At 69.0% G+C, this 90,427-nt stretch carries 90 protein-coding genes (1 of these 90 only partly in view); 40 read left to right on the top strand and 50 right to left on the bottom strand.

Annotation, left to right across the window (positions count from 1 at the left end; genetic code table 11):
- Positions 1–425: 425 nt before the first annotated feature.
- The 9 genes from ACIHAO_RS13095 to ACIHAO_RS13055 all read right to left on the bottom strand — a co-directional run bounded on the left by ACIHAO_RS13095 (position 426) and on the right by ACIHAO_RS13055 (position 7,957).
- A complete protein-coding gene (locus tag ACIHAO_RS13095) occupies positions 426–833 on the bottom strand; it encodes a hypothetical protein (protein WP_396557414.1) in 408 nt (135 codons plus the stop codon).
- 163 nt (positions 834–996) lie between these two features.
- Positions 997–1,473 (bottom strand): hypothetical protein, encoded by a 477-nt coding sequence (locus tag ACIHAO_RS13090; protein ID WP_125793620.1) that lies wholly within the window; start codon positions 1,471–1,473, stop codon positions 997–999.
- Positions 1,474–1,509: 36 nt separating this feature from the next.
- Positions 1,510–2,307, bottom strand: coding sequence for an ABC transporter permease (locus tag ACIHAO_RS13085; RefSeq protein WP_396557413.1), 798 nt, complete (start codon positions 2,305–2,307; stop codon positions 1,510–1,512).
- Positions 2,285–3,139: a 2-aminoethylphosphonate ABC transporter permease subunit gene (locus tag ACIHAO_RS13080; RefSeq protein ID WP_396557412.1), complete on the bottom strand. Its 855-nt coding sequence runs from the start codon at positions 3,137–3,139 to the stop codon at positions 2,285–2,287. The genes ACIHAO_RS13085 and ACIHAO_RS13080 overlap by 23 nt, the downstream gene beginning before the upstream one ends.
- The gene (locus tag ACIHAO_RS13075; protein ID WP_396557411.1) at positions 3,136–4,197 is read right to left on the bottom strand and encodes an ABC transporter ATP-binding protein; all 1,062 of its coding nucleotides are present in this window, start codon (positions 4,195–4,197) and stop codon (positions 3,136–3,138) included. The genes ACIHAO_RS13080 and ACIHAO_RS13075 overlap by 4 nt, the downstream gene beginning before the upstream one ends.
- The gene (locus ACIHAO_RS13070; protein ID WP_396557410.1) at positions 4,194–5,213 is read right to left on the bottom strand and encodes a 2-aminoethylphosphonate ABC transporter substrate-binding protein; all 1,020 of its coding nucleotides are present in this window, start codon (positions 5,211–5,213) and stop codon (positions 4,194–4,196) included. The genes ACIHAO_RS13075 and ACIHAO_RS13070 overlap by 4 nt, the downstream gene beginning before the upstream one ends.
- Positions 5,214–5,217: 4 nt before the next feature.
- The gene (locus tag ACIHAO_RS13065; protein ID WP_396557409.1) at positions 5,218–5,904 is read right to left on the bottom strand and encodes a phosphonatase-like hydrolase; all 687 of its coding nucleotides are present in this window, start codon (positions 5,902–5,904) and stop codon (positions 5,218–5,220) included.
- Complete coding sequence (locus tag ACIHAO_RS13060) at positions 5,898–7,010, bottom strand: TIGR03364 family FAD-dependent oxidoreductase (RefSeq protein WP_396557408.1); 1,113 nt, start codon at positions 7,008–7,010, stop codon at positions 5,898–5,900. The genes ACIHAO_RS13065 and ACIHAO_RS13060 overlap by 7 nt, the downstream gene beginning before the upstream one ends.
- Before the next feature lie 170 nt (positions 7,011–7,180).
- Positions 7,181–7,957: a GntR family transcriptional regulator gene (locus ACIHAO_RS13055; protein WP_125780178.1), complete on the bottom strand. Its 777-nt coding sequence runs from the start codon at positions 7,955–7,957 to the stop codon at positions 7,181–7,183.
- A gap of 72 nt (positions 7,958–8,029) precedes the next feature.
- On the opposite strand from ACIHAO_RS13055, the gene ACIHAO_RS13050 reads away from it, so the two are divergent.
- Together ACIHAO_RS13050 and ACIHAO_RS13045 are read left to right on the top strand one after the other, a co-directional pair.
- Entirely contained in the window at positions 8,030–9,283 is a 1,254-nt protein-coding gene (locus tag ACIHAO_RS13050) for an APC family permease (RefSeq protein WP_396557405.1), read from the top strand.
- Between the two features lie 124 nt (positions 9,284–9,407).
- Complete coding sequence (locus tag ACIHAO_RS13045) at positions 9,408–10,214, top strand: trypsin-like serine protease (RefSeq protein WP_125793612.1); 807 nt, start codon at positions 9,408–9,410, stop codon at positions 10,212–10,214.
- Between the two features lie 216 nt (positions 10,215–10,430).
- On the opposite strand, the gene ACIHAO_RS13040 is transcribed toward ACIHAO_RS13045, so the two are convergent.
- The gene (locus ACIHAO_RS13040) at positions 10,431–11,537 is read right to left on the bottom strand and encodes an NAD(P)H-dependent flavin oxidoreductase (RefSeq protein ID WP_396557403.1); all 1,107 of its coding nucleotides are present in this window, start codon (positions 11,535–11,537) and stop codon (positions 10,431–10,433) included.
- Positions 11,538–11,545: 8 nt separating this feature from the next.
- On the bottom strand, positions 11,546–13,162 hold the full coding sequence (locus tag ACIHAO_RS13035; protein ID WP_396557401.1) for an acyl-CoA synthetase: 1,617 nt from the start codon (positions 13,160–13,162) through the stop codon (positions 11,546–11,548).
- 58 nt (positions 13,163–13,220) lie between these two features.
- Between ACIHAO_RS13035 and ACIHAO_RS13030 the strand changes: the two genes are divergently transcribed.
- Entirely contained in the window at positions 13,221–14,009 is a 789-nt protein-coding gene (locus ACIHAO_RS13030) for a crotonase/enoyl-CoA hydratase family protein (RefSeq protein WP_396557399.1), read from the top strand.
- A gap of 60 nt (positions 14,010–14,069) precedes the next feature.
- Here ACIHAO_RS13030 and ACIHAO_RS13025 read toward each other — a convergent pair whose 3' ends face one another.
- Positions 14,070–15,629, bottom strand: a complete 1,560-nt coding sequence (locus ACIHAO_RS13025) for an acyl-CoA synthetase (protein WP_396557397.1) — start codon at positions 15,627–15,629, stop codon at positions 14,070–14,072.
- A gap of 98 nt (positions 15,630–15,727) precedes the next feature.
- Between ACIHAO_RS13025 and ACIHAO_RS13020 the strand changes: the two genes are divergently transcribed.
- Genes ACIHAO_RS13020 through ACIHAO_RS13010 form a run of 3 tightly spaced genes read left to right on the top strand, consistent with a single transcriptional unit; the run spans position 15,728 to position 18,932 of the window.
- Positions 15,728–16,711 carry a Zn-ribbon domain-containing OB-fold protein gene (locus tag ACIHAO_RS13020; protein WP_396557395.1) on the top strand — a complete coding sequence of 328 codons (984 nt, stop codon included), beginning with the start codon at positions 15,728–15,730 and terminating at the stop codon, positions 16,709–16,711.
- Between the two features lie 8 nt (positions 16,712–16,719).
- Positions 16,720–17,775: a thiolase domain-containing protein gene (locus ACIHAO_RS13015; protein WP_396557393.1), complete on the top strand. Its 1,056-nt coding sequence runs from the start codon at positions 16,720–16,722 to the stop codon at positions 17,773–17,775.
- The gene (locus ACIHAO_RS13010) at positions 17,772–18,932 is read left to right on the top strand and encodes a thiolase domain-containing protein (protein ID WP_396557391.1); all 1,161 of its coding nucleotides are present in this window, start codon (positions 17,772–17,774) and stop codon (positions 18,930–18,932) included. Before ACIHAO_RS13015 ends, ACIHAO_RS13010 begins: the two co-directional genes overlap by 4 nt.
- Before the next feature lie 72 nt (positions 18,933–19,004).
- On the opposite strand, the gene ACIHAO_RS13005 is transcribed toward ACIHAO_RS13010, so the two are convergent.
- Genes ACIHAO_RS13005 through ACIHAO_RS12995 form a run of 3 tightly spaced genes read right to left on the bottom strand, consistent with a single transcriptional unit; the run spans position 19,005 to position 22,118 of the window.
- Complete coding sequence (locus ACIHAO_RS13005; protein ID WP_396557389.1) at positions 19,005–20,027, bottom strand: YhjD/YihY/BrkB family envelope integrity protein; 1,023 nt, start codon at positions 20,025–20,027, stop codon at positions 19,005–19,007.
- A gap of 48 nt (positions 20,028–20,075) precedes the next feature.
- Positions 20,076–20,864, bottom strand: coding sequence for a transglutaminase family protein (locus ACIHAO_RS13000; protein ID WP_396557387.1), 789 nt, complete (start codon positions 20,862–20,864; stop codon positions 20,076–20,078).
- 27 nt (positions 20,865–20,891) lie between these two features.
- The gene (locus ACIHAO_RS12995) at positions 20,892–22,118 is read right to left on the bottom strand and encodes a cytochrome P450 (RefSeq protein WP_396557385.1); all 1,227 of its coding nucleotides are present in this window, start codon (positions 22,116–22,118) and stop codon (positions 20,892–20,894) included.
- A 233-nt stretch (positions 22,119–22,351) separates the two neighbouring features.
- On the opposite strand from ACIHAO_RS12995, the gene ACIHAO_RS12990 reads away from it, so the two are divergent.
- Positions 22,352–23,515: a steroid 3-ketoacyl-CoA thiolase gene (locus ACIHAO_RS12990; protein WP_396557383.1), complete on the top strand. Its 1,164-nt coding sequence runs from the start codon at positions 22,352–22,354 to the stop codon at positions 23,513–23,515.
- A gap of 12 nt (positions 23,516–23,527) precedes the next feature.
- Here ACIHAO_RS12990 and ACIHAO_RS12985 read toward each other — a convergent pair whose 3' ends face one another.
- Positions 23,528–24,013: a pyridoxamine 5'-phosphate oxidase family protein gene (locus ACIHAO_RS12985; protein WP_396557381.1), complete on the bottom strand. Its 486-nt coding sequence runs from the start codon at positions 24,011–24,013 to the stop codon at positions 23,528–23,530.
- A gap of 40 nt (positions 24,014–24,053) precedes the next feature.
- Positions 24,054–24,899: a hypothetical protein gene (locus ACIHAO_RS12980; protein WP_396557379.1), complete on the bottom strand. Its 846-nt coding sequence runs from the start codon at positions 24,897–24,899 to the stop codon at positions 24,054–24,056.
- 66 nt (positions 24,900–24,965) lie between these two features.
- On the opposite strand from ACIHAO_RS12980, the gene ACIHAO_RS12975 reads away from it, so the two are divergent.
- Entirely contained in the window at positions 24,966–25,832 is an 867-nt protein-coding gene (locus tag ACIHAO_RS12975) for a GNAT family N-acetyltransferase (RefSeq protein ID WP_396557377.1), read from the top strand.
- 195 nt (positions 25,833–26,027) lie between these two features.
- Here ACIHAO_RS12975 and ACIHAO_RS12970 read toward each other — a convergent pair whose 3' ends face one another.
- Both ACIHAO_RS12970 and ACIHAO_RS12965 read right to left on the bottom strand, forming a co-directional pair.
- Positions 26,028–26,933, bottom strand: a complete 906-nt coding sequence (locus tag ACIHAO_RS12970; RefSeq protein ID WP_396557375.1) for an SDR family oxidoreductase — start codon at positions 26,931–26,933, stop codon at positions 26,028–26,030.
- Entirely contained in the window at positions 26,930–27,727 is a 798-nt protein-coding gene (locus ACIHAO_RS12965) for an SDR family oxidoreductase (RefSeq protein ID WP_396557373.1), read from the bottom strand. The genes ACIHAO_RS12970 and ACIHAO_RS12965 overlap by 4 nt, the downstream gene beginning before the upstream one ends.
- 91 nt (positions 27,728–27,818) lie before the next feature.
- Here ACIHAO_RS12965 and ACIHAO_RS12960 point away from each other — a divergent pair, with 91 nt between their 5' ends.
- Genes ACIHAO_RS12960 through ACIHAO_RS12940 form a run of 5 tightly spaced genes read left to right on the top strand, consistent with a single transcriptional unit; the run spans position 27,819 to position 32,016 of the window.
- The gene (locus ACIHAO_RS12960) at positions 27,819–28,568 is read left to right on the top strand and encodes an enoyl-CoA hydratase family protein (RefSeq protein ID WP_396557371.1); all 750 of its coding nucleotides are present in this window, start codon (positions 27,819–27,821) and stop codon (positions 28,566–28,568) included.
- Positions 28,568–29,428 carry a CoA transferase subunit A gene (locus ACIHAO_RS12955; protein ID WP_396557369.1) on the top strand — a complete coding sequence of 287 codons (861 nt, stop codon included), beginning with the start codon at positions 28,568–28,570 and terminating at the stop codon, positions 29,426–29,428. Before ACIHAO_RS12960 ends, ACIHAO_RS12955 begins: the two co-directional genes overlap by 1 nt.
- Positions 29,425–30,150: a CoA-transferase subunit beta gene (locus tag ACIHAO_RS12950; RefSeq protein WP_396557367.1), complete on the top strand. Its 726-nt coding sequence runs from the start codon at positions 29,425–29,427 to the stop codon at positions 30,148–30,150. Before ACIHAO_RS12955 ends, ACIHAO_RS12950 begins: the two co-directional genes overlap by 4 nt.
- Positions 30,147–31,193: an NAD(P)H-dependent flavin oxidoreductase gene (locus tag ACIHAO_RS12945; protein ID WP_396557365.1), complete on the top strand. Its 1,047-nt coding sequence runs from the start codon at positions 30,147–30,149 to the stop codon at positions 31,191–31,193. The genes ACIHAO_RS12950 and ACIHAO_RS12945 overlap by 4 nt, the downstream gene beginning before the upstream one ends.
- A gap of 31 nt (positions 31,194–31,224) precedes the next feature.
- On the top strand, positions 31,225–32,016 hold the full coding sequence (locus tag ACIHAO_RS12940; RefSeq protein WP_396557363.1) for an alpha/beta fold hydrolase: 792 nt from the start codon (positions 31,225–31,227) through the stop codon (positions 32,014–32,016).
- 393 nt (positions 32,017–32,409) lie between these two features.
- On the opposite strand, the gene ACIHAO_RS12935 is transcribed toward ACIHAO_RS12940, so the two are convergent.
- Positions 32,410–32,886, bottom strand: a complete 477-nt coding sequence (locus tag ACIHAO_RS12935; protein WP_125793591.1) for a DUF2000 domain-containing protein — start codon at positions 32,884–32,886, stop codon at positions 32,410–32,412.
- Between the two features lie 103 nt (positions 32,887–32,989).
- Here ACIHAO_RS12935 and ACIHAO_RS12930 point away from each other — a divergent pair, with 103 nt between their 5' ends.
- Entirely contained in the window at positions 32,990–33,457 is a 468-nt protein-coding gene (locus ACIHAO_RS12930; protein WP_199745424.1) for an Lrp/AsnC family transcriptional regulator, read from the top strand.
- 4 nt (positions 33,458–33,461) lie between these two features.
- Here ACIHAO_RS12930 and ACIHAO_RS12925 read toward each other — a convergent pair whose 3' ends face one another.
- The 4 genes from ACIHAO_RS12925 to ACIHAO_RS12910 all read right to left on the bottom strand — a co-directional run bounded on the left by ACIHAO_RS12925 (position 33,462) and on the right by ACIHAO_RS12910 (position 36,849).
- Positions 33,462–34,019, bottom strand: coding sequence for a sugar O-acetyltransferase (locus tag ACIHAO_RS12925; RefSeq protein ID WP_396557361.1), 558 nt, complete (start codon positions 34,017–34,019; stop codon positions 33,462–33,464).
- Positions 34,020–34,228: 209 nt separating this feature from the next.
- Positions 34,229–35,371, bottom strand: coding sequence for a DUF1996 domain-containing protein (locus tag ACIHAO_RS12920; RefSeq protein ID WP_396557359.1), 1,143 nt, complete (start codon positions 35,369–35,371; stop codon positions 34,229–34,231).
- Between the two features lie 204 nt (positions 35,372–35,575).
- On the bottom strand, positions 35,576–36,331 hold the full coding sequence (locus tag ACIHAO_RS12915) for an anti-sigma factor family protein (RefSeq protein WP_396557357.1): 756 nt from the start codon (positions 36,329–36,331) through the stop codon (positions 35,576–35,578).
- Positions 36,328–36,849: a sigma-70 family RNA polymerase sigma factor gene (locus ACIHAO_RS12910; RefSeq protein ID WP_396557355.1), complete on the bottom strand. Its 522-nt coding sequence runs from the start codon at positions 36,847–36,849 to the stop codon at positions 36,328–36,330. Before ACIHAO_RS12910 ends, ACIHAO_RS12915 begins: the two co-directional genes overlap by 4 nt.
- A 287-nt stretch (positions 36,850–37,136) precedes the next feature.
- Here ACIHAO_RS12910 and ACIHAO_RS12905 point away from each other — a divergent pair, with 287 nt between their 5' ends.
- From ACIHAO_RS12905 to ACIHAO_RS12885, 5 genes are read left to right on the top strand one after another with little or no spacing between them, the layout of a single operon-like run.
- The gene (locus ACIHAO_RS12905; RefSeq protein ID WP_396557353.1) at positions 37,137–37,697 is read left to right on the top strand and encodes a hypothetical protein; all 561 of its coding nucleotides are present in this window, start codon (positions 37,137–37,139) and stop codon (positions 37,695–37,697) included.
- On the top strand, positions 37,681–38,451 hold the full coding sequence (locus ACIHAO_RS12900) for a DUF4142 domain-containing protein (RefSeq protein WP_396557351.1): 771 nt from the start codon (positions 37,681–37,683) through the stop codon (positions 38,449–38,451). The genes ACIHAO_RS12905 and ACIHAO_RS12900 overlap by 17 nt, the downstream gene beginning before the upstream one ends.
- Positions 38,444–39,049, top strand: coding sequence for a ferric reductase-like transmembrane domain-containing protein (locus tag ACIHAO_RS12895; protein WP_396557349.1), 606 nt, complete (start codon positions 38,444–38,446; stop codon positions 39,047–39,049). The genes ACIHAO_RS12900 and ACIHAO_RS12895 overlap by 8 nt, the downstream gene beginning before the upstream one ends.
- Before the next feature lie 19 nt (positions 39,050–39,068).
- Positions 39,069–39,305 (top strand): ferredoxin, encoded by a 237-nt coding sequence (locus tag ACIHAO_RS12890; protein ID WP_005164337.1) that lies wholly within the window; start codon positions 39,069–39,071, stop codon positions 39,303–39,305.
- Entirely contained in the window at positions 39,298–40,620 is a 1,323-nt protein-coding gene (locus ACIHAO_RS12885; protein ID WP_396557347.1) for an NAD(P)/FAD-dependent oxidoreductase, read from the top strand. The genes ACIHAO_RS12890 and ACIHAO_RS12885 overlap by 8 nt, the downstream gene beginning before the upstream one ends.
- A 287-nt stretch (positions 40,621–40,907) precedes the next feature.
- On the opposite strand, the gene ACIHAO_RS12880 is transcribed toward ACIHAO_RS12885, so the two are convergent.
- On the bottom strand, positions 40,908–41,396 hold the full coding sequence (locus ACIHAO_RS12880) for a winged helix-turn-helix transcriptional regulator (protein ID WP_396557345.1): 489 nt from the start codon (positions 41,394–41,396) through the stop codon (positions 40,908–40,910).
- A gap of 68 nt (positions 41,397–41,464) precedes the next feature.
- Between ACIHAO_RS12880 and ACIHAO_RS12875 the strand changes: the two genes are divergently transcribed.
- Positions 41,465–42,607, top strand: coding sequence for an MFS transporter (locus ACIHAO_RS12875; protein WP_396557343.1), 1,143 nt, complete (start codon positions 41,465–41,467; stop codon positions 42,605–42,607).
- On the opposite strand, the gene ACIHAO_RS12870 is transcribed toward ACIHAO_RS12875, so the two are convergent.
- From ACIHAO_RS12870 to ACIHAO_RS12855, 4 genes are read right to left on the bottom strand one after another with little or no spacing between them, the layout of a single operon-like run.
- Positions 42,591–43,742, bottom strand: coding sequence for an acetyl-CoA C-acetyltransferase (locus ACIHAO_RS12870; protein ID WP_396557341.1), 1,152 nt, complete (start codon positions 43,740–43,742; stop codon positions 42,591–42,593). The genes ACIHAO_RS12875 and ACIHAO_RS12870 overlap by 17 nt on opposite strands.
- A complete protein-coding gene (locus ACIHAO_RS12865) occupies positions 43,735–44,340 on the bottom strand; it encodes a TetR/AcrR family transcriptional regulator (protein ID WP_396557339.1) in 606 nt (201 codons plus the stop codon). Before ACIHAO_RS12865 ends, ACIHAO_RS12870 begins: the two co-directional genes overlap by 8 nt.
- Before the next feature lie 7 nt (positions 44,341–44,347).
- The gene (locus tag ACIHAO_RS12860; RefSeq protein ID WP_396557337.1) at positions 44,348–45,115 is read right to left on the bottom strand and encodes an SDR family oxidoreductase; all 768 of its coding nucleotides are present in this window, start codon (positions 45,113–45,115) and stop codon (positions 44,348–44,350) included.
- Entirely contained in the window at positions 45,112–46,230 is a 1,119-nt protein-coding gene (locus tag ACIHAO_RS12855) for an acyl-CoA dehydrogenase family protein (RefSeq protein WP_396557335.1), read from the bottom strand. The genes ACIHAO_RS12860 and ACIHAO_RS12855 overlap by 4 nt, the downstream gene beginning before the upstream one ends.
- Positions 46,231–46,469: 239 nt before the next feature.
- Between ACIHAO_RS12855 and ACIHAO_RS12850 the strand changes: the two genes are divergently transcribed.
- From ACIHAO_RS12850 to ACIHAO_RS12825, 6 genes are read left to right on the top strand one after another with little or no spacing between them, the layout of a single operon-like run.
- Positions 46,470–47,960 (top strand): FadD3 family acyl-CoA ligase, encoded by a 1,491-nt coding sequence (locus ACIHAO_RS12850; protein ID WP_396557333.1) that lies wholly within the window; start codon positions 46,470–46,472, stop codon positions 47,958–47,960.
- Positions 47,957–48,796 (top strand): enoyl-CoA hydratase, encoded by an 840-nt coding sequence (locus ACIHAO_RS12845; RefSeq protein WP_396557331.1) that lies wholly within the window; start codon positions 47,957–47,959, stop codon positions 48,794–48,796. The genes ACIHAO_RS12850 and ACIHAO_RS12845 overlap by 4 nt, the downstream gene beginning before the upstream one ends.
- Positions 48,796–49,929: an acyl-CoA dehydrogenase family protein gene (locus ACIHAO_RS12840; protein ID WP_396557329.1), complete on the top strand. Its 1,134-nt coding sequence runs from the start codon at positions 48,796–48,798 to the stop codon at positions 49,927–49,929. The genes ACIHAO_RS12845 and ACIHAO_RS12840 overlap by 1 nt, the downstream gene beginning before the upstream one ends.
- Complete coding sequence (locus ACIHAO_RS12835; protein ID WP_396557327.1) at positions 49,926–50,855, top strand: acyl-CoA dehydrogenase family protein; 930 nt, start codon at positions 49,926–49,928, stop codon at positions 50,853–50,855. Before ACIHAO_RS12840 ends, ACIHAO_RS12835 begins: the two co-directional genes overlap by 4 nt.
- Positions 50,852–51,823, top strand: a complete 972-nt coding sequence (locus tag ACIHAO_RS12830) for an acyl-CoA dehydrogenase family protein (protein WP_396557325.1) — start codon at positions 50,852–50,854, stop codon at positions 51,821–51,823. The genes ACIHAO_RS12835 and ACIHAO_RS12830 overlap by 4 nt, the downstream gene beginning before the upstream one ends.
- A 4-nt stretch (positions 51,824–51,827) precedes the next feature.
- Positions 51,828–52,136, top strand: coding sequence for a histidine triad (HIT) protein (locus ACIHAO_RS12825; protein ID WP_396557323.1), 309 nt, complete (start codon positions 51,828–51,830; stop codon positions 52,134–52,136).
- Here the strand turns inward: ACIHAO_RS12825 and ACIHAO_RS12820 are convergent.
- A complete protein-coding gene (locus ACIHAO_RS12820; protein WP_396557321.1) occupies positions 52,127–53,023 on the bottom strand; it encodes an RNA polymerase subunit sigma-70 in 897 nt (298 codons plus the stop codon). The genes ACIHAO_RS12825 and ACIHAO_RS12820 overlap by 10 nt on opposite strands.
- Before the next feature lie 88 nt (positions 53,024–53,111).
- Here ACIHAO_RS12820 and ACIHAO_RS12815 point away from each other — a divergent pair, with 88 nt between their 5' ends.
- Positions 53,112–53,483 carry a nuclear transport factor 2 family protein gene (locus tag ACIHAO_RS12815; protein WP_396557319.1) on the top strand — a complete coding sequence of 124 codons (372 nt, stop codon included), beginning with the start codon at positions 53,112–53,114 and terminating at the stop codon, positions 53,481–53,483.
- Positions 53,484–53,739: 256 nt separating this feature from the next.
- Here ACIHAO_RS12815 and ACIHAO_RS12810 read toward each other — a convergent pair whose 3' ends face one another.
- Positions 53,740–54,747, bottom strand: a complete 1,008-nt coding sequence (locus ACIHAO_RS12810) for a MerR family transcriptional regulator (protein ID WP_396557317.1) — start codon at positions 54,745–54,747, stop codon at positions 53,740–53,742.
- A complete protein-coding gene (locus tag ACIHAO_RS12805) occupies positions 54,748–55,428 on the bottom strand; it encodes a HEAT repeat domain-containing protein (protein WP_396557315.1) in 681 nt (226 codons plus the stop codon). It abuts the gene before it with no gap.
- 137 nt (positions 55,429–55,565) lie between these two features.
- Here ACIHAO_RS12805 and ACIHAO_RS12800 point away from each other — a divergent pair, with 137 nt between their 5' ends.
- A complete protein-coding gene (locus ACIHAO_RS12800) occupies positions 55,566–56,597 on the top strand; it encodes a fatty acid desaturase family protein (protein WP_396557313.1) in 1,032 nt (343 codons plus the stop codon).
- Here the strand turns inward: ACIHAO_RS12800 and hsaB are convergent.
- From hsaB to ACIHAO_RS12775, 5 genes are read right to left on the bottom strand one after another with little or no spacing between them, the layout of a single operon-like run.
- Positions 56,563–57,117, bottom strand: coding sequence for a 3-hydroxy-9,10-secoandrosta-1,3,5(10)-triene-9,17-dione monooxygenase reductase subunit (hsaB, locus tag ACIHAO_RS12795; protein ID WP_396557311.1), 555 nt, complete (start codon positions 57,115–57,117; stop codon positions 56,563–56,565). The genes ACIHAO_RS12800 and hsaB overlap by 35 nt on opposite strands.
- Entirely contained in the window at positions 57,114–58,031 is a 918-nt protein-coding gene (hsaC, locus tag ACIHAO_RS12790; protein WP_396557309.1) for an iron-dependent extradiol dioxygenase HsaC, read from the bottom strand. The genes hsaB and hsaC overlap by 4 nt, the downstream gene beginning before the upstream one ends.
- On the bottom strand, positions 58,031–58,879 hold the full coding sequence (gene hsaD / locus ACIHAO_RS12785) for a 4,5:9,10-diseco-3-hydroxy-5,9,17-trioxoandrosta-1(10),2-diene-4-oate hydrolase (RefSeq protein WP_396557307.1): 849 nt from the start codon (positions 58,877–58,879) through the stop codon (positions 58,031–58,033). Before hsaD ends, hsaC begins: the two co-directional genes overlap by 1 nt.
- Complete coding sequence (gene hsaA / locus ACIHAO_RS12780; protein WP_396557305.1) at positions 58,879–60,054, bottom strand: 3-hydroxy-9,10-secoandrosta-1,3,5(10)-triene-9,17-dione monooxygenase oxygenase subunit; 1,176 nt, start codon at positions 60,052–60,054, stop codon at positions 58,879–58,881. The genes hsaD and hsaA overlap by 1 nt, the downstream gene beginning before the upstream one ends.
- 40 nt (positions 60,055–60,094) lie before the next feature.
- Complete coding sequence (locus ACIHAO_RS12775) at positions 60,095–61,693, bottom strand: FAD-binding protein (protein WP_396557303.1); 1,599 nt, start codon at positions 61,691–61,693, stop codon at positions 60,095–60,097.
- 99 nt (positions 61,694–61,792) lie between these two features.
- On the opposite strand from ACIHAO_RS12775, the gene kstD reads away from it, so the two are divergent.
- The 7 genes from kstD (at position 61,793) to ACIHAO_RS12740 (ending at position 68,231) form a co-directional block, all read left to right on the top strand.
- The gene (gene kstD, locus ACIHAO_RS12770; RefSeq protein WP_396557301.1) at positions 61,793–63,463 is read left to right on the top strand and encodes a 3-oxosteroid 1-dehydrogenase; all 1,671 of its coding nucleotides are present in this window, start codon (positions 61,793–61,795) and stop codon (positions 63,461–63,463) included.
- Entirely contained in the window at positions 63,460–64,599 is a 1,140-nt protein-coding gene (locus tag ACIHAO_RS12765; protein WP_396557299.1) for a Rieske 2Fe-2S domain-containing protein, read from the top strand. Before kstD ends, ACIHAO_RS12765 begins: the two co-directional genes overlap by 4 nt.
- Positions 64,596–64,856 carry a hypothetical protein gene (locus ACIHAO_RS12760; protein ID WP_396557297.1) on the top strand — a complete coding sequence of 87 codons (261 nt, stop codon included), beginning with the start codon at positions 64,596–64,598 and terminating at the stop codon, positions 64,854–64,856. The genes ACIHAO_RS12765 and ACIHAO_RS12760 overlap by 4 nt, the downstream gene beginning before the upstream one ends.
- Complete coding sequence (locus ACIHAO_RS12755; RefSeq protein WP_396557295.1) at positions 64,853–65,878, top strand: 2Fe-2S iron-sulfur cluster-binding protein; 1,026 nt, start codon at positions 64,853–64,855, stop codon at positions 65,876–65,878. The genes ACIHAO_RS12760 and ACIHAO_RS12755 overlap by 4 nt, the downstream gene beginning before the upstream one ends.
- An 11-nt stretch (positions 65,879–65,889) precedes the next feature.
- Positions 65,890–66,753 (top strand): MaoC/PaaZ C-terminal domain-containing protein, encoded by an 864-nt coding sequence (locus ACIHAO_RS12750; RefSeq protein ID WP_396557293.1) that lies wholly within the window; start codon positions 65,890–65,892, stop codon positions 66,751–66,753.
- 52 nt (positions 66,754–66,805) lie between these two features.
- Positions 66,806–67,555, top strand: coding sequence for a class I SAM-dependent methyltransferase (locus ACIHAO_RS12745; protein WP_396557694.1), 750 nt, complete (start codon positions 66,806–66,808; stop codon positions 67,553–67,555).
- 217 nt (positions 67,556–67,772) lie between these two features.
- Positions 67,773–68,231: a riboflavin kinase gene (locus tag ACIHAO_RS12740; protein WP_396557692.1), complete on the top strand. Its 459-nt coding sequence runs from the start codon at positions 67,773–67,775 to the stop codon at positions 68,229–68,231.
- Between the two features lie 48 nt (positions 68,232–68,279).
- On the opposite strand, the gene ACIHAO_RS12735 is transcribed toward ACIHAO_RS12740, so the two are convergent.
- The 7 genes from ACIHAO_RS12735 to ACIHAO_RS12705 all read right to left on the bottom strand — a co-directional run bounded on the left by ACIHAO_RS12735 (position 68,280) and on the right by ACIHAO_RS12705 (position 75,111).
- A complete protein-coding gene (locus ACIHAO_RS12735; protein WP_396557291.1) occupies positions 68,280–68,843 on the bottom strand; it encodes a DUF5134 domain-containing protein in 564 nt (187 codons plus the stop codon).
- Between the two features lie 74 nt (positions 68,844–68,917).
- Positions 68,918–70,087: a lipid-transfer protein gene (locus ACIHAO_RS12730; protein WP_396557289.1), complete on the bottom strand. Its 1,170-nt coding sequence runs from the start codon at positions 70,085–70,087 to the stop codon at positions 68,918–68,920.
- Positions 70,087–70,482, bottom strand: coding sequence for a MaoC family dehydratase (locus ACIHAO_RS12725; protein WP_396557287.1), 396 nt, complete (start codon positions 70,480–70,482; stop codon positions 70,087–70,089). The genes ACIHAO_RS12730 and ACIHAO_RS12725 overlap by 1 nt, the downstream gene beginning before the upstream one ends.
- Positions 70,479–71,393, bottom strand: coding sequence for a bifunctional MaoC family dehydratase N-terminal/OB-fold nucleic acid binding domain-containing protein (locus tag ACIHAO_RS12720; protein WP_396557285.1), 915 nt, complete (start codon positions 71,391–71,393; stop codon positions 70,479–70,481). Before ACIHAO_RS12720 ends, ACIHAO_RS12725 begins: the two co-directional genes overlap by 4 nt.
- Positions 71,390–72,562 carry an acyl-CoA dehydrogenase family protein gene (locus tag ACIHAO_RS12715; RefSeq protein ID WP_396557283.1) on the bottom strand — a complete coding sequence of 391 codons (1,173 nt, stop codon included), beginning with the start codon at positions 72,560–72,562 and terminating at the stop codon, positions 71,390–71,392. The genes ACIHAO_RS12720 and ACIHAO_RS12715 overlap by 4 nt, the downstream gene beginning before the upstream one ends.
- 4 nt (positions 72,563–72,566) lie before the next feature.
- Entirely contained in the window at positions 72,567–73,631 is a 1,065-nt protein-coding gene (locus ACIHAO_RS12710; RefSeq protein WP_396557281.1) for an acyl-CoA dehydrogenase family protein, read from the bottom strand.
- Between the two features lie 88 nt (positions 73,632–73,719).
- Positions 73,720–75,111 (bottom strand): wax ester/triacylglycerol synthase family O-acyltransferase, encoded by a 1,392-nt coding sequence (locus tag ACIHAO_RS12705; RefSeq protein ID WP_396557279.1) that lies wholly within the window; start codon positions 75,109–75,111, stop codon positions 73,720–73,722.
- Positions 75,112–75,177: 66 nt separating this feature from the next.
- Between ACIHAO_RS12705 and ACIHAO_RS12700 the strand changes: the two genes are divergently transcribed.
- Positions 75,178–76,434, top strand: coding sequence for an alpha/beta hydrolase (locus tag ACIHAO_RS12700; protein ID WP_396557277.1), 1,257 nt, complete (start codon positions 75,178–75,180; stop codon positions 76,432–76,434).
- A gap of 524 nt (positions 76,435–76,958) precedes the next feature.
- Here the strand turns inward: ACIHAO_RS12700 and ACIHAO_RS12695 are convergent.
- The 3 genes from ACIHAO_RS12695 to ACIHAO_RS12685 form a co-directional block, all read right to left on the bottom strand.
- Positions 76,959–78,143, bottom strand: a complete 1,185-nt coding sequence (locus ACIHAO_RS12695; RefSeq protein ID WP_396557275.1) for an SWIM zinc finger family protein — start codon at positions 78,141–78,143, stop codon at positions 76,959–76,961.
- Entirely contained in the window at positions 78,143–80,908 is a 2,766-nt protein-coding gene (locus tag ACIHAO_RS12690) for a DEAD/DEAH box helicase (protein ID WP_396557273.1), read from the bottom strand. Before ACIHAO_RS12690 ends, ACIHAO_RS12695 begins: the two co-directional genes overlap by 1 nt.
- Positions 80,909–81,036: 128 nt before the next feature.
- Entirely contained in the window at positions 81,037–83,112 is a 2,076-nt protein-coding gene (locus tag ACIHAO_RS12685) for an acyl-CoA dehydrogenase family protein (protein ID WP_396557271.1), read from the bottom strand.
- 149 nt (positions 83,113–83,261) lie between these two features.
- Between ACIHAO_RS12685 and kstR the strand changes: the two genes are divergently transcribed.
- Positions 83,262–83,909, top strand: a complete 648-nt coding sequence (gene kstR, locus ACIHAO_RS12680) for a cholesterol catabolism transcriptional regulator KstR (protein ID WP_034322562.1) — start codon at positions 83,262–83,264, stop codon at positions 83,907–83,909.
- 86 nt (positions 83,910–83,995) lie between these two features.
- Here kstR and ACIHAO_RS12675 read toward each other — a convergent pair whose 3' ends face one another.
- From ACIHAO_RS12675 to icmF, 3 genes are read right to left on the bottom strand one after another with little or no spacing between them, the layout of a single operon-like run.
- Entirely contained in the window at positions 83,996–84,985 is a 990-nt protein-coding gene (locus tag ACIHAO_RS12675) for a TIGR03557 family F420-dependent LLM class oxidoreductase (RefSeq protein ID WP_396557269.1), read from the bottom strand.
- Entirely contained in the window at positions 84,982–85,827 is an 846-nt protein-coding gene (locus tag ACIHAO_RS12670; protein ID WP_396557267.1) for an LLM class F420-dependent oxidoreductase, read from the bottom strand. The genes ACIHAO_RS12675 and ACIHAO_RS12670 overlap by 4 nt, the downstream gene beginning before the upstream one ends.
- A gap of 42 nt (positions 85,828–85,869) precedes the next feature.
- The gene (icmF, locus tag ACIHAO_RS12665) at positions 85,870–89,106 is read right to left on the bottom strand and encodes a fused isobutyryl-CoA mutase/GTPase IcmF (protein ID WP_396557265.1); all 3,237 of its coding nucleotides are present in this window, start codon (positions 89,104–89,106) and stop codon (positions 85,870–85,872) included.
- 135 nt (positions 89,107–89,241) lie between these two features.
- Between icmF and ACIHAO_RS12660 the strand changes: the two genes are divergently transcribed.
- The 3 genes in view from ACIHAO_RS12660 to ACIHAO_RS12650 are tightly spaced (each overlapping or abutting the next) and all read left to right on the top strand, a layout consistent with a single transcriptional unit that may run on beyond the window.
- Entirely contained in the window at positions 89,242–89,580 is a 339-nt protein-coding gene (locus tag ACIHAO_RS12660) for a helix-turn-helix transcriptional regulator (protein ID WP_125785473.1), read from the top strand.
- Positions 89,573–90,016 (top strand): SRPBCC domain-containing protein, encoded by a 444-nt coding sequence (locus ACIHAO_RS12655; protein WP_396557262.1) that lies wholly within the window; start codon positions 89,573–89,575, stop codon positions 90,014–90,016. The genes ACIHAO_RS12660 and ACIHAO_RS12655 overlap by 8 nt, the downstream gene beginning before the upstream one ends.
- A protein-coding gene (locus tag ACIHAO_RS12650; RefSeq protein WP_396557260.1) for a DUF899 domain-containing protein crosses the window boundary here: on the top strand, positions 90,013–90,427 show its 5' portion. Its footprint extends 236 nt past the window's final position; 415 of the gene's 651 nt are visible here — the first part of the coding sequence; it begins with the start codon at positions 90,013–90,015; its stop codon lies beyond the right edge, outside the window. Before ACIHAO_RS12655 ends, ACIHAO_RS12650 begins: the two co-directional genes overlap by 4 nt.

The raw sequence follows: 90,427 nt of genomic DNA, 5'->3' as shown, positions 1-90,427 counted from the left end.
GCGTAGGGTTGTTTGTGTCTTTGTTTGGTGTTGTGGGGGTTGGTTGTGGGGCGGGGGGGGGGGGGGGGGGGCCCCCCCCCCCCCCCCCCCCCCCCCCCCCCCCCCCCCCCACCCCTTGTGTCGGGCCACTGTGACGAGCCCTCACCCGTCACCAGAACCCGAATCGTCACTCGCCACCTACTCACCTCACCAGCGGTTATGCGACTTTGCCGGGACCCTGAATTTCAGGGTAGGGAAGGAGGCCTCACGGACTCGGTGATCGGCACGTTCGCCCCAGCCGCAGCTGCGGTCACAGCGGACGCGCGTGAAGGCCACTCACCGCTTGCCGAATTCCGTGAAGGCCTCCTTGAGGGACTCTGGGTCCCTCAAGGAGGCCTTCACGGAATTCCTGGCACGTTCAGGGGACGTCAGAGCGCGCCCGAGCGTTACCGCATCTGCTTCAGCACCACGGTCCGCTCCCCCAGCGGCGCCGAAAGCGCCACCGAGATCACCGGATGCCGGATGTCCATGGTGCACATCTGGCCGGTCTGGCCCTTCAGTTCGGTCAGGTTGATGGTGACCCTGGTCCCGTCCTGCTGCGCGGCCTCCGCCGTCGCGTGCCCGCAGCCGCCTTCCTGGCCGCGGACGTTCAGGATGGTCCCGCCGTTGCTGGTGTACACCTCACGCGGGTAGTCCGCGGGCAGCGCCGACGCGTCGAGCTGCTTGTCCGGCAGCTTGGTGCTGCCTTCCGGGACTTCCTGGCGCGGCGCGCCGGGCACACCCGGCTGACTTCCCGGTTTGCTCCCCGGCGCGGGCGCCGGGGACGAAGAAGGCGCGGTCGGTGACGGCGGCACGGTACTCAGGGTGCCGCTGCCGGGTCCGGCCGCGGGTTCCGCTGCCTGGTTCTGCGCCCCGCAAGCGGATACCGCAACGACGATCAGGCCAAGGCCGATGACATTCGTTAAGTACCTCATGTGGCTAGGACGGAACGAGGCCGTCTTGGGGTTGCACATGATCTCAACCCGCTTCCAGGACGACGGTCCGCGGCCCGATCGGCTCGGCGAGTTTCACCGGCAGGACGGCGTAGCGGATCACCTGCGGGCACATCTGCCCCGGATCGCCGTGGTCGATCTTCACCTTGACCACGACCCGTTGCGCGTTCTGGTCGGCGAGGTCCGCCTTCGCCTCGTCGCAGCCGCTCAGTTCGATGTGCACGTTCAAGCCGCCGTTCTCCGCGCTGACCTGCGCGGGGACCTTGGCCTCGACCTGGGTCGGCGGCAGCATCTTGTCCGAGGGCGGCGGGCCGGCGGTCGGGCGTGACATCGGTGGTTTCGCGACCGGCGGGCTCGCCGGGAGCGAGGTGGGCAGATCCGAGGGTGTGGTGACGACCGGTGGGGTGCTCGTGTTCGCCGGTGCTCCGGGGCCGCCCGCGCCGCAGGCCGCCGTCGCGGCGAGCACGAGCCCCGCGCCCAGCGTCTTCGCTGCGTTCATCATGGTTTCAGGACGGAACCAAGTGGGGGAACGGTTGCATCACCGCTGCGCCGCGCGGCCGCGGGCCAGGCCGAGGAGCACCACACCGGCGAGCGTGACGGCCAGCAGCAGCACCGTGCTCGCCGACGCCAGGAACACCTGTCCCCGGTCCGTGAGCGCGAAAATGCTCGCGGGCAGCGTCCGCCAGTCCGGTGGGTACAGCATCATCGTCGCGCCCAGTTCGCCCATCGACATCGCCAGCGCGAGACTCGCCGACGCCGAGATCGACGGCAGCAGGACCGGCAGCCGCACCCGCAGCAGCACCCGGATCGGCGAAGCGCCGAGACTCGCCGCCGCCTGCGCCAGCAGCGGGTCCATCCGCGCGATCGCGGCGGAGACCGTGCTGTAGGAGAACGGCAGCAGGATCATCACGTGCCCCAGCAGCACGATCCAGCGTGTGCCGTTGAAGGCCAACGGCGGACGGCTGAACGCGACCAGCAACGCCAGCCCCAGCACCACCGACGGCACCGCGATCGGCAGGTGGAACAGGGTGTCGACGGCCTTCCGCAGTTTGGGCGGCGCCGACCGCGACGCGAGCGCGGCCCACGTCCCCAGCAGCACCGAGACCATCGACGCGATGACGCCGGTCTGGATGCTCACCGAAAGGCTCGCGAACGTCTCCCCGGACAGCGCCTGCGCGAAATGCGAGCCGGTGAGCGTTCCCGGCAGCAGTCCCGTCCAGGTCCCGGCGACCGACGCCAGCACGATCATCAGCAGCGGGGCCAGCACGATCGCGGTGAACAGCACCGCGAACACCGCCCACAGCAGTATCCGGCTACGCCTTGTCCACAGCAGCACGACGGCCTCCGTTCGTCAGTCGCCGGTAAGTTCCGTACAGGGCGAGGGAGAACACGACGTTGACCACCGCGATCACGCACGCCTGCGGGAAGTCGAACGTGACGATCCCCTTGCCGTAGACCAGCATCGGCAGCGTCGTGACGTCCTTGGCGCCGAGGAACAGCACGATGCCGAACTCGTTCATCGCCAGCAGCATGGTCAGGCAGGCGCCGGAAGCCAGTGACGGCAAGGCTTCCGGCAGGATGACCTGACGCAGCACCCTGCCGGGTTTCGCGCCGAGGCTGGCCGCGACCTCCATCTGCGCCGACGACACCTGCCCGAACGCGGCGAGCGCCGGCCGCATCACGAACGGCGTGTAGAAGGTGATCTCCGCCAGCAGGATCCCGAACGGTGAGTACAGGAACCCGCCCGCGCCCAGGATTCCGGCGCTGCCGTAGATGAAGGTGAAGGCGAGCGCGATGAGGAACGACGGGAACGCGAGCACGGTGTCCACCAGCCGCGAGAGCGTCCGCGCGCCGGGGAACGGCACGAACGCGATCACCAGTGCCAGGAAGGTTCCCAGCACCACGCAGCCCGCCGTGGCGCCGAGCGCGAGCGCGACGGTCTTCCAGGCGGCGTCCCGGAATTCCGCCGAACCCAAAACGTTCAGCCACACCGACAGCCCGAACTCGCCGGTCTTCGACTCCAGTGACTGGAGGACGACCAGCACGAGCGGGTAGCCGAAGAAGCCGAGCAGGACCAGCACCGGTGGCAGCAGGAGCCAGCCACGTCCGGGCTGTTTCTCCTGCCGCCGTGCCGGTGCCGCCGTCGCGGCCAGTGCGAGGCCGGTCATCCGACACCCACCAGCGGGCAACCGTCCGGAATGGACACTCCGACCTTCTCCCCCACGCCCGGCAGTCCCTCGATGTCCGGCACTTCGGCCCGGACCTCGTCCCCGTTGTGCGTGAGTTCGAGGTCGAGCCGGTAACCCGTGCCACGCCACTGGACACCGCGCAGCACGGCGGGCAGCGCGCCGGGCGCGTCGACCGCGGTGATCCCGACCCGGTGGGGCCGGACGCCGAGCGCGACGGGCTGCCCCGCCCGGATCGTCCCGGACGGCTCGGCGGCCAGTTCACGGCCGCCGAGCCGGACCCGGGTGCCGTCGGCCTGGATCAGTTCGACCGGGATGAGGTTGGACGCGCCGAGAAAGCTCGCCGTGAATTCCGTCGAGGGGCGCTGGTAGAGCTCGCGGCTCGGCCCGAGTTCGACCAGTTTCGAGTCACGCATGACGGCGATCCGGTCGGCCAGCGCCAGCGCCTCACCCTGGTCGTGGGTGACGTAGATCAGCGTGGTGTCGGGCAGTTCGGCCCGCAGCCGCAGCAGTTCCGCGACCATGTCCTCGCGCAGGGCGGCGTCCAAAGCGGACAGTGGCTCGTCCAGCAGCAGCACCCTCGGCCGGATGGCCAGCGCCCGCGCGAGCGCGACGCGCTGCTGCTGTCCGCCGGAAAGCTCGCGCGGGTAGCGACGGGCGTACTTGCCCATCCCGACCAGGTCGAGCGCCTCGGCCACCCGGCTCGCCGTCTCGGCGCGGGGTGTCTTCCGGGCTTTGAGGCCGAAGGCGACGTTGGCCTCGACGCGCATGTGCGGGAACAGCGCGTAGCTCTGGACGACCACGCCGAGACCGCGCCGGTGCGGCGGCAGGGCGGTGACGTCCTCGCCGTCGAGCAGGACCCGGCCGGTGCTCGGTACGACGAAACCCGCGAGCGCCTTCAACGCCGTCGATTTGCCGGAGCCCGACGGGCCGAGCATCGCCAGTGTCTCCCCTCTCGCCACCGTGAGGTCCAGTGGCGAGAGGGCGGTCGTCTGTCCGAACCGGACGGACACGCCGCGGAATTCGACCGCCGGGGTCATCGGCCCACGGCCTTCTTGTACGCGGCGAGGTCGGCGTCGAGCTTCGAGAGGACGGCGTTCCAGTCCGGCTGCCAGATCTCGACGCCGTCGAGCGCGGCCTTCACCTTGTCCGCGCGCGGCCCGGACGGCGTGACGTCGGTCCGCGACGGGGCACCGAAGGCGTCGACGGCCTTGCCCTGCACCTCGGGCGAGAGCAGGAAGTCCAGGAACTTCTTGGCGTTCTCGGCGTGCGGCGCGTTGGTCACGAGACCCGCGTAGTACGGGAGCGCGAACGTGGACCGCTTGCCCTGCGCGTCGGCCGGGAAGAAGACCTCGAAACCGCCGCTCTTCTCGATCGCGGCGAGGTTCATCTGGACGTCGCCGTTGGCCACCAGGATCTCGGCCTTGGCCACCTTCGGCTGCAACTTGCCGGTGGAGGACGACGGGCCGACGTTGTTCGCTTCGAGCTTCGCGAGGTAGTCGAGCGCGCCCTGGTCGCCGAGGACGTGCTGGAGTTGCAGCAGGACCGCGGTACCGTCGCCCGCCTCGCCGGGGGTCGAGTACTGGAGCTTGCCCTTGAGCGTGGGTGACAGGAGGTCGTCCCAGGTCTTGGGCGAGACCTGCGGGTTGCGGATGAAGCTGAGGTAGTTGTTCATGACGGCGAAGTAGCGGCCCTGGCCGTCCTTCTGCCCGGCGGGGACCTGGTCGATCCCGGACGGCGCCGTGGTGGTGAGCAGGCCCTGCGACGCGGCCCGCTGGATGAACGGCGGGAGGGTGACCAGGATGTCGGCCTGGGTGTTGGCCTTCTCCTTCTCCACCCGGGAGGCGACCTCGCCGGAGCCCGCCGTCACCGCCTGCACGGTGATGCCGGTCTTGGCCTTGAACTCCTCGAAACGCTGGGCGTACCAGTCTTCGAGACCGTCCACTGTGTACAGCGTGACGGTCTGGTCGCCGGAAGCGCCGCCGGCGGTTCCGCCACAGGCGGCCAGGGTGAGGGCGAGCAGCCCGGTGAGGGCGGTGGCCGCGAGTTTCTTCATGGCGTCAAAGCTCCTTGGGGGACAGCAGGGCGGGGAGATCGCGGACGGATTCGAGGACGTGCGTGGCACCGGCGGCTTCCAGTTCCGGCTTCTTCGCCGATCCGGTGAGCACTCCGGCGACGAGCGAGGCGCCGGACGTGAGCCCGGTCTGGATGTCCGAAGGCGTGTCACCGGCGACGGCGATGCGGCGGACGTCGGTGATTTCGAGCCGCAGGGCGGCGGCGAGGACCAGGTCGGGGTACGGGCGTCCACGAACACCCTCGCCCGGCGCGAGGACGGCGTCGGCGAGGCCGTGCCAGCCCAGCGCGTCCAGGATGGCGTTCTGGGTACTGGCGGCGAAACCGGTGGTGAGGGCGACCTTCACCCCTTGGGCGCGCAGCTCCTGGATCGTCTCCTCGGCACCGGGAATCGGCTCGCAGTGGCCGTCGGCGACGAGCTTGCCGTAGGCGTCCTGGAACGCGGTGTTCGCGCGCTGGGCGAGTTCCTCGTCCCCTTCCAGCAACGCGCGGAAGACGACGATCTTGGACTGCCCCATGGTTTCGACGACGTAGTCGAGCATGCCGGGGAAACGACTGTCCTCTTCGGACACCCCGGCGGCGGCGATCGCCGCGGTGAAGGCGCGGATCACCAGTCCGTCGTCGGCGACGGTGGTCCCGGCCATGTCCAGGACGACGAGTTCGGTGTTCACCATGAAAGCTCCTCGGCGGTGTCTTCGGCGATGGCGGGCGAGCAGGTCATGCCCCGGCCACCCGGACCGGTGACGAGCCACGCGTTGTCCGCGACGCGGGCGCGGTGCACGATCCGGGAGGTGTCGGTGGTCTGGGCGTAGACGCCGGCCCAGCGGCGGGCGATCCGCGGGAGCGGCCGTCCGAGCAGCGCCCCGGCGACCTCGGCCAGGTGGTCGTACGGGTCTTCGGTGGTGTCGAAGGAGAACGGCTCGTCGTACTCGTGGGTGTCGCCGATGGTCAGCGAACCGTCGAGACGCTGGACCATGAGCAGTTGCATGGCGTTGGCGGCGGCGATCTCGCCCTGCGGCTGCCCCGCGTTGAGGCCGTCGAGTTCGGCACCGCGGTACGCCGGGTAGTAGCGGAAGCTGTCCGCGTCGGCGACCGTGGTGGTGAGGGTTTCCCCGAGCGGCTCCGTCTGCGCCATCTGCAACCGCACCCGGCGGACCGGGGTCTGCCCGGCGAGTTCCTTGACCAGGCCACCGGTCCAGGCGCCGGTGCACAGCACCACGACGTCGCCTTCGTGGGTTTCGCCCGTGTCGTCGACGACGCCGCGATCGGTCAGGTCGCGGATCTCGCGGCCGGGCAGCCAGGTGTAGCGGCCGGATTTCGCCAGTTCGGCGCGCAGGGCGGGCTGGGCGACGCGCGGTTCGACGGCGGCGTCGCGATCGCACCAGAGCGCGCCGAGGAAGTCGCCGCGCAGGGCCGGGTTCAGCTCGCGGGTCTCGGCGGCGTCGAGCAGTTTGAAGCCGCGGTCCTCGGTGGTGGCGGCTGCCGCCCGCGCGACGGTGAGCTCGTCCTCCGTACGGACGACGGTGAGGGAGCCGTTCGGCCGGAAGCCGATGCCTTCGACGCGTTCCCCGATGCGCTCCCACAGCACGCGCGCCCGCGCCGCCGTCTCCAGTTCGGGACCACTGGCACGGCCACCGACCCAGACCAGCCCGAAGTTGCGTACGGACGCGCCCCTGGCCTCGGGTTCGCGTTCGATCTGGACGACGTCGTGGCCGCGTTCGACGGCCTGCCAGGCGTGCTGGGTGCCGAGCACTCCGCCGCCGATGATGAGGATTCGCACCCCGCAGACGTTCGTCCGCGCGCACCAACGCTCCGTGACCCCAGCCCTAACCCCAGGTGAAGTGCCCCCGAAATGTGGACCAGACCTGTTATCTTCGCGTTACATTACGCTCCGCGTTTCGTCCTCTGGATGCGGTCGTTGAAAGTACAAATACCGCGAGTGGAGCGTGGTTACTCCACCCGTCCGAGGCGGGTTTCGAAGGACAACCGGTCGCCGCGGAACAGCGACCGGACGCGTTCGAACGGGACACCGTCGGTCCCCCACGACGTCCGGTGCATCAGCAGCATCGGCAGCGCCGGGTTCGTCCCGATCAACAACGCCTCGCGAGGAGTGGCGAGCACGGTCTCGACACGCTCCTCGGCGCCGTCGAAGACCACCCCGAGCCGTTCCCGCAAACAGGCGTAGAGGGACTGTGTGGGATCGAACACATCCATCAGCGTCGGGAATCGCTCGGCGGTGAGATAGGTCGATTCCAGCCCGACCCGCTCGTCGTCGGCGAGCAGCACCCGCTCGATGTGGATCACGTCGTCGTCGGGATCGATTTCCAGTTCCGAAGCCAGCGAAGGACCCGCCTCACGACGTTCCAGCGAGATCAAATTCCGGCCAGGCTGAATGCCCTGCCTCCTGAGTCCTTCGGTGTAACTCACCAAAGCGAGCGGCTGGACGAGCTTCGGGCCCGCCACGTACGTGCCGCTGCCTTGTCGCCTGCTCAGGCGTCCTTCGAGGACGAGTTCACCGACGGCCTGGCGAACCGTGGCGCGGGAAACCTCGAAGCGTTCCGACAGTTCCCGTTCCGTGGGAAGTGCCGCGCCTTGCCCCAATTCGGAGATCACGTCGAGCAGTTCGACTTTGACCGCGTAATAGCGTGGAACGCGGCCGTGTTCGGGAATTCCGTCTCGAACAGGGCCGTCGGCAGAAGGATGGACTCTCGGTGAACGTGTTCTCACTGTCCAGATCCTAGGCCGAATTCACCTGCCCTGTACTGACCCGAACGAAGTGTTCATGCCACGCTCACACTCGTGGACGAAAAGGGCACCCTCATTCGGCGGATCGGCCTGCGCGACGCGGTCTTCATCGGACTCGGCTCGATGGTGGGGGCGGGGGTGTTCGTCGCCTTCGCCCCGGCCGCCAGGGCCGCGGGAGCGTGGCTCCCCGCCGGGCTCGCCATCGCCGCCGTGATCGCCTATTGCAACGCGACGTCGTCGGCCCGGCTGGCCGCGCTGTACCCGGCTTCGGGCGGGACCTACGTCTACGGACGCGAACGCCTCGGCGAGTTCTGGGGGTACCTCGCCGGCTGGGGATTCGTGGTCGGCAAGACGGCCAGCTGCGCGGCGATGACACTGACCGTGGTCACCTACGCCGCGCCGGGGCTCGGGCAGCCGTGGCGGAGCGTGTTCGCGGTGGCCGTCGTGGCCGCGCTGACCGGGCTGAACTACCGCGGTGTCCAGCGCTCGGCGTTCGCGACCAGGCTGATCGTGTCCGTCACCCTGACCATCCTGGCGCTCGCGGTGGTCGCGATGCTCTCCGGCGGCACGGTGACGGCGGCGTCGCCGGGGCCGCTGCCCGCTCCCGGGCTCGGCGGCGTGTTCGAGGCCGCCGGCCTGCTGTTCTTCGCGTTCGCCGGCTACGCGCGAATCGCCACGCTGGGCGAGGAGGTCCGCGATCCGGCGCGCACCATTCCCCGCGCCGTGCCGATCGCGCTCGGGCTGGCGCTGGTCGTCTACGCCGTTCTCGCCCTCGTCCTGCTGTACCACCTTGGCCCGGATCTGCTCGGCCGCAGCCCGGACCCGATCGCGGAAGGCGTCGAGAGGTCGTCCTGGTCGTGGCTCACCCCCGTGGTGCGGGTGGGCGCCGTGGTCGCCGCGCTGGGCTCCCTGCTCGCGCTCGTCCTGGGTGTCTCGCGGACCACGCTGGCCATGGCGCGCGACGGGCATCTCCCCCGTTACCTGATCGCGGTGCATCCTCGTTTCGGCGTCCCGCACCGGGCCGAGGTGACCGTCGGTGTCGTCGTCGCCCTGCTCGCGAGCACCCTCGACCTCCGCGGCGCGATCGGTTTCTCCTCGTTCGCGGTGCTCGCCTACTACGCCGTGGCGAACGCCGGCGCGCTGACCCTGCGGCCCGCACGTCGGATCATCCCCATCGCGGGTCTGCTCGGTTGCGCCGTGCTCGCGTTCAGCCTTCCGGCGGTTTCGGTGCTCACCGGTTCAGGAGTATTGGCGTTGGGCGCTCTGGGCTACGCCATTCGTCGGCGGCTCGGCTCGAACGTCCGTTAATCACCACCAAAGGCTGAAAGATCCGAAGAAAGTTGGTTGTCCCGGTGTATGTCCACCTGCTGTAGTCAGTTGGCCGCAGTCAGTCTCCCTGCCTCCACTGTGGACAGCCGGAAGGAATGAACCCTTGAACATCAAGCGTCGGTTCAGCCTGCTCAAAAAATCCCTGATCGCCGTCGCGGCGGCCGGAACCCTGGCGGGTCTCGCCACGGCTCCGCAAGCCGTCGCCGCGGAGCCGCCGTCCACCGACGTGGTCGGTGGGACCCGCGCCGCTCAGGGCGAATTCCCTTGGATGGTAAGGCTTTCCATGGGGTGTGGCGGTGCGCTCTACACTCCGCAGATCGTGCTGACGGCCGCGCACTGCGTGTCACGGACCGGGGCCAACACGGGCATCACCGCCACCCTCGGTGTCGTGGACCTGCAGAGCACCGCGGCCAAGAAGGTCAAGTCGACCTACGTGCACCGGTCGCCGACCTACCCCACCTCCACCGGTGGTGACTGGGCCCTGATCAAGCTCGCGAGCCCGGTCACCGGCATCCCGACGCTGCCGATCAACACCTCGGCGGCCAACAACAGCGGCACGTTCACCGTCGCGGGCTGGGGTGCCGCGACCGAGGGCGGGGCGCAGCAGCGTTACCTGCTCAAGGCCAACGTGCCGTTCGTCTCCGACTCGACCTGCAAGGCACAGGGCGGCAGCTACGCCGACCTGATCGCCAGCGCCGAGATCTGCGCGGGCAACGTCAACTCCGGCGGCGTCGACACCTGCCAGGGTGACTCGGGCGGCCCGATGTTCCGTCGCGACAGCGCCGGCGCCTGGATCCAGGTCGGCATCACCAGCTGGGGCGAGGGGTGCGCGCGGGCGCACGCTCCCGGCGTGTACACCGAGGTGAGCACCTTCGCGACCGCGATCAAGAACGCGGCCGCCGGTCTCTAGGTTTCCTCTCGCACGGCATGCCATGAAAGGTCCTTTCCTTGCAAAATTTGCAAGGAAAGGACCTTTCATGGCATTCGGGGAAGGCAGCGGAAGCCGGGCCTGCTCCCAATGTGGCATTGGGGACGGTCAGCGTCCCCAATGCCACATTGGGGGCATCAGACCGCGGCGCGAGCCGACATCACACGCAACACGCCACGTTCGCCTTACCCCTCGGCGTCAGCGGGTCTTGTCCAAACGCGACAGTGCCTCTTCGTATCCCGACACGAGCTCCGCGATCACCTCGGCGACCGGGCGCACCCGGTCCATCCGACCGACGATCTGCCCGACCGGCATCGAGACCACGCTCGGATCGGCGGCGTGGTGGATCCGGTTGTGCGCGTGGGACACCAGCAGGTTCTGCAACGGCATCGGCAGCGGTTCTGGCGCGTCGGGCGCGGCCCACGCCTCGGTCCACCGCGTCTTGAGCAGCCGCGCCGGTTTGCCGGTGTAGATCCGCGTCCGGACGGTGTCGGACGAACCCGCGGCGACCAGCGCGCGTTGCATCGCCTCGGAATCCCCCATGGTCTGGAGGTATTCCTCGGTGGCGAGCCAGAAGGAACCCATCCACACCCCGGACGCGCCCAGCGCGAGTGCCGCCGCGACCTGCCTGCCCGAACCGATCCCGCCGGCGGCGAGCACCGGGACACGGTCGCCGACGGCGTCCGTCACCTCGGGCAGCAGGACCATCGACGCGATCTCGCCGGTGTGCCCGCCCGCCTCATAGCCTTGCGCCACAACGATGTCCACGCCGTTCTCGACGTGCCGGACGGCGTGCTCGGCCTTGCCGGCCAGAGCCGCGACCGGCACGCCCTTCGCGTGACACTGCTCGATGACGTCCACCGGCGGTGAGCCCAGCGCGTTGGCGATCAGCCGGATGGGGTGCTTCAACGCGACCTCGACATGGGCCCGCGCGACCGAATGCAGCCAGCCGAGCACTCCCGCGCGTTCGTCGGTGTCGTCCGGCAGCGGCGGCACCGCGAGGTCACGCAGAGTGCGCTCCACGAAGTCGCGATGCCCCTGCGGGATGTGTTTCGCGAGATCGATCGACGTCCCTTCGGCCGGGATCTTCGCCGGCATGACGATGTCGACGCCGTACGGTTTGCCGCCGGTGTTCTCGTCCATCCAGGACAGGACGGAGTCGAGTTCGGCGGCGTCGTTGAACCGCACGCAGCCCAGCACGCCGAGACCACCCGCCCGGCTGATCGCCGCGGCGACGTGTTCGGACGGGGTGAACCCGACGATCGGCAACTCGATCCCGAGCCGGTCGCACAGAGACGTCCGCATGAAACTCCTTACGCCGGTTGAATGGTGACGGGCTCGTGCTCGACGGCGTAGCGCTGCGCCCACGGATAGTCCGGTTTGCCGCTGGGCGAGCGCCCGATCTCCTCGGCGAGCCACAGACTGCGCGGCACCTTGTACCCGGCGATCTCGGTCCGCACATGCGCCTCGATCGCGGCGAAGTCGAGCTCCTTGCCCGCCCTCGGCTGGATCACCGCGGCCACCCGCTGACCGAGCCGGTCGTCGGGGATGCCGATGACGAGCGCGTCGAAGACGTCCGGATGCGACTTCAGCGCGCCCTCGACTTCCTCCGGGTACACCTTTTCGCCGCCGGTGTTCACGCACTGCGACCCCCTGCCGAGCAGGGTCACCGTGAGGTCGTCCTCGTAGCGCGCGTAATCACCCGGGACGACGTACCGCTTGCCGTCGATCTCGACGAAGATCTTCTCGGTCTTCGCGGGATCCTTGTAGTACCCGAGTGGAACGTGCCCGCGCCGGGCGATCAGCCCGATCGCCCCCGGTTTCGGCTCGACGAGCGCACCGTCGTCGTCCACCAGGATCGCGTCCTTGCCGAAGTTGACCCGAGGGCCGGCGGAATGATCGCTGTCCTTGCTGACCATGCCGATGCCGGTGAACCCGCTTTCGGACGAGCCGATCGCGTCGGTGATCACCACATGCGGGAGCAGCGACAGGAATTCCTGCTTCACCGACTGGGAGAACAGGGCCGCGTGGCTCGACACCGCGACGATCGACGACGCGTCGTAGTCGCCCTCGCGGTAGGCGTCGATCAGCGGCCGCGCCATCGCGTCACCGACGATGGTGAGGACTTGGACCTTGTTGTCCTGCACGGCTTTCCAGACGTCGTGCGCGTCGAACCGCGGGACGAACACGACCGGGCTGCCGGTGAACAGCGCGCCGAACGCGGCCCACTGCGCGGCCCCGTGGATCAGCGGCGCGGCCGGGAGCCGGACCAGGCTGCCCGCCTTGCCCTGTTCGGCGAGTGTCCATTCGTCCGGGACGTACTCGCCGGTGACGAAGTTGATGCCGCCGCCGAGCGCGCGCCAGATGTCCTCGTGGCGCCACAGGACGCCTTTGGGATAGCCGGTGGTGCCGCCGGTGTAGAGGATGTAGATGTCGTCGGCGCTGCGTTCGGCGAAGTCCCGCTCGGGGGATCCTTCGGCGAGCGCGGCTTCGTAGTCCACGCCGCCGTAGGACGAGTAATCGCCGTCGCTTCCGTCGTCGACAACGACAACGTGTTTCAGTTTCGGCGTCTCCGGGAGGACGGCGGCCACCTTGTCCGAATACTGGCGCTCGTGGACCAGCGCCACGAGGTCGGCGTTGTCGAACAGGTACCGCAATTCGCCGTGGACGTAACGGTAGTTGACGTTGACCGCGATCGCGCGCAGCTTGTACGCGGCGATCATCGATTCCAGTGCCTCGATCGAGTTCCGGGAATAGACACCGATGTGGGATCCAGGTCCCACGCCGTGTGCGGCGAGATGGTGCGCCAGCCGGTTGGCGCGCTCTTCCAGTTCGGCGAAGGTGACCCGCCGATCGCCGCAGACGACCGCGATGCGCTCCGGCACGGCGTCGACGGCGTGCTCGAGTAGATCCGCGATGTTGAGTGCCACTCCCTCAAAGTAGAACATGTTATCGTTCCGGGCAATGGCCGCTCCTTGGGAGGTTTTGGTGGGCGAACCGCACGCGCTGGTGGAAAAGATCGAACACACCCTCGTGGTCACGATGAACCGGCCCGAGGCCCGCAACGCGCTCAGCGGCGAGATGCTCGGCATCATGGTCGAGGCATGGAACCGGGTCGACGAGGACGAGGACATCCGCTGCTGCGTGCTCACCGGCGCGGGTGGTGCGTTCTGCGCGGGCGCGGATCTGAAGTCGATGTCGAAGAACTCGCCGTCCGCCTCGTTCGAGAAGGGCACGTTCGACCCCAGCCGGATCGAGGGCCTGCTGAAGGGCCGCCGGCTGACGAAGCCGTTGATCGCCGCCGTCGAAGGCCCCGCGATCGCCGGCGGCACGGAGATCCTGCAGGGTACCGACATCCGGGTCGCGGGCGAGAGCGCGAAGTTCGGCGTCTCCGAGGCGCGGTGGAGCCTGTTCCCGATGGGCGGTTCGGCCGTGCGGCTCCCCCGCCAGATCCCGTACACCGTCGCCGCCGACCTCCTGCTGACCGGACGGCACATCAAGGCGGCCGAGGCGCTGGAGATCGGCCTGATCGGCCACGTCGTCCCGGACGGGAAGGCCCTGGACAAGGCACTCGAACTCGCGAGTCTCATCTCCGCGAACGGCCCGCTCGCGGTCCGCGCGATCCTCAAGACCTTGCGCGACACCGAGGGCATGCACGAGGAAGAGGCCTTCAAGCTCGACGCCCAGTACGGCATCGAGGTCTTCGCGAGCGAAGACGCGAAGGAAGGCCCCCGCGCCTTCGCCGAGAAGCGCAAGCCCGTCTTCCGGGGCCGCTGACCCCCGCAATTCGTCACCTACTTGCGAGAGAATGACATCGCAAGTAGGTGACGAATTGCGTTACGGGACGCGGTGACCGGCCCAGTAGGGATCGCGGAGCTTGCGCTTGTAGAGCTTTCCGTTCGGGTCGCGCGGGAGTTCGGGCAAGTAGTCGACGGAACGCGGGAGTTTGAACTTCGCGAGCCGGGACGCCGCGTACTCGAGGATTTCCGCGGTCAGCTCCTCGGAGGGCTCGACGCCGTCCGCGGGCTCGACGACGGCCTTGATCGCCTCGCCCCAGTCCTCGTGCGGGACACCGAACACCGCGACGTCGGCGATCTTCGGGTGCATCACCAGTTCGCCCTCGATCTCCGCCGGGTAGATGTTGACCCCGCCCGAGATGATCAGGTCGGCCTTGCGGTCGTGCAGGAAGAGATAGCCGTCCTCGTCGAGATGCCCGACGTCGCCGAGTGTGAACAGGTCCCCGACGCGCGCTTTGTCCGTCTTGGCCCGGTCCTTGTGGTACTCGAACTTCGAGTCGCCCATCTTCATGTACACGGTGCCGGTTTCGCCTGCGGGCAGTTCCGTGCCCTCGTCGTCGAGGATCTTGATCGTCGAACCCGGCCACGGCAGCCCCACCGAACCCGGCTTCCTGAGCCACTCCTCCCCCGAGATCGCCGTCCCGCCGCCCTCGGTGGCCGCGTAGTACTCGGTGACGACCGGCCCCCACCAGTCGAGCATCCGGCGTTTGACCTCCAGCGGACAGGGCGCGGCGCCGTGGATCATCACGCGCAGCGAACTCAGGTCGTAGGCCGCGCGGACGTCGTCCGGCAGCGCGAGCAGGCGGCGGAACTGCGTCGGGACCATATGACTGTGCGTGACGCGGTGCCGCTCGATCAGCCGCAGCATGTCCTCGGCGTCCCAGCGGTCCATCAGCACCGCGGTATGCCCCAGCTGCAACGAGATGGCGACGAAGTTGAGCACCGCCGTGTGATAGAGCGGCGACCCGCACAGGTGCACGTGCTCGTCGTGCGGCGCCAGGCCGAAGATCCCGAAGAACCACGTCGACGCGCCCGGAACGGAGTCGGGGTCGGCGCCGCTCAGCGGCCGCCGGACACCCTTGGGTCGTCCCGTGGTTCCGGACGTGTACAGCATCGGCGAGCCCGCGGTGCGCCGCTCCGGACGCCCGTCGCCCTCGCCGGAGCCGAGTTCCTCGATCCGGCGGAAGCCCTCGACGTCGCCGACGGCGAACCGCCCGCGTTCCGGGATCCCGGCCTCGTCGGCGGCGGCGATCGCGACGTCGCCGAAGCGTTCGTGCGCGAGGAAGGCCTTGGCCCCGCTGTCGGAAAGGATGTAGGCGACCTCCGGCCCGACCAGATGCCAGTTGACCACCACGATGTACAGACCGGACTGGATGGCGGCGAAATAGGCCGCGACGAGTTCGTCGCCGTTGGGCTGCAGGACGACGACCACGTCCCCGGGCTCTAGCCCGAGCGCTTGAAGGCCCCGCGCGTAGGCGTTCGCTTTCGCGGCGAGCTCTCCGTAGCCGATCGAGCGGCCGTCCGGATCGACGAGTGCGACCCGCTCCGGCTCCCGCGCGGCGATGTTCCAGACCCCAAGTGTCCCGGCAGCAGTCGACATACTGGCAAATCTAGAACGCGTTCCACTCAAGAGCAACCGTCAGCAGGCCCGACACGGCCGATCTTGCCGGAAAATCGAGAACGTGTTTCACTCAGAACGTGAGCGCACCCGAACTCCCGCTGTCGGCCCCGCTCAACGTGGGCTTCGACTACACCCGCTCGGTCGGCCCCGTGCTCGGCCGGTTCGTCAACGCCCTGCGCAAGCGCCGCGTCGAAGGCGTTCGCGGCAGTGACGGCCGCGTGCACGTGCCGCCACTGGAATACGATCCCGTGACCGCCGAGGCGCTGTCCGACTTCGTGCCGGTGGCCGCCGAGGGCGAGATCGTCTCCTGGTCCTGGATCGCCGAACCCCTCGACGGCCAGCCGTTGTCGCGGCCGTTCGCCTGGGCGCTGATCCGGCTCGACGGCGCCGACACCTCGATCCTGCACGCGGTCGACGCGGGCAGCCCCTCGAAGGTCCACACTGGACAGCGAGTGCGGATCCGCTGGGCGGACGAGACCGTCGGCCACATCCGGGACATCGCCTACTTCGTCCCCGCCGACGGGCCCGACACCGAATCCACCGAGGCACCTCCCCCGGTCGCGAAACGCGAAGAGGGCGCACCGGTCAGTGTGGTGATCACGCCGATCCACCTGCGTTACGAGCATTCCGCGTCACCGGAGGAAAGCCGGTACCTGCGAGGGCTCGCCGAGGGGAAGCTGATCGGCCAGCGCTGCCCGTCCTGCGAGAAGGTCTACATCCCGCCGCGCGGCGCCTGCCCGACCGACGGCGTCCCGACCACCGACGAGGTCGAGCTGCCCGACACCGGCATCGTCACCACGTTCTGCATCGTGAACGTGCCGTTCCTCGGGCAGAAGATCAAACCGCCGTACGTGGCGGCGTACATCCTGCTCGACGGCGCGGACATCGCGTTCCTGCATCTCCTCCTCGGCTGCGACGCCGCCGACGTCCGGATGGGCATGCGGGTCCGGGCCGCCTGGAAACCGCGGGACGAATGGTGGACGTCGCTGGAGAACATCGGCCATTTCGAACCGACCGGCGAGCCTGACGCACCGTACGAATCCTTCGCCCACCATCTGTGAGGACCACCGTGCCAGATGTAGCAGTCGTGGGCTTCGCGCAGGCCCCCAATGTCCGCAGCACCCCGGGCACCACCAACGGCGTGGAAATGCTGGTGCCGATCTTCGCCGAGGTCTTCGAGCGGACTGGTCTGTCCAAAGAGGACATCGGGTTCTGGTGCTCCGGCTCCTCGGACTACCTCGCCGGCCGCGCGTTCTCGTTCATCGCCGCGGTCGACGCCATCGGCGCCTTCCCGCCGATCCATGAGTCGCATGTCGAGATGGACGCCGCGTGGGCGCTGTACGAGGCGTGGCTGAAGATCCGGATGGGTGAGGTCGACACCGCACTCGTCTACGGGTTCGGCAAGTCCTCCGCCGGGCAGTTGCGCCGGGTGCTGGCCCTGCAAATGGACCCGTACGTCGTCGCGCCGCTGTGGCCGGATTCGGTGAGCGTCGCCGGAATCCAGGCGAGGCTGGGGCTCGAAGCCGGGCTGTGGTCCGAAAAGGACCTCGCCGAAGTCGCCGCGCGCAGCCGCGCCGACGCCGCCGGGAATCCCGCCGCGCAGCTCTCCGGATCGGTCGAAGTCGCCGATCTCCTCGACGCCCCGTTCGTCGCGGATCCCTTACGGGCCCACGACATCGCCCCCGTCACCGATGGCGCCGCCGTCCTCGTGCTCGCCTCGGTCGAGCGGGCGGCGGACCTCGTCGACAGTCCCGCGGTGATCACCGGCATCGAGCATCGCGTCGACTCGCCCGCGCTCGGTGTCCGGGACCTCACCAAGTCACCGTCCACAGTGGCCGCCGGGCGCGCGCTCGACCTCGACGGCGTGGAGGTCGCGGAACTGCACGCGCCGTTCACCCACCAGGAACTGATCCTGCGCGAGGCGCTGGGCCTCGGCGACCAGGTGCGGATCAACCCCTCCGGCGGCGTCCTGACCGGAAACCCGATGTTCTCGGCGGGGCTGGCGCGGATCGGCGAGGCGGCGAACCGCATCCTCGACGGCAGCGCGCGCAAGACCCTCGCCCACGCGACCAGCGGCCCCGTCCTGCAGCAGAACCTGGTCGCGACCTTGGAGGTCCTCTCGTGAAGCACCTCGCGGCCGTACTGGGAACCGGCCAGACCCACCACAAGGCCAAACGCACCGACGTGTCCATGCCCGGACTGCTCCGGGAGGCCATCGACCGCGCGATGCTGGACGCCCAGACCGGCTGGGACGACATCGACGCCGTCGTCCTCGGCAAGGCGCCGGATCTGTTCGAGGGCGTGATGATGCCCGAACTGTTCCTCGCCGACGCGCTCGGCGCGACCGGGAAACCGCTGCTGCGGGTGCACACCGCGGGCTCGGTCGGCGGGTCGACCGCGCTCGTGGCGGCGTCGCTGGTGCAGGCCGGGGTGCACAAACGGGTACTGACCGTGGCCTTCGAGAAGCAATCCGAGTCGAACGCGATGTGGGGCCTGTCGATCCTGCCGCCGTTCCAGATGCCGGTGGGCGCCGGGGCGGGCGGTTACTTCGCGCCGCACGTGCGCTCGTACATCCGCCGGTCCGGCGCACCCGATCACGTCGGCGCGATCGTCGCGGCCAAGGATCGCCGCAATGGCGCCCTCAATCCCTACGCTCATCTGCGGCAGTCCGACATCACGGTCGAGTCGGTGCAGGCGTCGCAGATGCTGTGGGACCCGATCCGTTACGACGAAACGTGCCCGTCCTCGGACGGTGCTTGCGCGATGGTGATCGGCGACGAAGCCTCGGGCGACGCCGTCCCCGGTGGCGCGGCGTGGATCCACGCGACCGCGATGCGCACCGAACCGACCACCTTCGCCGGACGCGACCAGGTGAACCCTCAGGCGGGGCGGGATGCCGCCGCCGCGTTGTGGCGGGACGCGGGCATCACCGACCCACTGTCCGAAGTGGACACCGCCGAGATCTACGTGCCGTTCTCGTGGTTCGAGCCGATGTGGCTGGAGAACCTGGGATTCACCGACGAGGGTCAAGGCTGGAAGCTCACCGAGGCCGGCGAAACCGCGCTCGGCGGCCGTTTGCCGATCAACCCGTCGGGCGGTGTGCTGTCGTCGAACCCGATCGGCGCGTCCGGGATGCTCCGGTTCTCCGAAGCGGCCAAGCAGGTGATGGGCCGGGCCGGGGACTACCAGGTCGACGGCGCGCGGATCGCGCTCGGGCACGCGTACGGCGGCGGTTCGCAGTTCTTCTCGATGTGGGTGGTGGGTTCGGCCAAGCCGAGCTGACGGCCCCCGGGCGTGCAATGAAGGACGCTTTCATAGCAAATTTTGCTATGAAAGCGTCCTTCATTGCATGTGTCAGGGGCGGCGGCGTGGCCAGAGGCGTTGCGCGGCCAGTGTCGCGACCACCCCGGTCACCGCACCCACCAGCACCGGTTTGAAGCCGTGCCGATCGGGCGCCGCCACCACGGGCCGGACCACCACGGGCGGCGGCGGCCGGACCGGATCCGGCGGGGCGTCGCGCGCGGTCGCCGTCCAGGCCGTGACGAACACCAGCATGCGGGCCACCAGCGAGATGAAGAAGATCAGGCCGATGATGGAACCGAACGCGACCCCGGTCGGCGAGTTCCCGATCAAGCGCAGGTAGATCCCACCGGCCTGCTTCAGCAGTTCGAAGCCCAGTGCCAGCGCGACCGCGCCGCGCATCGCGCTACGGACCCCGACCGGTTTCCGCGGCAGCCGGGTGAGGACCCAGAGGAACACGAGCCAGTTCGCCAGCAGCGCCAAGGGAATCGAGATCGCCGACAGCACGTTGTGCCCCCAGGCGGTGTCGTCCACCCCGGCCAGCCCCAGCAGATACCGGCCGAGCGCGGAGCCGGAAATCGTGATGGCGAAGGAGACCAGCAGCGCGCTCGCGAGGCCGAGCAGCGCGAGCAGGTCCGCGGCGATCGTGCGCAGCAACGGCAGATCCGACCGGTTCTGGCCCCACAGCGCGGTGAGCGCGTCGCGGAGTGAGTTCATCCAGTTCCAGCCGGAGTACAACCCGATGATCAGACCGATGATCCCGACGCTGGTCCGCTGCTCCACGAACCCGGTGAGCAACTCGCCAGCCTTGTCGCCGAGGCCGCCGGGCAGGGTGCCGGTGATCGCGCTCAGCATCGACTCGATCAGCTGCGGCTGGCTCGCCAGCACGAAACCCGCCACCGACACCGCGACCATGAGGATGGGCACCAGCGAGAACAGGCTGAAATAGGTGATCGACGCGACGTAGTGGTAACCGCCGTACTCGATGTAGCGGTTCACCGCTCGCGCCACGTGGTCCAGCCAGCGGTAGCGGGCACGCAGCCGCTTCCATTTCGTCGGTGCTTGCTTCTCCCTCACACGCCAATGTCTACCTCAGCGAGGTCACGGCTCGTGGGCAACACGCGATCAAGCGAGCGCGATCAACCCCGAGCCGTCGTCCTCCGGCAGTGCCGGGCCGGCGGTCGCCAGGACGGTGTTGCCGAGAAAGTCCAGCTCACAACCCAGGGTGGAGAGGAACGCGGTGTCGGCGGCATCGCGTCCGGTCGCGATCCGGCACAGGCTCTGCCTCGGCGCGAGGCCGGTCGCGTCGAAGACGTACCAGCGGCCGTCGATCGCGGCCTCGAACACGGCGTGGAAGTCCATTGGGGACAGTCCGGGCGCGTAGACCGCGGCGAACCGGGCGGGGATGTCGATCACGCGGCACAGCGAGATGCAGACGTGCGCGTAGTCGCGGCAAACCCCCGCCCCGGCGAGGTAGGTGTCGACGGCGTCGTCGGTCGGGGAACCGGAACCGACCACATAGGACAGGTGCTCGCCGACGTGCCGGACGATCGCCTCCACCTGGGTGCGCGTGTCGGGCAAGCCACCGAAGCGGGACAACGCGAGCCCGCCCATCCGGTCCGAGGGGCAGTACCGGCTGGGCCGGGTGTAGCGGATCAGATCGTCTTGACCGAGCGGCTCGGCGTCGGCGGGGCCGAGCGTGCGTTGGGCCCGGTAGCGCACGACGTGTTCCCCGGACGGCAGATCGACGACCTGGGCCCGGGTCCCGTGTTCGAACGCCACCTGGCGCGGCGGCGCGGGATAGGCGAACTCCTCCTGGGCGGCCCCGCCGGCGAGCGCGACCACGAACGCGGCGGGACCGGGTTTCGTGACCCGGAAGGACATTTCGACATCGACCTGAACGTGGGGACCCATGGCCCCATGGTGCCCCACGGCACCGGCTCAGGCGTACCGGACCTGGTAGTGCTTGATCCCGTTGAGCCAGCTCGACCGGAGCCGGTCCGGCGGGGCCGCTTCGGTGATGTCCGGCATGACATCGGCGATGGCGTTGAAGATCAGGTCGATTTCCAGCCGCGCGAGGTTGGCACCGATGCAGTAGTGCGATCCCGTGCCACCGAAGCCGACGTGCGGGTTGTCCTCGCGGAGGATGTCGAACTTCTCCGGCTCGTCGAAATGGTCCGGGTCAAAATTCGCGGAGCTGTAGAACATCCCGACCCGGTCACCCTTGCGGATGTGCTGCCCGCCGAGTTCGGTGTCCCTGGTCGCGGTGCGCTGGAAGGCGACCACCGGCGTGGCCCAGCGGACGATCTCGTCCGGGGCGGTCTTCGGCCGTTCCTTCTTGTACAGCTCCCACTGATCGGGGTGATCGAGGAAGGCCTTCATCCCGTGGGTGATCGCGTTGCGCGTGGTCTCGTTGCCCGCGACGGCGAGCAGGATGACGAAGAAACCGAACTCGTCGGAGGCCAGCGACTCACCGTCGACGTCGGCTTGGATCAGCTTCGTGACGATGTCGTCCATCGGGCACTTGCGCCGCTCTTCGGCCATGTTCCAGGCGTAGCCGACGATCTCCGCCGACGCGGCGAGCGGCTCGACCTCGTACTCGGGGTCGTCGTAGGAGACCATCTGGTTCGACCAGTCGAAGACCTTCATCCGGTCTTCCTGCGGGATGCCGATCAGTTCGGCGATGGCCTGCAAGGGAAGTTCGCACGCGACGTCCACCACGAAGTCGCCGGAGCCCTTTTTCTTGGCCTCGCTGACGATCTTCTCCGCGCGATCGCGCAGGGTGTCCTCGAGTTTCGCGATCGACCTCGGCGTGAAGCCCTTCGACACGATCCGCCGCAGCTTCGTGTGCTGCGGGGCGTCCATGTTGAGCAGGACCAGACGGTTGGCTTCGAGACTGTCGTCGGTCATGTTCTCGTCGAACCGGATGATCGCGGTCTTCTCCCGGGAGGAGAACAGCTCGCTGTCCCTCGACACCGCCTTGACGTCTTCGAGCCGGCTGACCACCCAGTAGCCGTCATCGCGGAAGCCCGCGGTGTTGTGCGGCTGCGGGTTCCACCAGACCGGTGCCGTACGACGAAGTTCGGCGAACTCCTCCAGAGGCAGTCTGGTGGCGTAAAGATCCGGATCGGTGAAATCGAAACCGGCGGGGATCAGGGGAGCGGCCACGGGCTACCTCCTACGCGGTTCGCCAATGAAACACGTTCTAGACCCGATTGAAGCATACGGCGTTTACCAAGTGAAGAGTTTCAGTGAAACCCGTTTACTCAACCCTTCGAGCGCGACATGAAGCGGGAACGGCGACCAGTGATCAAAAACCGGCCGACCCAGGGGTGACTTGCTCAAATCAAGAACGTGTTCTACTTTTCTCGGTAGTGAACGGTGTTTCCCAGGAGGCGAACGTGGGTAGTCCGGTGATCGTCGAGGCGGTCCGCACCCCTATCGGCAAGCGGAGGGGTCACCTGGCGGGCCTGCACGCCGCCGAGATCCTCGGCGCGGCGCAGCGAGCCCTGCTCGAACGCGCGGGGCTGGATCCGGCGCTGGTCGAGCAGGCGATCGGCGGCGCGGTGACCCAGGCCGGCGAGCAGGCGGGCAACGTCACGCGCACGGCGTGGCTGCACGCCGGGCTCCCCGAGACCACGGGCGCGACCACCATCGACGCCCAATGCGGCTCGGCGCAGCAGGCGACGCATCTGATCGCCGGGCTCATCGCGGCCGGCGCGATCGACGCGGGCGTCTCCTGCGGTGTCGAGGCGATGAGCCGCGTCCCGCTCGGCGCGAACCGCGGCGAGGGCATCGGCACGCCACGGCCCCGGACGTGGTCGATCGACATGCCGAACCAGTACGGCGCGGCCGAGCGGATCGCGGAACGCCGCGGGATCACCCGCCACGACGTCGACCTGTTCGGGACCGCGTCGCAGGCCAAGGCGGCAGCCGCTTGGGCGGCGGGACACTTCGATCGCGAGGTCGTCGCGGTGAAGGCACCCGTGCTCGGCGAGGACGGCACGCCGACCGGCGAGACACGGCTGGTGTCCCGTGACCAAGGGCTGCGTGACACGACCGTCGAAGGCCTCGCCAAGCTCAAGCCCGTCGTCGAAGGCGGCGTGCACACGGCCGGGACGTCGTCGCAGATCTCCGACGGCGCGGCCGCGCTCCTCTTGATGGACTCGGACCGGGCGAAGGCGCTGGGCCTCCGGCCGCGAGCACGGATCGTCTCGCAGGCCTTGGTCGGCGCCGAGCCGTACTACCACCTCGACGGTCCCGTGCAGGCGACCGAACGTGTCCTGGTCAAGGCGGGGATGACGATCGGCGACCTCGATCTCTTCGAAGTCAACGAGGCGTTCGCTTCAGTCGTGTTGTCGTGGCAACGGGTGCACCGGGCGGGCGAGGACAAGGTCAACGTGAACGGTGGCGCGATCGCGCTCGGGCATCCCGTCGGCAGCACCGGCGCCCGCCTGCTGACCACGGCGCTGCACGAACTGGAACGCCGTGACGCGAGCACCGCGCTGGTGACGATGTGCGCCGGCGGCGCGCTTTCCACCGGCACGATCATCGAACGGATCTAGCGCCGTGGCGCGCTAGCCCAAGCCGACCTCGACCACCGGACCGTTGTCCGGCCTCGCGAGCCGTTTGCTCCCCTGGCCCTCCTTCCAGAAGTCGAAATAGATGGTGTTGCCCTCGACCCACGTCAGCACCGCCTCGGTGAGGTCGAGCCGGAAGACGTGCGCCTCCCCGTCGTCGCCCTGCAGACGGGCGATCTCCGCCGGATCGGTGATCTCGACGGCCTTTCCCGACACCTTCGCGTCCGCGCCGCCCTCGTCGATCGCCGAGGCGGCGTGGATCGCGAACCTGCCGTCGTGCCGCAGATCCTTCGCCTTCATCGCGCCGATCATCGAACCGATCAGCAGGTCCTGCTCACGGAAATCGACCTCACTGCCACTGACCCTTGGCGAGCCGTCCCGCCGGACCGTCGCCAGCACATGCGACTTCGCCGCGGTGAACCGCTCTTTGATCTTCTCCGCCAGCTCGGGTGCCTCTTCACTGAACTGCTGCCACGTCGCCATGCGGAACAGCGTCTCACCGGGGTCCGACAGTTTCGAGCGGTCAGGGCCGCGGCGCCCCCATCGGATTGGGCAACGGGATCGCACCGGTGTCGAAGATCCGCCGGCTCAACGGGACGGCGATCCGCAGGACTTCGGCGGCCCCGTCCTTCCCGAGCGCTTCCGAGGGCCCGGCGGCGAGGCGGTCGGTCTCGTCTTCGATGCGTTGGCGCAGCGCGATTCCCTGCTCGGTGAGCTTCAGATCGCCGTCGAGGACGCCTCGTCCGGCCAACCGCGCGACGCTCTCGTCCCATTCGTCATCGGACCACCCGCGATTGACCTGGATGACCTCGCGGGTCACCGCCCCGCTGCCGATATGGGTCAGCGTGGTGTCGAGTCCGCGCAGTCCGGCGGCGACCGCGGAAAGGACATGACCGTCCCCGCGATGCTCGCGCAGCACCGTCGCCGCGAGCCAGCTCCTTCCGACCGGTGTGGCGGGCCTGGCGACCGATGACCAGGCGGCGGCGAGCGGCCTGGCCGCGAAATCGCAACCGGTGACGGCCTGTTCGAGCAGGTCGGCCAGTTCTGCGAACGGCGCGTCGGCGGGCAGGATCCGGTTCAGGGCGGCCTCGACGGCGTCCATCCGGCTCTGGAGCACGGCGGCCGGTTCGGCGTGTTTCCACGCGTCCGGCAGGGATCGCGCGACCCTCCGCGGGGCGAACCCGAAGAGCATCGCGGTCGCGGGTGGTTCCGGCAACGGCCCGAGCGGCGCGACCCGGCCGGCGAAATAGCCCATCCACCAGCCCGGCAGACCCACCGCCTTGGCCGCGGCCGCCGTCTCCGGGGCGAAGTAGACGACGGCGTGCAGCGGCTCGACCGCCTCCCAGAGACGGCGCTGAAGTGACTTCACGTCCTCATCTTGGCCTCACCGAAAACCGGATGCGAGCCCGCCGTTCGGTGGTGTGTGATCACCGGCATGGCGATCGACTTGGAGCGACCGGGGCTCGACGGACTGAACGAAGCCGTTGAGGCGCTGCGGGACTGGCAGTCCGAAGGGGTGGCTTGGCAACTGCATCCCGGTGACCTCGGCTGGTTCTGGCGCTCGGGGGCGGAGGCGACGGCCGCGGCGGTCCGGTTCTGGCGCCGCGACGGCCGGATCGTCGCCGTCGGCCTCCTCGACGGGGCCGACCTCCTGCGGCTCACGACCGCGCCGGACGTTCGCCGGGACGAGGAACTGGCACGGCGGGTGGCCGAGGACGTGATCGCTCCGGAGCGCGGTGTGCTGCCGCCAGGGGCGGTGGCCGTCGAGGCGCCGATGGACGCGCTGCTCCAGGACGTCCTGCCCGAGCACGGCTGGCGCACCGACGAACCGTGGACACCGTTGTTCCGCGACCTCACCGAACCGGTGAAGGCCTCGGACCTGCGGATCGAGACGATCGGACCGGACCGGGCGCACGTGTGGGCCGACATGACACGGGCGGCGTTCGACGGGTCGACCTTCACTCCCGAGAAGTGGCACACGATGGCCGCCGGGGCACCGTACGCCGATGGCCGGTGCCTGGTCGGGTACGACGACCAGGACAACGCCGTCGCGGCGGTGGCCGTGTGGTCGGCAGGCCCGGGGAAGCCCGGGATCCTCGAGCCGATGGGCGTGCACCGGAACCATCGCGGGCACGGCTACGGCAGGGCGATCACCATCGCGGCGGCGGCCGCGCTCCAGGAGATGGGGTCGTCGAGCGCGGGCGTGAACACGCCTAGTTCGAACGTGGCCGCCATCGCGACCTACGAGTCCGGTGGGTTTCGGCAGCTACCCGCGGTCCGGGACTTGACGCGGGACGCCTGAGCGGTAAGGACGGTTATCGAGGGGTAAGGCGAACGTGGCGTGTTGCGCGCGATGCCGGCTCGCGCGGCGGTCTGATGCCCCCAATGTGGCATTGGGGACGGTCACCGTCCCCAATGCCACATTGGGGGCATGCCCGGCTTTCGCAACCCAGCCAACCCCAGCTCACGCCACGGTTGCCTCACGAGAAACGAAACCCTAAGCCCCGTAAACAGGTTCAGGCACGGGAGCGTCCGCGAGCAACTCCGCCACCACAGGCCCGAGTTCGGCCGGTGCCCACCGGGATCCCTTGTCCCGCACCTCGCCGTGCCGCCAGCCCTGCGCGATCGAGACGCGTCCGCCGTCTACCTCGAACACCCGCCCAGTGACCCCGGACGACTCCTCACTGCCGAGCCACACCACCAGCGGTGACACGTTTTCCGGTGCCATGGCGTCGAAACCGTCCTCGGGCGCGGCCATGTCGTCGGCGAAGGCCACTTCGGTCATGCGGGTGCGGGCGGCCGGGGCGATCGCGTTCACGGTGACGCCGTAGCGCGCGAATTCGGTGGCGGCGACCAGGGTGAGGCCCAGGATCCCGGACTTCGCGGCCGCGTAATTCCCTTGCCCGACGCTGCCGAGCAGGCCGGCGCCGGAGCTGGTGTTGATCACCCGGGCGGCCCGCGTCCGGCCCGCTTTCGCCTCGGCGCGCCAGTATTCGGCGGCGTGCCGGGTCGGCGCGAAATGGCCCTTCAGGTGGACACGGATCACCGCGTCCCATTCGTCCTCGCCGAGGTTGACGAGCATCCGGTCGCGCAGGAATCCCGCGTTGTTGACCAGGACGTCCAAGCCGCCGAACGTTTCGACGGACGCCCGCACCAGCGCGGCGGCGCCGTCCCAGGAGGCGATGTCGTCGGTGTTCGCGACCGCCTTGCCGCCGAGCGCCTCGATCTCGTCGACGACGTCCTGTGCGGGCCCCGCCGACCCGCCGCTGCCGTCGATCCCGGCGCCGAGGTCGTTCACCACCACCCGCGCGCCCTCGGCGGCGAAGGCGAGCGCGTGTGCCCTGCCGATTCCACGACCGGCCCCGGTCACCACCACGATCCGGCCGTCGGCGATCCCGCTCACACCTGCTCCTTTCGTTCTTCGACCTTGGAATTGGAAGCGGCGAGGAAGGCAGGCACCTCTCCCCCGCCGTGCACGGTCAGGCAGGCGCCGCTGACATAGGACGCCAGCGGGGACGCCAGGAACACCGCGCAGGAACCGATCTCGTCCGGTTCGGCCAACCGTCCTAACGGGACTGTCGCGCCCACGGCCGCGATGCCCGCCTCGTCGCCGTAGTGCAGATGCGAGTGTTCCGTCCGCACCATGCCGACGTCGAGCGCGTTGACCCGCACCTTCGGCGCCCACTCGACCGCGAGCGACGCGGTCAGGTTGTCCAGGCCCGCCTTCGCCGCACCGTAGGACGCCGTCCCCGGCGACGGTCTCGTCGCGCTCACACTGCTGATGTTCACGATGACGCCGCCGCTTTCCTGCTGCTGCATGATCGCGTTCGCCGCGCGGGCGACGGTCAACGGCGCCAGCAGGTTCAGCGCGACGATCTTTTCGTGGAACCGCGGCGAAGCGTTCGCCACCTCTGCGTACGGCGCGCCGCCCGCGTTGTTGACCACGACGTCAAGCCTGCCGTGCCGCCGGACGACCTCTTCGACGAGCGCGTCGACCTCTTTCGGGTCACGGACGTCGCAGGAGATGAACGTCGACGCCTTCTCCCCGGCGCAGACCGGCCGCTCGGGTTCGGTTCGGGCACAGGTGACGACTTCGGCGCCGGCACGCAGAAAAGTCCTGGTGACACCGGCGCCGACGCCGCGCACCCCACCGGTCACCAGCACCACGGCGCCGTCGAGCCGGAGTTCGAGTGCCATACGAGGCCTCCTTCACGTCGCTGTACCCGGGCCGGACGTCCTGCTAACGTACCAAGCAAGTGCTAGGTTTGGTAGCTGCGAAGGGTGCCCGATGACCGTTTCCACCCACTCACCGGAGCCCGGCATCGCCGTGGTCACGGTCGACGCGCCCCCGGTGAACGCGCTGAGCGTGAAGGGATGGTTCGCCCTCGCCTCCGCCGTCACCGACGCCGGACGCGACCCCGCGACCCATGTGGTGGTGCTGCGTGCGGAGGGCCGCGGGTTCAACGCCGGGGTCGACATCAAGGAGATCCAGCGCGATCCGGGGTACGGCGCGCTGATCGGCGCGAACGAGGGTTGCGCGGCGGCGTTCTCCGCCGTGTACGACTGCGCGGTCCCGGTGATCGTCGCGGTGCAGGGCTTCTGTCTCGGCGGCGGGGTCGGGCTGGTCGGCAACGCGGACGTGGTGATCGCCAGCGAGGACGCGACCTTCGGGCTCCCCGAGGTCGATCGCGGCGCGCTCGGCGCGGCGACCCATCTTTCGCGGCTGGTCCCCCAGCACCTGATGCGCGCCTTGTACTACACGGCGTCGACGATCAGCGCGGCCCAGTTGCACCACCACGGTTCCGTCTACGCCGTGGTCTCGCGGGAGGAGCTCGACGAGACCGCGCTCGGTGTCGCGCGGCAGATCGCGGCGAAGGACACCCGCGTGATCCGCGCCGCGAAACAGGCCATCAACGGCATCGACGTCCAGCCCGTGCACCGCAGCTACCGCTTCGAGCAGGGATTCACCTTCGAACTCAACCTGGCGGGCGTCTCCGACGGCGCGCGCCAGGAGTTCTTGGACGGTAAGGGGAAGTGATGGCCGACAAGCGGATGACGCCGGACGAGATCGCCGCCGAACTGCGGGACGGCATGACGATCGGGATCGGCGGCTGGGGCTCGCGGCGCAAGCCGATGGCGCTGGTGCGCGCGATTTTGCGCTCGCCGGTCAAGGATCTCACCGTGGTCTCCTACGGCGGTCCGGACGTCGGGCTGCTGGCCTCGGCGGGCAAGATCAAGCATCTCGTGTTCGGCTTCGTCACCCTGGACTCGATCCCCTACGACCCGTGGTTCTCCCGGGCGAGGGAATCCGGATCGATCTCCGTCACCGAGTACGACGAAGGTGTTTTCGGGACCGGTCTTTCCGCTGCCGCGCAACGGCTTCCGTTCCTTCCGACGCGTGCGGGCCTCGGCTCCGGCGTCATGGATCTGAACCCCTCTTTGCGCACCGTCCGGTCCCCGTACGAAGACGCCGAAGAGCTGCTGGCCGTGCCCGCGCTGAAGCTCGACGCGGCCTTCGTCCACCTCAACCGCGCCGACGCCCGGGGCAACGCGCAGTATCTCGGACCGGATCCGTACTTCGACGAACTGTTCGCTCTGGCCGCCGAAAAGTGTTACGTGTCCACGGAAAAGATCGTGGAGACGGCCGAACTCGCCGAAGCGGGGCCGGTGCAGAGCCTGCTGCTGAGCCGGATGCTCGTCACCGGGGTGGCCGAAACGCCGAACGGCGCGCATTTCACCACCGCCGTCCCGGATTACGGACGCGACGAACGTTTCCAGCGTCACTACGCCGAAGCGTCCAAGGATCTCGACGCGTGGCCACACTTCGTCGACAGGTTCCTGTCCGGCGGCGAAGCGCAGTACCAGAAGGCCGTCGCCGAATTCGGGGAGACCGCATGAGTGACATCAGTCGTGCCGAAGTGGCTGTCGTGGCCTGCGCCGAATTGTTCCGCGGTGACGGCGAAATCGTGGTGAGCCCCATGGGGTTCGTCCCGTCGCTGGGCGCCAGGCTCGCCAGGCTGACGTTCGAGCCGGACATCCTGCTGTCCGACGGCGAGGCGTACCTGATGACCCCCGACGCCGTCGTCGAAGGCTGGCAGCCGTTCCGCAAGGTCCTCGACACCGTGGTACCGCGCGGAAAACGGCATGTGGTGATGGGCGCCAACCAGATCGACGGCGAAGGCAACCAGAACATCTCGGCGATCGGCGACCATTCCCGGCCCAAGAAGCAGCTTCTCGGCGTGCGGGGCGGGCCGGGCAACACGGCCAACCACCGCACGAGCTACTGGGTTCCGCGGCACAGCAAGCGGGTCTTCGTCGACCAGGTCGACGTCGTGTCCGGCGTCGGCTACGCCAGGGCACGCGAGGCGGGGCTGCGGCACCACGACGTCCACCGCGTCGTCACCAACCTCGGCGTCCTGGACTTCGGCGGTGAAGACCACGCGCCGAGGCTGCTTTCCGTACATCCGGGGGTCTCCGTGGACGAGGTCGTCGAGGCGACGTCCTTCCCGCTGAAGACCGACGGGGTCACCGAGTCCCGGCTGCCGACCGAGTCCGAACTGCTGTTGATCCGCACCAGCCTGGATCCGAAGTCCTTGCGGGACAAGGAAGTCCCGTCGTGAAAACCGCACTGACCGAGCTGGCCGGGATCCGGCATCCGATCGTGCAGACCGGGATGGGCTGGGTCGCCGGGCCGCGGCTGGTGTCCGCGACGGCGGAAGCGGGCGGCCTCGGCATCCTCGCGTCCGCGACGATGACCTACGACGAGCTGGCGGCGGCCATCAAGGAGGTCAAGAGCCGCACGTCCCAGCCGTTCGGCGTCAATCTCCGCGCGGACGCCGAAGATGCCGCGCGCCGGGTCGAACTGCTCATCACCGAGGAGGTCCGCGTCGCGTCCTTCGCGCTCGCGCCGAAGAAGGACATGATCGCGCGGCTCAAGGACAACGGCGTCCTCGTCGTCCCTTCGGTCGGCGCGGCCAGGCACGCGGAGAAGGTCGCGGGTTGGGGTGCCGACGCCGTCATCGTGCAGGGCGGCGAGGGCGGCGGGCACACCGGCGGGGTCGCGACGACACTGCTGCTGCCGTCGGTGCTGGACGCCGTCGACATCCCGGTGGTCGCGGCGGGCGGCTTCTTCGACGGCCGGGGGCTGGCCGCCGCGCTCGCCTACGGGGCGGCCGGCGTCGCCATGGGCACCCGGTTCCTTCTGACGAGGGAAAGCACCGTGCCCGACGAGATCAAGCAGGCCTATCTCGCCCGTGATCTCAACGGCACTGTCGTCACGCGCAAGGTGGACGGGATGCCGCATCGCGTGCTCCGCACGGAACTGGTCGACGCGCTCGAGTCCGCCGGTCCCGTGCGTGGGCTCGCCAGGGCGGCCCGCAACGCCTCGAAGTTCCGGAAACTGACCGGGCTGTCGTGGCGCTCGCTGGCCACCGAGGGCCTGCGGATGAAACGCGGCGGCGACCGGACCTGGTCGCAGGTCCTGATGGCCGCCAACACGCCGATGCTGCTGCGCGCCGGGCTCGTGGAGGGCGACCGGAGCGCCGGGGTGCTGGCGTCCGGGCAGGTCGTCGGCCTGCTCGGCGACCTGCCCGCGGTCGGCGACCTCATCGAGACGATCGTGGCCGACGCCACCGGCATCCTGCGGCGGCTGGCCTCGGAGTGAGGGGCCGAACGCGTTGTGCTTGACTTCGGCCATGATCTCGGAGAGTCGTTGTCCGGTCGAGGACGGTGAGCTGTACGTCCGCAGCACCGGCGAAGGGCCGCTTCTGCTCCTGATCGCCGGTGGGCTGGGCTCGGCGGACACCTTCCGGGCGATGACGAAGCTGCTCGCCGACGACTACACCGTCGTCACCTACGACCGGCGCGGCCACTTCCGCAGCACCGACACCAGCACCGGCCCGGTCAGTGTGCCGAAGCAGGCGGACGATGCCCACGCGGTTCTTCAGCACGTCGGCGGCGGGCCCGCCAGCGTGTTCGGGACCAGCGCGGGCGCCATGATCGGTCTCGACCTCGTCGCCCGCCATCCGGACGCGGCGACCGTCCTGGTCGCCCACGAGCCCCCCGCCATCCAGCTGCTGCCGGACGCGCTCGGCTGGCTCGACGAGGCGAACGCGCAGGTCCGGCTCGCGCAGGCGGGCGACCTGATGGGGGCGTTCAAACGGTTCACCGACGGGATCGCCGGCGCCGCGCTGCCCGAACTGCGCGCGATCCGGCTGCCGAACGAGGAGGACTGGAAACGGCTCTTCGGCCGTGAACTGGCCGAGATCCTCGACTACCTTCCCGACCTGCGGGCGCTGCGGAAGACGAGGACCGAGATCGTCCCTGTCGCGGGCGTCGGCAGCCGGGGGCACTACCACTACCAGCCCGCGAAGGTCCTCGCGCTCGAACTGGGCCTCCCGTTCACGGAGATGCCCGGGGCGCATCTGGCGCCGCAACGGAACCCCGCCCAGTTCACCGAAGCGCTGCGGGAACTCCTCGAAGGCTGAAGCCGGCGTCGGTACAGGTGGTCGTGAGTGGCGTTTCGGGTTAGGACCAACCGTGTTCCAGGTGCCTACGGCGGGTGGCGGGCCGGGATCGCAAGTCCGTGAGGGACTCCTTCCCTACCCTGAGAGTGGGGAAGGGGCCCTTCACGGCATGCCGGGCCGGGTCGGGGCTGCGGACGGGCAGGAACGCCACCTTGAGCCTCAGCACTACAGCGACAGCGCGTCAAGGCCCCTTACCCAAGTACATGAAGGACCCCATCCTTGCGCCTAGGTACAGGAAGGACCCCTTCATGTACTTCACGCAAGAAGCACCGCAGGTCACACCGGTCGTGAGTGGCGTTTCGGGTTAGAACACGAATCGCCACTCACGACCACCTGTACCGAACGGCCACCCGCTCACGGCATCAGCGGCAGCTTCCCGACCAGTTTGTCGATCCGGTTACGCGGGCCCACGATGCCGATCGCGCAGAAGTCCATCTCCTCCGTCGGGATCTCCTTCATCGTCGCGAGGAAATCGGTGTAGACCCGGATCTGCTGGGCGACGGCGGGCATGTCGGCGACGTGGCAGCCCGGCGAGGCCGCGGCCTTGGCCCGGATGGCTCGCAGTTTCTCCGCGTCGGCCGACAGAATCGAGCAGCCGACCCAGGGCAAGCCCGTGTAGTGCTCGCCGTTCGCGTCGACCGCTTCGTCTCCCAGGAGACCGGTCACGGACTTCGCCGTGGCGACGGCGGTGCAGACCGCCGCGTTGACCGCACGGCCGGGCGGCAGCTCGCTGTTGACCACGATGACCCACTTCAACCTCGCCGATCGGGTGGACGCGGTGAGGTCGATCTCGTCGGGGGTGAATCCGATGGCCGTACCGTACTCGGACATTCAGCTGATCTCCTGCTCACATCAACGGATGAACAAGGCCAAGCTAAGAGGACATACGAGTACAGTCCACCGTGCTCGTACTTAATACGGTGAAAGGGCTGAGATGGCGCGGTTGGACGAACTTGATAAGGCGATCCTGGCGCAATTGCAGTCGGACGCACGGAAGACCAATCGCGAAGTGGCCGCCGCAGTAGGCGTTTCGCCGACCACCGCGCTGGACCGCACCCGCGGGCTGCGGGAACGCGGCGTGATCCGCGGCGCGCTGCTGGACGTGGACCTGCCGTCGATCGGCCGCGGGGTGCAGGCGCTCATCGCGGTGCGGGTGCGCCCGCCCTCGCGGCGGAACATCGAAGGCTTCCGGAACTGGGTCAACGCCCTCCCCGACCTCGTCGGGCTCTACGTGACCACCGGGACCGAGGACTTCATCCTGCATGTCGCGGTCCCCGACAACGACAGCCTCTACGCCTTCGTGATCGACAAGCTGACAGAACGCCCCGAGGTGGCCGACGTGCGCACCTCCATGGTGTTCGAGCACAGCCGGCGCACCCGGATCACGCCGGTGGACAGGTAGAACCTCAGAGCTCGCGGATGACGCGGGCCGGGTTGCCCGCCGCGAACACCTTCGACGGCAGGTCGCGGGTGACCACACTTCCCGCGCCCACCACGGTGTCGTCGCCGACGGTGACCCCGGCGCAGACGATGACGCCGCCGCCGAACCAGACGTTGTCCCCGATGGTGATCGGCGCGGCCGATTCCCAGCGAGCCCGCCGCAGTTCGTGGTCCTCCATCGGATGCAGCGCGGTCAGCAGCTGGCAGCGCGGGCCGATCGAGCAGTCCGAGCCGATCTTGATCGGCGCGCAGTCGAGCAGGATGGCGTCGTAGTTGAGGAAACTGTTGGCGCCGATCTCGATCAGATAGCCGTAGTCGCACTGGAACCGCGGCATGATCCAGGAATCTTCGCCGAGTTTCCCCAGCAACTCACGCAAAATCGTGTCCCGCTCACCGGTCTCTTCGGCGCCTGTGCCGTTGAACCGGTCGACGAGCGCCTGCGCGCGCCTGCGGTCCGAGACCAGTTCGGGGTCGTTGTCCCGGTACAGCTCACCGCGCAGCATGCGGTCCTTTTGCTCACCCATAACGCCAACCTACCGAAAGTGCCCCGCCGGCGAGCCTCCCTCGGGAAGCCGCCGACAGGGCGGGTGAACGCTTGCGGAGCGATCTTCAGTTGTGTCGATCCGTTTCCAGGGAGGGCCCGGCCCGGCGGGTGGGTGAGGTGTAAGGGGGGACCCGCCGGGCCGGAGTATCTTCCTTTCTCTTCGCAGGTTCCTGCTTCCGTTTCAGTGCGTCATTCGCGGCACTCGCGGCCTTCGTTGACGCAGTCGACGAGCCGGTCCATGATCTGGTCCGACATCACGTTCGCGAAATCGTCGTGATCGGAGAACGGGTTGTGGTCCTCTTCGGGGAACGAGTCCACTTTGTACTGGCCGTTGACCTGGATCTGCCGGGGGATCTCGTAGGTCAGTGAGATCGTGAGCTCCGGGACGGCGGTGAGGCCGTTCGCGCATTCGCCGTTCTCGTCCGGATACTTGATGTGGTCCCGGTGATTCTCGCTGTCGATGTTGTCGCCGTCGAGGCAGCTCGGGAACGTGTGCACCCGCTTGACGTCGCTGCCCTCGGGGCAGATCGGGTACTGCTTGATCACCCTGTTCTCGAAGCCGGTGCAGGTCCAGCTCTCGCGCGCGTTGGCGGGACCGTTGGTGGTGACTTTCGCGTCACCGTAAAGGATGCGGAGGAACTTCGGCATCTCCTGCACCTTCTCCTGGGCATTGCCCTTGAAGGTGATGTCGACGACCGCGGGACGCTGGATCTCCCCGTCGTTGCCGGCGAGTTCGTTGTCCGCGTTCGGCTCTTCCAGTTGAGCCTCGTTCTGCTGGTCCTGGTTCCGCTGGTCGTTGCCCTGGTTCCGCTGCCGGTTCCGATCACCGTCGCGGTTCTGGTCCCGGCCACCCTGGTTCTGGTTCTGTTGCCCTTCGGCTTCCTCCGCGGTGTCGATCCGCACCACCGGCCAGAAGTACGTCGACTCGTCACCGTTCTCACAGGTGGTGCCGGCGCCCAGCAGGCTGTCGTTGTCCGAATCCGCGTTCGTGGAAAGGTTTCCGACGTAATCGTGCAGATGCTGGGCGCCGTTGCGGACACCCGGCTGCGCGATGAAGTTGTCGGGATTGAAATGCCCGTTCTCGTTCTTGCCGCAGTCGACGGTGAACGAACCCGTGGAGGCGTTCCGGCCCGGTTCCGGCTTGTCGACGTTCGGCCGGACCTGGGTGATGTCCACGAACTGTGACTTGTCCACCTCGTCCGCGGCGGCGCTGTCGGAGTCGCCGGTCGTGGTGGACACCACCAGCCCACCGACCGCGATCGACAGGCCGAACAACGCGGTCGCGATCTTGGTCCTGCGGGCGATGCGATGGCGCCCTTGATTTCGTGCCATTGACTTGCTCACCTCATTACGTTTCCGGGCACGCGGAATACTCGCGCCCAGGCATGAGCCACGCCTTTGTCGAATACGCGGATTCCCGAAATTCGCGGCGAACCTTTCGTTCGCCAGCCGAGGGACATCCGGCTACTGGGAGATACGGTTCCAGCCGGGAGACGGTTCAAAAAGCGATCTCGCCGTTATCTTTCCGTTATAAGACTAGCGGCGCACGATGGCCAGTACGGTGCCGTCCTGCTTGTGCACCTCGAAGCGTTCGATGTCGGCCTTCTGCAACGCCGTCGAACCGGTGATGACGAGGGGTTCCGGGGAACCGGGGACGCCGTATCCCTTGGACGGCACGCTCCAGTTGTTGACGACGTACGCCTCTCCGCCGTGGGAGTAGGCGAACAGCTGGCAGACCATCGGGCCGATGAGGCCGCGCAGTTCGAGTTCGACGGCGCTGCCCCACTCCTTCTCCTGCACCGTGACCTCCGCGGCGACCGCGTTGCCCGCTTCGGACCAGCCGAACGGGGCGGCGCCGCCGTCCGGGCCCGCGTCCCGCTCCCGGGAGGAGGAGGGAGCGGGCACCACCGACGTGACGACAGTGGGGGCGGCCTGCGTGATGACCGGTTCACGGTCGGTGAGCGACAGAACGGTGAGCGGGCCGCCGACGACGAGCACGAGTACGGCGGCGGCCGTCGCGAGCCGGATGACCTTGCGCCGCCTGCCCGCCTTGGCGGCGTCCGCGAGCAGCATCCGCAGCACGCGCGGCCCCGGGCCCTTCACGGGCGGATCCGGCCAGCTCTTCTTGACCATGTCCAGGATGTCGGGCAGGTGGTACATCTCCACCAGTTCGACCTGGCACTCGGGGCACTCCAGCAGATGTGCCTCGAACCTCGCGTGATCCTCCTCGCCGAGGACGCCGAGCACGTAGGCGGCGATGTCCGTGTGGACGGTTCCGGACACCTCGCTCACCCCCGCTCCTGCAGCGCCCTGCGCAACGCGCGCACAGCGTGGTGGATCCGCGATTTCACCGTACCCGGCGGAACCCCCAGCGTCGCCGCGACCTCGTTCACGGTGCGGTCACGCAGGTAGGTCTGCTGGACGGCTTCACGTTGCTCCGGGGAAAGATTGCGCAAGGCCTCGTAAACGATCATGGCCGCGAGCGTCTTCTCCGATTCGTCCGGCACTCCGATCGAATCCGACTCCAGTTCCTCCACCTCTTGAGGGCGGGCGCTCCGGCTCCGCCAGCCGTCGATGACGATGCGCCTGGCCACGGTGAAGAGCCAGGCGCGCAGCATTTCCGGCTGCCGGTCGAGTTTGCCGGCGTTGCGCCACGCCTTGATGAGCGTCTCCTGGACCACGTCCTCGGCCCACTGGCGATCGTGGCCGGTCAGTTTCAGCACGAACGCCATCAGGCTCGATCCGAACTCCTGGTACAACGCCCTGATGAGGTCGTCATGCCCGTTCGACGGGGGTTCATGATCGACCATTGGCTGCAGTATCCGAGAGTGGCGTCCCACGCGGCACATCTTTGTGTGCGCGAGGGCGATAAGTCCAGTACCAAACCGTGCGGACCCCGTTCTCCGAGGCCGGGAAAGTTTTTTGAACCGTTTCCGACTCGTGACCGTATCCCCTACCGAAGGCCCCCGACCCGGCGCTGTCCCCCGCATCGCCGAATCCACTGTGGATCTTGACTGTCCACAGTGGAGTCGAACCTGCCTGCACACCATCTCCCCGAGGTGATGGCGTTCTCCTCTTCCCCGACAGGAGGATTTCCGTGAACCCCGTGTCACGCTCGGTCATACCCCTGACCCTCACCTTGACCGCGATCACGCTGACCGCGGCCTGCACCACCGGTACCGCGGGACCGAACGGCTCTCCGGGCACGGCCCCGGCCGCCGGAGCGGCGGAAATCCCGGGAATGCCCGACCCCGCGGCCGAAGCGGCGCCCGGTGTCGCCGCGGCGGTCCTGTTCGACCTCGGGCCGATCGTCACCGACACCAACGGCTTCACGCTTTACCGCTACGACAAGGACTCGGTCGACCCGCCCAAATCGAATTGCACCGAAACCTGTTCTCGGACCTGGATTCCCGCCAAAGCGGACGGCGACCTCGTGGTGACCGGGATCGATCGTGCCCTCGTCGGCACCGTGACCAGGGACGACGGCAGCAAGCAGGTCACGCTCGCGGGCTGGCCGCTCTACCGCAACGCCGACGACGCGATGCCCGGCAACACCGGCGGGCAGGGTGTCGACGACGCCTGGTTCCCCGCCAAGCCGGACGGGACGAAAGTGCTGCTCACCGCGGACACCTGGCAGGCCGATGACCTCGGCATCTGACCTCCCTCGCGGATTCTTCCGTGTGGTGCTCGTCCTGGTGGCGACAGCCGCGGCGACGCTGCTCGGCCCCGTCGGCGACGCGCGCGCCCAAGAACTCTCCGCGGCGGACAAGAACCTGATCGTCAACGTCAAACTGGCCGGCCTGTGGGAAATGCCCGCCGGAATGTGGGCGCAGGAACGCGGGAAGAGCAAGCGGACCCGCGAAGTCGGCCGGACACTGATGATCGACCACGGCAGGCTCGACACCGCGACGCACGCCATCGCCGACCGTTTCGGCATCGCCCTTCCGCGCGAACCGTCGGATCAGCAGTCCGCGTGGCTCGGCGAGATGAAGGCCGCCCGCGACGACAGCGAGTTCGACCGGATCTTCGCGAACCGGCTCCGGTACGCGCACGGGATCCTGTTCCCTGTCATCGCGCAGGTCAGGGCCGGGACCCGTAACGACGTCGTCCGCGACTACGCCACCACGGCCAACCAGGCGGTGCTGCGGCATATGACCCTGCTGGAGAGCACCGGCGTCGTCGACCAGTCGCTGCTACCGGAGGCCCCGGTGCCGCAGTCGAATTCGGCCAACAGCGCGATGGATGTCGGCTTCGGTGACCTCGCCCTCGGCCTCCTGCTCGCCGTGGTGCTCGGTGGCGGGCTGTTCTACGCCCTCCGGACGCTGCGCAGCAAGAACACCCGGACCCGCAAACGCGCGGCCGCCGCCGAACCGGAACCGGTTCCCAGTGCCCCAGGAGAGATCAATGTATGACCAGTGGTCCGAGGTGGTGATCGTCCTGACCCAGAGAACGGACACCGACCCCGGCATCAAGGGCATGGCGCAGACCTCCGCCCGGATCTCGTACGGCTTCATGTGCCTCACCCTGTGCTGGGGCGTGTTCACCGCGACCGGCTGGATCAAGTCACTGACCGGGCGGAAGGCACTGCGCAACTCGCATATGGTGCTCGGCATCCTGACGCTGTCGTTCGGCGTCGTGCACGCGATGTCGTTCCTGTTCTTGCCCGACGGCTTCACGCTCGCGCAGATCACCATCCCGCTTCTGCCGGGCACGCTGGCACGGCACGAACTCGGCGTCCTCGGGCTCGAGGTCATGATCGCCGTCGCGCTGACCGGCGGGATCAGCCGGTTCAGCTCCTACCGGCGCTTCCTGTGGATCCACCGGCTCGCCTATCCGGCGGTCGCGATCACCGCGCTGCACGCCTTCTTCGGTGCCATGGCCAACGGGCACCTCGGCCTCCTGTGGTTCGGCGGGATCACGCTGCTGGTCCCCGTGGTGGTGCTGACCGCGCTGCGGTTCACGCCCACCCGGTACCTGGAACGGCTGGGCCTGGTCGAAGAACTGGTCTGACGACTTGGAGAAACGAAAAATGATCTTCGGAAGCGTACGGCGCGGCACTCGCGTCAGCGTCGACAACGAGCGGTGCGAGATCTTCGGCTTCTGCGAGATGGAAGCGCCCGCCACCTTCAAGATCGGACCGGACGGCAAGCTCCGCATCCGCCGCATGGTCGACCGGGACGGGTTGGACCAGGCCATCTCCGCCGCCCGGCTCTGCCCGAAACAAGCCATCAGAGTCAAGGGAGAAGGGGCGTACGACGATGAGTGACGGAGATCGGATCGTCATCGTCGGTGCCGGCGTCGCCGGTCTCCGCTCCGCGGAACGGTTGCGGGAACTCGGTTTCGACGGCGAGATCGTGCTGGTCGGCGACGAGCCGCGCAAGCCGTACCACCGGCCGATGGTGTCGAAGGAACTCATCACCGGCGGGGTCAAACCGGTGGCGGCGAGCCTGGAGCCGTACCTCGACCTGGACGTCCACTGGCGGCTCGGCACCCGCGCGACCTGGCTCGACACGAAGGAACGCACGGTGCACCTGCCGGGCGGGGAATCCCTCTGGTACGACGGCCTGATCGTCGCGACCGGCGTCCATCCCCGGCATCTGCCCGGCTCGCCGCGCCACGACCCCCGGGTCCGGGTGCTGCGCACGGTGGAGGACTCACTCGCCGTGCGACGGGCGTTGGGGAACAGCAACAAATCCGTCGTGGTGATCGGCAGCGGCCTGATCGGGAACGAGTTCGCCGCGTCGATGCGCTACATGGGCCGGGACGTCACGCTCATCGGCCACGCGAAGGCGCCTTTGCACCGCTTCGGGGAGCGGATCGCGTCGGCGCTCACCAAGGAACATCAGCACCATCGCGCCAAGCTGGCGATGAACACCGAGGTGCGGAACTGGATCAGCACCAAGGAGACGGTCGGGCTGCACCTGACCAACAACCAGTTCCTGGTGGCCAGCTGCGTGGTGCTCTCGATCGGCAGCGTGCCCGCCGTGGACTGGCTGCGGGGCTCGGAACTGACCATCGACGACGGCGTCCTGTGCGAATCGACCCTGTTCGCCGTCGGAGCGGAGGACGTCGTGGTCGCCGGCGACGTCGCGAAATGGCCGAACCTGCGCATCGACGAGACACCGCGGCGGGTCGAGCACTGGATGAACGGCGTCGAATCCGGCCGCGCGGCGGCGGAAAGCCTGATGCTGGGCCGCGGCAACGCCCGGCCGTACACGCCGCTCCCCCGCGCCTGGTCTTCCCTGTACGACGCGCGGTTGCAGACCGTCGGGATGCCGTCTCTGGGCAAGGACACGATCGAACTCTCCGACGGGGTCACCGGTTTCGTCCGCGACGGAAGGCTCATCGGCGCGGCAGGCTGGGACCGGCCGAAGGCGATGATCCACTGGACCGCCGAACTCGACCGGCGGCTGCCGGTGCCCGAGCCGGTGTCCCCCGCCCCCGCCGCTCCTTCGTTCGCGGCGACACCGATCGGGGAGGACATCCTGGCCCCGTTCGAGCGGGACTTCCTGTCCGAGACGCCGACCGAAGCCGTTCCCGCGCCGGAAAGGATGCCCTGGGCTCGCGTTCCCGCCGGGTGACCCGGGATCGCGATCGGACCGGGGCCGCGCGCGGCGGCCGCGGTCCCTCAGGTGGCGGTGGGTCGCCGGGCCTCCGCGCCCACCGCCACCCCCTTCGGGGACGCCGGGAGGAACCGGGACCGACGGTGATTCGGGCTCCGTCGGAACCCCGCCCTCCGTGCTCCCCTTATCCGGTCGGGGCCCTTCCAGGCATGACTCACCTGGGAGGGCCCCGATCCATACCGCCGGCATGGCAGGTCGGTCCGTGAAGGCCTCCTTGAGGGACCCTGGGTCCCTCAAGGAGGCCTTCACGGACCGGTGAGCGTTTCCTCGGCCGAGCCGGGGGAAGGGGCAGGCGGCTTCACCACCACGGTGTCCTCCGGCCCGACGACACGTCCGTCCGACGCCCGCACTTCGAGTCCCTGCAGCGGACGTCCACCGTCCCGGTCCACCAGTTCCGACCGCGGCTCCCCTTCGGCGAAGAAATGCGCCTCGCCCCATTGCCGCAGCGCGACGATCACCGGGAACAGGTCGCGCCCCTTCGGCGTGAGGACGTATTCGCTGTAGGTGCTCCCGTCGGAGGCCGGGACCACGTCGAGTACCCCGTGCCCGACGAGCGCCCGCAGCCGCGCGGACAGGATGTTCTTCGCGACGCCGAGGCTGCGCTGGAATTCACCGAAGCGGCGGACGCCGTCGAAGGCGTCGCGCACGATCAGGAGTGACCACCAGTCGCCGATCGTGTCGACCGAGCGCGCCACCGGGCACGAAGCTTCGTCGAACGTCGTCCGCTTCACCATGGTTGCATCTTACAACCACGATGCTCTACCGTCCGAGTGGTAGCAAGTTGAAACCACTTGGAGGGTTCGTGCACCGCGGGGTCGTCCTGTTGTTCGCCGTGGCCGCCGGGACGGCCGTCGCCACGATCTACTTCGCCCAGCCGTTGCTCGTCACCATGGGCGCGGATCTCGGTATCGCCGCGTCGACCGTCGGCGGCATCGTCACGCTCACCCAGCTCGGCTACGGGCTGGGGCTGTTCCTGCTGGTCCCGCTCGGCGACCTGCTCGACCGGCGGCGGCTCGTCGCCGGGCTGCTGACGTTGCTGGCGATCGCCGAACTCGTCGCCGCGACCGCCGCGAACGGCGTGGTGCTGCTCGCCGGGATGGCGGCGATCGGTGTGCTCGCGGTGGTCACGCAGCTCCTGGTCGCGTTCGCGGCGTCGCTGGCCGAGCCCGCCGAACGCGGACGTGTGGTCGGGCTCGTGACGACCGGCGTCGTCCTCGGGATCCTGCTCGCGCGCACGGTGTCCGGCACGCTGGCCGACCTGGCCGGCTGGCGCGCGGTGTACGTCGTGTCCGCGGGTGTGACCGTGCTGATCGCGATCGTTCTGTACCGGGTACTTCCCGCCACGGCTCCGGGAAACACCATGAACTACGGGCGGCTGCTGCGTTCCACGTTGTCGCTTTTCGCCGGGGAGCCCGTTTTCCGGACGCGCGGCACACTCGCACTGCTGATCTTCGCCGCGTTCGGCACCTTGTGGAGTTCGGTCGCGTTGCCGCTCAGCGACGACGGCCTGTCGCACACCGCCATCGGCGCTTTCGGGCTCGCCGGGGCGGCGGGCGCGCTCGCGGCGGCCCCCGCGGGACGGCTCGCGGACCGCGGCCGGGCACAGTGGACGACCGGGTTCGCGCTCGGGCTGCTCCTGCTGTCGTGGGTGCCGCTGGGTTTCACCCGCGCGTCACTGTGGGCTTTGGTGGCGGGCGCGATCCTGCTCGACCTCGCCGTCCAGGCCGTGCACGTCTCGAGCCAGACCCTGATCTACCCGTTGCGCCCGGACGCCGGGAGCAGGCTGATCGGCGGGTACATGATCTTCTACTCGGTCGGCAGCGGCGTCGGGGCCATCAGTTCGACGGCCGTCTACGCCGTCGCGGGCTGGACCGGCGTTTGCCTGCTGGGCGCGGGTTTCAGCGCGTTGGCACTCGGCGTGTGGAGCGTCAAAGGCGCTCGATGATCGTCACGTTCGCCGTCCCGCCGCCTTCACACATCGTCTGCAGCCCATAGCGCCCGCCTCGCCGTTCGAGTTCGTGCAGCAGGGTCGCGAACAGTTTCGTGCCGGTCGCCCCGATAGGGTGACCGAGCGCGATGCCGCCGCCGTTGACGTTGACGCGATCCGGATCGGCACCCGTCTCCTCGATCCACGCCAGGACGACACTCGCGAACGCCTCGTTGACCTCGAACAGGTCGATGTCGTCGACGCTCAGCCCGGTTTTCCGCAGCGCGTGCGCGGTCGCCGGAATGGGCCCGGTCAGCATCCACACCGGATCGGCCGCCCGCACGGACAGATGATGGATCCTGGCGCGCGGGGTGAGACCGTGTTCCTCGACGAACTTCTCCGACGCGATGAGCGTCGCGCTGGCGCCGTCCGAGATCTGGCTGGCCACGGCCGCGGTGATACGGGAGCCCTCGCTCAGCGGTTTCAGCCCGGCCATCCGTTCCACACTGGTGTCGCGCCTGGGCCCCTCGTCCAGGGCGGCACCGGCGAACGGCGTGATCTCGGCGGCGAACCGGCCTTCGTCGATGGCCGCGATCGCCCGCTGATGACTGTGGAAGGCGTACTCCTCCATCGTTTCGCGCGTCAGATCCCAGTGTTCGGCGATCATGTCGGCGCTGCGGAACTGCGAAACCTCGACGCTGCCGTAGCGCTCCTGCCAGCCCTTCGAGCCGGAGAACGGGTCTTCGAAGCCGTACTCGCGCCCGGCCAGCATCGCCGCGCTGATCGGGATGGCGCTCATGTTCTGCAAGCCGCCGGCGAGCACGAGATCCATCGTCCCGGACAGCACCGCCTGCGCGGCGAAGTGCACTGCCTGCTGGCTCGAACCGCACTGCCGGTCGATCGTCACGCCCGGCACGTGGTGCCCGAAGCCCGCCGTGAGCCACGCCGTCCGCGCGATGTTCCCGGACTGCGGCCCGAGCGTGTCGCAACAGCCGAGGATGACGTCGTCGACCAGATCGGCCTCGACGCCCGCTCGTTCGACGACGGCCTGGATGACGTGGGCGCCGAGGTCGGCGGGATGGACACCGCTGAGGGCTCCCCCGCGTTTGCCGACCGGCGTCCGGACCGCGTCCAGCACATATGCCTCAGCCACGGCGTCTCCTTGTCTTCGTCGCGATGCCGTCCAGAAGGATCCCGAGGTACTGCTGCGCGACGTCGTCCGCGCTCAGCGTGCCGCCGGGGTTGTACCAGCGCACCGCCACCCAGACGGTGTCGCGGATGAACCGGTAGGTGAGTTCGACGTCGAGGTCCTCGCGGAACACGCCTGCCGCGATGCCGTCGGTGAGGATCCCGTTCCACAGCTTGCGGAATTCGGTGTTGCGGTCGGTGAGGTAGCCGAAGCGGGGCAACTGCATGAGGTGCTTCGCCTCGGACTGGTAGATCGCCACCTCGGCGGGCCGCCGATGAATGGATTCGAACGACGCCACGACGACGGCTTCGAGTGTTTCCCGCGGCCCTTTCCCTTCCGCGACGATCTCGGCGTAGGCACCGAAGAGTTCGTCGAGGAATCCGGTCAGGATCTCGTCGGCCATCGACTCCTTCGAGTCGAAATGGTGATAGAGGCTGCCCGACAGGATCCCGGCCGCGTCCGCGATGTCCCGCACGGTGGTGGAGACGTAGCCGCGCTCGGCGAACAGCTTCGCCGCCAGTGCGAGCAGTTCGGCGCGGCGGGACCCGGGGCTGGCTTTCATCGATACCTCACGCGTGCTGGGAGCTGACAGAGACGACCTCGCCGGTGAGGTACGACGAGTACTCACTGGCGAGGAACACCATCACATTCGCCACCTCCCACGGTTCCGCCGCCCTCCCCGAGACCTCGCGCGCGGTGAGTTCGGTGAGCAGTTCCTCGCTGGTCACCTTGGCCAGGAACGGATGCATGGCCAGGCTCGGCGCGACGGCGTTGACCCGGATGCCGTGTTCGGCGACGTCGACGGCCGCGCATCGGGTGAGCGCCATGACGCCCGCCTTCGCGGCGGCGTAGTGGGCTTGCCCGGCCTGCGCCCGCCATCCGATCACGGACGCGTTGTTGACGATCACGCCACCGTCGCCCTGCGCGATGAACCGGTTCACCGCGGCCCTCGTCGCGCGAAAGGTGCCGTTGAGGGTCACGTCGATGACCCGGGCCCATTCCTCGTCCGTCATGTCCACAATGGACTTCGTGCCGCCGAGTCCGGCGTTGTTGACGAGCACGTCGACCCGGCCGTAGTGCGTGGCGGCGCCATCGATGAGCGCCTGCACCTGCTCTTCTCGCGTGACGTCACAGGGGATCGCGTGGACGTCGCCGAGTTCGGCCGCCTTCTCGCCGAGGCGCCGCTCGTGCCAGTCGCTGATGACGACGCGGGCGCCTTCCTCCAGCGCGCGTTTCGCCACCGCGGAGCCGATCCCGGTGCCGGCCGCCGCCGTCACCACGACCACCTTGTCCCGCAGGAGGTTCGCCCCCTCGGGGTACTTGGGTACCGGAATCACGGTCGCACCTCCCGTGGCAGGCCGAGCACGCGCTCGGCGATGACGTTGCGCTGGATTTCGTTGGAGCCGCCGTAGATCGTGTCGGCGCGGGTGAAGAGGAAGAGCCGTTGCCAGGCGTCGAGCCCGTCTTCCGCGAGCATGCCCCGCGCGCCGCGGACGAGCATCGCCAGCTCCCCCAGGTCCCGGTGCCAGTTCGCCCAGACGAGTTTGGACACTTCGGCCACTCCTGGCGAGGAGTCACCGAGAGTGCGGATCGCCTGCGCCCGCATGACCTCCAGGCCGACCCAGGCGCGGTCGATCCGCTCGGCGATCACCGGGTCGTCCGGGGCGATCCTGGTGAGTTCTTCGAGTTCCCGGCGGAAGCCGACCTGCTGCCCGAGCGTCGCGACACCGCGCTCGAACGCGAGCGTGCCCATGGCCACCCGCCAGCCGTCGCCGGGCTCGCCGACGACGAGGTCTTTCGCCGTGCGGGCACCGTCGAAGAAGACTTCGTTGAACTCGGAGGTCCCGGTGAGCTGCTGGATCGGGCGGACCTCGACCCCGGGCTGCCGCATCGGAACGAGCAAATAGGACAGTCCTTTGTGGCGTTTCGACCCGGGTTCGGTGCGGGCGAGCACGAAACACCAGTCGGCCACGTGCGCGAGAGACGTCCACACCTTCTGGCCGTTCAGCACCCACTCGTCGCCTTCGAGGGTCGCGGTGGTCGACACCGCCGCGAGATCGGAACCGGCGCCGGGTTCGGAATAGCCCTGGCACCACAGTTCCTCGACGGCCACGATCGGCGGCAGGAAACGCTTCCGCTGCTCCGGCGTGCCGAACGCGATCAGGGTGGGACCGAGGAGTTCCTGGGCCAGGTGGCTCACTCTGGCCGGCGCGCCCGCCCGCGCGTACTCCTCGTGGAAGACGACCTGCTGTTCGAGAGTGGCACCCTGCCCGCCGTGCTCGACCGGCCAGCCGACGCAGGTCCAGCCCGCCGCCGCGAGCCGCCGTTCCCATTCCACGCGTTCGCCGAAGGCCTCGTGCTCCCGCCCCGGACCGCCCAAACCACACAGTTCCGGCGGCAGGTTGTCCGCCAGCCAGGTGCGCACACGGTCACGGAAACCGTCCTGAGCCACGCCTGCCTCCTCTAGCCAAACCAGAGCCTGCTGCGTAGGCTACCCTACCAAGCACTTGCTAGGGAGGTACGATTCGGGCTCCGCGGCACCCAGGTGACAACAAGGCGTGCGCTCCGGCTGTCGGGCCCCGCTATCGGGGCGGCAGGGCGCATTCCTCGAAGAAATGAGACTTTTCGCTTGGCTCGCCCTGGCGACACGATCGCGGACGCGCGCGGACTGGCGGACAACAGGGAGGCTCGATGGCCGAAGGAACCATCCCGGCGGCGCTCGACAGGGCCGCGGAGCGCTTCGCCGGGCGGGAAGCGCTGGTCGACGGCGAAGTCCGGCTCACCTATGCCGAACTCGCCCGCCGGGTGCGTCAGGCGGCGCGGTTCTTCGAAGGCCACGAACGGGTCGCGATCTGCTCCCCCAACACGTGGCACTGGGTCGTCGCCGGGCTCGGCGCGCTGTACTCCGGGGCGACGCTCGTTCCGGTCAACACCCGCTTCACCGCCCGCGAGACCATCGACGTTCTCCAGCGCGCGAAGGTGTCCGCGCTGGCGATCACCGGCACGTTCCTCGGCACGGATCGATTGGCGGATCTCGGCCCTTCCCGCCCCGGCACTGTCTTGCGCATCCCCGTCGAAGGTGTCGAAGAACCTGTCGACGGCGTCACGGAATGGGACGCCCTCGCCGGTCTCGACAGCGATCTCGTCAGCCCCGCGAAACCGGACGACGTCAGCGACATCCTGTTCACCTCCGGGACCACCGGCCGCAGCAAGGGCGCGATGAGCAGCCACCGGCAGGCGCTGAGCGTCGCCGAAGCCTGGGGCGAGTGCGGTGGCCTGACCGAAGAAGACCGTTACCTCGTGATCAACCCGTTCTTCCACAGCTTCGGTTACAAGGCGGGGATCCTCGCCGCGGTGCTGCGCGGCGCTACCATCCTGCCGCAGCGCACCTTCGACGTCCGGGAAACCCTGCGCCTCGTCGAAACCGAGCGCGTCACGGTGCTTCCCGGCGCGCCGACGATCTACCAGGTCCTGCTGGACGCGCCCGAACGCGCGAACCACGATCTGTCCAGCCTCCGGCTCGCCGTCACCGGCGCCGCCACCGTGCCGGTCACGCTCGTCGAGCGGATGCGGAAGGACCTGAACTTCGACACCGTGCTCACGGCGTACGGCCTGACGGAGGCCGTGGTGGCCACGATGTCCCGCCCCGAGGACGACGCTGATCTCGTGGCGAACTTCTCCGGCCGCGCGACCGCGGGCTTCGAGGTGAAGCTCGGTGAGCACGACGAAGTCCTGCTGCGCGGGCCGAACGTGATGCTCGGGTATCTCGACGATCCGGACGCCACCGCGAAGGCCGTCGATGCCGACGGCTGGTTGCACACCGGCGATGTCGGCGTGCTCGGCGACCGCGGCTACCTGCGGATCGTCGACCGGATCAAGGACATGTACGTCTGCGGCGGGTTCAACGTCTACCCGGCCGAGATCGAGCAGGTGCTGAGCCGCCTGGACGGCGTCGCGGAAGCCGCCGTCGTCGGCGTGCCGGACGAACGGCTCGGCGAGGTCGGCAAGGCCTTCGTCCGGCTTCGCCCGGGAGCCGAACTGTCCACAGAGGATGTCCTGACGTACTGCGAGGGCGAATTGGCCAACTACAAGATCCCTCGATTTGTCGACTTCGTCGCGGAACTTCCGCGAAACCTGTCGGGGAAGGTGCTGAAACGCGTGTTGCGGGAGGAGAACGGATGACCGTCGAGTACGAGCGACGCGGGCCGGTGGCCGTCGTCACGATGAACCGGCCGGAGTACCGGAACGCGCAGAACTCGGCGATGACCTACGCGCTCGACGCCGCGTTCACCCGCGCCGTCGACGATCCCGAGGTCAAGGTGATCGTGCTGGCCGGGGCGGGCAAGCATTTCTCCGCCGGGCATGACATCGGGACGCCGGAACGCGACGTGGACGTCTCCTTCGAGCGCAAGGCGGTCCTGTGGTGGGACCACGTCGGCGCGGAAGGCGGCGACCAGCGGTTCGCCCGCGAATCCGAGGTCTACCTCGGCATGTGCCGCCGGTGGCGCGAGATCCCGAAGCCGACGATCGCGAGTGTGCAGGGCGCGTGCATCGCGGGCGCGCTAATGCTGGCTTGGGTATGCGACATGATCGTCGCCTCCGACGACGCGTTCTTCGCCGATCCCGTGGTGCGCATGGGGATTCCCGGTGTCGAGTACTTCGCGCACCCGTGGGTCCTCGGCCCGCGCGCGGCCAAGGAAGTGTTGTTCACCGGTGAGCGCTTCACGGCGAGGCAGGCCAAGGAATGGGGCATGCTGAACCGCGTCGTCCCGCGCGCCGACCTCGAAACCGAGACGATGGCGCTGGCGGAGAAGATCGCGGTGATGCCGAGGATGGGGCTCGCGCTCGCCAAGAAGGCCGTGAACCAGGCCGAGGACCTGATGGGTCTCCGGTCCGGGATGGACTCCGTGTTCGGGCTGCACCACTTCGCGCACGCGCACAACGCCGAGCTGTCCGGCGGCGACTCCCTGGGCGGGCAGGACGCGCGCTCGATGCGAGACGCGAACAGGTCCTCGTGATGGATCTCGATCTCGACGAGCGCACGCTCGCCTTCCGTGACGAAGCCCGCGCCTGGCTCGCCGCGAACGTTCCCGCCGAGCCACTGAAATCGTTCGACACCGCCGAGGGATTCGCGCAACACCGCGACTGGGAAGCCAAGCTGACCGACGCCCGGTGGTCGGTCGTCTCGTGGCCGCACCAATTCGGCGGGCGGGACGCGAGCCTCCTCGAGTGGGTGCTGTTCGAAGAGGAGTACTACGCGGCCGGCGCGCCGTTGCGGGTCAACCAAAACGGCATCTTCATGCTCGCACCCACACTGTTCTCCCATGGCACGGAAGAACAGCAACGCCGCGTCCTGCCGAAGATGGCGCGCTCGGAGGAGGTCTGGGCGCAGGCATGGTCGGAACCCGAGGCGGGCAGCGACATCGCCGCCCTCCGGAGTACCGCTGCCCGCTGTGACGGCGGTTGGCGGGTCAGCGGGCAGAAGACGTGGAGCTCGCGGGCGACCTTCGCCGACCGGGCGTTCGGGCTCTTCCGCAGCGATCCGGATTCGGTGCGGCACAAGGGGCTTACCTATCTGATGGTGGATCTGCGGGCCGAGGGCGTCACCGTCCGGCCGATCCCCCAGCTGGACGGTGAACCAGGGTTCGCCGAGATCTTCTTCGACGACGTCTTCGTCCCCGACGAGGACGTGATCGGCACGCCGGGCGAGGGCTGGCGGGTCGCGATGACGACGGCGAACAACGAACGCGGTCTGTCCTTGCGCAGTCCCGGCCGGTTCCTCGCCGCGGCCGACCGGCTGGTCTCGCTCTGGCACGACGCCGGACGTCCCGCGCACACCGCGGACCGCGTCGCCGACGCGTGGATCGGCGCGCGGGCCTACCAGCTGTACACCCTCAGCACGGTCACCCGCCTTTCCGACGGCGCCGAGCTGGGCCCGGAATCCAGTGTCAACAAGCTGTTCTGGTCGCATCTCGACGTCGCCCTGCACGAAACCGCGCTCGACGTCCTCGGCCCGGACGCCGAACTGCGGGGCCCGTGGAGTGACGGCTGGCTGTTCTCGCTGGCGGGCCCGATCTACGGCGGTACCGACCAGATCCAGCGGTCCATCGTCGCCGAACGGCTGCTCGGCCTGCCGAAGGGGGCTCGATGAGGTTCACGCTCGCCGGTGAGCAGGAGCAGTTCTCCCGCAGCCTGCACGACCTTCTGTCCGGTGTGGACACCGACTCGGCCAACCGGTCCTGGGCGGCGGGCGATCACGGCCCCGGTCTCAAGATCTGGCGGCGGCTGGCGGAACTCGGCGTGACCGCGCTGGCCGTCCCCGAGAAGTACGACGGGCTCGGCGCCACCCCGGTGGATCTGGCCGTGGGCTTCGAACGGCTCGGCTACCACTGTGTTCCCGGACCGTGGACCGACACCGTGGCCGTCCTGCCGTCCTTGCTGGATGACGAACTGCTGACCTCCGTCGCCTCCGGCGAGACGCTGGCGTCGGTGGCTTTCGCTCCGCATGTGCCGTATGCCTTGGACTCCGACGTCGCGGACGCGCGTCTCACCGTCGAGAACGGCAGGCTGCGCGCGTTCACTCCCGGCGCGCTCTTGTCCTCTGTGGACGGTTCACGGCGACTGTTCCCGCCGATGACGGGCGACGATCTCGGCACGGCGCTCGACGCGGATCACGCGTTCGAACTGGGCGTCCTCGCCACCGCCGCGCAGCTGCTCGGCGCGGGACGGTGGCTGCTCGACACGTCCGTCGCGTACGCCGCGCAACGCAAGCAGTACGGCCGTGAGATCGGCGGCTACCAGGCGGTCAAACATCTGCTCGCCGACGTCGCGACCGGGCTCGCACTGGCCGAACCGCTGCTGTTCGGCGCGGCCGTCACCCTGGACCGGCGCGACGTCTCCGCGGCCAAGGTGGCGTGCGGCGACGCCGCGCATCTCGCCGCCCGGACCGGGCTGCAGGTACACGGCGCGATCGGCTACACCGCCGAACACGCGCTCGGCCTGCGGCTGACCAGGGTCCGCGCGCTGGTCGGCGCGTGGGGCACGCCGCGGTTCCACCGGGAGCGGGTGCTGTCATGACGTTCACCGCCGAGCAGGACGCGCTGCGGGACAGCGTGCGGAAACTGCTGGACCGGGAAGCGGATCCCTGGCCGGAACTGTGCGAACAGATCGGCGTGGCGGCGCTGGCCGTCCCCGAACGGTTCGGCGGGCTCGGCGCCGGGACGGCGGAACTGCAGGTGGTCGCCGAAGAACTGGGCAGGGTCCTCACCGACGTGCCGTTCCTCGGTTCGGCCGTCCTCGCCGTGCACGCGGTCCTGGCCACGGGCGACGACGAGGCTTGCGAGCGGCTGCTCCCCCGCCTCGCCGAAGGTGTCGTCGGCGCGGTGGCCTGGACCGATGCCGAGGGCTCATGGAGCGAACCTGCCTGCCGCGTCGTCGACTCCGCCGTGGAGGGTGAAGCGCACTACGTCCTCCACGGTGACGAGGCCGAAATCCTCCTGGTGGTGGCCGACGGCTCGTTGTACGAGGTGTCCGATGCCCATCGCGTCCGGACTCCGGCGATGGACGAAACCCGGCGACTGGCGAGGGTTCGGTTCGACGGTGCTCCTGCCCGGCTGATCGGCCCGGTCGACCTCGGCGCCCTTCGCGACATCGCGTGCGCGGTCCTGGCCGCCGAACAGGCCGGAGCCGCGGCACGCGCGTTCGAGCTGACGGTGGAGTACGGCAAGCAGCGGCACCAGTTCGGCAGGCCGATCGGCGGATTCCAGGCGCTGAAGCATCGGATGGCGGATCTCCACGTCCTGGTCGAGACAGCGCGTTCGGCGGCCTACGCGGCCCCGGAGTCGAGCAGGCTGGCCGCGGTGGCGAAGGTGCACTGCTCGGAAGCGCTGGCGACCGTGGCGGGCGAGATGATCCAGCTGCACGGCGGAATCGCGATCACCTGGGAGCATCCGGCGCACCGTTATTTCAAGCGGGCACACGGCGCGGCGCACCTTTTCGGTTCGCCCGGCGACCACCTCGGACGGGTGCGGCCGCCGTTATCGTGAGCCGGTGGACTGCGCGATCTGTGCCAAGCACCACGGTGAGGGCCCGCTGGTGGGACCGGTCGTCTCGGCGGACGAGGCTCGGCGGTGTCGCGGGCGGCCTGGGTGCGCGGCTCGCGGCCTGCGGGCGGAGCTGGCTCCGGAACACGTGTTCTCCGCCATCGCCGGACGGAGTGTCGCGCATTTCCATCAGCACGTTTTCGCGCGGCATCAGGGGACGCCCGCGGCGGCCGGCTGGCTGGATGGTCCTTTGTGGACCGGTGCGCCGGTGGTCGACATCGACGCGCTCTGCGGCCGGCTGGCGGGCTACTTCTGAGCCAGGAAACGGGTGATGGCACGGATGCGGTCACCGTCGAGGGTGAGGACCATCAACCCTGCCGGTGTCTCGCTGTGGCGGCAGAGGAAGGCGGGCTGGTTGTTCGCCCGCGTCGGCGTCATGGTGAACCCCTGCACCGGAATGGCCATGGTGACGCGAAGGAAACCGGCGATCGCTTCGAGACCGTGGTACTCGTGCGGCGCCGGCGGCATGGCGAGCCAGGCGTCGTCGGTGAGCAGGCTGAGGACGCCGTCGAGGTCGCCCGCGGTGAAGGCGTCGGCGAACCGCTTGGTCAGCTCGCGTTCCCGAGGTGAAGGCCGGTGACTCGCGCCGTCGCGATGCTTGTCGAGCGAGGCGCGGGCGCGCTGGAGGATGCCCTTGACCGCCGTCTCGGTGGTGCCGAGCATGCTCGCGACCTCAGCCGCCGAGAAACACAGGACGTCCCGCAGGACGAGTGCGGCGGCCTGGCGCGGCGGGAGGAGCTGGAGTCCGGTGATGAAGGCGAGTTCGACCGCTTCCCTGGTGCTGTAGCGCGCTTCGGGGCCGGGCTCGCCGTCGGCGAGTTCGTCCGGATACGGCTGCAACCAGGTCACCTCACCGCGGCGGGTCGGCTCCGGCGGGTCGAACGGCGGCACCGGTTCGGGTGGCCGACGGCGGCCCGCGGCCCGCAGGAGGTTGAGGCAGCGGTTGGTGGCGATGCGGTACAGCCAGGTGCGGAGCGACGAGCGGCCCTCGAAGCCGTCGAGACCCTTCCAAGCGGCGAGGAGCGTCTCCTGGACGGCGTCCTCGGCGTCGGTGAGGGAGCCGAGGAGCCGGTAACAGTGCAGGTGCAGCTCGTGCCGATAGGTGTCGGTGAGCTCGCGAAACGCCTGCTCGTCCGTGCCCATGAGCCGATCGTGTCACTTTCGCGGCGCACCGTTCCGTTCGGGGCGGGGTTGGTGTCTGACGGAGTGAAGATCGACGAAAGGAACCATCATGACCAGCCCTGCCTTGGATCTTGCGCTCTCCTACCACCGCGCGTGGACGGGCAAGGACTTCGAAAAGGCGATGACGCATGTCGCCGACGACATCGTCTGCCACACACCCGCCGGACAGCTTTCCGGCGCGGAGGCGTTCCGCGGGTTCATGGGCCCGTTCACCGAGATCCTGACCGGCTCGACCCTGCTTTCGGCGTTCGGGGACGAAACGACCGCGTTGCTGATGTACGACACGGCGACCCTGCCGGTGGCGAGCGCGCCCGGAGCCGAGTTGCTGACCGTGCGGGAGGGGAAGATCGTGGAGCTGCGGATCATCTTCGACCGGGCTCCCTTCGACGCGGCACGGGAGGCTGCCCCGGGTCGTGAGTGACGATCCGTCAGTCGTGACCGGGTCTCGAGCGCCTATATGGGTGGTTCTCGGCTCGCGTCGCGGTCTGATGCCCCCAATGTGGCATTGGGGACGCTGACCGTCCCCAATGCCACATTGGGGGCACGCCCGGCTTCCGATCTCCCGCGCACACCGCCAGGGTGACCAGCTCCCCAAGTCCTCAAAGAGGTGTTGCGAAAGCCACTTTCGCAACACTGAAGGTTGCCAAAGTGGCTTTCGCAACCCAGCCAACCCCACCTCACTCGCCGGCCTCAAGCATCCCCCTGAGCGCCGAGGCGAGAAGGGCGACGGCGCGGTCCTCGTCTTCGGCCAGGTTCCGCAGGACGTCCCGCGCGAGGGCGGGCGGCATCTCGGCGAGGGCCTGGGTCAGGCGCATCCGCGTCGCGGAGTCCGCGGTGGGGGCGGCGAGCTCGTCGGCCAGCGCGCTCATGATCCGGTCCGCGCGGCCCGCGTCGCGCGCCAGGGTTCCGAGGACTTCGGCCGCCTCGACGTCGAGAGTGCCCTCGACCACCATGCGGACGAGGACCGGCACGGCCGCGGTCTCACCGCGCGAACCGACGGCCAGCGCGGCACGCCCGCGGACCGTCTCGTCCGAGTCGCCGAGTGCCTCCGCCAGTACCGCGGTCGCCTCGTCGCCGGGCATCCCGGCGAGCGCCAGGATCGCGCGCCGCCGGACGTCGACGTCCGGCGAGCGCGCGCCGGCCGCCAGGCTCGCCACCCCGTCACCGCCCGCCCTCGCCAGCGCCCACCGCAGGGCACCGGCGACGTTCAGATCGGCTTCGCCGAGGACAGCCTCCGCCAGCAGTTCGGTGGGCACCGGCAGGTCCTCGGCCGGCACCAGGACGGTCTGCTGGCGTCGCGCGGCATGGGGCGAGTTCAGCCCGTGCAGCAGCTCGACGATGCGCAGGACCCCCTCCCAGCCCAACGGCGCCGAGGCGTCGACCGCACGGAGCCGGTCGAGCAGCTCCTGTTCCCGCTTCAGTCGTTCCTCGGTCCGCCGGATGAGGTCGCCGACCAGATCGGACGGCTCGAAGGCGGGGTCCTCCAGGGCACGTCCGATCTGGCGCAGCGAAAGGCCGAGGGACCGCAGGGCCTCCACATGGAAGATCCGGCGGATGTCCTCGTCGGAATACTCACGGTAGCCACCGACGGTGCGGCCGGTCGGCCGCACCAGCCCGAGGGAGTCGTAATGCCGGAGCATCCGGCTGCTCACCCCCGAGCGGCGCGCCACCTCACCGATCAGCATTCACGCTCCCTCCGCTCGTTCCGGGCCGAGCGCGACGATCCGTTTCGCCTCGTCGACGGCCGGGTCGAAGTCGGCGTCCGGGTCGCGCAGGAGCCGCTCCGTGGCGCGGGCGTGCGCGCGCACCTCCGGGTCGGCACTCGCCAGGCCCGTCCGCAGGGCGGCTTCGATCTCGTCACCGAGCGCGACGAGCGCCCGGCTGAGACTCAGCCGCACCTTCCGGTCGCCGCGGCCGAACTGCGCGGCCAGGTCCACGGCCAGCCGTTTCCGCTCCCCGTCGGGGACGAGGACGACGGCGGCACGCCACGCGCTCCGCGCGACCTCGTCGTCGGCGTCGTGCAGCAGCGACCGGGTGATCGCGGGCCACGCGGTGACGTCCCCGATCTTGGACAGCGTGTGCAACGCCTGGCTCCGTGCCTGCGGGACGTCGGAACCGAGCTCCATCAGGAGCGCGGGCACCGTGTTCTCCGCCGGGAGCCGGGTCAACGCCCAGGTCAGCATGTCTCGCACGAAGAAGTCCGGCTCGACCGCGCACCGTGCCGTGAGCGCGTCGACGAACCGGGCGTCCGGGTGCGTCCCGGCCGCCAGGGCCGCCTGGAGCCGTGTCGACGAGCTTTCGGAGCTCAAGGCGTCGAGCAGCCGCGTGTCCGGGGTAGCCCTTTGTGTCGTGTTGATGACGATCACCTCCTGCCCACCAGTGAAGACCTTGTCACGATGTCAAGGTCAAGCGCGAACCCGGCGCGGGGTAGGGCCAACCCCCGCAGGGGCCCACCGGCGCACCGCATTCACCCTGGCCCACCCCATGGACCAGACTCACCACGGTGACCGCAAACCTCCGCACAGGCAGCGATTTCGCCCGCCTGTCCCGCCGCGTCAGCGAAGCGGGCCTTCTCGACCGCCGTCCCGGCTACTACGTCTTCCGTATCGGGCTGGTGGCCACCCTCTTCGTCGCCGGCTGGATCGCCTTCTTCGCGATCGGGGATTCCTGGTGGCAGGTCGGGATCGCCGTCTTCCAGGCGGTGATGTTCGGCCAGATCGCCCTGCTGTCGCATGACCTGGCACACCGTCAGGTGTTCCGGACCCGCCGTCCGGCCGAGATCGCCGGCCGCATCGCCGGGAACCTCGGCGTCGGCATGAGCTACGGCTGGTGGATGGACAAGCACACCCGCCACCACGCGAACCCGAACCACGAGGACCTCGACCCCGACGTCGATCCGGACATCCTCGTGTGGTCGAAGGACCAGGCGCGGGCCAGTAAGGGCATCCCCCGGTTCATCGGCCGCTACCAGGCGTTCCTGTTCTTCCCGCTGCTCACCCTCGAAGGCCTGAACCTGCACGTCTCCGGTATCCGCGCTGTTTCGAAGCCGGGAATCCGGGCTCGCTGGCTCGAAGCGGCGTTGCTGCTGACGCATTTCGCGCTCTACTTCAGCGCGCTGCTCGTGGTCCTCTCCCCCGCCAAGGCGCTCGTCTTCTTCATCGTCCACAAAGCACTGTGGGGCGTCTACATGGGATCGATCTTCGCGCCCAACCACAAGGGGATGCCGATCCTGTCCGGTGACACCGAACTCGACTTCCTCCGCAAGCAGGTGCTCACGTCACGCAACGTCCGCGGCGGCCGGGTCGTCGACGTCGCGCTCGGCGGGCTCAACTACCAGATCGAGCACCATCTGTTCCCGAGTATGCCGTCGCCGCATCTCCGCCGCGCCCGGCCCATCGTCCAGGAGTACTGCGCCGAACTCGGTGTTCCGTACCACGAGACGGGGCTCGCCGAGTCCTACAAGCTCGCGTTGCGCAGCCTGCACGAGGCCGGCGAGCCGATCAGAGCCAATCGTCAGGACGCGGCCAGGGCATGAGTGCCGCGAGTTCGTCCGCGACCGGCTCGGTCACCGTGTACCGCCCCCGATGGAACAGCAGCGGACGATCGTCCGAAGGTTCCCCGAGCGCGGTGACCCTGCCGACGACGACGTAATGGTCACCCGCCTCGTGCACGGTTTCGAGCGTGCAGTCGATCCACGTCAAAGCCCCGGTCAGCAAAGGGGATCCGGACGGGGCGGGGGTCCAGTCGATCGACGCGAACTTGTCCGCTCCCCGCGCGCCGAACACGGCGCTGACGTCCTGCTGGTCCTCGCCGAGCACGTTGACGGCGAACCGGCCGGACTCGGCGAGGACCGCCCAGGTCCGGGAAGTCTTGGCGGGACAGAAGAGCACCAGCGGCGGATCGAGGGAAAGCGCCGCGAACGACTGGCACGCGAAGCCCACCGGCGCCCGGCCGTCGTGCCCGGTCACCACCGCGACACCGGTGCAGAAGTGCCCGAGCACCGTCCGGAACCGCGCCGGATCGATCTCCGCGCCGAGGTCCGTCACCGGGGTCACGACTGCCCTGATACTCGACGCGCGCCGACTGAAAAGTCGTGTCCCCACAAGGAAACCGCCGTACTCTCTCGGGCGATCCAGCTTTCGTCATCCACTTGACGCCCCTCGCAGCCGTATTCGACGTCGAATCCGCCGGGGGTCTTCATGTAGAACGAGAGCATCAGATCGTTGACGTGCCGCCCGAGGGTGGCCGACATCGGCACCTTCCGGCGGATGGCCCGGTCGAGACAGAGGCCGACGTCGTCGGTGTTCTCCACTTCGACCATCAGGTGCACGATGCCGCTGGGAGTCGGCATCGGGAGGAACGCGAGGCTGTGGTGACGCGGGTTGCAGCCGAAGAACCGCAGCCACGCCGGAGCACCGTCGGCGGGCCTGCCGACCATCTGCGGCGGCAGTTTCATCGAGTCCCGCAACCGGAACCCGAGCACGTCACGGTAGAACCGCAGGGAAGCGTCATCGTCGTGTGTGGACAGTACGACGTGCCCGAGCCCTTGCTCGCCGGTCACGAACTTGTGACCGTACGGACTGACGACGCGCCGGTGCTGCAACGCGACGCCGTGGAACACTTCGAGCGTGTTGCCGGAAGGGTCCTCAAAGGACACCAGACCGTCGACCCGGCGATCGGCCAGCTGATCCGGGGTGCCTTCCTTGTACGGCACCGAATGCGCGTCGAGCGATGCCCGGATCTCGTCGAGTTCGCCGGCGTTGGCGACCTCCCAGCCCGCCACGGCGAGCCGGTCGTGCTCGCCGGGGAAGATCACGAGCCGTGCCGGGAAATCGTCCATGCGCAGGTAGAGCGCTTCCGGATTCGTGCCGGAGCCCTCGACCATGCCGAGGACCTTCAGCCCGTATTCGCGCCACGCGGCCATGTCGGTGGCTTCGATGCGAAGGTAGGCGAGCGAACGGATACCCATCAGGAGGCTCCCAGGAAGTCGAGTGCCAGCCGGTTGAACTCGTCGAACTTCTCCAGCTGCGCCCAGTGGCCGCAGCCGCCGAACACGTGCAGCTGGGCACGCGGGATCGTCTTGAGCGCGAGCAGGGCGCCGTCGAGCGGGTTGACCCGGTCTTCCCTGCCCCAGATGAGCAGCACCCGTTGGCGCAGGCGATGCGCCTCACGCCACAGCATGCCCTCTTCGTAGGTGTCGGGCTGGGCGAACGACTTGCCCATCGCCTTCATCGCCGCCAGGGACTCCGGCGCGCTCGCGGCGGCGAACCGTTCGTCGATCAGTTCGTCGGTGATCAGGGACTGGTCGTGCACCATGATCCGCAGGAAGGCTTCGAGCTTCTCTCGGCTCGGGCCCGGCGGTGCGCTGAACCGGCCGAGGTTCTTGATGCCCTCGGTGGGATCGGGCGCGAACAGGTTGACGCTCAGGCCGCCCGGTCCCATCAGGACAAGACGTCCGGCGCGCTTCGGATGGTTGATCGCGAGCCGCACGGAAGTCCCGCCGCCGAGTGAGTTCCCGACGAAATGGGCGCGTTCGATGCCGAGTTCGTCCATCAAGCCGACCACGGCGTCCGCGCTGTGGCGGAAGTACTGCGGATGCTCGGTCGGTTTGTCCGACCAGCCGAAGCCGGGCTGGTCGATCGCCAGCGTCCGGTAGTTCTTGCCGAAGACCGGCAGGTTACGGCCGAAGTTGCTCCACGCCGACGCGCCGGGACCGCCGCCGTGCAGCAGGATCACCGTCTCCTGGTGCTCCGTGCCCGCCTCGTGGTAGTGCAGCTTGAGTCCATCTTGGACAGTGGCGTACTTGCCTTCGGTCATCAGACCATCGCATTCTCGACGGACAGCCCGAAGGCGCCGGTTCCGAACATGACGTAGGCGCGTTCGGCGTCGTTCGCCGCGTGCACCCGGCCGGCGTGGGCGTCACGCCAGAACCGTTGGATCGGGGTTCCGGCTTGCAAGGCGCGGCCACCGGAGTTCTCGAAAAGCCGGTCGATCGCGAAGATCGCGCGTTCCGTGCCGCGGACCTGGTCACGGCGCACCCGCAACCGGGTGGGAAACGGCAGCTTCTCCCCCTTGCACGCCAACTGGTACAGCTCGTCGATGTTGTGCGTGAGCTGGAGCCAGGCCGCGTCGATCTCGCTCGCCGCCTCGGCGATCCGCACCTTGGCGAACGGGTCCTCTTTGGACTGTTCACCCGCGTACGCCGCGCGAACACGCTTGCCCTGGTACTCGACGTGCGCGTCGTAGGCGCCTTGCGCCATCCCGATGATCGGCGCGGTGATCGTGCTCGGGTGCACCGAACCGTAGGGCAGTTTGTACAGCGGCCCGGGGTTGATCTCCTGTCCGGGTGTCTTGCACTTCGACGTCGCGATGAAGCTGAGCGCGCGGTGCTTGGGCACGAAGACGTCGTTCACGATGATGTCGTTGGATCCGGTGCCGCGCAGGCCCACGGTGTCCCAGACGTCCTCGATCGCGTAGTCGGAGATCGGCACCAGATAGGTGCAGAAGTCGACCGGTTTGCCGTCCTTGAACACCGGCCCGCCCAGCAGCACCCAGGTCGCGTGGTCGCAGCCGGAGGAGAAACTCCAGCGCCCGCTGAGCCGGTAGCCGCCGTCGACGACGTCCGCCTTGCCCATCGGCGCGTACGACGAGGAGATCCGGACGTCGGTGTCGTCGCCCCAGACGTCCTGCTGCGCCTGCGCCTCGAACAGGCCGAGGTGCCAGGGGTGGACGCCGAGGATGGAGGCGACCCAGCCCGTGGACCCGCACGCGCTCGCGACGAGTTTGACCGCGGTGTAGAAGCTCACCGGGTCGGCTTCGAGGCCACCGAACGTCTTCGGCTGCAGCAGTTTGAAGAACCCGGTCTCCTGCAAGGACTTGACGGACTCTTCGGGAACGCGCCTGGCGTCCTCCGCCTCCTGCGCCCGCTCCCGCAGGACCGGGAGCAGCTCCCGGATCCCCGCGATCACGTCCTGCGCGGCGTGCTCGCTCATATGCGTTCCCTCTCTCGTTCTCGGTGAACCGGGTCCAAGACTAGAACACGTTCTCGTTTTTGTCGACCGATCCCCGGTCGAGGGCACTGTGCAGTCCGGCACGCCGCCCGGAAAACACGCAGTCGGCCAGCGACAGTCCACTCACGTAGGACCTAGAACAGATTCCCACCGCGGTCCTGCCCGCCGCGTACAGCCCGCGGATCGGGGCACCGGCTGCGGAGCGCACCGCCCCGGTCTCCTCGTCCACGACCAGGCCGCCCAGCGTCAGCATCGGGCACGGATAGCCGAGATTCGGCTTGATCGAAACGTCGATCAGCGAGTACGGCGCCCGATCCAGCGGCCGCGCGAACTCCGCGGGTTTGCCCGTCGGGTCCGCGCCGGACCGCGCGGCCTCGACACTGGCGGCCAGCCCGCCGGGGTCGACGCCCGCCTTGCGCGCGACCTCGTCGAGCGAACCGGCGACGACGCGTTGCCGCAGCAGATACCGCACCTGAAGTCCTTGGAACCATTGACTTTGCCCGCGCGCGTCCCGCTGGACCTCCCGGACGATGGCGTCGTCGACCAGCAGCCAGCCACGCCCTTCGTGCTCGGCGATCATGCGTTCGCCGACGGCCGCGCCGTACCGGGATTCGTCGATGATCCGGCCGCCCGTCCTGTCCACGAGCAGGCCACCGAGGAACGCCGACGGCGGGGTGATGAACCGCCAGGCCGAGATCCGCCCGAGTTCCGCGGTCGCCCCGCCGGCCTCGACCCCCATCCGGATGCCGGATCCGTCGTCGGCCGACGTTCCGAGTGCCAGTCCGCCGCGATACGCGGGCGCGTGCTCGCGCACCATCTCGCGGTTCGCGATGAACCCGCCCGCCGCGAGAACGACGCCGCGCGAAGCGGAAATCCGCAGCTCACGGCCGTAGCGACGCTCTATCCGCTCCACCCGCCGGTGCAGCGACTTCCGCATCGACGGCACGTAGATCCCCGGTTTCGCGGCATACGCCGACAGCCTCCGGTGCGCGGCCCGCACACGAGCGGGCGCGTCTCGCAGGGTGGACACGACGACGCCGGTCACCGCACCGTCGGCGTCCACGATCAGATTCCGCGCGGCGGTCTGCGGCAGCACCTGGATCCCGCGACTCCGGACGGCGTCGGCGAGCCGTTTCATCAGCAGCTTTCCCGACGTACCCGGCCCTTTGACGCGATGTCCGCGCGGCGCGGGCTTGGCGGCGTCACGGAAACCGCCCGCCGCCTCGCTGCCCGAGTAGTACAGATAGTGCTTGTCGCTGGGGTACGACGTCTTGTACGGGCACAGGCTCCCCTCGAACGGGACACCGTTGCCCTCCAGCCAGGTCACCATCTCCGGACTGCCCGCGCAAAACCGCCGCAGGGTCTCCTCGGAGACGACGTCGCCGACCTCGAGCCGCAGGTAGTCGTACATCGCGTCGACACTGTCGTCGACGCCCGCGTCCCGCTGCTGCGCCGTCCCGCCACCGGCGTAGACGACACCGCCGCTGACCGCGCTCGCGCCACCACCGGAAAACCGATCCAGCACCAGCACCCGGGCACCGGCGTCGGCGGCCTCGATCGCCGCACAGGCGCCTGCCGCTCCGAAGCCCACGATCACCACATCCGCGACGAGGGAGTCCATCACCCCACCCTAGAACTAGAACACGTTCTCGTCTATGGTGACTGGAGCAGCGCGGATGCTGCTACATGCTTCCTACAACGTGTTTCAGGTGAGGGGCGTATGGAGTTCGACGTGATCGTGGCGGGCAGTGGTGCCGCCGGGATGACCGCCGCACTGTCCGCAGCCCACCGGGGACTCGAGGTCTTGGTCGTGGAGAAGGCCGCCCACTTCGGCGGCTCGACGGCGCGCTCCGGCGGCGGCGTCTGGATCCCCGGCAACCACGCGTTGCGCGCGGCCGGGATCTCCGAACCCCCGGAGCGGGCGCACGAATACCTCGAAGCGATCGTCGGTGACGTCGTCCCCGCCGAACTCCGGTCGGCCTTCCTCGACCGCGGCCCCGAGGTCCTGTCCTTCGTCTGCGACAAGACGCCGTTGCGCTTCCGATGGGTCCGCGGCTACTCGGACTACCACCCGGAGGCCCCCGGCGGGCGCGCCGGCGGCCGGTCGGTCGAACCTGCCGCGCTCGACGGCAACCTGCTGGGACCGGAACTGGCGAATCTGGAGCCGCCGTACAGCGCTCCCCCGCTCGGCGCCCCGATCACCCAGGCGGACTACCGGTGGCTGAGCCTGCTCGCCCGGCATCCGCGCGGCATCCTCCGCGTGTTCGGTCTCGGCGGCCGCTGGCTGGCGGGCCGGATCCGGCGGCAGCGGCTGCTTTCCATGGGGCAAGCGCTTGCGGCCGGTCTGCGCGAGGGCCTGCGCCGGGCGGAGGTCCCCGTCTGGCTGAACACGCCGTTGGTGGACCTCGAGATCGAAGGCGACCGGGTGACCGGCGTCGTGGTCCGCCACGAGGGTGCGGAAAAGACGATCCGCGCGCGGCTCGGCGTCGTCCTCGGCGCGGGCGGATTCGAACGCAACGAGGAGATGCGGGTCAAGTACCAGCGGGCCCCCATCGGTACGGAGTGGACCGTCGGCGCCGAGGCCAACACCGGCGACGCCATCGACGCCGGGCTCAAACTCGGCGCGGCCGTCGACCTGATGGACGACGCGTGGTGGGGTCCGTCCATCCCGCTGACCGGTGGCCCGTGGTTCGCGCTCGCCGAACGGTCGCGGCCGGGTTGCCTCATGGTCAACGCGCGTGGCGAACGCTTCGTCAACGAGTCGGCCCCGTACGTCGAGGCCGTGCACGCGATGTACGGCGAAGGTGACGGCCCCGGCGCGAACATCCCGACCTGGCTGGTGTTCGACCAGCGCAACCGCAACCGGTACATGTTCACCGGCCTCGGCCCGCGCCAGCCGCTGCCCGGCCGCTGGTTCAAAGCGGGCATCGCGGTCAAGGCGAGCACGATCGCGAAACTCGCCGAACGCATCGAGGTTCCGGCCGACGCGCTGGAAGCCACCGTCCGGCGGTTCAACGGCTTCGCGAAGAGCGGCGTGGACGAGGACTTCCACCGCGGGCGCAGCGCGTACGACCACTACTACGGCGACCCGCGGAACAAACCCAACCCGAGTCTGGGCCCGCTGGACGTCGCGCCGTACTACGCGGTGAAGATCGTGCCCGGCGACCTCGGCACCAAGGGCGGTTTGCGGACCGACCGGCACGCGCGTGTCCTGCGCGAGGACGGGTCGGTGATCGACGGACTTTACGCGGCGGGCAACACGAGCGCGGCGGTGATGGGCCGCACCTACGCCGGCCCCGGCGCGACGATCGGCCCGGCGATGGTGTTCGGCTACCTTGCGGCCGAGCATCTCGCGCAGCAAGATCACACCAAAGCGGGAGGCAGCCGATGACGACGGAATCCGTACGGCAGATCGACGCGGGCGCGCTCCCTTCGCGGTTCGCGCGCGGCTGGCACTGTCTCGGCCTGGCCGAGCCGTTCCGTGACGGGAAACCGCACGCCATCACGGCGTTCGGGACGAAACTGGTGGTCTTCGCCGATTCGTCCGGCAAGCTGAACGTGCTCGACGGGTACTGCCGTCACATGGGCGGCGACCTCACCCAGGGCGAGGTCAAGGGCGACGAAATCGCCTGCCCGTTCCACGACTGGCGCTGGAACGGCAACGGCAAATGCGTCTCGATCCCCTACGCCAAGCGGGTTCCGCTGCGGGCGCGGACGAAGTCGTGGACCGTGCTGGAGGAGAACAAGCAGCTGTTCGTCTGGCACGACCCGGAGGGCAACCCGCCGCCCGAGGACGTCGTCATCCCGCGGATCGAGGGCGTGTTCAACGGCGAGTGGAGCAACTGGACCTGGGACTCGGTGCTGATCGAGGGCTCCAACTGCCGCGAGATCATCGACAACATGGTCGACATGGCGCACTTCTTCTACATCCACTACGCCTTCCCGACCTACTTCAAGAACGTGTTCGAAGGCCACATCGCCACGCAGTACCTGAACACGAAGGGCCGTCCGGACAAGGGAATGGCGTCCAACTACGGCGGCGAGGAGAATCTGCTGCGGTCGGAGGCGTCGTACTTCGGGCCGTCGTACATGATCAACAAGCTGCTCAACACGTACCAGGGTTTCGAGATCGAGAACGTGCTGATCAACTGCCACTACCCGGTCACCGAGAACTCGTTCGTGCTGCAGTGGGGCGTGAGCGTGAAGAAGTTCGAGGGCGTCTCGGACGAGCACGCGGACAAGATCGCCGGGAAGTTCGCCAAGGGCATCGGCGTCGGGTTCCTGCAGGACGTGGAGATCTGGCGTAATAAGACCCGGATCGACAACCCGTTGCTGTGCGAGGAGGACGGGCCGGTCTACCAGCTGCGCCGCTGGTACGACCAGTTCTATGTGGACGCGGCCGACGTCACCGAGGACATGACGCGGCGGTTCGAGTTCGAAGTGGACACCAGCCGCGCCAACGAGGTCTGGGCGGCGGAGGTGGCCGAGAACCTGGCGCGGCAGCAGTCGGAAGAGGCCGGGGTGTGAAGCCGGAAACCGTCGAGTTCCTCACCGCCGGGCTGCGGCCGCTGAGCTGCCGCGCGTGCGGAACATGCGTGCTGGTCAAGAAGAACAGCATGCAGCACACCAGTATCCAGTGGACGAGCGACGCGTCCCGGAGCTGCCCGGTGTTCGCCGAGCGGAAGGCGTCGGGCGCGCAGACGGCGTTGCTCGACACCTGCGGCAATCTCAGCGAAAGCATCGACGCCGCGTTGAAGGACGGCTTGCTGGAGGTGCCCGAATGAGCGGCCCCGTCACCGTGACCGTGGCCGAGGTGATCACCGAGACGGCCGACGCGCGCTCGATCGTGTTCGAGATCCCGGCCGAGCACGCCCCTGCTTTCGCTTACACCCCAGGGCAGTTCCTCACCGTGCGCGTGCCGAGCGAGCGGACCGGGTCGGTGGCCCGCTGCTACTCGCTTTCCAGTGCGCCGCACGAGAACCGGGTGCAGGTCACCGTCAAACGCACCGCCGACGGCTACGGGTCGAACTGGCTCTGCGACAACCTCCAAGCCGGTCAAGAGGTCCAGGTCCTCCCGCCGGCCGGGGTGTTCAGCCCCGCGTCGCTCGACGAGGACTTCCTGCTGCTCGCGGGCGGCAGCGGCATCACCCCGGTGATGTCGATCCTCAAGTCCGCGCTGGAGCACGGAACCGGCAAGGTGACCCTGCTGTACGCCAATCGCGACGAGCGGTCGGTGATCTTCGCGCGGGAACTGGCGGACCTCGCCGCTCGGCACCAGGATCGGCTGGTCGTCGTGCACTGGCTGGAGAGCCTGCAAGGACTTCCGACCGAGGCACACCTTCGCGCCTTGGTCGCGCCGTACACCGCGCACGAGGCGTTCATCTGCGGTCCTGGCCCGTTCATGGACGCCGCGCGCACGGTGCTCAAGGACCTCGGACTGCCGCGCAAGCGGATCCACCTGGAGCGCTTCCTGTCCTTGGGCGGGAATCCGTTCGAGGTGGCCGAGCCCGTCGCCGTCGAAGAGGCCGAGACCCCGGCGGCGGTCGAAGTCACCCTCGACGGGGAGACCTCGAAGCTCGACTGGCCTCGCCGGACGAAGCTGCTGGACCTGTTGCTGGAAAAGGGTTTCGACGCGCCGTACTCGTGTCGCGAGGGTCAGTGCAGTGCCTGCGCTTGCCGAGTCACCTCCGGAGAGGTGAAGATGCTGAACAACGAGGTCCTCGACGGCGACGACATCGCCGAAGGCATCGTACTGGCTTGCCAGTCCCTGCCACTGACCGACGAGGTCACCGTCACCTACGAGTAGGAGCTCCTCCTGTGCCCATCGACCCCACAGTCGCGATCGGCGCCGACCTCGGCGAGGTGAGTTTCGCTTGGACCGCGTCGGACGTGCAGCTCTACCACCTGGCGCTCGGCGCGGGCGCGGATCCGACGAGCCAACGGGAACTGCGCTACACCTACGAGGACGGCCTCCAGGTGCTGCCGACGTTCGCCACCGTGGCGGCGAACCTGCGCGTGTTCGAACCGCCGGCGGTCTCGTTCCCCGGTGTCGAGGTCGACCTCGGGAAGGTGTTGCACGGCAAGCAGGAAGTGATCGCGCACCGGCCGATCCCGGCGTCGGGCAAGGCGGTGGCGCGCACGCGGATCGTGGACGTCTTCGACAAGGGCAAGGCGGCCGTGATCGTGAACGAAACGGTCGCCACCGACTCGGACGGCACTCCACTGTGGACACTGCGGTCGAGCATCTTCGCCCGTGGCGAAGGAGGTTTCGGTGGCGAACGCGGCCCGTCCGACCGCGTCGAACTCCCGTCGCGCGAACCGGACGCGCTCATCGACACGCCGACGTTGCCGCAGCAGGCGCTGCTCTACCGGCTCTGCGGCGACCGCAACCCCCTGCACGCCGACCCCGCGTTCGCCGCGGCCGCCGGATTCGACAAGCCGATCCTGCACGGCCTGTGCACCTACGGCGTCATCGCGAAGGCCGTCACCGACGAGTTCCTCGACGGCGACGCCTCCCGCGTCGCGTCGTTCTCGGCCAAGTTCGCCGGCGTCGTCTTCCCCGGCGAACCGCTGCGGACCCGCGTGTGGCGCGAGCCGGCCGGGCTGCTGATCACCACCACGGCACCGGACCGGGGCGAGGCACCCGTCCTTTCCGACACTTTCTTGACCACGACAGACTGAATCATCGTTCCCGCAGGTAGCGGCTCTGGCTAGACTCGGCCGAGTGCGCCCCTTGATCTCGGACCCGTATGCCGAACTCGGCCGGGGCTACGTGCGATCAAGACGCCCGGATCCCCGTATCGCCGCCGCCGTCACCGCCGCCCTCGGTGACGCGCGCTCGGTGGTCAACGTCGGGGCCGGAGCCGGTTCCTACGAGCCGGAAGACCGCGACGTGGTGGCCGTCGAGCCGTCGCGGCGGATGATCGCGCAGCGTCCGGCCGCCGCGGCCCCCGCCGTCCAGGCGTGCGCGGAAGAGCTGCCGTTCCCCGACGGCGCCTTCGACGTGGCCCTCGCGGTGCTCACCGTGCACCACTGGACGGATGTGACCGCCGGGCTGGCCGAGTTGCGGCGCGTGTCCCGCCGCCAGGTGATCGTGACCTGGGATCAGGCGGTGTTCGCGCGGTTCTGGCTGGTGCGGGACTACCTGCCGGAGATCGCCGAACACGAGAGCAGGCTCGCCTGCCTCGACCGGGTCGTCGAGGAGCTGGGCACGGCGGGCGTGACACCCACGGTGGCCCCGCTGCCGGTGCCCTCGGACTGCGTCGACGGGTTCCTCGGCGCGTATTGGCGCAGGCCGGAGGCGTACCTGTCCGAACGCGTGCGCGCGGGGATGTCCGGGGTGGCGCTGCTGGACCAGAACGTCGTCGCGACGGCGGTCGAGCGCCTCCGTGCCGACCTCGCCGACGGACACTGGCATCGGCACCACGTCGGCCTGCTCGGCCGGACGGAACTGGACCTGGGATACCGGCTCGTCACGGCGTGATCGCGGCCGGACGCCCCGCTGTCGCGGTGGCGGGGCGGCCCTATACGCCCGTCGTGACCTAGATGACCAGGCAGCGCCCTGCCGACGTCGACCGCGGACGCGGGTTCTTCCAGGTGATTCAGTACACAAAGGACACTCTCGCGGCGTGGACGGCGGTCGACCCCGGGTGCGGGGCGTGGTATTCATGGCTCTCGTGACGACTGCGACGGGGAGCGGCATGACGGCGGAGTACTTCGTGGTCCGTGGCCAAGTGGAGAAGGGCGATCAGCGAGGCCGGGAGCTGGGCTTCCCGACCGCCAACATCGCGCTGCGCGACCAAGACGGCCAGGTCGGCGACGGAGTGTGGGCGGGCTGGGCCGAACGCGCCGACGGCACCCGGATCGCGGCGGCGGTCTCGGTCGGCAGGCGGCCGACCTACTACGGCGCGGACGGCTACCGGCTCGTCGAGGCGCATCTGCTGGAGTTCAGCGGCGACCTCTACGGCGAGGTGCTGACCGTGTGGCTGGGCCACCACCTGCGCGAGCAGGAGGCGTACCCGTCGTCCGAGGCGCTGATCGTCGCGCTCAACAAGGACATCGCCGACGCCGCGAAGTGGGCCGCGGACAACCCTGCCGACGGTCTGCCGGACGCGGGCACCGCCGAGGCGGGGGTCGTGCGCCGCATCCTCGGCAATTAGTCACCTGCTTGCGCGCGCCGACCGCGCAAGCAGGTGACTAATTGCGACTTAGACGGCGGCACCGAGCAGCATGTACCCCATCCCCAGCCCCATGATGACCCGGCACACCCGCCGCGACGTCTGGGCGGAGCCGCCGTCGCCCCGCGCCGCCAAAAAGCCGGCACGCACCGCGTCCGCGGCGAAGTACGCGGCCACGGCACCGAAGACCAGCGAAAGCCACAGCGCCGAAGCGCCGCCTGGACCGGACATCACCAGCCACGGACCGTGGGTGACGTCGCTGTGCGGCATGAACGTCACCATGAACAGCATCGCGGTGGCGGAGACGGCGTGGTGCCCGCACGCGGCGTGCCCGGATCGCCGTCCCTTCCACCACGCGACGGCGAACCAGCCCGCGGTCAGCGCCAGTACCGCCTGCCAGCCCGCCGCGGGGATCGGGCCGCCGACAGGGGACAGCATCGCGACCATGGCGACGACGAGCAGCAGTTCGGCCAGGTCACCGTTGCGGGTCGCCGCGCCCTGCGTGCCGTAGTCCAGCCGGACGAGTCTCAGCACGCACGGCAGGACCAGCGCGGCGAAAACCGCGGTGAGTGTCCAAGCGACGATTCCGGACATGGCACCTCCCGGGCGGTGGTCCCTTTCACCGTCGCAGGTACCGCTCTAGTACACCATCGGACATTGAGGTGATCTCAGCCGGTGGTCAAGACCAATCCGCTCGTAGGTACGCCGGTGCCGGCGGTCACCAGCACGCGGGAGGCCCCGTCGACCTGGTTGACCGCGTCGCCCCGCAGCTGCCGGACGCCTTCGGCGATCCCGTTCATCCCGTGGATGTAGGCCTCGCCGAGCTGTCCGCCGTGCGGGTTGAGCGGGAGTTCCCCGTCCAGTTCCAGTGCGCCGCCGCCGATGAAGTCCTTGGCCTCGCCCTTCCCGCAGAAGCCGAGTTCTTCCAGCTGCATCAGGACATAAGGGGTGAAGTGGTCGTACAGCACGGCGAGGTCCATGTCGCCGGGCCCCAACCCGGACTGCGCCCACAGCTGCCGCCCCACGACGCCCATTTCGGGCAGCGCCGGGAGATCGTCGCGGTAGTAGCTGGTCATCACGTACTGGTCCGGCCCGCTGCCCTGCGCGGCGGCCGCGATCACGGCGGGCCGGTGCGGCAGGTCGCGCGCCCGCTCGGCGCTGGTGACCACGAGTGCGACGCCACCGTCGCTCTCCTGGCAGCAGTCCAGCAGGTGCAACGGTTCGGCGACCCAGCGGGACGCCTGATGGTCTTCGAGCGTGATCGGCTTGCCGTGGAACCATGCCTTCGGGTTCGTCGCCGCGCGGGCGCGGTCGATGACGGCCACCCGGCCGAAGTCCTCGCTGGTCGCGCCGTACTCGTGCATGTAGCGGCGGGCGAGCATGGCGACGGTCGCGGCCGGGGTCGCGATGCCCATCGGGTAGTGGAACGCGTTGTCGACACCGGAGGAGTTCACCTGGCCCGCCGCCGCCGAGGAGACCTGCCCGAACCGCATCCCGGATCGTTCGTTGAAGGCCCGGTACGCGACGACGACGTCCGCGACGCCGGTCGCGACGGCCATCGCGGCCTGCTGCACGGTCGCGGCCGCCGCCCCGCCGCCGTAGTGGATCCGGCTGAAGAACTTGAGTTCGGGGATGCCGAGCTCCCGTGCCACGGCGATCTCGCTGTTGCCGTCCATGGTGAACGACACGAGCCCGTCCACATCGGACGGAGTGAGCCCCGCGTCCTTCAACGCGCTCGAAACCGCTTCGGCCGCCAGCCGCAGCTCACTGCGACCCGAGTCCTTGGAGAACTCCGTGGCGCCGATCCCGGCGATGGCCGCCCGTCCGGACAGGGTCATCACTCGCCTCCCAACGTGAGCGCCACGGTGCCCACCACGTGTTCGCCGAGACTGTCCACACCGGACACCGCGACCACGACGTCGTCGCCGTCCCGTTCCGTGACCCTGCCGGTGAAGGTCAGGGTGTCGTAGGCGTAACAGGGCACGCCGAGCCGGATCTTGATCGACCGCACGAACGCCTCCGGACCCGCCCAGTCGGTCACGAAACGTTGCACCAGACCGGTGTCGGTGAGGATGTTGAGGAAGATGTCCTTCGAACCGCGCCGCTCGGCGGCGTCGCGGTCGTGGTGGACGTCCTGGAAATCCCGCGTCGCCAGCGCGGTGCTCACCACGAAGGTCGGGGTGACCTCGATCTTCAGCGGCGGCAACTCGGTGCCGACCGGACAGTCCTTCATCGCGCGACCCTCCAAGCGGGCAACGTCAGTTCCTCGTCGATCTTCACGAAGGTGGCCTCCACCGGGAGTCCGATGTGGACGGACTCGGGATCGGCGTCGAGCAGCTCGCCCATCACCCGGACACCTTCCTCCAGTTCGACGAGCGCGACCACGAACGGCACCTGCTTGCCGGGCACCTTCGGATGGTGGTGCACCACGTAGCTGTAGACCGTTCCGCGGCCGCACGCGACGACGTGATCCGGCTTGACGTCGAGATCACCGTCCGGCGGCATCGGGCCGGGCGGATGCCGCAGGGTCTCGCCCCACCTCTGGATCCGCAGTTCCCCTTCACGAAGGCCTTCCCAGAAGAACTCGGTGTCCTTGCTGATCACCGGTCGCAGTACCGGGGCGGCCGCCTTGGCGGGCTCCGCGCCCGGCGGACGGAACTTCAGCACCCGGAACACCATGTCCGCGACCGCCTCGTCGCCGACGTACCAGGTGGTCTTCGTCGTCACGAACCAGCCTTCGCCGAGCGCGGTGCGTTTCGGCCCGACGACGCTCTCGAGTTTCGCGGTCGCTTCGACCCGTTCACCGTGCCGGAGGTAGCGGAAGTAGTTCTGCTCGGAGTTGGTCGCGACGACCGAGGTGAACCCGGCTTCGTCGAGCACCTCCATCATCGCGCCGAGCGGATCGTCCGACGCCCTCGTCCAGTGCAGCCCGCCCATCGTCCACACCTGCGCCATCGCGGGCGGCGCGACAAGTCCCTTGTGGACACTGCGGGCGGCGAACTCCTCGTCGACGTACACCGGATTGCGGTCGCCGATGGCTTCGACCCAGTTGTTCACCATCGCCTGGTTGACCGCGTCACGGGCGGCCCTCGGCGCGGATTCCCCGCGCGCGGCGATGCGTTCGGCGGCTTCCTGGATGCTCATCGCGGCACCCTCGGCAGGCCGAGTCCGGCGGTGGCGATCAGCTCGCGCTGGATCTCGCTGACGCCGCCGCCGAAGGTCAGCACCAGGTTGCGTTTGGCCACCACGTCCAGCCACCGCACCAGTTCCGCGGTTTCGGCGTCGGCCTGATCGCCGTGTCGCGCCACGATCTCCTCCAGTCTCCTGGTCAGCCGCTGGATGCGTTCGGAGCCGACGATCTTGGTGGCCGAAGCGTCGGCCACCGCCACCGGTCCGGTCGCCGACGACGCCGCGACCTGCCAGTTCAGCAGTTCGTTGATCCGGGCGGTCGCCAGGGTTTCCGCGAGGACGGCCCGGACGTCGGGCAGCTGGAGCAACGGCGTGCCGTCCGGGGTCTTCCGGACCGCCGCCCACTCACGGACGCGGTCGTGGAGCCCGCCGATCCGCCCGGCGGGGCCGAGCATGACGCGTTCGTGGTTCAGCTGCGTGGTGATCAGCCGCCAGCCCTCGTTCTCCTTGCCCACCAGCATGTCCGCCGGCACCCGGACGTCCGAGTAGTAGGTGGCGTTCACGTGGTGCGCGCCGTCGCAGGTGATGATCGGCGTCCACGAATAGCCCGGATCGCGGGTGTCCATGATGAGGATCGAGATCCCCTTGTGGCGGGGCGCGTCGGGCGCGGTGCGCACGGCCAGCCAGATGTAGTCGGCGTCGTGCCCGCCGGTGGTGAAGATCTTCTGGCCATTGACGACGTACTCGTCCCCTTCGCGCACCGCCGTCGTACGCAGCGCCGCGAGATCCGTTCCCGCGTCGGGTTCGGTGTAGCCGATGGCGAAATGCACCTCTCCCGCGAGGATCTTGGGCAGGAACAAGGATTTCTGCGCCTCGGTGCCGAACGCCTGCAACGTCGGCCCGACGGTCTGAAGGGTCACCGACGGCAGCTGGACGTCGGCACGGGAGGCCTCGTCGACGAAGATGTGCTGCTCGATCTCGCCGAAACCCCGGCCGCCGTACTGTTGCGGCCAGCCGACGCCGAGCCAGCCGTCACGGCCCATCCGCCGGACGATCTCGCGGTACACCGGTCCGTGCCGCTCACGCAGCATCGCGCGCCGTTCGTCGGCACTCACGAGCCCGGCGAAGTACTTTCGCAGTTCGGAGCGCAATTGGTGTTGCGCCGTGGTCAGTTCGATCAGCATCGGTTCACCCCGCCACCAGTTCGCCCAGTCCGGCCAGCCGATGAGCGGCGCCGCCGAGCGTTCGTCCCAGATCCTTGACCGCCGACGAGAACCGGTGCAGCGGATACGTTTCGTCCACGCCGATCCCGCCGTGCAGGTGGTGGCAGACGGCCAGCGCCTCGGGCGCCTCCGCCGCCAGCCAGTACGCCGCGATGTCGAGTTCCGCCTCGGCGTCGAGCCCCGCCGCGAGCCGCCAGACCGCCGACCGCGCGGCCAGCTGGACCGTCCTCGACGCGACGTAGACGTCCGCGATCTGTTGCGCCACCGCCTGGAACGCCGCCAGCGGGCGCCCGAACTGTTCACGCTCGCCGATGTGTTTCGTGGTCAGCGCCAGCGCGCCGGCGAGCAACCCGTCGCCGAACGCGACGGCGCCCGCGAGCGCGAACCGGTGCAGGGTCGCGATCGACTCGCCGGGCCCGTGCCCGTTGAGGAGATCGGCGTCGGTGACGGTCACGGCGTCCAGCGTCATCGTGTAGTCCGGTGTGCCGGAAGAGGTTCTCGTCGGCGTCAGCGTCACGCCGTCCGCGTGGGGATCGACGAGGAAGACGCCGGTGCCGCCGGGCAGCGAGACGGGCGTCAGGATCCGGGTGGCCTCCGCGGCGAACGGCACGCCGACCTTGACCCCGCTCAGCCGCCAGTCCCCCGCCGATTCCGCGACGGTCGCGGGGCGGGTGGTGAACGGCGCGGAAGGTTCGTTCAGCGCGGCGGTGAGCACGGCTTCGCCCTCGGCGACCGGCGCGAGCAGCGACGCGCGCTGGTCCGGGCCGCCGAGCGCCGTGACCGGCAGGACACCGAAGGCCAGCGACGCCAGCGCGGGTGTCGTCGAGGCGACCCGGCCGAGTTCGGTCAGCACCAAGGCGACTTCGGCGACGCCGAGTCCGTCACCGCCGAGTTCGGCGGGCAGCGCCAGCGCGAGCAGACCGGCGTCCGCGAGTGCGCGCCACGTGTCGGCGGGCTCGCGCTCCTTGCCGAGCACGCGCGCGGCCAACGCGGTGACCTCGGTCTGCGTCTCGTCGAACTGGAAGTCCACACTGGCTCCTCACCGGGGCGAACGGGCACAATATTGAAACCTGTTCTAGTCTTAACCGGAAGGAGCCGTGACGGCAAGGGGTGCGGATCTAGGAGATGGCTTTGAGCAGTTCCGCGAGCGCGCCGGGAAAGTGGTCGGCGAGCGGCCACAGGTCACCGGTGAGTTCGCGCGCGCCGAGCAGACCGACGTCGACCCGGCCCGCGTTGGACAGCACGGTGACGTTGAGCCCGGCGCCGTGGAACACCGGACCGAGCGGGTAGAGCCCGGTGATCCGGCAGCCCAGCAGGTACAGCGGCATCGGCGGACCGGGCACGTTGGAGACCACGAGGTTGTGCACCACCGGATGCCGTTCGGCCAGGCGCAGCGCGGAATACGCGCGCACCGCGAGGCCGAACATGGTCGCCGCCGAGAACTGCGCCCAGTCCTGGAGCATGTCGGCGTCGATGTCGTGATGATGGTCCTTGGAGTGCCGGTTCGACTCCGCGAGCGTGAACACCCGCGCGGCGGGATCCTCCAGGTGGGTGGGCAGCGACGCGAAGAACGCCGAGACCTTGTTGGTGCCGTGCTCGCGTTCGGTGCGGGCGTGCACGGAGACCGGTACGGTCGCCACCAGCGGATCTTCCGGCAGTTCGCCCCGTTCTCGCAGGAACTGCCGCAGCGCACCGGAAACCACGGCGAGGACGACGTCGTTGACGGTCACCCCGAAGGCGTTCTTGACCCGTTTGACCTCGTCGAGGTCGAGAGAGGCGTATGCGACACTGCGATGCGCGGTGATCGTCCCGTTGAACGACGTGCGCGGCGCGGTGAACGGGACCGGCATTCCCTTGCCCTGCAACGCTTTACCCAGCCAGCTCGGGACGAGCTCAAGCAGGTCGGGGAGCAGTTTCACCAGCTCGGCGGGACGTTTCACGAACGACGTCAACCCGGCGCCGAGCAGCGCGCGCCTGCCGGGAACGTCCCCGTTGCGGCGTTCGTCGTGCGCGACCTCCGGCGCCGGGGCGTCCGCTTCGAGACCGGCGAGAGAGGTGATCAGGCTGGCGCCGCCGACCCCGTCGACACTGGCGTGGTGCATCTTCAGCAGCACAGCGATCCCGCCGTCCGCCAAGCCTTCGATGACGTACAACTGCCAGAGCGGCTGGGCGCGGTCCAGCCGTTGTCCCGCGATGTGGGCGCAGAGTTCGGCCAGTTCCCGCCGGTCACCGGGAGCGGGTACGCCGATCCGGTGAACGTGGGCTTCGAGGTCGAAGTCCTCGTCCTCGACCCAGACCGGATGCGTGAGATTCCAGAGTGGATTGTGCAGTTTGCGCCGGAACGCCGGGATCAGGTCGACCCGTTCGGCCAGTTTCTCCTTGAAGCGTTCGAAATCGTAGCCACCGGGCATCGTCGAACCGTCCAAGGTGAGCAGTCCGCACACGTGCAGCACTTGGGCCGGTGTCTCCAAGTAGAGGAAACTCGCGTCCAGACCACTCAATCTCCGCATAAGAATCACCTTAAGTGAACTTTGCAACCGGTTCTAGGCCGTCACCCGGCGGTAGGATCGGTGCCCATGCAGCCGAGTTTCGTCGTCCGCCAGGCACTCCAGCTCGCGCTCACCGCGAACGCGCTGAAGCCGCCCAGAGGCGCCAGGACGGCGGTCCCGGCGTTCTTCGCGGGCTGGCTCACCGGGGAGCTCGCCCCGCATCTGCTCGCGCTCACCACGGCCGACGCGGCGGCGCATGTCGCCCGGCGCCGGGGCGGATCGAGCAAGGCCGGACTCGCCCTCGCGGCCGCGTCGGCGGCCGGGCTCAGCACACTGATCGCGCAGTCCCAGCGGGCCCGCGGCGAGATCGAGACGGCGCTGACCGAAGGCATCGGCAAGGCCTACGCCGACGAACTCGAGCATCCGCCGAGCCCGACCGACCTCGCGACACCGTGGGGCCAGCTGGCCATGCCGTTCCGGATGCGCGACCCCGACGTCCGGCGGACCCGCGACGTCGCCTACGCGCCCGGCGGGAAGCGGTTCCTGCTCGACGTCTACGCCCCGCGCGAACCGGTCACCGGCGCGCCGATCCTGCTGCAGGTGCACGGCGGCGCGTGGGTGATCGGCAACAAGGACCAGCAAGGCCTGCCGCTGATGCTGCACATGGCCAAACGCGGCTGGATCTGCATCGCGATCAACTACCCGCTCTCCCCCGCCGCCCGCTGGCCCGCGCATATCGTCGCGGCGAAACGCGCGCTGGCCTGGATCCGGGACAACGCCGAGTCCTACGGCGGCGACCCGTCGTTCGTCGCCGTCACCGGCGGTTCCGCGGGCGGGCATCTCGCCGCGCTGCTGGCACTGACCGCGAACGATCCGGCGTTGCAACCCGGCTTCACCGAGACCGACACGAGCATCCAGGCGTGCGCCCCGCACTACGGCGTGTACGACTTCGCGGCGACCAGCGGACGGCGCTCCAGCCAGACCCGGCTCAAGACGCTGATCGCCCGGCACGTCTTCGAGGCGGACCGGGACCCGGTGAACTTCCTCGACGACTACATCGCGGCGTCACCGCTGGACCGCATCACCGAGGACGCGCCGCCGTTCTTCGTCATCCACGGCGCCCACGACTCGCTGGTGCCGGTCGGCGAGGCTCGCGAATTCGTGCGGCGTCTCCGGGAGAAGTCCCAGCGTGAAGTCGCGTACGCGGAGATCTCCGGCGCGCAGCACGCCTTCGACGTCTTCCCCTCGATCCGCAGCGCGCACGTGGTCCGCGGGGTGGAGCGGTTCCTGGAGTGGAGCTACCGCACCTGGCGGCGCGGGCCGCAGATCCGTGAAGGTCTCTAGCCCCAATAGTCCCACCAGCCACAGTGGTGCCGGGCAAAGGTCGCCTTCACTGCGTTAGACGCAAGGAAGGACCCCTTCACGTACCTCAAGCGACCAACGCGCCGGAAAGCGTCGGTCGAGGTGGTCGCGAGTGGCGATTCGGGTTAGGACCAACCGTGTTCCAAGTGCCTACGGCGGGTGGCGGGTCGGGATCGCAAGTCCGTGAGGGACTCCTTCCCTACCCTGAGAGTAGGGAAGGAGCCCTTCACGGCATGCCGGGCCGGGTCGAGGCTGCGGACGGGCAGGAACGCCACCTTGAGCCTCAGCACTACAGCGACAGCGCGTCAAGGCCCCCTTTCCTCGGCTCAGCCGAAGAAACTCGACCTTCACCCCTTCCCCAGGTACATGAAGGACCCCATCCTTGCGCCCAGGTACGGGAAGGGGTCCTTTCATGTACCTGGCATCACGCAAGAAGCGCCGCAGGTACCTAAGAGGAATCGCCACTCACGACCAACGCGACCCAGGCTCGGCCAGGCGGCTCACGATCAGGGCGGGTAGATCACGTCGGTCGGCCGCGTGGACGGCGGGCCGTCGACCCGCCAGCCCTCGCCGTCACGCACGAAGCGGTACCACCGTTCGTCACGGCCGTAGCGCAGCTGCAGGTCTCCCTGGGTGATCCGGTTCCGCCAGGTCTTCGGCGTTCCCGGCAACCCCGATTCGGCGAGATCCGCTGTGGCCTGCGAGAGCGGCGCCTGCCCCGGCCGCCAGGGTTCCCGCACCACCGCCATCCCGCCCCGGCCCGCCTCACGCCAGGCCTGCGCCCAGACGGCCAGATCCCGCACCGGGACTCCCGCGGCCTCGGCGAGTTCGGCGACCACGTGAGGATCGCCGGCCGCCGCGCGCCGGGCGAGGTCCTCCTCGAATGACAGCTCCACTTCGCGTTCGGGCCCCATCACCAGCAGTTCCCAGGCCCGCGCGGCGGCATCGGCGGCCAGTTCGACGAACATGTCGCCGCTCCAGCCCGTGCGGTGCGGCGGATCGAGGTCGAGGACCGCGGGCGGTCCGACCGTGCCGGGAACGGCCGGTCGGGGCGGGAGCGCGGCGATCCGCCGGGTGTAGGCACGTTTCGGATCCACCCCGGGTGCGGCGGGGGCGCGCACCCGTTTGCCCGGCTCGCTCGCGGGAGCACGGCGGGACCGCAGTTCCGCGAGCACGGCCTCCCTCGGCCTGCCTCTGAGCAGGAACAGCGCGAACGGATCGGTGTCGACCTCGTCCGCGACCAGGTAGTACACCGCGGCGACATGTTTGCACGGGTTCGCGCTGTCGGGACAGGAGCATTTCGGCCGCAGATCGCCGGGGCCGGGGAGCAGGTCCGCGCCGGCGGCCCGCGCGTCCTCGGCCAGCTCGCCGGGCAGTTCACCGTCGAGGAGGGCCGCGACGTGCCCGAGTCGGGAACCGACCATGCGGAGCAAGCTCTCCCACTGCGCTTCGGTGAACGCCCGCATGCGGATGGTCACCCGGTACGGCACCGCCCGGCTGCCCTGTACCCACGCGGTCACCTCGCCCGCGCCGACCGCGAGTTCGCTGACCGTGCCTTTGCGCGCGTACGTGCGCCCGCGCGGCAGCCTGTTCGGATCGAGCTTCGCGCGCTCCTCCAGGGCCTCGACCCACGCCTTGCCCCACCACGTGTTGCCGAAGGTGCGCCGCTTCCGCCCTGTCGCGCTGGGCATCAGGTCTCCCCGAGGCGGACGAGGTCGGCGAGTTCGTCGTCGGACAGTTCGGTGATCCAGTTCTCGCCCGCGCCGATGACCGCGTCGGCTAGCCCCCGTTTGGTCTCCAGCACCGTGGCGATGCGCTCCTCGAGCGTGCCCTCGGCGATCAGCCGGTGCACCTGGACCGGCCTGTCCTGTCCGATCCGGTACGCGCGGTCGGTGGCCTGGTCCTCGACCGCCGGATTCCACCAGCGGTCGTAGTGGATCACGTGGGTCGCCTTGGTCAGGTTGAGCCCCACACCACCCGCCTTGAGCGACAGCAGGAACACCGGCACCTCGCCCGCCTGGAACCGGGCGACCATGTCCTCCCGGACCTGGGGCGTGCTCGACCCGGACAGCAGCATCGTCGGCAGCCCGCGTTCGGCGAGGCGTTTCTCCAGCAGACGGCACAACTGGACGTACTGGCTGAACACGAGCACGCTGTCGCCCTCGTCGAGGATGACGTCGAGCAACTCCTCGAACGCGGCGAGCTTGCCGGACCGGCCGTGCAGCACCCCGGGTTCCTTGAGGTACTGCGCCGGGTGGTTGCAGATCTGCTTGAGCTCGGTGAGCAGTTTGAGCACCTGCCCGCGCCGGGCCACCCCGTCCAGCTCGCGGATCATCGCGAGGTTCTCCCGCACCACGGCCTCGTACAGCGTCGTCTGCTCGGCGGTGAGCGGGACGAACCGGTCGGTCTCGGTCTTGCGCGGCAGTTCGGGCGCGATGTCCGGGTCGGTCTTCTTGCGGCGCAACAGGAACGGCCGGACGGTCGTGGCGAGCCGCTCGGTGGCGGCGACGTCCCGGTCGCGTTCGATCGGGCGGGCGACCTTGCGGCGGAACCCGTCGAGCGAGCCGAGCAGACCCGGCGTCGTCCAGTCCATGATGGACCACAGCTCGGTGAGCCGGTTCTCCATCGGCGTGCCGGTCAGCGCTACCTTCGCGGCGGCCGGGATCTTCCGCAGCTCCTTGGCGGTGACCGAAAGCGGGTTCTTGACGTGTTGCGCCTCGTCGGCGGCGAGCATCCCCCAGTCCACTTCGGACAGTGTCTCGCGATCCCGGCGGAGGACGCCGTACGTGGCGAGCACGACCTCGTCCGGCGCGACCTCGTCGAGATGCCGTCCGCCGCCGTGGAACCGGCGCACCGGGATGTCCGGCGCGAACCGGGCGAACTCGCGTTCCCAGTTGCCGAGCAACGACGTCGGGCACAGGACGAGCGTGGGACCTTCCCCGCGCGGGCGGCGGTGCAAATGCAGGGAGATGAGCTGGATCGTCTTGCCGAGCCCCATGTCGTCGGCCAGGCAGGCGCCGAGACCGAGCCCGGTCATCGTCGACAGCCACGCCAGGCCCGCCTTCTGATACGGCCGCAGGGTGGCCTTCAGATCCGCGGGTTGCTCGATCGGTTCCGCGGCGCTGTCACGGATTCGCTGGAGCAGCCCGGTCAGCGCCGACGGAGCGGTGAACTCGACCTTCTCGCCGTCCAGTTCCAGCTCGCCGGTGAGCGCCGCGGCCAGCGCCTCGGCCCCGGACAGCTTCTTCGCGCGATGGGCACGCACCTTCGCGATCAGCCGTGCGTCGACCTTGACCCATTTGCCCCGCAGCCGCACCAAGGGCCGTTTCGCCTCCGCGAGCGCGGTGACCTCGGCGTCGGTGAGGTCCTCGTCGCCGAGGCTCAGCCGCCAGCGGAACTGCAGGAGGCTCTTGAGCGTGAACTCGGGCCCGGTGACACTGCCCGGGACCTGGGTCGCGCTCGCCTTCGCCTTGAGCTCGCCCGCGAAGAGATCCTTCGGCCACTGCACCTCGATGCCGGCGCCGCCCAGCGCCGCGTCCCCGTGGGTCAGCAGGTCGACGACCTCGTCGTACTCCAGTGCCAGCCCGGTCGGCGCGGCGGACCGGAGCATGCGGCCGAGCGGCGCCCATGCCCTGGCGCCCCGGCGGAGGCCGAGCAGCAGCTGGGTCTCGACCTGCTCGCCCATCCGTTCCAGCACCGCTTCGGGCGCGTCCCAGAGCGTCGCCGCCTCGACGATCAGGCTCGGATCGGCGGCGCTCCGCACGGCGAGGACGGCGACGAACGTGGGCTCTTCTTCGGTGCCCTCGGGCTCGTTCACCTCCATGCGCAGGACGAGATGCGCGCCCTGCGCCTGCCGGGCGCTCAGCTCCGCGAGCCACGCGGCACCGTCCGGACCGACCAGCGTCGGCTCGGCCGACGCGAACGCGGGCCCACCCGCCGTGACACTCGCGGCGGGCGTGCGGACCAGCACATCCGCCGTGGCGTCCCAGAACGCGCGGATCAGCGACTCCGGCGAATGCAGCCGGATCCGTTTCAACCCGGACAACGGCAGCGCGTGCGCCTCGGGAGGCAGCGCGGCGGCGAGCCCGCGCAACATCTCCTCGTCGGCGACGTCGAGCGGGCCGACCCGCCACGAATCCACCCCGCCGGGTGAGGCCGCGGGCAGCAGCCTCCCGCGGGCGATGAGGTTCACCCCGGCTTCGGCGACGGCCGACCACGCGGCGATGGCCGGGCTCAGGTCGCCCTCGGCGGTCAGGAGTCGCGGAATCGCGCGTGACAACGGGACGAGTGCCGCGTCGACCTTCGTGCGCCGGAAGACCTTCCCCACCGGCAGCACGAGTTCGATCGCGGTGTCACCCGCTACGCCGTCTCCCCAGAGCGCCAGCACGCCGTCCCGCGGGGGATCCGAGGGGACGAAGGTGGCTTGGGTTCCTGTGCCGAACTCCACGACCCGCACGTTAGAGCACGGGACCGACAGCCGGCTTGCGGCGGTGTCATGAAAGGGTCGTTCAGGACACAAAACGTCTTGAACGACCCTTTCATGACACTCGAAACGGGCGTGACCGGTACTTTCGCGCCCCGGGTTCAGGACCGAGGCAGCCCCAGCAGCCGCTCGGCCGTCAGCGACAGCAGCACCTGCGTCGTACCGCCCGCGATACTGAGGCACCGTGTCAGCAGGAACTCGTGCTGCGCGGGGTCACCGGCGACGAGCGCGTTCTCCGCCAAAGCCTCCAGCGCGAACTCCGCCACCGCCTGCCGATGCCGCACTCCCAGCAGTTTGCGCACACTCGACTCGGCGCCCGGATCCTGGCCGTCGAGCCGCCGCAACGTCGCCCGCAGGTCCAGGACCGAACACGCGCTGCCGTCGGCGATCAACGCGCCCAGCCGGTCGAGGTCGGCATCCCAGCCGAGGGTGGCGAGCAGGTTTTCGACGCCCTCCCCCACCGCGGATCCACTCCCGAGGGCCACCCGCTCGTTCGCCAGCGTCGTCCGCGCGAGCCGCCAGCCGCCGTCGACCTCTCCGACCACCATGTCGTCCGGGACGAAGACGTCGTCGAGGAACACCTCGTTGAAGACGGCGTCGCCGGTGATCTCGCGCAGCGGACGCGTACTGATCCCGTCCGCGGTCATGTCGACGAGGAAGTAGGTGATCCCCTTGTGTTTCGGCACGTCCGGGTCGGTTCGCGCCAGGCAGATCGCCCAGTCGGCTTCGCGGGCGAGCGAGGTCCACACCTTCTGGCCGTTGAGCAGCCAGCCGCCGTCGACGCGGCGGGCCGTCGTGCGGAGCGACGCTAGATCCGAGCCGGCCTCGGGCTCGCTGAACAGCTGACACCAGGTGATCTCGCCCCGCAAAGTGGGCGCGGCGAACCGTTCGCGCTGTTCCTCGGAGCCGTGTTCCAGCAGTGTCGGGACCGCCCAGGCGCCGATGACCAGATCGGGACGGCGGATGCCCGCGCCGGCGAGGGCGGCGTCGATCCGCAGTTGCTCGGCGGCGGTCGCGCCTCTGCCGTACGGCGCGGGCCAATGCGGGGCCAGCAGTCCCGAATCGGCCAGCGCGACGCGCCGTGCCCGCTCGGGTAAAGCGGCGATTTCGCCTACCAGGTCACGGAGTCCGGCGTCTTCGCCGACGTCGACACTCAACGTCCGGCGGTCGCCGCGCAGTGCGAGTTCGGCGGCACGACGTCGCCAGCGGGCGGAACCGCCCAGCCATTGCCGCAGCGCCACGGCGCGCCGCAGGTAGAAGTGCGCGTCATGCTCCCAGGTGAAGCCGATGCCGCCGAGGACCTGGATGCAGTCCTTCGCGTTGGCCACGGCCGCGTCGAGCGCGTAGGCCGCCGCCGTGGCGGCCGCGAGTGCGTGCTGCGCCGGGTCTTCGGCCGCTCTCGCCGCGTCCCACGCGAGCGCGTCGGTGGCTTCGGCCCGGCACAGCATTTCCGCGCACAGATGCTTGATCGCCTGGAACGACCCGATGGGACGGCCGAACTGCTCTCGCACCTTCGCGTACTCGACGGCGGTCCGAAGACACCATCGGGCGATCCCCGCGGCCTCGGCGGCACCGAGAGTGGCGGCGTAGGAATCCACCGGCAGAGCCTCGAAAACCGCTTCGGGCCGGACCTTCGCGCATCGGATACGGCCGACGGGCCGGGACACGTCGAAGGGCTCGCAGTGCTCGATGTCCATTCCGGACGCCCCGGGCGGAATGAGCGCGGAGACGTCACCGTCGGAGACCAGCGTCCATGCCGACGGGTGAACGTCGAGAGCCGGCCCCGACTCGCCGTCGACGACCGAACCCGAGATGTGGAAGCCCCGGCTCAGCACCACCGCCATCCGTTCGGTCCCGTCCGCGAGACCGGGCAGGATCTCCTTGGCGGCTTGGGGAACCGTCGCGAGCAGCGCGCCGCCCAACGCCGTTCCGAGGACAGGCCCCGGCACGAGTGCTTCGGCGGCTTCGGCGAGCCCGGCGGCCAGGTCGGCGACCGTACCGCCGGCGCCGCCGACGTCTTCGGGAATCGCCACGCCGAACAGGCCGAGGTCCGCCAGTCCTGATGGCGGCTCGGTGATTCGGCCATCGCGTACGGCGTCGACGGGGCGGGCGGAAGCCGCCCAGGCCCGGATCGACGCGGCCAGCGCCGCCTGTTCCTCGGTGAGCGCGATCGACACGGGTGAGACCTCCTGCTCGGACCTACCCGCGAGTGTAGAACGTGTTACAGTTTCTTGCCCAGTGGGTCACGTCTTGAACAGTTCGTCCGCTTAGGTACGCTACGCGGGGAAAGTGGAACAAGTTCCGTTCGATGAAGGGGGACGTGGCGATGCCAGGGAAGGCCAAGGCACCCACGAGCGCGAAGGCGCGAAGCGGCAACGGTCTCTCCGCGCTGGGCGGCGAGGAACTGGGCTCCGCGGCGCAACGCGACCGGCGGCGCCGCATCATCGACGCGACCCTCACCCTCGCCGCGAAAGGCGGGTACGACGCGGTCCAGATGCGGGCGGTCGCCGAGAAGGCGGACGTCGCGCTCGGCACACTGTACCGCTATTTCCCGTCGAAGATCCACCTGCTGGTTTCCGGGCTGGCCAGGGAATTCGAACGCGCGCAGGAGAAACTCGACCGCGCGGCCATCCCCGGCGAGACCCCGAGCGAGCGGCTGATGTTCGTCCTCGGCCGCAACACCCGGCTGATGCAGCGGGACCCGCATCTGACCGAGGCCATGGTGCGCGCGTTCATGTTCGCCGACACGACCGCGGCCGCCGAGGTCGAGCAGGTCGGACGGCTGATGGAGAACATGTTCGCCAAGGCCATGGGCATCGAGGACCCGACCGAGGCCGACCGCGACATCTTCCACGTCATCGCCGACGTCTGGATGGCGAACCTGGTCGCTTGGGTGACGCGGCGCGCTTCGGCGGCCGACGTCGCGAATCGCCTGGAGCTGTCGGTGCACCTGCTGCTGGACAAGAACGTCTGACGGCCCCGCTTCTCTCGTGCAATGAAGGGGCCTTTCATAGCAAAATTTGCTATGAAAGGCCCCTTCATTGCAGCGCCATGCACGCGTCAGGCGGTCAGCTTCGGCAGCACGTCCCGCCCGAAGGTCTCGATGAACTCGTCCTGGTTCCGGCCGACGTTGTGGACGTAGATCCGGTTGAACCCGGCGTCGACGTACTTCTGCAGCGCCGCGCGGTGCACGTCCGGATCGGACGAGACGACCATGCGGCCCTCGAAGTCCTCACGCCGCACCAGTTTCGCCATCTGCGCGAAGTCGAACGGCGAGCGGATGTCGGCCTTCGGGAACTTCATGCCGCCGTTGGGCCACTGGTCCATCGCGTTGGCCCACGCCGTCTCGTCGTCCTCGGCCCACGACAGGTGCACCTGCAGCAGCTTCGGCATCGTGTCCGGGTCCTTGCCCGCCTTGCGCGCGCCGGTGCCGAAGTGGTCGAGGATCCCCGCCAGCTTCTCGATCGACGCGCCCGGCGTGATCAGCCCGTCCGCGAGTTCACCGGTCTTGCGTGAGGTGTACGGGCCCGCCGACGCGATGTAGATCGGCGGCGGCTCGTCCGGCAGCGTCCACAGCCGGGTGGTGTGCAGCTTGAAGAATTCGCCGCTGTGCTTGACGTCCTTGCCGGTGAACAGTTTCCGGATGACTTCGAGCGCCTCGAACATCCGCCGCACCCGCTCGGGCGCTTCGGGCCAGTAACCGCCGATGATGTGCTCGTTGAGCGCCTCGCCGGAGCCGATGCCGAGCCAGGTCCGGCCAGGGTAGGTCGCCTCCAGCGTCGCCGCGGCCTGCGCGACCATCGACGGGTGCAACCGGAACGACGGGCAGGTCACGCCCGGCCCGAGGTCACCGGTGGTGTTCTCCGCCAACGAGGCGAGCACGCTCCACACAAAGGATGCTTCACCCTGTTGAGGGACCCACGGCTGGAAGTGGTCGGCGGCCATCTGGCCGGAGAATCCGTGCTGTTCGGCCAGCGCCGCCAGCCGGATCGACTCGCGCGGCGAGAACTGCTCGAGTGCCGCGGCCAAGCCGATTTGTACCTCAGTCACGCCTGCTGCCCCTTTCGAAAGCTCTCGGCGACCTTCGCGTACTGGTCGAGTCGTTCCAGTGTCGCCGCTTCGGGCTCTGTCGGCAGGAAGAGCGTGGCCTCGTCGACGCCACCGTTGACCAGCCTGCCCAGCGCGTCCTCCTCCGGAGTGGCGCCGAAGGCCGAGAACTTGAGGTCACCACGGCCCTGGTCGGCCAGCCACTGACGAGCCCGGCGAAGCTCCTCCGGCGGGGTGTGGGCGTGCGGCAGCCAGCCGTCGCCGTACTTGGCGATCCGCTGCATCGCCTTCTCCCCCGCGCCACCGATGTAGATCGGCGGATGCGGCTTCTGCACCGGCTTGGGCCACGCGAAGATCGGGTCGAAGTCGACGAACTCGCCGTGGAACTCGGCCTCGTCCTTGGTCCAGATCTCTTTGAGCGCGGCCAGTTGCTCGTCCACGAGCACACCCCGGGTGCGCGGATCCGTGCCGTGATTGCGCATTTCCTCCCGGTTCCAGCCGACGCCGATCCCGAAGACGAACCGGCCTCGCGAAACCAGGTCGAGCGAAGCGACCTCTTTCGCCGTGTGGATGACGTCGCGCTGCTGCAGCAACGCGACGCCCGTCCCGAGTTTCAGGTTCGACGTGGCCCCGGCCGCCGCCGTCAGCGCGACGAACGGGTCCAGCGTCCGGTAGTACACGCGCGGCAGCTCGCCACCGCCCGGATACGGAGTTTCCCGGCTGACCGGGATGTGGGAGTGCTCCGCGATGTGGAGCGAGCTGAACCCGCGCTCTTCGACGGCCGCGGCGAGGACGTCCGGCCTGATGCCTTCATCGGTGATGAAGGTGGCGATTCCGATCTCCATGTTCAGCAACTACCCGAACACGCGCCGCGATATTCCCGGCCGCTAGACGTTGCGGCGGTACTGGCCTCCCACTTCGAAGAACGCCTCGGTGATCTGGCCGAGCGAGCACACCCGCGCGGCGTCCATCAGCACGCCGAACAGGTTGCCGCCGCGGGTCGCGGCCTCGCGCAGCGTCTTGAGCGCGACCTGCGCCTCGGCGTGGTGGCGGCGCTGGAAGTCCTCGAGCCGCTCCAGCTGCGACCGCTTCTCGTCCTCGGTCGCCCGCGCGAGTTCGACCTCGACGTCGTCCTCTCCGGCGTTCGGGTTGCGGAAGGTGTTGACGCCGATGATCGGCAGTGTGCCGTCGTGCTTCTGGCGTTCGTAGAGGATCGACTCGTCCTGGATCTTGCCGCGCTGGTAACCGGTCTCCATCGCGCCCAGCACGCCGCCGCGTTCGGAAATGCGATCGAACTCCAGCAGCACGGCCTCTTCGACCAGGTCGGTCAGCTCGTCGATGATGAACGAGCCCTGCAACGGGTTCTCGTTCTTCGACAGGCCCCATTCCTTGTTGATGATCATCTGGATGGCCATCGCGCGCCGCACCGAGCTCTCCGACGGCGTCGTGATCGCCTCGTCGAAGGCGTTGGTGTGCAAGGAGTTCGCGTTGTCGTAGAGCGCGCACAGCGCCTGCAGCGTGGTGCGGATGTCGTTGAAGCTCATCTCCTGCGCGTGCAGCGACCGGCCGGAGGTCTGCACGTGGTACTTGAGCTTCTGCGAGCGCTCGTTGGCGCCGTAGCGCTCCCGCATCGCGACCGCCCAGATCCGGCGGGCGACCCGGCCCAGCACCGAGTACTCGGCGTCCATGCCGTTGGAGAAGAAGAACGACAGGTTCGGTGCGAAGTCGTCGATGTTCATCCCGCGCGCGAGGTAGCTCTCGACGTAGGTGAAACCGTTCGACAGGGTGAACGCCAGCTGCGAGATCGGGTTCGCCCCGGCCTCGGCGATGTGGTAGCCGGAGATCGACACCGAGTAGAAGTTCCGGACGCCGTGCTCGATGAACCATTCCTGGATGTCGGCCATCATGCGCAGGCTGAACTCGGTGGAGAAGATGCAGGTGTTCTGCCCCTGGTCCTCCTTGAGGATGTCCGCCTGCACGGTGCCGCGGACGTTGCGCAGCGCCCATTCGCGCAGTTCGGCGGCCTCGGCTTCGGACGGCTCGCGGCCGTGCTCGGCCTTGAACGCCGCCATCCGCTGGTCGATCGCGGTGTTGAGGAAGAACGCGAGGATCGTCGGCGCGGGGCCGTTGATCGTCATCGACACCGAAGTGCTCGGCGAAGTCAGGTCGAAGCCGTCGTAGAGCACCTCCATGTCCTCAAGGGTCGCGATGGAAACACCCGAGGTGCCGACCTTGCCGTAGATGTCGGGACGGGTGTGCGGGTCGTGCCCGTAGAGCGTCACGGAGTCGAAGGCGGTCGAAAGGCGCTTCGCCTCGGAGTCGGCGGAAAGGAGCTTGAACCGCTTGTTGGTACGGAACGGGTCGCCCTCGCCCGCGAACATCCGCGCCGGGTCCTCGCCCTCGCGTTTGAACGGGAAAACGCCAGCGGTGTAAGGGAAGTATCCAGGGAGGTGCTCGCGGCGAAGGAACGACAGCAGCTCGCCGGACTCGGTGTAGCGCGGCAGCGCCACGCGCGGGATCCGGTTGCCGGACAACGTGTCGCGCCAGAGCTGGGTGTGCAGTTCCTTGTCGCGGATCTTCACGACCAGTTCGTCGGCACGGTAGGACTCGGCCAGTTCCTGGAACCGGTCCAGCAGATTCGTCGTTTCACCGTCCACATCGGACTCGGCGGCGGCGAGCAGGCCGTCGAGCGCGTCGGTGCTCGCGTCGACGGCGGCCAGCGCCTCCTTGGCGACGGCGAGGTGCTCACGTTTGCGCAGCGCGGCGACCTGCTGCCCGGTCTTCGAGTGATAGCCGCGGAGGGTCTCGGAGATCTCGGCGAGATAGCGCGACCGGTTGGCCGGGATGATCGTGCTGGCGTCGGTGGACACCTTGCCCTCGACCTTCGGGAGCACGCCTGCCGAGACGGTCAGGCCGCGCTCGGCGAGGGTGTCGCGCAGGTGCTGGTAGAGCGCGGTGACGCCGTCGTCGTTGAACTTCGCGGCGCTGGTGCCGTAGACCGGCATGTCCTCGGGCGAGGAGCTGAACGCCTCGCGGTTGCGGACGAGCTGGCGCGCGACGTCGCGGCGGGCGTCCTCGGCGCCGCGGCGCTCGAACTTGTTGATCGCCACCACGTCGGCGAAGTCGAGCATGTCGATCTTCTCCAGCTGCGACGCCGCGCCGAACTCCGGCGTCATGACGTACAGCGACTGGTCCACGTAGTCGACGATGCCGGCGTCGCCCTGGCCGATACCCGGCGTCTCGACGATCACCAGATCGAAGCCGGCGGCCTTGCAGGCGAGGATCGACTCGGAGAGACCGGTCGGGATCTCGCCGCTGGTGGTGCGGGTGGCCAGCGAACGGAAGTAGACCGGGCTGCCGTCGAGGCAGTTCATCCGGATGCGGTCGCCGAGCAGCGCTCCCCCGCCCTTGCGGCGCGACGGGTCGACGGCGAGCACGGCGATGCGGAGCTTGTCCTCCTGGTCCAGCCGGAACCGGCGGATCAGCTCGTCGGTGAGCGACGACTTGCCGGAACCACCCGTACCGGTGATCCCGAGGACCGGCACCGTCCGCGACTTGGCGGCCTCGGTGATCTTGTCGAGCGCGTCCTGCGGCAGCGCCTCGCGCTGAAGCTGCGTGATGACCCTGGACAGCGCCGGGATGTCGCCCGAAAGCAGTTTGTCCAGCGAACCGGGCGACTGTGCGGACAGATCCCTGTCGCAGGCCTTGATCATCAGGTTGATCATGCCGGGGAGGCCCATTTCGTAGCCGTCCTCCGGCGAGAAGATCCGCGCGACGCCCCGCGAGTGCAGCAGGTCGATCTCCTCGCGGACGATGACCCCGCCACCGCCGCCGAACACCTTGATGTGCCCGGCGCCGCGTTCGTTGAGCAGCTCGACCAGGTAGCTGAAGTACTCGACGTGCCCGCCCTGGTAGGCGCTGATGGCCACGCCCTGGACGTCTTCGGCGATGGCCGCGGTGGCGACCTCGTCGACCGACCGGTTGTGCCCGAGGTGCACGACCTCCGCGCCCTGCGACTGCAGGATGCGCCGCATGATGTTGATGGACGCGTCGTGCCCGTCGAAGAGGCTCGACGCCGTCACGAAGCGAACGGGGTTCACGGGCCGGTGCAGGTCGCTGGTCATCCCTCCAAAATACTTGGACTTCCGACTGTTTTAAACCCATTCACTCGCGTGACGGCGCTCTCATCCGTCCTTGACATCCCGGCTGGCACCACTGTATTCAACCACTAGGTTAAACAACCAACTGATTGAGCAGCGATGACCACTGATCAGCTCAGCGCCACGTTCGCCGCGCTGGCGGACCCCATCCGCCGCGCCATCCTGGCGCGCCTGGCCGGCGGCGAGGCCACCGTGAACGAGCTGGCGGAGCCCTTCCCCGTGAGCCTCCAGGCCATCTCGAAACACTTGAAGGTCCTTGAGCGTGCGGGCCTGATCAGCCGCGGCAAGACGGCTCAATGGCGGCCCTGCCGTCTCGAAGCGGGGCCACTCGGCGACATCTCGGACTGGGTCGAGCGATACCGCCGATTCTGGGACGACGGTTTCGACCGGCTCGACGAGCACCTGACCGAACTCCAGAAAGGCAAGCCGAATGAGTGAGAAGGAGCTGACCATCACCCGCGTCTTCGACGCGCCGCGGGAACTGGTGTTCCAGGCGTGGACGGTTCCTGAGCAGTTCGCGAAGTGGATGGGCCCCAAGGGGTTCACCGCATCCGGCGTGCGGATGGACCTCGCCGAGGGCGGCGCCTGGCGAGCGACCATCGGCAACGACGAAGGCGTCGAGCACACCTCGGCCGGGGTCTACCGCGAGATCTCCGCGCCCGAACGGCTGGTCTTCACCTTCTCCTGGGTGTCCTCACCCGAGGAGAAGACGCTGGTGACGATCGACTTCACCGATCTCGGCGACAAGACCGAAATGACGTTCCACCAGGGCGAATTCAGCTCCGAGGAAACCCGTGACGACCACCGCGCCGGGTGGTCCGAAACCTTCGAAGACCTCACCGCACACCTGATCCGACAGGAGACGAACCGATGACCCCGACCCTCCCCGAAGTCGTGTCGCGCGAAGAGTGGCAGACCGCGCGGAACGCCTTGATGATCAAGGAGAAGGAACTCACCAAAGCCACCGACGCGATCAACGCCGAACGCCGGCGGCTGCCCATGGTCCGCTTCGACGGCAAGTACGAGTTCGAAGGCCCGGACGGCCGGGTCTCGCTGCTGGACCTGTTCGAAGGACGCCGCCAGCTGATCGTCTACCACTTCATGCTGAATCCCGGTCAGAAGGCGGGCTGCGTCGGCTGTTCGATGGTCATCGACCACGTCGGCCCCCTCGCCCACCTCCACGACCGCGACACGACGTTCACCGCGGTCTCGCCCGCCACGCTTTCCGAGATCGAGAAGTACAAGGAGCGGATGGGCTGGACGATCCCGTGGGTCTCGACGGCGG

The organism is Amycolatopsis sp. NPDC052450, from assembly GCF_044547565.1.
Lineage (GTDB): Bacteria > Actinomycetota > Actinomycetes > Mycobacteriales > Pseudonocardiaceae > Amycolatopsis.
This window is presented reverse-complemented; position numbering and strand designations above follow the sequence as displayed.

What these genes read in the sequence shown, in the direction of transcription:
- icmF (WP_396557265.1), bottom strand. Translation starts at nt 89,106, where the DNA reads ATGACCAGCGACCTGCACCGGCCCGTGAACCCCGTTCGCTTCGTGACG.
- hsaD (WP_396557307.1), bottom strand. Translation starts at nt 58,879, where the DNA reads ATGACCGAAGGCAAGTACGCCACTGTCCAAGATGGACTCAAGCTGCAC.
- ACIHAO_RS12775 (WP_396557303.1), bottom strand. Translation starts at nt 61,693, where the DNA reads ATGGACTCCCTCGTCGCGGATGTGGTGATCGTGGGCTTCGGAGCGGCA.
- ACIHAO_RS13000 (WP_396557387.1), bottom strand. Translation starts at nt 20,864, where the DNA reads ATGGGTCCCCACGTTCAGGTCGATGTCGAAATGTCCTTCCGGGTCACG.
- ACIHAO_RS13040 (WP_396557403.1), bottom strand. Translation starts at nt 11,537, where the DNA reads ATGCGGACGTCTCTGTGCGACCGGCTCGGGATCGAGTTGCCGATCGTC.
- ACIHAO_RS13090 (WP_125793620.1), bottom strand. Translation starts at nt 1,473, where the DNA reads ATGATGAACGCAGCGAAGACGCTGGGCGCGGGGCTCGTGCTCGCCGCG.
- ACIHAO_RS12985 (WP_396557381.1), bottom strand. Translation starts at nt 24,013, where the DNA reads ATGGCGACGTGGCAGCAGTTCAGTGAAGAGGCACCCGAGCTGGCGGAG.
- ACIHAO_RS12910 (WP_396557355.1), bottom strand. Translation starts at nt 36,849, where the DNA reads ATGGTCGATCATGAACCCCCGTCGAACGGGCATGACGACCTCATCAGG.
- ACIHAO_RS12660 (WP_125785473.1), top strand. Translation starts at nt 89,242, where the DNA reads ATGACCACTGATCAGCTCAGCGCCACGTTCGCCGCGCTGGCGGACCCC.
- kstD (WP_396557301.1), top strand. Translation starts at nt 61,793, where the DNA reads ATGGAGTTCGACGTGATCGTGGCGGGCAGTGGTGCCGCCGGGATGACC.
- ACIHAO_RS12925 (WP_396557361.1), bottom strand. Translation starts at nt 34,019, where the DNA reads ATGGGTGAGCAAAAGGACCGCATGCTGCGCGGTGAGCTGTACCGGGAC.
- ACIHAO_RS13025 (WP_396557397.1), bottom strand. Translation starts at nt 15,629, where the DNA reads ATGTCGACTGCTGCCGGGACACTTGGGGTCTGGAACATCGCCGCGCGG.
- ACIHAO_RS12705 (WP_396557279.1), bottom strand. Translation starts at nt 75,111, where the DNA reads ATGCGGAGATTGAGTGGTCTGGACGCGAGTTTCCTCTACTTGGAGACA.
- ACIHAO_RS12730 (WP_396557289.1), bottom strand. Translation starts at nt 70,087, where the DNA reads ATGACCCTGTCCGGACGGGCGGCCATCGCCGGGATCGGCGCCACGGAG.
- ACIHAO_RS12865 (WP_396557339.1), bottom strand. Translation starts at nt 44,340, where the DNA reads ATGAAAGCCAGCCCCGGGTCCCGCCGCGCCGAACTGCTCGCACTGGCG.
- ACIHAO_RS12740 (WP_396557692.1), top strand. Translation starts at nt 67,773, where the DNA reads ATGACGGCGGAGTACTTCGTGGTCCGTGGCCAAGTGGAGAAGGGCGAT.
- ACIHAO_RS12820 (WP_396557321.1), bottom strand. Translation starts at nt 53,023, where the DNA reads ATGGGCACGGACGAGCAGGCGTTTCGCGAGCTCACCGACACCTATCGG.
- ACIHAO_RS13075 (WP_396557411.1), bottom strand. Translation starts at nt 4,197, where the DNA reads ATGACCCCGGCGGTCGAATTCCGCGGCGTGTCCGTCCGGTTCGGACAG.
- ACIHAO_RS12850 (WP_396557333.1), top strand. Translation starts at nt 46,470, where the DNA reads ATGGCCGAAGGAACCATCCCGGCGGCGCTCGACAGGGCCGCGGAGCGC.
- ACIHAO_RS12965 (WP_396557373.1), bottom strand. Translation starts at nt 27,727, where the DNA reads ATGGCACTCGAACTCCGGCTCGACGGCGCCGTGGTGCTGGTGACCGGT.
- ACIHAO_RS12670 (WP_396557267.1), bottom strand. Translation starts at nt 85,827, where the DNA reads ATGGAGATCGGAATCGCCACCTTCATCACCGATGAAGGCATCAGGCCG.
- ACIHAO_RS12835 (WP_396557327.1), top strand. Translation starts at nt 49,926, where the DNA reads ATGAGGTTCACGCTCGCCGGTGAGCAGGAGCAGTTCTCCCGCAGCCTG.
- ACIHAO_RS12735 (WP_396557291.1), bottom strand. Translation starts at nt 68,843, where the DNA reads ATGTCCGGAATCGTCGCTTGGACACTCACCGCGGTTTTCGCCGCGCTG.
- ACIHAO_RS12955 (WP_396557369.1), top strand. Translation starts at nt 28,568, where the DNA reads ATGGCCGACAAGCGGATGACGCCGGACGAGATCGCCGCCGAACTGCGG.
- ACIHAO_RS13070 (WP_396557410.1), bottom strand. Translation starts at nt 5,213, where the DNA reads ATGAAGAAACTCGCGGCCACCGCCCTCACCGGGCTGCTCGCCCTCACC.
- ACIHAO_RS12940 (WP_396557363.1), top strand. Translation starts at nt 31,225, where the DNA reads ATGATCTCGGAGAGTCGTTGTCCGGTCGAGGACGGTGAGCTGTACGTC.
- ACIHAO_RS12695 (WP_396557275.1), bottom strand. Translation starts at nt 78,143, where the DNA reads ATGCCCAGCGCGACAGGGCGGAAGCGGCGCACCTTCGGCAACACGTGG.
- ACIHAO_RS12720 (WP_396557285.1), bottom strand. Translation starts at nt 71,393, where the DNA reads ATGAGCATCCAGGAAGCCGCCGAACGCATCGCCGCGCGCGGGGAATCC.
- ACIHAO_RS12885 (WP_396557347.1), top strand. Translation starts at nt 39,298, where the DNA reads ATGAGTGACGGAGATCGGATCGTCATCGTCGGTGCCGGCGTCGCCGGT.
- ACIHAO_RS12655 (WP_396557262.1), top strand. Translation starts at nt 89,573, where the DNA reads ATGAGTGAGAAGGAGCTGACCATCACCCGCGTCTTCGACGCGCCGCGG.
- ACIHAO_RS12960 (WP_396557371.1), top strand. Translation starts at nt 27,819, where the DNA reads ATGACCGTTTCCACCCACTCACCGGAGCCCGGCATCGCCGTGGTCACG.
- kstR (WP_034322562.1), top strand. Translation starts at nt 83,262, where the DNA reads ATGCCAGGGAAGGCCAAGGCACCCACGAGCGCGAAGGCGCGAAGCGGC.
- ACIHAO_RS12920 (WP_396557359.1), bottom strand. Translation starts at nt 35,371, where the DNA reads ATGGCACGAAATCAAGGGCGCCATCGCATCGCCCGCAGGACCAAGATC.
- ACIHAO_RS12815 (WP_396557319.1), top strand. Translation starts at nt 53,112, where the DNA reads ATGACCAGCCCTGCCTTGGATCTTGCGCTCTCCTACCACCGCGCGTGG.
- ACIHAO_RS13080 (WP_396557412.1), bottom strand. Translation starts at nt 3,139, where the DNA reads ATGACCGGCCTCGCACTGGCCGCGACGGCGGCACCGGCACGGCGGCAG.
- ACIHAO_RS12880 (WP_396557345.1), bottom strand. Translation starts at nt 41,396, where the DNA reads ATGGTGAAGCGGACGACGTTCGACGAAGCTTCGTGCCCGGTGGCGCGC.
- ACIHAO_RS12840 (WP_396557329.1), top strand. Translation starts at nt 48,796, where the DNA reads ATGGATCTCGATCTCGACGAGCGCACGCTCGCCTTCCGTGACGAAGCC.
- ACIHAO_RS12930 (WP_199745424.1), top strand. Translation starts at nt 32,990, where the DNA reads ATGGCGCGGTTGGACGAACTTGATAAGGCGATCCTGGCGCAATTGCAG.
- ACIHAO_RS12845 (WP_396557331.1), top strand. Translation starts at nt 47,957, where the DNA reads ATGACCGTCGAGTACGAGCGACGCGGGCCGGTGGCCGTCGTCACGATG.
- ACIHAO_RS12755 (WP_396557295.1), top strand. Translation starts at nt 64,853, where the DNA reads ATGAGCGGCCCCGTCACCGTGACCGTGGCCGAGGTGATCACCGAGACG.
- ACIHAO_RS12810 (WP_396557317.1), bottom strand. Translation starts at nt 54,747, where the DNA reads ATGCTGATCGGTGAGGTGGCGCGCCGCTCGGGGGTGAGCAGCCGGATG.
- ACIHAO_RS12765 (WP_396557299.1), top strand. Translation starts at nt 63,460, where the DNA reads ATGACGACGGAATCCGTACGGCAGATCGACGCGGGCGCGCTCCCTTCG.
- ACIHAO_RS12700 (WP_396557277.1), top strand. Translation starts at nt 75,178, where the DNA reads ATGCAGCCGAGTTTCGTCGTCCGCCAGGCACTCCAGCTCGCGCTCACC.
- hsaA (WP_396557305.1), bottom strand. Translation starts at nt 60,054, where the DNA reads ATGAGCGAGCACGCCGCGCAGGACGTGATCGCGGGGATCCGGGAGCTG.
- ACIHAO_RS12830 (WP_396557325.1), top strand. Translation starts at nt 50,852, where the DNA reads ATGACGTTCACCGCCGAGCAGGACGCGCTGCGGGACAGCGTGCGGAAA.
- ACIHAO_RS12975 (WP_396557377.1), top strand. Translation starts at nt 24,966, where the DNA reads ATGGCGATCGACTTGGAGCGACCGGGGCTCGACGGACTGAACGAAGCC.
- ACIHAO_RS12715 (WP_396557283.1), bottom strand. Translation starts at nt 72,562, where the DNA reads ATGCTGATCGAACTGACCACGGCGCAACACCAATTGCGCTCCGAACTG.
- ACIHAO_RS12890 (WP_005164337.1), top strand. Translation starts at nt 39,069, where the DNA reads ATGATCTTCGGAAGCGTACGGCGCGGCACTCGCGTCAGCGTCGACAAC.
- ACIHAO_RS12725 (WP_396557287.1), bottom strand. Translation starts at nt 70,482, where the DNA reads ATGAAGGACTGTCCGGTCGGCACCGAGTTGCCGCCGCTGAAGATCGAG.
- ACIHAO_RS12900 (WP_396557351.1), top strand. Translation starts at nt 37,681, where the DNA reads ATGACCTCGGCATCTGACCTCCCTCGCGGATTCTTCCGTGTGGTGCTC.
- ACIHAO_RS12950 (WP_396557367.1), top strand. Translation starts at nt 29,425, where the DNA reads ATGAGTGACATCAGTCGTGCCGAAGTGGCTGTCGTGGCCTGCGCCGAA.
- hsaC (WP_396557309.1), bottom strand. Translation starts at nt 58,031, where the DNA reads ATGGGTATCCGTTCGCTCGCCTACCTTCGCATCGAAGCCACCGACATG.
- ACIHAO_RS12895 (WP_396557349.1), top strand. Translation starts at nt 38,444, where the DNA reads ATGTATGACCAGTGGTCCGAGGTGGTGATCGTCCTGACCCAGAGAACG.
- ACIHAO_RS13065 (WP_396557409.1), bottom strand. Translation starts at nt 5,904, where the DNA reads ATGGTGAACACCGAACTCGTCGTCCTGGACATGGCCGGGACCACCGTC.
- ACIHAO_RS12935 (WP_125793591.1), bottom strand. Translation starts at nt 32,886, where the DNA reads ATGTCCGAGTACGGTACGGCCATCGGATTCACCCCCGACGAGATCGAC.